Origin of the sequence: Xanthomonas sp. 10-10, from assembly GCF_040182365.1 — a bacterium.
Lineage (GTDB): Bacteria > Pseudomonadota > Gammaproteobacteria > Xanthomonadales > Xanthomonadaceae > Xanthomonas > Xanthomonas arboricola_F.
Genome location: NZ_CP144460.1, coordinates 922,744 through 1,038,086, shown reverse-complemented (window position 1 = coordinate 1,038,086; position 115,343 = coordinate 922,744). Strand labels below are relative to the sequence as shown.

At 66.3% G+C, this 115,343-nt stretch carries 84 protein-coding genes and 1 other RNA gene (1 of these 85 running past the window's edge); 19 read left to right on the top strand and 66 right to left on the bottom strand.

The window, feature by feature from the left end; all coding sequences use genetic code 11:
• From VZ068_RS04320 to purL, 4 genes are all read right to left on the bottom strand, one after another.
• Positions 1-3,599, bottom strand: partial view of an ESPR-type extended signal peptide-containing protein gene (locus VZ068_RS04320; protein WP_349657014.1) — the 5' portion only. The gene continues 2,902 nt to the left of window position 1, outside the view; only the first 3,599 of its 6,501 coding nucleotides appear in the window; its start codon is at positions 3,597-3,599; its stop codon lies off the left edge, out of view.
• 541 nt (positions 3,600-4,140) lie between these two features.
• Positions 4,141-6,018: a S8 family peptidase gene (locus tag VZ068_RS04315; RefSeq protein WP_349657013.1), complete on the bottom strand. Its 1,878-nt coding sequence runs from the start codon at positions 6,016-6,018 to the stop codon at positions 4,141-4,143.
• A gap of 102 nt (positions 6,019-6,120) precedes the next feature.
• The gene (locus VZ068_RS04310) at positions 6,121-10,008 is read right to left on the bottom strand and encodes a YadA-like family protein (RefSeq protein ID WP_349657648.1); all 3,888 of its coding nucleotides are present in this window, start codon (positions 10,006-10,008) and stop codon (positions 6,121-6,123) included.
• A gap of 746 nt (positions 10,009-10,754) precedes the next feature.
• The gene (purL, locus tag VZ068_RS04305) at positions 10,755-14,807 is read right to left on the bottom strand and encodes a phosphoribosylformylglycinamidine synthase (RefSeq protein WP_349657012.1); all 4,053 of its coding nucleotides are present in this window, start codon (positions 14,805-14,807) and stop codon (positions 10,755-10,757) included.
• Positions 14,808-15,141: 334 nt separating this feature from the next.
• Here purL and VZ068_RS04300 point away from each other — a divergent pair.
• Positions 15,142-15,216, top strand: a non-coding RNA gene (locus VZ068_RS04300) — sX9 sRNA.
• Positions 15,217-15,335: 119 nt separating this feature from the next.
• On the opposite strand, the gene VZ068_RS04295 is transcribed toward VZ068_RS04300, so the two are convergent.
• Positions 15,336-16,139, bottom strand: coding sequence for a DsbC family protein (locus tag VZ068_RS04295; protein ID WP_039425013.1), 804 nt, complete (start codon positions 16,137-16,139; stop codon positions 15,336-15,338).
• 445 nt (positions 16,140-16,584) lie between these two features.
• Between VZ068_RS04295 and xerD the strand changes: the two genes are divergently transcribed.
• Both xerD and VZ068_RS04285 read left to right on the top strand, forming a co-directional pair.
• Positions 16,585-17,556 (top strand): site-specific tyrosine recombinase XerD, encoded by a 972-nt coding sequence (gene xerD, locus VZ068_RS04290; protein WP_349657011.1) that lies wholly within the window; start codon positions 16,585-16,587, stop codon positions 17,554-17,556.
• A gap of 330 nt (positions 17,557-17,886) precedes the next feature.
• Positions 17,887-18,354 carry an RDD family protein gene (locus VZ068_RS04285; RefSeq protein ID WP_349657010.1) on the top strand — a complete coding sequence of 156 codons (468 nt, stop codon included), beginning with the start codon at positions 17,887-17,889 and terminating at the stop codon, positions 18,352-18,354.
• Between the two features lie 317 nt (positions 18,355-18,671).
• On the opposite strand, the gene VZ068_RS04280 is transcribed toward VZ068_RS04285, so the two are convergent.
• From VZ068_RS04280 to lptF, 3 genes are read right to left on the bottom strand one after another with little or no spacing between them, the layout of a single operon-like run.
• Positions 18,672-19,001 (bottom strand): hypothetical protein, encoded by a 330-nt coding sequence (locus VZ068_RS04280; protein WP_259154994.1) that lies wholly within the window; start codon positions 18,999-19,001, stop codon positions 18,672-18,674.
• 1 nt (position 19,002) lies between these two features.
• Positions 19,003-20,109 (bottom strand): LPS export ABC transporter permease LptG, encoded by a 1,107-nt coding sequence (gene lptG, locus VZ068_RS04275; protein WP_349657009.1) that lies wholly within the window; start codon positions 20,107-20,109, stop codon positions 19,003-19,005.
• Positions 20,106-21,188: an LPS export ABC transporter permease LptF gene (gene lptF / locus VZ068_RS04270; RefSeq protein ID WP_259167654.1), complete on the bottom strand. Its 1,083-nt coding sequence runs from the start codon at positions 21,186-21,188 to the stop codon at positions 20,106-20,108. The genes lptG and lptF overlap by 4 nt, the downstream gene beginning before the upstream one ends.
• A 107-nt stretch (positions 21,189-21,295) precedes the next feature.
• On the opposite strand from lptF, the gene VZ068_RS04265 reads away from it, so the two are divergent.
• The 4 genes from VZ068_RS04265 to VZ068_RS04250 all read left to right on the top strand — a co-directional run bounded on the left by VZ068_RS04265 (position 21,296) and on the right by VZ068_RS04250 (position 27,976).
• Positions 21,296-22,777: a leucyl aminopeptidase gene (locus tag VZ068_RS04265; RefSeq protein ID WP_349657008.1), complete on the top strand. Its 1,482-nt coding sequence runs from the start codon at positions 21,296-21,298 to the stop codon at positions 22,775-22,777.
• A gap of 114 nt (positions 22,778-22,891) precedes the next feature.
• Positions 22,892-23,317: a DNA polymerase III subunit chi gene (locus VZ068_RS04260; protein ID WP_057673282.1), complete on the top strand. Its 426-nt coding sequence runs from the start codon at positions 22,892-22,894 to the stop codon at positions 23,315-23,317.
• Positions 23,318-23,429: 112 nt separating this feature from the next.
• Positions 23,430-26,270, top strand: a complete 2,841-nt coding sequence (locus tag VZ068_RS04255; protein ID WP_349657007.1) for a valine--tRNA ligase — start codon at positions 23,430-23,432, stop codon at positions 26,268-26,270.
• A 431-nt stretch (positions 26,271-26,701) separates the two neighbouring features.
• Positions 26,702-27,976, top strand: coding sequence for a multifunctional CCA addition/repair protein (locus tag VZ068_RS04250; RefSeq protein ID WP_349657006.1), 1,275 nt, complete (start codon positions 26,702-26,704; stop codon positions 27,974-27,976).
• A gap of 263 nt (positions 27,977-28,239) precedes the next feature.
• On the opposite strand, the gene VZ068_RS04245 is transcribed toward VZ068_RS04250, so the two are convergent.
• The 20 genes from VZ068_RS04245 to VZ068_RS04150 form a co-directional block, all read right to left on the bottom strand.
• Positions 28,240-30,816 carry a TonB-dependent receptor gene (locus tag VZ068_RS04245; protein WP_349657647.1) on the bottom strand — a complete coding sequence of 859 codons (2,577 nt, stop codon included), beginning with the start codon at positions 30,814-30,816 and terminating at the stop codon, positions 28,240-28,242.
• Positions 30,817-31,883: 1,067 nt separating this feature from the next.
• Positions 31,884-33,038 carry an N-acetylglucosamine-6-phosphate deacetylase gene (gene nagA / locus VZ068_RS04240; RefSeq protein WP_349657005.1) on the bottom strand — a complete coding sequence of 385 codons (1,155 nt, stop codon included), beginning with the start codon at positions 33,036-33,038 and terminating at the stop codon, positions 31,884-31,886.
• Between the two features lie 2 nt (positions 33,039-33,040).
• On the bottom strand, positions 33,041-34,069 hold the full coding sequence (locus VZ068_RS04235; RefSeq protein WP_349657004.1) for an SIS domain-containing protein: 1,029 nt from the start codon (positions 34,067-34,069) through the stop codon (positions 33,041-33,043).
• Positions 34,070-34,075: 6 nt separating this feature from the next.
• Positions 34,076-35,143, bottom strand: a complete 1,068-nt coding sequence (locus tag VZ068_RS04230) for a LacI family DNA-binding transcriptional regulator (RefSeq protein WP_259155046.1) — start codon at positions 35,141-35,143, stop codon at positions 34,076-34,078.
• 40 nt (positions 35,144-35,183) lie between these two features.
• Complete coding sequence (locus VZ068_RS04225; RefSeq protein WP_259155047.1) at positions 35,184-36,458, bottom strand: sugar MFS transporter; 1,275 nt, start codon at positions 36,456-36,458, stop codon at positions 35,184-35,186.
• 43 nt (positions 36,459-36,501) lie between these two features.
• Positions 36,502-37,224 (bottom strand): GntR family transcriptional regulator, encoded by a 723-nt coding sequence (locus tag VZ068_RS04220; protein WP_259155964.1) that lies wholly within the window; start codon positions 37,222-37,224, stop codon positions 36,502-36,504.
• A gap of 388 nt (positions 37,225-37,612) precedes the next feature.
• Positions 37,613-38,329: a type II secretion system protein N gene (gene gspN / locus VZ068_RS04215; protein ID WP_349657003.1), complete on the bottom strand. Its 717-nt coding sequence runs from the start codon at positions 38,327-38,329 to the stop codon at positions 37,613-37,615.
• Positions 38,326-38,781, bottom strand: a complete 456-nt coding sequence (gspM, locus tag VZ068_RS04210) for a type II secretion system protein GspM (RefSeq protein WP_349657002.1) — start codon at positions 38,779-38,781, stop codon at positions 38,326-38,328. The genes gspN and gspM overlap by 4 nt, the downstream gene beginning before the upstream one ends.
• The gene (gene gspL / locus VZ068_RS04205; RefSeq protein ID WP_259167639.1) at positions 38,778-39,866 is read right to left on the bottom strand and encodes a type II secretion system protein GspL; all 1,089 of its coding nucleotides are present in this window, start codon (positions 39,864-39,866) and stop codon (positions 38,778-38,780) included. Before gspL ends, gspM begins: the two co-directional genes overlap by 4 nt.
• On the bottom strand, positions 39,863-40,855 hold the full coding sequence (gene gspK, locus VZ068_RS04200; RefSeq protein ID WP_259167637.1) for a type II secretion system minor pseudopilin GspK: 993 nt from the start codon (positions 40,853-40,855) through the stop codon (positions 39,863-39,865). Before gspK ends, gspL begins: the two co-directional genes overlap by 4 nt.
• On the bottom strand, positions 40,852-41,454 hold the full coding sequence (gene gspJ, locus VZ068_RS04195) for a type II secretion system minor pseudopilin GspJ (RefSeq protein ID WP_349657001.1): 603 nt from the start codon (positions 41,452-41,454) through the stop codon (positions 40,852-40,854). The genes gspK and gspJ overlap by 4 nt, the downstream gene beginning before the upstream one ends.
• Entirely contained in the window at positions 41,451-41,828 is a 378-nt protein-coding gene (gene gspI / locus VZ068_RS04190; protein ID WP_349657000.1) for a type II secretion system minor pseudopilin GspI, read from the bottom strand. Before gspI ends, gspJ begins: the two co-directional genes overlap by 4 nt.
• Positions 41,812-42,255, bottom strand: a complete 444-nt coding sequence (locus tag VZ068_RS04185; protein ID WP_349656999.1) for a GspH/FimT family pseudopilin — start codon at positions 42,253-42,255, stop codon at positions 41,812-41,814. The genes gspI and VZ068_RS04185 overlap by 17 nt, the downstream gene beginning before the upstream one ends.
• A 66-nt stretch (positions 42,256-42,321) precedes the next feature.
• Positions 42,322-42,786 (bottom strand): type II secretion system major pseudopilin GspG, encoded by a 465-nt coding sequence (gene gspG, locus VZ068_RS04180; protein WP_259155069.1) that lies wholly within the window; start codon positions 42,784-42,786, stop codon positions 42,322-42,324.
• Positions 42,787-42,813: 27 nt separating this feature from the next.
• Positions 42,814-44,010 (bottom strand): type II secretion system inner membrane protein GspF, encoded by a 1,197-nt coding sequence (gene gspF / locus VZ068_RS04175; protein WP_349656998.1) that lies wholly within the window; start codon positions 44,008-44,010, stop codon positions 42,814-42,816.
• Positions 43,997-45,490 (bottom strand): type II secretion system ATPase GspE, encoded by a 1,494-nt coding sequence (gene gspE, locus VZ068_RS04170; protein ID WP_349656997.1) that lies wholly within the window; start codon positions 45,488-45,490, stop codon positions 43,997-43,999. Before gspE ends, gspF begins: the two co-directional genes overlap by 14 nt.
• 4 nt (positions 45,491-45,494) lie before the next feature.
• Positions 45,495-47,564: a type II secretion system secretin GspD gene (gene gspD / locus VZ068_RS04165; protein ID WP_349656996.1), complete on the bottom strand. Its 2,070-nt coding sequence runs from the start codon at positions 47,562-47,564 to the stop codon at positions 45,495-45,497.
• Positions 47,561-48,373, bottom strand: a complete 813-nt coding sequence (locus VZ068_RS04160) for a type II secretion system protein N (protein WP_349656995.1) — start codon at positions 48,371-48,373, stop codon at positions 47,561-47,563. The genes gspD and VZ068_RS04160 overlap by 4 nt, the downstream gene beginning before the upstream one ends.
• Positions 48,374-48,533: 160 nt before the next feature.
• On the bottom strand, positions 48,534-51,188 hold the full coding sequence (locus tag VZ068_RS04155) for a TonB-dependent receptor (protein ID WP_349656994.1): 2,655 nt from the start codon (positions 51,186-51,188) through the stop codon (positions 48,534-48,536).
• A 78-nt stretch (positions 51,189-51,266) separates the two neighbouring features.
• Positions 51,267-52,739 (bottom strand): hypothetical protein, encoded by a 1,473-nt coding sequence (locus VZ068_RS04150; protein WP_349656993.1) that lies wholly within the window; start codon positions 52,737-52,739, stop codon positions 51,267-51,269.
• 187 nt (positions 52,740-52,926) lie between these two features.
• On the opposite strand from VZ068_RS04150, the gene VZ068_RS04145 reads away from it, so the two are divergent.
• Together VZ068_RS04145 and VZ068_RS04140 are read left to right on the top strand one after the other, a co-directional pair.
• Positions 52,927-53,787: a 2OG-Fe(II) oxygenase gene (locus tag VZ068_RS04145; RefSeq protein ID WP_349656992.1), complete on the top strand. Its 861-nt coding sequence runs from the start codon at positions 52,927-52,929 to the stop codon at positions 53,785-53,787.
• Positions 53,788-53,966: 179 nt separating this feature from the next.
• Complete coding sequence (locus tag VZ068_RS04140) at positions 53,967-56,012, top strand: TonB-dependent receptor (RefSeq protein WP_349656991.1); 2,046 nt, start codon at positions 53,967-53,969, stop codon at positions 56,010-56,012.
• Between the two features lie 225 nt (positions 56,013-56,237).
• Here the strand turns inward: VZ068_RS04140 and VZ068_RS04135 are convergent, their stop codons facing one another.
• Both VZ068_RS04135 and VZ068_RS04130 read right to left on the bottom strand, forming a co-directional pair.
• A complete protein-coding gene (locus VZ068_RS04135) occupies positions 56,238-56,651 on the bottom strand; it encodes a VanZ family protein (RefSeq protein WP_349656990.1) in 414 nt (137 codons plus the stop codon).
• Positions 56,639-57,892 carry an SAM-dependent methyltransferase gene (locus VZ068_RS04130; RefSeq protein WP_349656989.1) on the bottom strand — a complete coding sequence of 418 codons (1,254 nt, stop codon included), beginning with the start codon at positions 57,890-57,892 and terminating at the stop codon, positions 56,639-56,641. Before VZ068_RS04130 ends, VZ068_RS04135 begins: the two co-directional genes overlap by 13 nt.
• Between VZ068_RS04130 and VZ068_RS04125 the strand changes: the two genes are divergently transcribed.
• Entirely contained in the window at positions 57,891-58,628 is a 738-nt protein-coding gene (locus VZ068_RS04125; protein WP_259167607.1) for a pteridine reductase, read from the top strand. The genes VZ068_RS04130 and VZ068_RS04125 overlap by 2 nt on opposite strands.
• A 263-nt stretch (positions 58,629-58,891) precedes the next feature.
• On the opposite strand, the gene folK is transcribed toward VZ068_RS04125, so the two are convergent.
• From folK to VZ068_RS04100, 5 genes are all read right to left on the bottom strand, one after another.
• Positions 58,892-59,401 carry a 2-amino-4-hydroxy-6-hydroxymethyldihydropteridine diphosphokinase gene (folK, locus tag VZ068_RS04120; protein WP_259155243.1) on the bottom strand — a complete coding sequence of 170 codons (510 nt, stop codon included), beginning with the start codon at positions 59,399-59,401 and terminating at the stop codon, positions 58,892-58,894.
• Between the two features lie 90 nt (positions 59,402-59,491).
• Complete coding sequence (locus tag VZ068_RS04115) at positions 59,492-60,994, bottom strand: hybrid sensor histidine kinase/response regulator (protein WP_259155244.1); 1,503 nt, start codon at positions 60,992-60,994, stop codon at positions 59,492-59,494.
• A gap of 3 nt (positions 60,995-60,997) precedes the next feature.
• Positions 60,998-61,438, bottom strand: a complete 441-nt coding sequence (locus tag VZ068_RS04110) for a response regulator (RefSeq protein WP_046964586.1) — start codon at positions 61,436-61,438, stop codon at positions 60,998-61,000.
• Positions 61,435-63,246, bottom strand: a complete 1,812-nt coding sequence (locus VZ068_RS04105) for an ATP-binding protein (protein ID WP_259167602.1) — start codon at positions 63,244-63,246, stop codon at positions 61,435-61,437. The genes VZ068_RS04110 and VZ068_RS04105 overlap by 4 nt, the downstream gene beginning before the upstream one ends.
• A 727-nt stretch (positions 63,247-63,973) precedes the next feature.
• Positions 63,974-64,345, bottom strand: a complete 372-nt coding sequence (locus VZ068_RS04100; protein ID WP_349656988.1) for a BON domain-containing protein — start codon at positions 64,343-64,345, stop codon at positions 63,974-63,976.
• Positions 64,346-64,494: 149 nt separating this feature from the next.
• Between VZ068_RS04100 and VZ068_RS04095 the strand changes: the two genes are divergently transcribed.
• Complete coding sequence (locus tag VZ068_RS04095) at positions 64,495-65,553, top strand: oxidoreductase (RefSeq protein WP_349656987.1); 1,059 nt, start codon at positions 64,495-64,497, stop codon at positions 65,551-65,553.
• Positions 65,554-65,689: 136 nt separating this feature from the next.
• On the opposite strand, the gene VZ068_RS04090 is transcribed toward VZ068_RS04095, so the two are convergent.
• The 9 genes from VZ068_RS04090 to VZ068_RS04050 all read right to left on the bottom strand — a co-directional run bounded on the left by VZ068_RS04090 (position 65,690) and on the right by VZ068_RS04050 (position 74,481).
• Positions 65,690-65,866, bottom strand: a complete 177-nt coding sequence (locus VZ068_RS04090) for a hypothetical protein (protein ID WP_349656986.1) — start codon at positions 65,864-65,866, stop codon at positions 65,690-65,692.
• A gap of 54 nt (positions 65,867-65,920) precedes the next feature.
• Positions 65,921-66,862: a phosphogluconate dehydrogenase (NAD(+)-dependent, decarboxylating) gene (gene gnd, locus VZ068_RS04085; RefSeq protein WP_259155250.1), complete on the bottom strand. Its 942-nt coding sequence runs from the start codon at positions 66,860-66,862 to the stop codon at positions 65,921-65,923.
• Positions 66,863-66,883: 21 nt separating this feature from the next.
• Positions 66,884-68,170 carry a hypothetical protein gene (locus VZ068_RS04080; RefSeq protein ID WP_349657646.1) on the bottom strand — a complete coding sequence of 429 codons (1,287 nt, stop codon included), beginning with the start codon at positions 68,168-68,170 and terminating at the stop codon, positions 66,884-66,886.
• A gap of 201 nt (positions 68,171-68,371) precedes the next feature.
• The gene (locus VZ068_RS04075; protein WP_259155251.1) at positions 68,372-68,749 is read right to left on the bottom strand and encodes a glycine zipper 2TM domain-containing protein; all 378 of its coding nucleotides are present in this window, start codon (positions 68,747-68,749) and stop codon (positions 68,372-68,374) included.
• A 123-nt stretch (positions 68,750-68,872) separates the two neighbouring features.
• Positions 68,873-69,643, bottom strand: coding sequence for a DUF2242 domain-containing protein (locus tag VZ068_RS04070; RefSeq protein WP_259167595.1), 771 nt, complete (start codon positions 69,641-69,643; stop codon positions 68,873-68,875).
• A gap of 73 nt (positions 69,644-69,716) precedes the next feature.
• Positions 69,717-70,781 (bottom strand): DNA methyltransferase, encoded by a 1,065-nt coding sequence (locus tag VZ068_RS04065; RefSeq protein ID WP_259167592.1) that lies wholly within the window; start codon positions 70,779-70,781, stop codon positions 69,717-69,719.
• Positions 70,774-71,874 carry a hypothetical protein gene (locus VZ068_RS04060; protein ID WP_349656985.1) on the bottom strand — a complete coding sequence of 367 codons (1,101 nt, stop codon included), beginning with the start codon at positions 71,872-71,874 and terminating at the stop codon, positions 70,774-70,776. Before VZ068_RS04060 ends, VZ068_RS04065 begins: the two co-directional genes overlap by 8 nt.
• 22 nt (positions 71,875-71,896) lie before the next feature.
• Positions 71,897-73,300: a nicotinate phosphoribosyltransferase gene (locus VZ068_RS04055; protein ID WP_349656984.1), complete on the bottom strand. Its 1,404-nt coding sequence runs from the start codon at positions 73,298-73,300 to the stop codon at positions 71,897-71,899.
• A 125-nt stretch (positions 73,301-73,425) separates the two neighbouring features.
• Positions 73,426-74,481 (bottom strand): bifunctional nicotinamide-nucleotide adenylyltransferase/Nudix hydroxylase, encoded by a 1,056-nt coding sequence (locus VZ068_RS04050; RefSeq protein ID WP_259155256.1) that lies wholly within the window; start codon positions 74,479-74,481, stop codon positions 73,426-73,428.
• A 166-nt stretch (positions 74,482-74,647) separates the two neighbouring features.
• On the opposite strand from VZ068_RS04050, the gene VZ068_RS04045 reads away from it, so the two are divergent.
• Positions 74,648-75,508, top strand: a complete 861-nt coding sequence (locus VZ068_RS04045; protein WP_349656983.1) for an endonuclease/exonuclease/phosphatase family protein — start codon at positions 74,648-74,650, stop codon at positions 75,506-75,508.
• A 54-nt stretch (positions 75,509-75,562) separates the two neighbouring features.
• Here the strand turns inward: VZ068_RS04045 and VZ068_RS04040 are convergent, their stop codons facing one another.
• Complete coding sequence (locus tag VZ068_RS04040) at positions 75,563-76,447, bottom strand: LysR substrate-binding domain-containing protein (protein WP_349656982.1); 885 nt, start codon at positions 76,445-76,447, stop codon at positions 75,563-75,565.
• 178 nt (positions 76,448-76,625) lie between these two features.
• On the opposite strand from VZ068_RS04040, the gene VZ068_RS04035 reads away from it, so the two are divergent.
• A complete protein-coding gene (locus tag VZ068_RS04035; RefSeq protein ID WP_349656981.1) occupies positions 76,626-77,369 on the top strand; it encodes a sulfite exporter TauE/SafE family protein in 744 nt (247 codons plus the stop codon).
• 178 nt (positions 77,370-77,547) lie between these two features.
• Here the strand turns inward: VZ068_RS04035 and VZ068_RS04030 are convergent, their stop codons facing one another.
• From VZ068_RS04030 to VZ068_RS04015, 4 genes are all read right to left on the bottom strand, one after another.
• A complete protein-coding gene (locus VZ068_RS04030; protein ID WP_349657645.1) occupies positions 77,548-79,707 on the bottom strand; it encodes a carboxy terminal-processing peptidase in 2,160 nt (719 codons plus the stop codon).
• 361 nt (positions 79,708-80,068) lie between these two features.
• Positions 80,069-81,082 (bottom strand): lipoyl synthase, encoded by a 1,014-nt coding sequence (gene lipA, locus VZ068_RS04025; protein ID WP_349656980.1) that lies wholly within the window; start codon positions 81,080-81,082, stop codon positions 80,069-80,071.
• A 14-nt stretch (positions 81,083-81,096) separates the two neighbouring features.
• The gene (gene lipB / locus VZ068_RS04020; RefSeq protein ID WP_349656979.1) at positions 81,097-81,789 is read right to left on the bottom strand and encodes a lipoyl(octanoyl) transferase LipB; all 693 of its coding nucleotides are present in this window, start codon (positions 81,787-81,789) and stop codon (positions 81,097-81,099) included.
• On the bottom strand, positions 81,777-82,055 hold the full coding sequence (locus VZ068_RS04015; protein WP_046965075.1) for a YbeD family protein: 279 nt from the start codon (positions 82,053-82,055) through the stop codon (positions 81,777-81,779). The genes lipB and VZ068_RS04015 overlap by 13 nt, the downstream gene beginning before the upstream one ends.
• 260 nt (positions 82,056-82,315) lie before the next feature.
• On the opposite strand from VZ068_RS04015, the gene VZ068_RS04010 reads away from it, so the two are divergent.
• The gene (locus VZ068_RS04010; RefSeq protein WP_349656978.1) at positions 82,316-83,377 is read left to right on the top strand and encodes a lipid A deacylase LpxR family protein; all 1,062 of its coding nucleotides are present in this window, start codon (positions 82,316-82,318) and stop codon (positions 83,375-83,377) included.
• Positions 83,378-83,501: 124 nt separating this feature from the next.
• Here the strand turns inward: VZ068_RS04010 and VZ068_RS04005 are convergent, their stop codons facing one another.
• The 3 genes from VZ068_RS04005 to mltB form a co-directional block, all read right to left on the bottom strand.
• Positions 83,502-84,707: a D-alanyl-D-alanine carboxypeptidase family protein gene (locus tag VZ068_RS04005; RefSeq protein WP_046965072.1), complete on the bottom strand. Its 1,206-nt coding sequence runs from the start codon at positions 84,705-84,707 to the stop codon at positions 83,502-83,504.
• A gap of 241 nt (positions 84,708-84,948) precedes the next feature.
• Positions 84,949-86,349: a septal ring lytic transglycosylase RlpA family protein gene (locus VZ068_RS04000; RefSeq protein WP_349656977.1), complete on the bottom strand. Its 1,401-nt coding sequence runs from the start codon at positions 86,347-86,349 to the stop codon at positions 84,949-84,951.
• Positions 86,346-87,485 carry a lytic murein transglycosylase B gene (gene mltB, locus VZ068_RS03995; RefSeq protein ID WP_349656976.1) on the bottom strand — a complete coding sequence of 380 codons (1,140 nt, stop codon included), beginning with the start codon at positions 87,483-87,485 and terminating at the stop codon, positions 86,346-86,348. The genes VZ068_RS04000 and mltB overlap by 4 nt, the downstream gene beginning before the upstream one ends.
• Positions 87,486-87,836: 351 nt before the next feature.
• Between mltB and VZ068_RS03990 the strand changes: the two genes are divergently transcribed.
• Complete coding sequence (locus VZ068_RS03990; protein ID WP_349656975.1) at positions 87,837-87,995, top strand: hypothetical protein; 159 nt, start codon at positions 87,837-87,839, stop codon at positions 87,993-87,995.
• A 152-nt stretch (positions 87,996-88,147) separates the two neighbouring features.
• On the opposite strand, the gene VZ068_RS03985 is transcribed toward VZ068_RS03990, so the two are convergent.
• From VZ068_RS03985 to VZ068_RS03960, 6 genes are all read right to left on the bottom strand, one after another.
• Positions 88,148-89,545 (bottom strand): glycosyl hydrolase family 28 protein, encoded by a 1,398-nt coding sequence (locus VZ068_RS03985; RefSeq protein WP_349656974.1) that lies wholly within the window; start codon positions 89,543-89,545, stop codon positions 88,148-88,150.
• Between the two features lie 317 nt (positions 89,546-89,862).
• The gene (gene rodA / locus VZ068_RS03980; RefSeq protein ID WP_259155268.1) at positions 89,863-90,981 is read right to left on the bottom strand and encodes a rod shape-determining protein RodA; all 1,119 of its coding nucleotides are present in this window, start codon (positions 90,979-90,981) and stop codon (positions 89,863-89,865) included.
• On the bottom strand, positions 90,978-93,038 hold the full coding sequence (gene mrdA / locus VZ068_RS03975; protein ID WP_349656973.1) for a penicillin-binding protein 2: 2,061 nt from the start codon (positions 93,036-93,038) through the stop codon (positions 90,978-90,980). Before mrdA ends, rodA begins: the two co-directional genes overlap by 4 nt.
• Positions 93,039-93,041: 3 nt before the next feature.
• Positions 93,042-93,527, bottom strand: a complete 486-nt coding sequence (gene mreD / locus VZ068_RS03970) for a rod shape-determining protein MreD (RefSeq protein ID WP_259155271.1) — start codon at positions 93,525-93,527, stop codon at positions 93,042-93,044.
• Positions 93,524-94,873 (bottom strand): rod shape-determining protein MreC, encoded by a 1,350-nt coding sequence (gene mreC, locus VZ068_RS03965; protein WP_349656972.1) that lies wholly within the window; start codon positions 94,871-94,873, stop codon positions 93,524-93,526. Before mreC ends, mreD begins: the two co-directional genes overlap by 4 nt.
• Before the next feature lie 171 nt (positions 94,874-95,044).
• Complete coding sequence (locus tag VZ068_RS03960) at positions 95,045-96,091, bottom strand: rod shape-determining protein (RefSeq protein ID WP_003482734.1); 1,047 nt, start codon at positions 96,089-96,091, stop codon at positions 95,045-95,047.
• A 275-nt stretch (positions 96,092-96,366) separates the two neighbouring features.
• On the opposite strand from VZ068_RS03960, the gene VZ068_RS03955 reads away from it, so the two are divergent.
• The 4 genes from VZ068_RS03955 (at position 96,367) to VZ068_RS03940 (ending at position 102,819) form a co-directional block, all read left to right on the top strand.
• Positions 96,367-97,299, top strand: a complete 933-nt coding sequence (locus tag VZ068_RS03955; RefSeq protein WP_005990298.1) for a carbohydrate kinase family protein — start codon at positions 96,367-96,369, stop codon at positions 97,297-97,299.
• A 426-nt stretch (positions 97,300-97,725) separates the two neighbouring features.
• Positions 97,726-98,253, top strand: a complete 528-nt coding sequence (locus tag VZ068_RS03950; protein ID WP_349657644.1) for a hypothetical protein — start codon at positions 97,726-97,728, stop codon at positions 98,251-98,253.
• Positions 98,254-98,299: 46 nt separating this feature from the next.
• Positions 98,300-100,054: an XVIPCD domain-containing protein gene (locus VZ068_RS03945; protein WP_349656971.1), complete on the top strand. Its 1,755-nt coding sequence runs from the start codon at positions 98,300-98,302 to the stop codon at positions 100,052-100,054.
• A gap of 791 nt (positions 100,055-100,845) precedes the next feature.
• Positions 100,846-102,819, top strand: coding sequence for a sigma-54-dependent Fis family transcriptional regulator (locus VZ068_RS03940; RefSeq protein ID WP_349656970.1), 1,974 nt, complete (start codon positions 100,846-100,848; stop codon positions 102,817-102,819).
• A gap of 926 nt (positions 102,820-103,745) precedes the next feature.
• Here VZ068_RS03940 and VZ068_RS03935 read toward each other — a convergent pair.
• The 8 genes from VZ068_RS03935 to VZ068_RS03900 all read right to left on the bottom strand — a co-directional run bounded on the left by VZ068_RS03935 (position 103,746) and on the right by VZ068_RS03900 (position 114,959).
• A complete protein-coding gene (locus VZ068_RS03935; RefSeq protein ID WP_349656969.1) occupies positions 103,746-106,178 on the bottom strand; it encodes a TonB-dependent receptor in 2,433 nt (810 codons plus the stop codon).
• Between the two features lie 10 nt (positions 106,179-106,188).
• Complete coding sequence (locus VZ068_RS03930) at positions 106,189-107,295, bottom strand: S-(hydroxymethyl)glutathione dehydrogenase/class III alcohol dehydrogenase (RefSeq protein ID WP_349656968.1); 1,107 nt, start codon at positions 107,293-107,295, stop codon at positions 106,189-106,191.
• A gap of 35 nt (positions 107,296-107,330) precedes the next feature.
• On the bottom strand, positions 107,331-108,395 hold the full coding sequence (locus tag VZ068_RS03925; RefSeq protein WP_259155281.1) for a beta-propeller fold lactonase family protein: 1,065 nt from the start codon (positions 108,393-108,395) through the stop codon (positions 107,331-107,333).
• The gene (locus VZ068_RS03920) at positions 108,392-109,048 is read right to left on the bottom strand and encodes a c-type cytochrome (RefSeq protein WP_349656967.1); all 657 of its coding nucleotides are present in this window, start codon (positions 109,046-109,048) and stop codon (positions 108,392-108,394) included. The genes VZ068_RS03925 and VZ068_RS03920 overlap by 4 nt, the downstream gene beginning before the upstream one ends.
• A 25-nt stretch (positions 109,049-109,073) precedes the next feature.
• On the bottom strand, positions 109,074-110,849 hold the full coding sequence (locus tag VZ068_RS03915; RefSeq protein ID WP_349656966.1) for a quinoprotein dehydrogenase-associated putative ABC transporter substrate-binding protein: 1,776 nt from the start codon (positions 110,847-110,849) through the stop codon (positions 109,074-109,076).
• Positions 110,846-112,864 carry a methanol/ethanol family PQQ-dependent dehydrogenase gene (locus VZ068_RS03910; protein WP_349656965.1) on the bottom strand — a complete coding sequence of 673 codons (2,019 nt, stop codon included), beginning with the start codon at positions 112,862-112,864 and terminating at the stop codon, positions 110,846-110,848. Before VZ068_RS03910 ends, VZ068_RS03915 begins: the two co-directional genes overlap by 4 nt.
• A 742-nt stretch (positions 112,865-113,606) precedes the next feature.
• Positions 113,607-114,236 carry an HAD family hydrolase gene (locus VZ068_RS03905; protein ID WP_349656964.1) on the bottom strand — a complete coding sequence of 210 codons (630 nt, stop codon included), beginning with the start codon at positions 114,234-114,236 and terminating at the stop codon, positions 113,607-113,609.
• Positions 114,237-114,239: 3 nt separating this feature from the next.
• A complete protein-coding gene (locus VZ068_RS03900) occupies positions 114,240-114,959 on the bottom strand; it encodes a hypothetical protein (protein ID WP_349656963.1) in 720 nt (239 codons plus the stop codon).
• Between the last annotated feature and the right edge of the window lie 384 nt (positions 114,960-115,343).

Below are 115,343 nucleotides of genomic sequence, written 5' to 3'. Positions count from 1 at the left end.
CCGTTTGCGGTGGCACCGATATCGCCGGCCAGCGCATTGCTGCCGAACGCGCTGCTGTTTTCGGCCAACGCCTGCGCGTTGTTGCCCACCGCAGCGGCACTGGCGCCGCTGGCCAGCGCATCCAAGCCGACGGCGGTGGCCGCGTCGGCCACCGCCTGTGCACCTGCGCCCATTGCAGTGGTGCCGGTACCGGTGGCGTTGGCGCCCTCGCCCGCGGCCAATGCGTTATCGCCTTCGACATACGCGCCGGCATCGCTGTCGTCGCTGCCGCTGGCCTGGAAGTACTTGCTGGTGGCTGCACCGGCTTCGGCAACCGCGTTGAGCTGGTCCAGGTTCACCGCATCGGTGCCCTGGGTACCGGCCGCCACGTTGGTGATCTGGCGCTCGTTGCCGGCGCTGCCCACCGACACCGCAAAGTCGCGATCGGCGACCGAGTCGGCGCCCAGGGCCACGCTGCTTTCGCCGGTGGATTCGGCAAAGTTGCCCAACGCGGTGCTGTTGAGGCCCGGCGCCCACGCGGCGCCACCCACGGCGGTGGAGAAATCGCCGGAGGCTTCGGTCGGCAACAGGCCGAGCAAGGCGCCGCCGACCGACACGCTGTTGTAGCCGCTGGCCACACTGCCCTGGCCGGCGGCAACGCTGTAGGCGCCAGTGGCGGTCGCGTCGCTACCCACGGCAAGCGTGTTGGAGCCACTGGCGGTGCTGAAGTTGCCTAGCGCGGTGCTGTTGAAACCGCTCGCGGTGGAATAACCGCCGACCGCAGTGGCGTAATTGGCCGTCGCCTGTGCGCCGAAGCCCAGTGCCGCGGCGGTGGTGCCGTCGGCGACGCTTTCTGCGCCGATTGCCGTGGCCGATTCGCCGCTGGCGCTGGCGAAGTAGCCCAGCGCGGTGGATTCGCTGCCCTGCGCCTCGCTCAGCGCGCCGACCGCCAGCGACCCATCGCCATATGCGCCGGCCGCTGCACCCAGTGCAGTGCTCTGCGCGCCGGCTGCTTCGCTCTCGCCACCCACGGCCACGGCATAGTCGCCGCTGGCCTGACTGAAGGCGCCGTTGGACACACTGCCGAAGCCGCTGGCTGCAGCGTTGTAACCGGCGGCATTGGCGTACTGCGCCGTTGCGCTGGCGCCGCTGCCGATGGCCACTGCACCGATCGCGGTGGCATTGCTGCTGGCACCGAAGGCGCTGCTGTAATCGCCATCCGCAGTAGCATTGGAACCGGCCGCCGTTGCATCTTCGCCCTGGGCGACGGCAGTGCCGTCGCCGGTCCCGGCATACAGCCGCGCGGTGGTTTCGGCGGTGCCGGCCACTGCGTTGAGTTGATCCAGATTCACCGCATCGCTGCCTTCAGTACCCGCAGCGACATTGGTGATCTGACGCTGGCCATCCACGCTGCCCACCGACACCGTGTTGGCGCGGTCGGCAACCGAGTTGGCACCCAGCGCCACGCTGTTGTCGGCCGATACACTCGTCGATGCGCCGACGGCAACCGAACCGTTGCCCAGCACGATGGCGGTGTCGCCGATTGCGACCGAGGCATCGCCACCTGCGGCCGAGGTGATGCCGACAGCGACGCTGCCCCTGCCATACGCGGTGCTTTCCGCGCCGATCGAGGTGCTGGTGTCGCCGAACGCCACGCTGGCAAAACCCAATGCGGTGGATTCAAGCCCGTTGCCGATGCTTTCGAAACCGACCGCAGTGGCGCCGCGACCGAAGGCCACGCTGGTGCTGCCAAGCGCGGTGCCGTAGAAGCCCGACGCGGTGCTGTCTGCGCCCAGCGCAGTGGCGTAGCGGTCGCTGGCGATGCTGTTGAAACCCACCGCCGTGGCGTTGTTGACGTTCGCAACTGCACCGCTGCCAACGGCCGTGGTGTTGATGTCCGATGCAATGCTGCTGGACCCCAGCGCCGTGCTGTAATCGGCCAGCGCCGACGCATTGGAACCTGCCGCAACGCTGTCCACGCCTTCGGCGATTGCAGCGCCCTCGCCGGTGGCCACGAAGGTGCGCGCGGTGGTGGATGCGACATCGGAAACGGCGGTGAGCTGATCGAGATTGACCGCATCGGTGCCTTCGGTACCGGCAGCGACGCTGGTGATCTGACGTTCTGCGCCGGCCGCGCCAACCGACACGGTATCGGCGCGCGTGGCGACCGAATTGGCGCCGAGCGCCACCGAGTTGGCGCCGCGTGCGGTGCTGTAGTAACCCAGCGCCGTGCTCAACTCACCGCTGGCCCAGGACTCCGGACCGACTGCGGTTGCGCCTTCGCCCGGTGCATAGGCGAAGTAGCCCACCGCCGTGGCTTCGGTTCCCGACGCCTCGCTCAGCGTGCCGACGGCGGTGGTGTAGGTGCCCGATGCGATCGCACCGGCGCCCAGCGCAGTGGACGCCTCGCCACTGGCCTGGGTCTGCACGAAGAAACCCAACCCGGGAATCAGATCCACCGGACCGCCCACGGCGGTGCTGCTGGTGCCGCTGGCGCTGGTCTGGGTACCGACGGCAGTGGCGTAATCGCCACCGGCGTTGGCCACCGCACCGAATGCCGATGCCTGGGCACCGGCGGCATACGCGCCGACGCCGAACGAGGACGCCGCGAACCCATCGGCATTGGCGCTGGCGCCGACCGCCGTTCCGCCGACACCGGCACTGGTGGCACCGGTGGTGACCGGCACCCCGCCGTTGGTGACCAACGGCTGGCCGTCTGCGTCGACCGCAGCGCCGCCCACGGCCACGCTGGCCGGGCCATTGGCCTGGGCGTTATGGCCGAACGCTGCGCTGTTCTGACCGGAAGCGAGTGCGTTGGCACCCACGGCCGTCGCGTTCTCGGCCACGGCATTGGCGCCGGTGCCGAGCGCGGTGGTTGCAGTACCGACGGCATTGGCGGCATTGCCTGCGGCCAATGCGCTGTCGCCCTCGACATAGGCGCCGACGCTGTCGTCGCCCGGGCTTGCCTTGAAGAACAGCGCGGTGTCTTCGGCCACATCGGCCACATCGCGCAGCTGCGCCACGTTGACCGCATCGGTGGCGTTGATGCCGGCACCGACGTTGGTGATGCGGCGCGTTGCAGGGCCACCGCGCCCATTGCCGCTGCCGACCGACACCACGTCGTCTTCGTGGGTGCGCGAGCCTGCGCCCAGCGCAACCGAGTTGGCACCGGTGACGCCGGCATTGGCGCCCAGCGCCACGCCGTTGACGCCGGCCTGGCGCACAAAACTGTTGTAGCCGATGGCCACGGCGTTTTCGCCAATCGCGTTGGTCTGGCGACCGATCGCGCTGCTGTTCACGCCGCTGGCGCTGCTGTCGGCACCGGTGGCGACGGCGCCGGTGGCGCTGGCCTTGCTGCCGGCACCGATGGCGGTCGCCTTGGCGGCAGGTGCGGAGGCGCCGCGGCCGACTTCGACCGATTGCGCGCTGGCGGGAAGCGGGGTGGCCAATCCGGCGCCACCGAGCGCCAGGGTGATGGCGGCAGCCAGTGCTAGGCTTTGGCGGCGGTCGATGAGCGAGGCTGGAGCAACGGCTCCGGGGCTGTCACCGCTGGCCAGTTCCGAGGCCACGGCCCACACGCCCAATGATTTGTTCCAGACCTTGCGATAAATCCGATTCATCGACGTACGACTCCTGAGTTGTTGGGACTGGTTTTTGGCGAGCGCCCACCCTCGGAAGGCCTTTCGGCCACGCGATTCCCCGTGGTTGTGCGCGCTATGGGCCTTGCGGCGATGGGCGGCTTGCGCCTGCACCCCAGGTAGTCAAAAAGTGAACGCTACCCAACCATAGAACTGCGCAAAGTGTTAACAGCCGTCAAATCAGGCGTCAAGTTTTTGACAGAAAGCGAAGATATGAGTGTTTTCCGTCACACTTCTGCTTGCGTTTATTAGATTTTTGATAATTGTTTGGAAAACAGCGACCTAGATCATGTCTCGCGAGACATTTCGAAGCTGAATAGCCATGCCCATGACGGACAAAAAAGCCCGCTGGCGAGACGCCAGCGGGCTTGGTTGCGCAAAAACGCAGCAGGAATGGGTCAGACGGCAGGTCAGCCCACCGCCAGCCGGCCACAATTGCCTGGCTGGCTCGCCGGCGTTGGCGCCGGAGGCAATTGCGCCAAGGAAATGACGACTACGCCAGGCACCGCTGCCAGGCGTCGACTCATTGGCGCGCCAGCAGACTCACGCCATCGAAGCTGGCCCCCTCCAGTTTGAGCACATAGGTGCCTGCACGCGGCGCGGTAAAGCGCACCGTCTGGCTGGTGCCGCTACGCGTGGAGGCGCCATCGTTGTCGTCGGCACTGGGGACGCGCCCAAGCGCCACGTACAGCGACGCCTGGCCGCTGCCACCGAAGCTGAGAAAGCTCAGCACCTGGCCTGCGGACGCCTGAAAGGTGAACACGCCCGCCTCCCCGGCCACATTGGACACGCCGCGCTGGACCGTGCCGTTTCGCAAGGTCTGGGCATCCAGCGTGCAACCCAGGTCATCGGCATCGCAACGCCGCAGTGCGCGGGCGACCGCCGCGCCCGCGTCGACGATGCCGGTACCGGCCGGGGTTGCCGCAGGCGGCAGCACCGGGAACGTCCGCGCGCTGCGCTTGAGCAGATTTTCCAGTGCCGCCGGCGACAGCGGCGCCTTGCCATCGGCAATCAACGCGCTTTGCACCAATGCCGCCACGCCAGCCACATGCGGCGAGGCCATCGAGGTACCGGCAAACGTGCTGCCGCCGTAGGTGTACTGCCCCGAGGTCGGAGTGGTTTTGCCGGTGTAGAACGTCTGCCAGATGAAGCTGCGGATCGGGCCATCGTCGGTGGCAAAGAACTGCGAGCTGCCGCCGGGCCCGGCCAGATCGACCTGACGGCCGAAATTGCTGTAATCGGTCAGCCCGCCGGTCGCGCGCGTGGCAGCCACCGCGATCACATTGGCGCAATTGGCGGGGCTGGACGTCGACACGTCCGAGGCCTCGTTGCCCGCGGCAACCACCACCGTGGTGCCGCGCGATACCGCACCGTTGATCGCTGACTGGGTCGCCGCATCGCAGGCCCCGCCGCCGCCCAGGCTCAGGTTGATCACTTCGGCAGGATCGCGGTTGTCCGGCACACCGTCGACATGCCCACCGGACGCCCAGACGATGGCGTCGCTGATGTCCGAGCTATAGCCGCCGCAATGCCCGATGACGCGCACCGGAAGAATCTTCGCCTTGTTGGCGACGCCGGCTCCGCCGATTCCGTTGTTGGTGAGTTCGGCAACCGTGCCGGCCACATGCGTGCCGTGCCAGCTGCTGTCTGCAGCCAACGAGAAAATGCCGCAATCGCCATCCTGTTCGACCCAGTCGCCGCGATCCAGCCCGCCCGGTGCGCGCGCATCGCTGTCGCGCCGCGAGACGAACGCATCGGTGATGAAGTCATAGCCGGCCAGGACGTTGCCTGCCAGATCGGGATGGCTGGGCAGGATGCCGGTATCGAGCACGGCAACCACCACGCCTTCGCCGTGCGTGCTGCTCCAGGCCGGGGCAACATTGATGCCGCCCACCGGGTCGAGCAGATGCCACTGGTTGGTCTGCAGCAGCGGGTCGTTGGGCAAAGTGCCGACGGTGGTTTGCAGCGGATACATGCGTCGATCGACCTGTGCAGATTCCACTGCTGGATCGGCCGCCAATGCCTGCACAAGCCGATCGGCATCGGCACGACCGAGCTGGGCGGGCAGCCTGATCAATGCACCGCCCACCGCCAGCGTGCGCAGATACGCAGGCGCCACAGTGCCGCCCGCACGCGCAGCCGGTGCCAGGCGGATCGAGGCACGCGCTGCCGCAGCGGTGATCGTCATCGATGCACTGCGCCCCACATCGCGCGTAGCCACGCGCCCGGCGCGGTATTTGACGATGATTCTGCTGACCGACGCGTCGGCCATGGCCTGTCGACGCTGCGCGCCAGCTGCTGCCGGATCGCGTGTTGCCGCGCCGGCCACCCCGATGCCAAGGGATAGCAGACATGCACAGCAGACGAGTGCAACGATGCGAGAAGAAAAGTGCTGGATCACGATGGAGTTCCTTCAAGGTGGATGCAACGACAAGGACGGGGAGAGCGCAGCCCGGCGTCAGGCCGCGCGTTTGGATGCAAGCGCGCAGGCTATTGCTGAGGGTTACCAGCCGAAACCGGCACCCACGCCGATCGAGCTGTCATCGCCGCTCAGCGCACCGCCCACGGTCAACGTGGCGCGCGGGCTGATCGCACGCTGGTAGCCCACCGACAACGCCGACTCGCCGTTCTGGAAACCGACACCGGCACCGATGCGGTTTTGCGAGGCGATACCGGCCACGCTGGCGGACATGTTCAACATCGCCGAGCTCATCGCGCCCTGACGATCCAGGCGACGGTTCTGCCGACGCAGACGGTCTTCGATATCGCCCTGATAGCTTTCGAAGCTGTCGGCCATCGCGCTGTAGCGGCTGTCGGTGTAGCTGTTGGCCGCGGCGACGCCGCTGTCCAGCTGGCCCTTGTTCACCGCATCGGTGGCACGCGTACCGGCCGCCACATTGGCCACCTGCCGCTCGCCCCCGACGCTGCCCACCGACACCGTGTTGGCGCGATCGGCCACCGAGCCCTGACCCAAGGCCACCGCACCTTGTGCACTGGCGCGTGCGCCCTGGCCGATCGCGGTACCGGACGCCGCACTGACCTGCGCACCCTCGCCCATCGCCACCGCATTGGTCGCCACCGCCGCAATCTGCGTATTGGCACCCACTGCCGTGCTGCCGTCGGCATTGACGCGCGCATTGCTGCCGATCGCGGTGTCGTTGGGGCCGTGCGCGTAGGCGCTACCGCCGATCGCGGTACCGGTCACGTGGTTGGCCACTGCCGACGCACCGACTGCGGTGGAGGTTGCCGCCGGCGTGATGCTGCCGACCACTGCCGCCGTCGGGGTGCCTTGCACGCCATCGGTTGAGCCAAGGCTGCGTGTCGCCGTGTCGCCAGCTGCAGCGACAACAGCCGTCTGCGCGGCCGCGGTGGATGTGGATTGCACAGCGTCCACCGCATCGCCTGTAGCGCCCGCCCCCATAGACCGCGCACCTGCCGACGTCATGCGCGCTGCAGACGCGCGCGATGCGGTTGCAGTCCCCGCACGCGCATCCAGCTCGGTGACCTTGCTGTCCAACGCAGTCAATGCAGCCCCCACGTTGCTGTAACTGCTGCCTTGAATCACATAGGTCGGCGCAACGAACACACCTTGTGCGCCGATCGCCGCACCGCCACCGAGAAAGCTCGCCGCATTGCTCAACGATTGGAACAGCTGGCCACCGTTGATCGCCTCCAGGCTGCCGGCGGCGATCGCACCGGCACCGACGTTGACGAGACGACGCGTTGCCGGACCGCCACGGCCGTTGCCGTTACCCACCGACACCACATTCACCTCGCTGCTGCGTGCGCCCGCGCCCAACGCCACCGAATCGGCACCACTGGCACCGGCATTGGCTCCCAGAGCAACCGCGTTGCGACCGCTCTCGCGGGTAAAGGCGTTGTAGCCCAGCGCCAGGCTGTTGTTGCCCAGTGCGCGCGCCTGTACCCCCAAGGCCACTGCGGCACTGCCCGCTTCGCCGACGAATACACCGACGCTGGCATCGCGCCCGATTGCAATCGCATCCGGCGCATCGGCCTTGGCATTGGTGCCCAAGGCGATGTTGTCGCCGTAGAAGATCGAGGTATCGGCGCCGCTGCCGATGGCAATGCTTCTGGTCGATGCGGCACGCGCGTCGTAACCGATGGCAACCGCTTGTTCGGCCTGCGCGGACGCAGATGCGCCCAGCGACACCGTGCGTGGCCCGAACGAGCCAGCGCTATGGCCGATGGCCACCGCATCGACGTTGTCGTCGTTACCGAAGACATTGGCGTTGTAGCCCAGCGCAATCGCGTAATCGGCCTGGCTGCGCGCACCGGCACCGATGGCGACACCACCCACCCCCGAACTGGCTGCGTTCTGCAGCGTGTTGCTAATCAGCGAATAGCCGCCGATGGTGACGCTGCGCTCCCCGAAGGCTGCCGCGCTGCTGCCCACGGCCACGCTGCTTTCGCCGTTGCTCAGCGCGTCGAAACCGACCGCTGTGGTCAACCTGCCTGCGGCGATCGCATTGAAGCCCAACGCCGACGAAGCAGCGCCACGTGCGGCCGAAAAGCCGCCGAGCGCCGTCGTGGTGTCTTCCCGTGCCTGGGCGCCGAAGCCGACTGCGGTGGACTGCGCGCCGACTGCCGATGCACCGGTGCCGACCGCCGTGGCGAACGTCTGCATCGCAAGCGCACCGCCACCCAATGCCAGCGCACCGCGCGCCTGTGCGGTGGTCGCACGCTCCTGTTGACCGACGATGAAGCCGCTGGCATCGAACAACGGCACACTGGCCACACCGCCCAACGCGACGGCGGATGCATCCGACGCGCTGGCATTGCGGCCAACCGCCACCGCATCGCGGCCGACTGCCGCGCTCCCGGAGCCGAAGGCGTTCGCGCCCTCGCCCAGCGCATTGCTGGCGCTGCCCAGCGCAATGGCGTTGCTGCCCTCTGCAAATGCGGCCGGCTCGTCCACATCGGACTTGGCCGACGCCAGCTGGCTGTCCAGACGCAGGGCAACTGCACGCACGCCATCGAGCTGGCCCACGTTCACCGCGTCGGTTGCTTCGGTGCCGGCGGCGACACTGGTGATCTGTCGGGTCAATCCGGCCTGCACATCGCCCACCGACACCGTGTTGCTGCGGTTCGCATACGAATGCGCGCCCAAGGCCACCGCGCTGGCGGCCGAGCGGTTCCAGGCGTCGTCGACCAGGTTGCCTACCCGCGCACCGTAGCCGATCGCCAGCGCATCCACGCCATATGTCTGCGCGTCCGCACCGATGGCGGTATTGTTGCCATTGAACCAGGAGGTGGCCGCACGCGCGCCCAGTGCGATGCTGTTGTCGGTCACGCTGGCTGCGTCATAGCCAATCGCCAGCGCACCGTCGCCGGACGTCAGCGCCCCGCCACCCAGCGACACCGCACGTGGCGAAAACGCGCCGGCGGAATGCCCGATGGCGATCGCATCGGTATTGCCCGGCCGATTGGGGAAGATATTGGCGTTGTAGCCGATCGCAATCGCGTAATCGGACTGACTCTGCGCACCTGCGCCGAGCGCGATGCCGCCAAGCCCGGTCGCCGCATTGATCGCGTTCTGCGTGCTTTGGCTGGCGCCGCCGATGGCGACGCTGTCGGCACCGCTGGCAAGCGAACTGTTGCCCACTGCCACCGTGCTGATGCCGGTACCGCGTGCGCCAAAACCCACTGCAGTGGCGAAATCGGCGCTTGCGTTGGCGCTGTAGCCCAGCGCCGCACCGCCAAACCCGGAGACCTGCGACAGGCCGCCCACGGCAGTGGCACCATCCTGCGACGTGCGTGCGTGATAGCCCAGCGCCGTGCTCTGCACACCGGCGGCAATGCTGCCGGTGCCGACCGCCGTCGTCAGCGGGTCGACTGCCTTGGCACCGCCACCGATTGCGGTGGAGGCGACGCCGGTGGCCTCGGTGGTCTGCTCGCTGCTGCCGACGACAAAGCCGAATTCGTCGTAGTCGTACACCGTTGCAACGCCGCCAACCGCCACCGCAGAGGTACCGATCGCCACCGCATTGCGCCCCACTGCCGTGGCATCGCGCTCCAGTGCCAGGCTGCCCGCTCCCAGCGCGCTGGCGCCATCGGCAAGCGCATTGCTTGCCGCCCCCAGCGCAATGGCGTCGCGCCCGTCGACGAAGGGAGGCAGGTCGGCATCGTCTTCGGTCGGCATCGACGCGGTGGCCATGGAGGTCGGCGCTGCGGCACCGGCAACCAGTCCCGTCGACGCACCAGCGGCAGCCAGTGACTGCGCGCACAGACGTTGACCATCGACCACGCTGCACTGCGTGGCCGGATGGCGCGCCTGCGCCATTGCGTCGACCGCGATGGAACCGCCCGCCAGCACCATGCAGATGGCAGCGGCAAGGCCACCGCGTGCATGCACGCGGCACCGCGCCTGCATGTTCGAGATAATCGGGTAATGCGTCGCCTTGCCGGAGGGCGACTGCCCCTCGGCATTTTCGATATTCTTCATTAAACACTTACTCCCCATTATGGTCTGGCGTGTGAGAACCGACCACCGCACGCCTGATCGGCGCGCAGTCCCCCTGAGGTTTTATCGAGCGCAGCAGCTCTCCTTCACCGGAATTCACCCGGAAAAGAAGCGACAGTTGAGTGCGTAGCGGACGAGCGACGCGTACTGGATACGTAACGCTCGATGAATTTATTGAAAACCCGAATAACTAAATGCGAATCGCATCACGCACACAGAAAAAATTACCTTCGATTCTAATAACTAGCATTTTTGATAGTTACTCGAAGCAAACCTTATGGTTTTTACGGAACCTTGTTGCGGTTGCGCAGCCGCACCTGATCACGCGCCGCAGCTTGTCGATCGCCGCGCTGCAGCCCGGTGTGGGACACGCTGCCGGCTGGGCAACCCCACCGACCACCACGCAGGACCAGACTGACCAGAACGCGCCAGCAGTCGTCCAACACATGGGGATTGCACGCGTCTTCGGGCGACAGCACCGACGCAGTGCGATGTGCGGCACAGCCCGTCACACCAAGACAGCCATGCACGCACTTGCGATGACGTGACCGCGCACGCCATGGCAGCACACGAAAACGGCCGTGTGCATCGCTGCACACGGCCGTCGGCGGAGGCACGCGACGCGCACTCAGCGCACGCGGCTTCGGATCATCGACTCAACCGCACCACACCCGCGCGTTTCGGAACATCCGCAGCCACGGCGAATCGTCGCCCCAGTCGGCCGGATGCCAACTCAGGTTTGCCGTGCGCGGCGTGCGCTCGGGATGCGGCATCAGGATGGTGGCGCGGCCATCGGTACTGGTCAGCCCGGTGATACCGTCCGGCGACCCGTTCGGGTTGAGCGGGTACTGCGATGCCACCGCGCCGTTACCGTCGACGAAACGCAGCGCCACGCGTGCGGCGGCCTGGTCCACGGCCGTGTCGAACTCCGCACGGCCTTCGCCATGCGCCACTGCCACCGGAATCCGCGAGCCGGCCATGCCGCGCAGGAAGATCGACGGCGACTCCACCACCTCCAGCAACGCGGTGCGCGCTTCGAACTGCTCGCTGCGATTGCGCAGGAAACGCGGCCAGTGCCCGGCACCGGGAATGATGTCCTTGAGCTGGCTGAGCATCTGGCAACCGTTGCACACGCCCAGCGCGAACGTATCGCTGCGCGCGAAGAACGCGGCAAACGCATCGCGCAATGCCGCGCGTTCCAGGATCGAGGTGGCCCAACCGCGGCCGGCACCCAGCACATCGCCATAGCTGAAACCGCCACAGGCGGCGAAGCCGGAAAACTGCGCCAGATCCACGCGCCCTTCGATCAGGTCGCTCATGTGCACGTCGAACGCGCTGAACCCGGCACGTTCGAAGTTGTAGGCCATTTCGATCTGCCCGTTGACGCCCTGCTCGCGCAGGATCGCCACCTTGGGCCGCGCACCGGTCGCCACGAACGGCGCGGCCACATCCTCGGACGGGTCGAACACCAGCTTGGGACGCAGGCCGGGCGCCTGGAAATCGCGCGCCAGCGCGCGCTCCTCGTCGGCGCTGTCGGGGTTGTCGCGCAGCTTCTGCATGGCGTGGGTCACCGACCACCAGGCATCGAACAATTCTTCCCAACGCCATTCCGCCAGCACACGCCCCTGCCCGCTCACGCGGATACGCGGCGCGCCAGTGGGGCGTGCGATGCGCTGCGCGCATTCGGTCAGTGCATGCCGCTCGACCAGATCGGCAAACGCGGCGCGATCTTCGCTGGCGATCTGCACCACGGCACCGAGTTCCTCATTGAACAGGCTGCGGAACGCGTCTTCGCCCCACGCATCCAGGGTGATATCCAGGCCCTGACGCGAGGCAAAGGCCATCTCGCACAGCGCCGCAAACGCACCGCCATCGCTGCGATCGTGATAGGCCAGCAACAGCCCGCTCTGGCGCGCATCGCGGATCAATTCGAAGAAACTGCGCAGCCGCTGCGCATCTTCCAGGTCCGGCACTTCGCCACCGAACGCCGGCAAGGCCGCATCGTCGGCATACACCTGCGCCAGTACCGAGCCACCCAGACGCTGCTTGCCGCCGCCCAACCCGATCAACCACAGCTCGCTCTCTTCGTCGTTGCGCAACAACGGCGTCAGCTGCGTGCGCACATCGCCCACAGGCGCGAACGCACTGATGATCAGCGAGACCGGTGAAACGCTCTTGTGCGTTTCACCGGGAATGGGGAATGGGGAATGGGGAATGGTGGAAGCGGAGGGCTGCGGCGTTTCGCCATTCCCGATTCCCGATTCCCCATTCCCGACAACCCACTGCGCCTGCATCGACAGCGAGTCCTTGCCCACCGGCACGCTCAGCTCCAGCGCCGGGCACAGCTCCATGCCGATCGCACGCACGGCGTCGTACAGCAAGGCATCTTCGCCGGCATGGCCGGCCGCGGCCATCCAGTTGGCCGAGAGCTTGATGCTGTCCAGCGTCTGCACCGGAGCAGCGCACAGATTGGTGATTGCCTCGCCCACCGCCATGCGCGCGGACGCTGCTGCGTTCAACAGCGCCAGCGGAGTGCGCTCGCCGATCGACATCGCCTCGCCAGCGAACGTCTCGAACCCGGCCAGGGTGATCGCACAGTCCGCCAGCGGCAGCTGCCACGGCCCGATCATCTGCTCGCGCGCGGTCAAGCCGCCCACGCTGCGGTCGCCGATGGTGACCAGAAAGCTCTTGGACGCCACCGTGGGATGCGCCAGCACGCGCAAGCCAGCCTCGTGCAAATCCAGCCCGGCAGTCTGCAACACCGGCCACTGCGGCGCCGGCGGATGCACCGCGTCGCGATGCATCTTCGGCGCCTTGCCGAACAGGACATCCATCGGCAGGTCGATCGGGAGCGGGGATTGGGGATTGGGGATTGGGGATTGGTTGGAAGCAACGGCGGACCCGGCGACTGACGAATCGCTTTCGCGAATCCCCAATCCCGAATCCCCAATCCCGTCCCCAAACACGCCATAGCCCACCACCAGCCGCTCCTCGGCGGTGGCCACGCCGACGGCGGCGAACGGACAACGCTCGCGGGCGCAGATGGCGGCAAATTCGTCCAGCCGCGCCTGTGGCACGCCCAGCACGTAGCGTTCCTGCGATTCGTTGCACCACAGTTCCAGCGGCGACAGCGAGGGGTCGTCGGTGAGCACGCGACCGAGGTCGATGATGCCGCCCACGCCCGAATCGTGCAGCAGCTCGGGAATGGCGTTGGACAGCCCGCCCGCACCCACGTCGTGGAACCAGCGGATCGGATTGTCGATCCCCAGCGCCACGCAGCGGTCGATGACCTCCTGGCAGCGGCGCTCCATCTCCGGGTTCTCGCGCTGCACGCTGGCAAAGTCCAGCGCCTCGGCGCTGTCGCCGGCCGCCACCGAACTGGCCGCACCGCCGCCCAGGCCGATCAGCATCGCCGGGCCGCCCAGCACGATCACCGCATCGCCGGGCTGCAGGCGCAGCTTTTCGACCTGGTTGCGATCGATCGCGCCCAGGCCGCCGGCCAGCATGATCGGCTTGTCGTAGGCACGGGTCAGGCCCGGGCCTTCGGCCAGCTCGAAGCTGCGGAAATAGCCGAGCAGGTTCGGCCGGCCGAATTCGTTGTTGAATGCAGCGCCGCCCAGCGGCCCGTCGAGCATGATGTCCAGCGCCGGGGCCATGCGCGGGTTCAGCGCGCGCGGCGCTTCCCAGGGCTGCGGCAAGGTCGGGATGCGCAGATGCGAGACGGTGAAACCGGTCAGGCCGGCCTTGGGTTTGCCGCCGCGGCCGGTGGCGCCCTCGTCGCGGATCTCGCCGCCGGCGCCGGTGGCCGCACCGGGAAACGGCGCGATCGCGGTCGGGTGATTATGCGTTTCCACCTTGATGGCGAATGCCGACGGCAGCACCGCTTCGCTGCGGTACTGGCCGGTGGCCGGGTCCGGGCGATAGCGCGCGGCCGGCACGCCTTCCACCACCGCCGCGTTGTCGCTATAGGCCGACAAGGTGTGCTGCGGGGTCTGCTGGTGGGTGTGCTTGATCATGCGGAACAGCGAGCGTTCCTGCGGCTTGCCGTCGATGGTCCAGCTGGCGTTGAAGATCTTGTGCCGGCAGTGCTCGGAGTTGGCCTGGGCGAACATCATCAGCTCGACATCGGCCGGGTCGCGGCCCAGCTCGGCGAAGCGTTCGCGCAGGTAGTCGATCTCGTCCTGCGCCAGGGCCAGACCCAGGTCGCGGTTGGCCTGCTCCAGCCCATCCAGTGGCACGCGCTGCAGATGACCGGGCTCGGGCACGTTGAACAGCGCTTCGGCGGCAGCGGCCGAGCCGAGCAGCGACTGCGTCATCGGATCGTGCAGCAGCTTGGCCACGGCGGCCTGCATCGCCTCGTCGGCCGGCCAGCCGGCCAGATCGATGCGGGTGCCACGCTCCACGCGCTGGATCGGCTGCCCGGCGCCGCGCACCAGTTCGGTGGCCTTGCTCGACCACGGCGACAGCGTGCCCAGGCGGGGCACCACGTAGCGCGAGGAAGCCGCCTCGGCCCGCGGCGCGGGGGCGGCTTCGGCCTGCAGGATCCGCTGCAAGGTGGCCTGGTCAGGCGCTTGCCCGGCCTCGGCGCGGATGAAATAGACGTGCCAAGCGCCGGTGATGCGCAGCGCGGGGACGAGGGTTTGCAGGCGGGTTTCGAGCCGAGCGCGGCGGAACGGCGAAAGGGCGGAAGCGCCCTCGAGGACCATCATGTCCGGGGAACCGTGTCAGAAACGGGGCTGCAGATTGTAACGGAGCTGATGGGCCGGCGCCGGACCTGGCGTGGGTGGGCCACCGATCTGTCGGCTGACGCGTCGCACGGACTGCCCCGATTCGGCGCATTCCGGCCCGATGCGGCAACGGCGAAGACGGATGGCGATGCCAGCAGGAAGTGCGGCGCACAGCTGTCGCCGGCCTGGGTAACAGCGCGCGTGCGAGGTCAGCAGCGTTGGCCGAAGCCGGTCCGCCGCTGCTCCAACCCCACAGCGCGGCTGACAAAACGGCGGTGCTCACCACCAGGCGGGTGCGGCCGGTGCCGGGTGCGGCATGGACCACGCGTACACGCCGGCTCCTCTGCGCCATCCCTGCCCATCTGACGACTGCCCGCTAAGTTTGTCAGCCGCTCTAACCCCGAAACGCAAGAGGCCGGAATGCATGCGCATTCCAGCCTCTTGATCGATCACACCAACCGCCGCAGCGGCCAGCCTCCAGGCAGCATCATCGCGCCGCCAACGGATCCCTCAGCGGCTGCCGCCGGCAGTGGTGACCGCGCGCTTTTCCAGCGCTTCGCGCAGCTGCGCCGGTGGCAGATAGCCACCGAGCTGGGTGCCGTCCGGCGCAAAGATCGCCGGGGTGCCGTTGACGCCCAGACGCTGGCCCAGCGTGTATTCCATCGACACCGGATTCTTGCAGTCCTTGGAGTTCACCGGCTGGCCCGACTTGGCTGCCGTCAGCGCCTGCTTGCGGTCGGCCGCGCACCACACGGCAATCATTTCCTTGTGGTCCTGGCTGCCCAGGCCCATGCGCGGGAAGGCCAGGTATTCCACCGCGATGCCCTGCTTGTTGAGCTCGCCGATCTCGCTGTGCAGCTTGCGGCAGTAGCCGCACTCCACGTCGGTGAACACGGTCACGGTGTACTTGGGGTTGGCCGGTGCGAACACGATGCGGTCGGCCTTGGGCACGGTCTCCAGCTGCTTGCGGCGATACGCCAGCAGGCCCGGGCTGGCGGCGAACTGCTTGTTCTGGATGTCGAACGGCTGCGCCTGGATCAGGTAACGGCCGTCATCGCTGACGTACAGCACCTGCCCGCCGACCACCACTTCGCGGAACCCGGGGAACGGCGCGGCGCCGATGTAATCCGGCTTGAAGTCCGGGTCCAGGGCCTTGAGGGCGGCGCCGACGCGCTGATCCACATTGCCGGTCGCGGCGGGGGCGGCAGCGGCGGCTGGCTTGGCGCCGGCGTTGCTTGCCGCAGGCTGCGACGATTGTGCGCAGGCGGTAAGGCTGAGCGCGCCCAGCAGCGCGGCGATGGCAAGACGATACATTCACGCATCCAGTGGAATCGGGGTGGCTCGATTCTCGCACAGGGTGGATGAAGCCTGGCAGCGGCCGCGACAGTTTGTTCGCTCGCTCGCCGGCGAGTTCGTGGCACTCCCGGTCCGGACAGACGGATTGTTGCGCTTGCTGTCGCTGCGTCAGCGCTTGCGGGCATTGACGCGGGAGTCGGCACGGCGGGATTGCCGGTGACGGCCGTCGCGCCCGGGTGCGCTCCTACGTGTGTGATCCCGGGTGTGCTTTGCTTGCTGTCCTGCGGCAATTCACCGTGGCCTGGGAGCCGGCCATGGCGCTGTTACGCAGCATCAGGCGTGGCGTGCGACTTCCTTGGGGCGCAAACCTCGGCCACGATGCGGCAAGGCAAGCGCTGGCAACACCTGACCGATAACCAGCGTGGCGCATCGCATTCCGCGCGTCACGTTCTATGCTGTGGCGATGTCAGCCAGCAGCCCTGCCGAACGTCGCCAACTCACCCAACAGCTGCCGCCGGTGCAGGCGGCCGATACCGCCGCCATCGAGCGCTTTCTGGATCGCTTGTGGGCCGAGCAGGGCGTGGCGCGGCAGACGCTGGACAGTTACCGGCGCGACCTGGAAGGGTTGGCACGGTGGCGCGACGGTGCCGGCGGTGGATTGCTCGGCATCGATCGGTCGGTATTGTTCGATTACCTGCGCTGGCGGACCGAGGCCAGGTACTCGCCGCGCAGCAATGCCCGACTGTTGTCGACGTTGCGGGCCTTCTACGGCCTGTGCCTGCGCGATGGCGTGCGCAGCGATGATCCCACTGCCATGCTCGACCCACCCCGGTTGCCGCGCTCGCTGCCCAAGGCGCTGACCGAAACCCAGATCGAGGCCTTGCTGGCGGCGCCGGATGTCCAGGCACCGCTTGGCCTGCGCGACCGCGCCATGCTCGAGTTGATGTACGCCGCCGGCCTGCGGGTCAGCGAGCTGGTGAATCTTCCGGCGGTGGGCGTCAACCTGCGCCAGGGCGTGCTGCGAGTGACCGGCAAGGGCAGCAAGGAGCGCCTGGTGCCGCTGGGCGAAGAGTCGCAGCATTGGCTTGAGCGCTATCTGCATGAGGCGCGCCCGCTGCTGGCCGGTCACAAGGCCGTGGCCGCAGTCGACGGGCAGGTGCCGTTGTTCATCGATGCGGCACGCCAGCCGCCCAGCCGTCAGCACTTCTGGACCTTGGTCAAACGCTATGCGGCGGTGGCCGGCATCGACCCGGCCACGGTCAGCCCGCACGGCCTGCGCCACAGTTTTGCGACCCACCTGCTCAACCACGGCGCAGACCTGCGCGCGCTGCAGATGCTGCTGGGCCACAGCTCGCTATCGACCACCCAGATCTACACGCTGGTGGCAAGGCAGCACCTGCAGAAGCTGCACGCCAAGCATCACCCTCGCGGTTAGCGAACCTAGCGCAAGACCCAGCACGCGCGCCGCATTCACTCGTGCGCATCACACAGGCAGGAGCGCACCTGGGCGCGACGCTGTCATCGGAAAGCCCTTAGGTCAAACGTGCCCGGATCCCAAGCACGGCCTGGGTGACACGAGACGGCGCGAGCCCACATTGTTTCCGGAGCGCCTGGACCGCAGCGGCGACAGGCCCCTGCGCCGCCACCGAGGCTCTGGCCGCAGCCACCTGGCGGACCGCACAGCCAGCGTCGGCCGCTGTGCGTTGGGGACTGCATTAGTGCAGCGCGGCGTTGCCGCATCGCTGGCGCCGGCTATGCTCGCGCCATGACTTCGATCGCCGCATCCGATTCCCCACGACCGGCCGCCCTGCTGCACTGGCGGCTATTGTCGATGTGCTACGACGCCTGGCCGGTGCTGGCGCTGTGGATGCTGATTTCGGCCGCTTTCACCCTGGGTTTCACCCTGGCCGGGCACCCGGCGCGCGAAAACATCGCACCGTTCAGTGCCTGGCAGTGGCTGCTCTGGCTGTGCTGCTGGGTCGCCGCCGGGGTGTACGCCACGCTGAGTTGGCGCCGCGGCGGCCAGACCCTGGGCATGCGTCCCTGGCGACTGCAGCTGGTCGGCCCGCAAGCCTCCTGGCGCGCGCTGTGGATCCGCTATGCGGTGGGCACGCTGTCGCTGGCCTTGGGCGGACTAGGATTCTGGTGGGCCTGGGTCGATCGCGATCGGCTGACATGGCACGACCGCGCCAGCGGAACCAGAGTGCAGCGGATGGTCAGACCCAAGGCCTAGCCTATGGCGCTCACCGCCGTGCCGGTGCGGCCGATGCTCGATGCGACAGGGGCGACCCGCATGCTCAGGTTCTGAGCGCGCCGTCCGCACCCACCTGATGATTGGCTCGCCACGTCTTCCTGGTGGCTCACACTGTCAGCGGCGCTACGCGGCACGCGCACGGCGTGAGGGACGCACAACCGGGACCAGACCACAGCGACTTTCAAGCCACCGGCCTGACGGTTGGATGTGGATGTGGCAGCGACGGACCGGCCCCCGCGAGTCCAGCTAATCGAGGTCGCGTTATAGACAAAAGCAGGGCGGCAGCAGAGTGAAACTCACTGTCCGCGCCCATCCGTATTGGATGGGTCTTTCCAAGCCGGGCCATGGTCTCTGAAGGTGTTCTCCAGCGCGCGGCCCAACAGATAAAGCGCCAGGAACATGGGCGCCACCATCAGCGTATAAGCCGTCGCCCAGGATAGCTGGACCGGCAGGCGCGTCAGGCCCAGGCCATCTGCAACCATCATCTGCAACATCACTGGCAGTTGCTTCCACACCAGTTGGCTTTTGTAGTCGACCTGCGGGTCGTGCGCAAAGCGCTGACAGAACGCAATCAGTGCCGCATACGGCACGCACATCGCCAATCCGGTCAGGCTCAGCCGGCGCACGTCAGCTACTTCGCCGCCGGAACAACCATGCCGACACGCCCAGCATCACCATCGGCGGCAGTGCATAGGCGATGCGGTAATCGAGCTTGAGCGCGCCTGCCATGCGGCCGAAGAACAGCTGCAGCAGCCAGAAGCCGAGCGCGAACAGGATGCCCAGGAACAGCCGCTTGCCCAGGCCGCCGCTACGCAGCGAACCGAACGAGAACGGAATCGCCGCCATGCACAGCGCCAACACGTTGAGCGGGTAGAACCAGCGGCTCCAGTACTGATCCTCGTAATCGCGCGCATCCAGGCCGTTACGGCGGCGGTACTCGATGCTCTGCTCCAGCTCGTGCGCGGAGAGGTTGCGCGGCTTGGCCAGGCCGGCCGCCAGCGCCGCCGGGCTCAGCTGCGATTGCCATGGCAGCTCGGGGAAGGTTTGGCGCTGCACCGAGCGTTCCTGGAAGGTATCGCGACGCACCTGGCGCAAGGTCCAGCGGCCGTCGCGATGCTCGGCCACGGATGCGTAGGTCAGCTGCTGCAGCCTGCCGTTGGCGTCCAGGTGATACAGCCGCACATCGTGCAGGTCGAGCGCGGTGCCGCCGCCGTCGAGCAGCTTTTCTTCGCCGCTGAGCGCATTGAGGAAGGTGTCGCCTTCGCGTGCCCACAGGCCCGAATAGCGCGAGGACGCCATACTGTTGTTGTAGCGGGCGCTGGCCTTGAGCGTATCGGCCTGGTTCTGCGCCCAGGGGCCCACGGTCTCGCCGCTGATCACCATAGAGGCGGTCAGCAAGGCCATCGCTGCGACCACCGAGGCCGACATGCGCTTGCGCGAGACGCCCAGCGCCCGTAAGGCGGTCAGCTCGGATGTGGCCGCCAGTTGGCCCAGGCCCATCAACGCGCCGATTACTGCGGCGGTCGGAAACAGGGTATAGGCGCGACGTGGCACGGTGTAGGCCACAAAGGCCACCGCGTGCCCGAAGCTGTAGCTACCCTGGCCGATGTTCTTGGCCTCGCTGGCGAAGGCGTTGACCAGGTCTAGCCCTAGCAGCACCGCCCAGGTCAGCAGCACGGTGAACAACACCGCGCGACCGACGTACCAATCATGGACCCGCGGGGTCAGCCTCATGCGCCCGCCCTCGGCCGACGCACGCGGCCATCGCGCGCATACGCCCAGACCGCCACTGCCAGCAGCGGCAGCGTCAGCCACCACAAGCCCAGCGCAGCCGGGGTCTTGCCATTGGCGATCCACTGGGTGCCGACGATCATCAGGTTGGTGCCCACCATGTAGGCCAGGAAGGCCAGCATGATCCGGCCGTAACGCTGCTGCCGCGGCGCGCTGCGCGACAGCGGCAGGGTCAGCAGGGCGAACGCCAGCGCCAACAGCGGCGGCGCCAGGCGCTCATGCAGCTGCGCGCGCGCCGCCGGACGCTCATCGGACAGCAGCTGGGTGGTCCACATCACTTCCGGGTCGTTGGCGTCGTGGGTGCGGGTGCGGTCGGGCAAGGCCACGTCGTTGCTGGCGAACTTCATCAAACGGTAGTCCAGGGTGTCGCCGGCGGCCGGGCCTTCGATGCGGTAGCCGTCCTCCAGGCGCAGGTAACGGTCGGTCTTGCCTTCGAAGAACATCGCGCCACGTTCGGCAGTGACCACGTCCAGGCGGTCGTCCTTCTGCCGTTGCATGAAGACCTTGCCCAGGTTCTTGCCGTCGGCCGAGATGGTGGTCAGGTACACCACCCCGCCACCGGACAGCGGGGTGAACTTGCCCGACTCCAGACCGGCCATCAGCACGCTGCGGTTGGCGTCTTCCAGCATGGTTTCGGCGGTGCGGCTGGCCCACGGACCCAACCACAGCGAGCACAGCCCGATGATCACCACTACCGGCACCACCAGCATCAGCATCGGCCGCAACATGCGCCTGGGGCCTACGCCAATGGCGGTGATGACGGCCATTTCTGAATCGCGGTACAGCCTTGCCAGGGCCAATAACAGGCCCAGCATCAGCGCCAGCGGCAGGATGATCGGCAGGTAGGCCACGAACTGCAGGCCCACCTGGGACAGCAGCAAGCGAGCGGGGATGCGGCCATCGGCGATATTGCCGAGGATATCCACCAGCACGCCGCCGACGCTGACGACCAGCAGCACGATCAAGGTGGCCAGGAAGCTCTGGGTGAAATCGCTAAGCAGATATCGATCGAGCTTCGGCATAGGGTGGGCTTGTTTTAAACTCTCGGATTCGTTCGCGGCGTCGCCAGCCTAGTCAGGTTGGCGTAAACAGCCCGCGATTGTACGGATTTGCCTACGGAATCTGATCAATGGCCCTGCAATTCACCCTGAACCAAGACGCGCCGGCAAGCGCCGCCGTCGACTGCATCGTGGTTGGCGTGTTCGCCGACAAGACCCTGTCGCCCGCTGCGCAGGCGCTGGACAGCGCCAGCCAGGGCCGTTTGACGGCGCTGGTGGCACGTGGCGATGTGGCTGCCAAGACCGGCAGCACCACCCTGGTCCACGACCTGCCCGGCGTGACCGCTCCCCGTGTGCTGGTGGTGGGGCTGGGCGAGGCCGGCAAGTTCGGCGTGGCGCCCTACCTCAAGGCGATCGGCGATGCGACCCGCGCGCTCAAGACCGGCGCGGTCGGCACCGCCCTGCTCACCTTGACCGAATTGCCGGTCAAGGCGCGCGACAGCGCATGGAACATCCGCCAGGCGATCATCGTCAGCGACCATGCCGCCTACCGCTACACCGCCACGCTGGGCAAGAAGAAGGTCGACGAGAGCGGCCTGACCACGCTGGCGATCGCCGGCGACGACGCCCGCGCGCTGGCCGTGGGCGTGGCCACCGCCGAGGGCGTGGAGTTCGCCCGCGAGCTGGGCAACCTGCCGCCGAACTACTGCACCCCGGCCTACCTGGCCGACACCGCGGCCGCATTCGCCGGCAAGTACGCCGGTGCCGAAGCCGAGATCCTGGACGAGACCCAGATGGAGTCGCTGGGCATGGGCTCGCTGCTGTCGGTGGCGCGCGGCTCGGCCAACCGCCCGCGGCTGATCGTGCTGAAGTGGAACGGCGGCGGCGACGCGCGTCCCTATGTGCTGGTTGGCAAGGGCATCACCTTCGACACCGGCGGCGTCAACCTCAAGACGCAGGGCGGCATCGAGGAAATGAAATACGACATGTGCGGCGGCGCCAACGTCATCGGCACCTTCGTCGCCACGGTCAAGGCCGAGCTGCCGATCAATCTGGTGGTGGTGGTGCCGGCGGTCGAGAACGCCATCGACGGCAACGCCTATCGCCCCTCCGACGTGATCACCAGCATGTCCGGCAAGACCATCGAGGTCGGCAATACCGACGCCGAAGGCCGCCTGATCCTGTGCGATGCGCTGACCTACGCCGAGCGCTTCAACCCCGAAGCACTGGTGGACGTGGCCACGCTGACCGGCGCCTGCATGGTGGCGCTGGGTCACCAGACCGCCGGCCTGATGAGCAAGCACGACGACCTGGCCAACGAACTGCTGGCCGCCGGCGAGCACGTGTTCGACCGCGCCTGGCGCCTGCCGCTGTGGGACGAGTACCAGGGCCTGCTGGATTCCACCTTCGCCGACGTCTACAACATCGGCGGCCGCTGGGGCGGCGCGATCACCGCCGGCTGCTTCCTGTCGCGCTTCACCGAGAACCAGCGCTGGGCGCACCTGGACATCGCCGGCGTCGCCAGCGACGAAGGCAAGCGCGGCATGGCCACCGGTCGCCCGGTGGGGCTGTTGACGCAGTGGTTGCTCGACCGCGCCGCAGGTGGGAATTGAGAATCGGGAATAGGGAATCGTGAAATCCTTCTCCTCTCAGTCATCGCCGCGACCTTCGAGGTCGCGGCGATGCCGTGACCATTCCCGATTCCCCTCTCCCGATTCCCTGCCCTGATGCCCCGTGCCGACTTCTACCTGATCGCCAAACCGCGCTTCCTCGACGAACCGCTGCGGCTGGTCTGCGAGCTGGCGCGCAAGGCCAACGACGCCAACCTGTCCACCCTGATCCTGGCGCGCGACGCCGCGCAGGCCGAGGCGCTGGATGACCTGTTGTGGGCATTCGACGACGAAGCCTACGTACCGCACCAGATCGCCGGCACCGACGAGGAAGACGAACTGGCGCCGGTGCTGATCGCCGCGCCCGAGTTCGCCGCACCCTCGCGCCCGCTGGTGATCAACCTGCGCGATGACCCGTACCTGGGCGCCTGCGACCGCGTGCTGGAAGTGGTGCCTGCCGACCCTGCCGCCCGCGAACCGCTGCGCGAACGTTGGAAGCAGTACAAGGCCCTGGGCCTGGAACTGACCAAGTACGACATGTGAATCGGGAATGGGGAATAGGGAATCGAAACCCGGCTCTCTCCCATTGGACCATCACCGAGCAGTACACCCCGCTTTACCCATTCCCTATTCCCGACTCCCCATTCCCTTCCTTATGACCACCCTCGCCTCCAGCTACGAACCCTCTTCCTTCGAATCGCGCCTGTACGCGCAGTGGGAGGCGGCCGGTTACTTCGTACCGTCCGGCAAGGGCGAGCCCTACACCGTGCTGCTGCCACCCCCCAATGTCACCGGGACGCTGCATATGGGCCATGCGTTCCAGCAGACGCTGATGGATGCGCTGGTGCGCTACCACCGCATGCGCGGCTTCGACACGCTGTGGCAGGTGGGCACCGACCACGCCGGCATCGCCACCGAAATGGTGGTGTCGCGCAATCTGACGCTGGAAGGCAAGGGCGAAACGCGCGACTCGCTGGGGCGCGAGGGCTTCATCGCCAAGGTGTGGGAATGGAAGGCCGAATCCGGTGACACCATCGAGCGCCAGATGCGCCGCCTGGGCACCTCCAGCGACTGGTCGCGCAGTACCTTCACCATGGACCCGCAGCCGTCGGCCGCGGTCAACCAAGCGTTCGTGCGCTGGTACGAGCAGGGCCTGATCTATCGCGGCCAGCGGCTGGTCAACTGGGACCCGGTGCTGAAGACCGCGATCTCCGATCTGGAAGTGGAAAACGTCGAAGAAGACGGCTTTTTGTGGTCGATCCGCTATCCGCTGGCCGATGGCGTGACCTACGAGCACGTCGAGCACGATGCCGACGGCGTCGAGACCCTGCGCGAAACCCGCGATTACCTGGTGGTCGCCACCACTCGCCCGGAAACCATGCTGGGCGATACCGCAGTGATGGTGCATCCGGAAGACCCCCGCTACACCACGCTGCACAGCGCCCGCATCGTGCTGCCGCTGACCGGCCGGCAGGTGCCAGTGATCACCGACGATTATGTCGACCGCGCCTTCGGCACCGGCGTGGTCAAGGTCACGCCTGCGCATGATTTCAACGATTACCAGGTGGGCGTGCGACATGACCTGCCGCTGATCAATCTGTTCACCGTCACCGCCACCATCAACGAGAATGCGCCGGAGCGTTATCGCGGCCTGGATCGTTATGACGCCCGCAAGCTGGTGCTGTCGGAACTGGAAGACCTGGGCGTATTGGTCGAAACCAAGCCGCACAAGCTGCAGGTGCCGCGCGGCGACCGCACTGGCCAGGTGATCGAGCCGTATCTCACCGACCAGTGGTTCGTCAAAATGGACGCGCTGGCCAGGCGCGGCCTGGAGCTGGTCGAAAGCGGCCAGGTCAAATTCGTGCCGCCGAACTGGATCAACACCTATCGCCACTGGATGGAGAACATCCAGGACTGGTGCATCAGCCGTCAGCTGTGGTGGGGGCATCGCATTCCGGCGTGGTTCGACGAGGCAGGCAAGTGCTATGTCGGCCATGACGAGGCCGAGGTGCGCGCCACACACGGCCTGGGTGCCGACGTCGCGTTGCACCAGGACAGCGACGTGCTGGAAACCTGGTTCTCCTCGCAGCTGTGGCCGTTCTCCACCCTGGGCTGGCCGGATGCGAACGCGATGGCCGAGCGCGGCTTCGAGCGCTACCTGCCGTCGTCGGTGCTGGTCACCGGCTTCGACATCATCTTCTTCTGGGTGGCGCGCATGATCATGGCCACCGACAGCTTCACTGGCCAGGTGCCGTTCCGCGATGTCTACATCACCGGCCTGATCCGCGATGCGCAGGGCCAGAAGATGTCAAAGTCCAAGGGCAACGTGCTCGACCCGCTGGACATCATCGACGGCATCAGCATCGAAGACCTGGTGGCCAAGCGCACCAACGGGCTGATGCAACCGCGCATGGCCGAGAAGATCGAAAAAGCCACCCGCCGCGAATTCCCGGACGGCATCATCGCCCACGGTGCCGACGCGCTGCGCTTCACCATCGCCGCGCTCGCCACGCACGGCCGCGACATCAAGTTCGATCTTGGCCGTGCCGAAGGCTACAAGAACTTCTGCAACAAGCTGTGGAACGCCACGCGCTTTGTGCTGATGAACACCGAGGGCGCGCGCTTTGCCGGCGTGCCGCAACCGCGTACCGAAGCGGAGAAGTGGATTCTGGCGCGGCTGGACAAGGTCACCGCGGAAACGCATGCGCATTACGCAAACTACCGCTTCGACCTGCTGACGCAGTCGTTGTACGAATTTGCCTGGAACGCGTTCTGCGATTGGTTCGTGGAGCTGGCAAAGCCGGCGCTCAACGGTGCCGTGCAGGACAACGACGCCGCGGCCAGCACGCGTCACACCCTGCTGTACGTGCTCGAATCGCTGCTGCGCCTGCTGCACCCGCTCACCCCGTTCGTCACCGAAGAGCTGTGGCAACAGGTCGCGCCGCGCCTGGGCATCACTGCCGCAACGATCTCCCTGCAGACATTCCCGCAGGTCGGCGATGTGGACACCGGCAGCTACGCCAGCGCAGAGGCCGATGTCGAATGGTTGAAGTCGATGGTGTCGGCATTGCGCCGCGTGCGCAGCGAGTTGAACGTGCCGCCGTCCAAGCAGGTGCAGCTGCTGCTGCAGGCCGGCACCGCCGACGACCGCACGCGCGTGGCGCGCTTCGCATCGCAGCTGGCGTTCCTGCTCAAGCTCGAATCCATCGACTGGCTGGACGCCGGCCAGGACACTCCGCCTGCGGCTACCGCCATCGTGGGCGAACTCACGTTGCTGGTGCCGCTGGCAGGCCTGGTCGACATGGAGGCCGAGCGCACCCGCCTGGACAAGGAGATCAAGCGGGTGGAAAGCGAAATCGGCAAGTGCAACGGCAAACTCGGCAATGCCACCTTCGTGCAGAACGCACCGGCGGCGGTCGTCGAACAGGAGCGCGCGCGCTTGAACGACTGGACCGTGCAATTGACCGGCCTGCGGGAACAACGCGCCAAGATCTGACGCAGCGGATCGTCTCGGTGCGCCGCAACTGCACGGTCACGCATCCGTGCAAGCGGCCACCGATGCGACAGCAACACTGGGCCGGGCAATGGGCGGATCGCTCAGAGCGATGAAGGCATTCACTGCTTGGTGATGCACCGACCATCGTGACCGGCCCTTGGCCGCCCACCGTCGCGGGACCTTCTGCGGCATGGATGCCGCAGAAGAGCCTCCATGGACGGATTCACGGCGTGTCCCGCGATGGTGGGCGGCCAAGGGCCCTGCAGCCAAGTCGCAGACCAGACGCCTGCCGCATCATCCATCCGCAGCAATCGCTTGCAGACACCGATATCTACGCGATGCCCCCCGCCGGGCACCACACCCAAGCAAAACCCGACAGCGCTGGCCGCGCGTTGTTTCGACGCAAGCACCGCATCGGGCATCATGGAGCGATGAAGATCTATCTCGTTGGCGGCGCAGTCCGCGATGCCCTGCTTGGCCAGCCGGCCGGCGACCGCGACTGGGTGGTGGTGGGCGCCGATCAGGCGCAGATGCAGGCGCAGGGTTTCAAGGCGGTGGGCAAGGACTTCCCGGTCTTTCTGCATCCGCGCAGCGGCGAGGAGTACGCGTTGGCCCGCACCGAGCGCAAGTCAGGGCGCGGCTACCGCGGCTTCGTGGTGGATGCCGATCCGTCGGTGACGCTGGAAGAAGACCTGCTGCGCCGCGACTTCACCATCAACGCCATGGCGCGCGACGAAGACAGCGGCACCCTGGTGGACCCGTACGGCGGCGCCCGCGATCTGCAGGCGCGCGTGCTGCGGCATGTGGGCCCGGCCTTTGTCGAAGACCCCGTACGCGTCCTGCGTGCGGCGCGCTTCATGGCGCGGCTGGCACCGCTGGGTTTCAGCATCGCACCGGACACGGCCGCACTGATGCGCGAGATGGCGGCCAGCGGCGAACTGGACAGCCTGGTGCCCGAACGCGTGTGGCAGGAACTGCGCCGCGCGCTGACCTGCGCACAGCCGGCCGCGTTCTTGCGCACCTTGCACGACACCGGTGCGCTGCGCGTCATCCTGCCCGAGCTCGATGCGCTATATGGCGTTCCCCAGCGCGCCGAGTTCCATCCGGAAGTGGATACCGGCCTCCATCAGGAGATGGTCAGCGACATGGCCGCGCGGCTGGCACCGGGCGATGCGCTGATCGGCTTTGCCGCGTTGACCCACGACCTGGGCAAGGCGCTGACTCCGCCGGACGAATGGCCGCGCCACCTGATGCACGAACAGCGCGGCGTTGCCCCGCTGCAGGCGCTGTGCGAACGGCTCAAGGTGCCGCAGGACTATCGCCAGCTCGCAGTCACCGCCTGTCGCGAGCACCTCAACATCCACCGTCTGGCGGAACTGCGCAACCGCACGGTGCACGAACTGCTGGTGCGCTGCGATGCATTCCGTCGACCGGAACGCATCGCGCAACTGGCACTGGTCTGCGAAGCCGACAAGCGCGGCAGGTTGGGCAGCGAAGAGGCCGTCTATCCACAAGGCGAAGAACTGAAGCGCCTCCATGCCGCCGCCCTGGCGATCAACGCGCGCGACCTGGCAGCCGAAGGTCTGCAAGGCCCGCAAATCGGCGAGGCATTGACCAAGGCGCGCATCGCGGCGATTGCCGACGCACGTAACCGCAACAAGCACAACGATGGCAGCAGCAACGAAGATGCTTCTGCACTTTCCTGATCGGCATCTTTAGCGCGCAACGCGCTATCGATGCGCCTCAGGGACACCTGTGCGCAGCTGGTGTGTAGCCGTGCGGCATTGCGGTTACACACCTGCCAGGCCGCCATCTCGATCAAGCGAGCGCCCACGCGCTGTGGTGCCGCGCTGCCAGGCTCGGACGACCCTGTCTTGATGGACACCCGAAGCTGCCGACTCCACGCGTTCTCGCCCGCCACTCACTGCTTAGCGACGAGCGGCTGCATCGCGCAGCCGCTCGGCATCCCTCACATCTTGAAATTCAGGCTCAGCATGAAGGAGCGGCCGTTCTTGTAGATGTAGTACGGCTGGTTCTTGTTGCCGATGTAGCTGAAGTAGGTCTCGTCCAGCAGGTTGGTGGCTTCCAGCGCCACGCGTAGCCGCTCGGTGGCCTGATAGCCGAACGAGGCATCGACCTGGGTGAAGGCATCGGTCATCTGCTGGCCGTTGAGCCGACCGATCTGGGTGAAGTACTCCGAGCGCCAGCCCAGATTGACGCGCGCGCTCCACTTGCCCTGCTCGTAGTACGGACTGATGTTGTAGGCGTTGCGCGAGTTGTACGGCAGGCTGTAGTCGCCGTCGGTGTTGGAATCGGAATACGTGTAGTTGGCGACCACACCGAAGCCGTTGCCGAAGTTGTGCTGCAGATTGAGCGCCACGCCCTGCACCTTGGCGTCGCCGGCATTGGTCGGCACCGAGGTTTGGTAGGTGCTCGACCCACCGGTGGCGTTGTTGAAGAACACCCGGTCCTGCACCGTGGTCAGGATGTAGTTGGAAATATCGCGCGAGAAGAACTCGCCGCTGAGCAGGCTGCTGTCGGAGAAGTACCACTCCACCGACGCACCGAGGTTGGTCGACTCGTAGGGACTCAAACCGGGGTTGCCGGTGGACGCGGTCAACGTGGTGTCATCGGTGGCCACGTACGGCGTCATGTTGGTGTAACGCGGTCGCGCGATGACCTTGGAGGCGGCAAAGCGCAGCATCAGATCGTCGCGCAGGTCGTAGGCGATATTGAAGGCCGGCAACCACTTGCCGTAGCTGCTGAGAAAATTCACCGGCGTGTAGCTGCCGCCTGGTGCATAACTGAAGCCATCGGTGGAGTCGCGCGTGTGCACGTAGCGCACGCCGATATTGCCGCGATAGCGCTCGCCGGAAAAGTTGCCCTGCAGGAACCATGCACGGTTCTGCTCTTGGATGCTGTAGTTGCCGGCGTAGCTGATCGGCAGGCCGTCATCGCCTTCCAGCCCGCCGATGTAGCGGCTGATGGCACTGCGATTGATGGTGGACCAACGTTGCATGTCGGCGCTGGTGGACAGGCCATCCAGGTAGCCGGACGGCGTGGTGCCCGGCGAAAAATCCGCCAGCGTGCTGCCATCGTTCGGCGCCCAGGTGCGGCTATAGGATGACTGCCCGGTGGCGTGGTTGGTGAGCTTGATGCCGGTGAGGATCTGCGTGAACGGCCCCCATTCCACCGCATGGTCGAAATCCAGCTGCAGATAACGCTCCTTGTCGTACTGCGGGCTATGGCTGGCCGAGGCATTGTTGAGTTGCATCGCCGCCGCATTGGTGGGGTCGGTGCTGTAGTCCATCGCGGTGCGACGCCCGTCGATGTTGTAGCTGTACCCGGCAAGATTGCGGAACTGGATGCCGTAGATGCGCTCGGCACCGCCTTGCGAGCTGGTGTAGCCCACCTGGCTCGAGGCATTCCAGCCATCGCCATGCCAGTCGGCACGCAAATGGATGCTGCCGGTGGTGACATCGCTGTTGCGCAGGTAGCCGTCCAGATAGGTGTTGGACTGGTCGCCGAAGGTGCCCGAAGTGGCCACGCCGTTTTCGAAGCCCAATGCCTGCGCGTCGCCTGGATTGGAGCCCCAATAACCGTAACGGCTCTGGTTGTAGTTGTCGAAGTTCTCGGTGACGTACAGACCGGTCAGGTTGAGCTCGAAGTCGGCATCGGGCTTCCACTGCAGCGCAGCGCTGATGCCATCGCGTTTACGCGTCTGCTGGAACAACGCGGTGTTGATCGAGGTGGGAAACACACCGGTGTTGTTGCCGACCACCGCAGGCGGAAACGCGGCGCCAGCGACATCGTCGTAACCGAAGATCTCCACGCCCTCGCGGCGCAGCACGCGCTGGGAATGCATCACCGAGGTCAGTACGCCGAAGGTTTCGTCCTGGTTCTTCCAGCTGTAGAGCGCGGAGGCATTCGGCTTGCCCTCGTCGGAACGATCGTTGTACCCGTAGCTCACTGTCCCGGTGAGCGTATTGCGATCGAGCTCCAGCGGCTTGCGCGTGTGCACGATCACGGTGCCGCCGATGGAGCCTTCGTCGATCCGCGCCTCGGGGGTCTTGTAGACCTCCATCAGGCCCACCACTTCCGGTGCCAGCGTGCTGTAGTTGAACGAACGGCTGTCCGGATCGTTGGGGTCGCCACCCCAACTGGTAGAGGCGATGGTCTGGCCGTTGAGCAGGACGCGATTGAGCGCCGGATCGGTACCGAGGATGCTGACTTTTTCGCCTTCGCCGAACTGGCGATCCACGGTGATGCCGGACAGGCGCGACAACGATTCGGCCACGTTGGTATCGGGGAACTTGCCGATATCCTCGGCGCTGATCGCATCCACGATCGCGTCGGCATTGCGCTTGACGTTGAGCGCCTTGCCCAGGCTGGCCTGGTAACCCACCACCTTGACTTCGTCCAGCGTGGAGACCGAAGGATTGGCTGGTGCCTGTTGCTGCGATGGCGCGGCGACGGGCTGTTGCTGTGCGGGTGCAGAGTCGGGCTGTTGCTGCGCAGAAGCGGGAAGTGCCAGTACGCCGCTCATTGCGGTGCCACCGATCAGCAGGCCGCGCACGGCCGCACCCAATCGCGCGCGTTGCGGCCAATGCCTTGATGCAGCCTTGCTCGAGCAAGCACTGTGCGCATGTGCTGGATTGGCTTGGAGAGCCTTCGTCAAGCGCAATTTGAAGGGGGCCTGCGGCGCTGCGCAGAGACGATGGCGCATGTCGATTGACTGTGCAGTGGGCAGGCGTGGTGCGGTAATAGACAACGAAAACAGACGGGGAAACAGCATTACGTTGACCTCGTGGCTGATGCGTCAGGTCGCAACCGTTGGGTTGCACTAAAGCGCGCCATGCGCGCCGTGCCGCGATCCGTCCCCTGTGCCGGACCGCAAGCAGTGATCCGCGCGGCTCTACAACGCGTGCGGATGGAGGCACCAACCCAAGCGTGGCTGGCGCAGTGATGTGTTCGACTGGAACAGGCTCCTGTTCGCTGACAACGTTATCAGCGAAGGTGCCTTCCGATAGTGGCACTGTCAACCAGCGGTCAGAAATGCCTGGATTTATGCGAGATACGCCGTGGTCACCGTCGATTATGGAATAGCGGTGTGACCCGCATCGCAATCATGACGGCGGCACATGCAGACCATTGCGCCAGTCAGCTTGACGTGGGAGGGCTGCGCAGCGAAATGTTGCGATGCAAAGTGCGGCCTTGACGACTCATCAAACCCGCGTCATCCATGCCACGAGCTTTTCTGCGCACGCACTTTCATCAAAAGGCACCGTCACAGCTCCGCGCGCCGCATTCGAATACAGCGGGCTGGCGCGATACATGCAAGTGCGTTGCAGGCCTCGTTGCGTCAGGGTGCGAGGCAGCGGTAAGACGTCGCCGTACCAACGTGACAGGCGGATGCACGCGGCGTGACTTGTTCCGGGCATCAGCTCTCACATAGCTGTCGTGCGGATTGCACAGTCCCCAGACGAAGACCGACCGACACAGACAGGCCATGCACAGACTGCCTTGACGGGCTGCTGTAACCGCCATCGGCAGGATGTTCGCCAATTCCTTACACCTGCTGCGCCCATCCGACCGTGAGCGCAGCAGTCGTGCTCAGTCGCGCTGCCCGGCCACCCAGGTGTTCACTACCTGCACGTCGGCGTCCACCAGTACCAGATCGGCCTGGTAGCCGGGTGCGATGCGCCCCAGCCGGTCGCCCAGGCCGATGCATTGCGCCGGATACGTGGACGCCATGCGCGCGGCTTCGGCCAGGTCCACACCCAGCCAGCGCACGCTGTTGCGCACGGCCGTGGCCATGTCCAGCGCCGAGCCGGCCAGGGCGCCATCGGCATTGCGCACCACGCCGTCGACGGCGGTGATGGTTTCGCCGTACAGGTCGAAGCTGGGGCTGTCGGCGCCGACCATCGGCATGGCGTCGGTGACCAGCAGCAGCTTGCCACGCGGTTTGGCCGCCAGCGCCACGCGCAGGCTGGCCGGGTGCACATGCACGCCATCGACGATGACGCCGCACCACACGTCTGGATCTTCCAGCGCGGCGCCCACGGCATTGGGCTCGCGCCCGGCCAGTTGCGACATCGCGTTGTACACGTGCGTAAAGCCACTGACGCCAGCAGCGATGCCATCGCAGGCCTGCTCGTAGGTCGCCGCAGTGTGGCCGGCGAACACGATCGCACCACCGGCCACAAACGCGCGGATGTCATCCAGCGGCACGCGCTCTGGCGCAAGCGTGATCAGGGTGACGCCGTTGTCCAGCGAGGTATCGACGGCGATTTCGTGCGCGTCGGGCAGGCGGAACTTGTGCGCGTCGTGGGTGCCCTTGCGCGCAGGGCTCAGGTACGGGCCTTCCAGATGGATGCCGAGAACGCCGGGCACGCCTTGTGCGATGGCCTGGCGCGTGGCGTCGATCGCCTCGGCCATCACCTGCGCGGTGTCGCTGATCAGCGTCGGCAGCATGCCGGTGGTGCCGAAGCGGCGGTGCGCTGCGGCAATCGTGGCCAGCGCCTGCGGGTCGCGCGCGTTGTTGAACAACACGCCACCACCGCCGTTGACCTGGATGTCGATGAAGCCGGGCAACAAGGTCGCGCCGGCCAGATCCACGCGAGCGGCCGCCTGCGCGACACGCGCATCGTCTGCCGCGACGACGGACTGGATCTGCGCACCGTCCAGCAGCACGACCAGACCATCCTGCAGGCCGTCATCGGTAAGTACGCGTGCGTTGCACAACGCCTGAATCGGAGAAGCATCCATGTTCAAACTGTTTCCGTAACCTTGTTCAAGTGCGGCGGCAGATCGGGATTGTGGCCGCGCTGCAGTGCCAGCGCATTGATCGCGCGGTAGAAGCTCTGCACGGTCAGCAGCGGCGCGCACGCCGGGTGCGCGACATCGGCCAGCGGCAGATCGCCATCGGGCGCGGCCAGCCACACCTGCGCGCCACGTGCGCGGAATTCTTCGGCCAGCGCGCGCGTGCCTGCACCGGTTTCGTCGGGCTGCGCAAACACCAGCACCGGAAAGCCCGGGCCAACCAATGCCATCGGCCCGTGTTTGACCTCCGCGGAGCTGTAGGCCTCGGCATGCAGGCCGCAGGTTTCCTTGAACTTCAATGCCGCTTCCTGCGCCGCACCCAGACCCAGCCCGCGGCCAAGCACGAACAGGTTATGCGCGGGCGTCAGACCGGTGGTCAGCGCGGACCAGTCGGCCTGCCAGGCGCTGCGCAACTGTTGCGGCAACGCGTCCACTGCGGCGAGCAGTGCGGGGTCGTTCTTCCACACCGCACCCAGGTGCAGCACCGCGGCGAGCGAGGCGAGGTAGCTCTTGGTGGCGGCAACGCTTTTTTCCGGGCCGGCACCGAGAGCAATCACCACATCGGCCAGCTGCGCCAGCGGCGAATCTTCCACATTAACCAGGGCCACCACGCGCGCACCGGCGAGTTTGGCGGCCTCGGCATTGCGCAGCAGATCCGGGCTTTTGCCCGATTGCGAAATCACGATGTACAGCGCGCCACGCAGTTGCAGTGGTGCCGCGTAGACCGAGCCCACCGATGGCGATGCGGAGGCGGTGACGATGCCCAGCTGGGTCTCGAACAGGTACTTGGCATAGGTCGCTGCGTGGTCGGAGCTGCCGCGCGCGCAGGTCACCACGAACGGCGGCGGGTTATCGCGCAACGACTGCGCAAGCGCAGCGATGGTGTCGGCATTGCGCGCGAATTGTGCGGCGACCACATCGGCGGTCTGCGCGGCTTCGCGGAACATCAAGGTCTGCGTTTCGGTGGGGAGGCTCATCGGGGCTCAGGCGGATTCGGGGGGAAGGGGTTTGCCGGTGGACGCGGGCGCCGGCGCAGTGGAACCACGCACCACCAGTTGCGGTACGAAGCCACGGTTCTGCAATTGCGCGGGCTGGTCGTCGTAGGCATCGCTGCGCAGCTGGCTGATCAACAAGCGTGCGGCGTGCCGCGCGATGTCGTCGGTGGCCTGCTTGGCGGTGGTCAGCGCCGGCCACGACTGCCGTGAGAACGGGCTGTCTTCGAAACCGGCGATCGACAACTGATACGGCACATTCATGCCGGTGGACTTGGCCGCGGCCAGTACGCCGGCGGCGATTTCATCGTTGCTGCCGAAGATGGCGGTGGGCGGCTCGCGCAGCGACAGCAACCGACGCGCGCCACGAAAGCCATCGTCGAAGGTGTAGTCGCCGGGAATCACCAGGTGCTTGTCCAGCGCAATGCCATAGTCCTTCAACGCCGCCTCGTAGCCGGCATAGCGCTCGCCGCTGGAGCGATGCTGCGGGCCGCCCCACAGGAAGCCGATGCGTTGATGGCCGAGCTGGATCAGATGCTCGGTGATTTCATACGCGGCATCGCGGTCGTCGATATACACACATGGGCCGTCGCCGGGATCGTCGGTGGCGGCGATGATGCGCACGCTCTTGATCCCGCGCGCGGCCAGGCCGGCGAGCAGTTCGGGGCGTTCGGACATCGGCGCGGTCAATACCACGCCGGCCAGGCGCGAGCGCTGCACCCATTCGGCCAGCTCTTCGGCCAGCAATGGCGAGGTGGAATCGCAGGGATGGATCTGCAGGCCGAAGCCGGTTTCGCGGCAGGCGGCCAGCACGCCGTTCTGGATGCCGATGATGTGATATGGATTGGGGTTGTCGTAGACCAGGCCGATCACGAACGGCGTGCCGCTGCGCAGATTGCGTGCGGACGGATCGGGTTCGTAGTCGAGATCGGCGATGGCACGCAGCACGCGCGCACGCGTGGCCTGCATCACCGAGGGCTCGTTGTTGATCACACGCGACACGGTCTTCAACGAGACCTTGGCGCGCTCGGCGACGTCTTTGATGGTGGGCCTGCGCATGGAAGTGCCTTGTTCGTCGGAACGCATCATGCCGCGTCGCTCACTTGGCCTGGGCCGGCAGGCCCAGGCGATGACCGCGCAGCGAATAGAACAGGATGTACAGATAGCACGGCACCATCAGCGCAGCGAACACGACCTGGAAGTCGTAGTGCTGTTTGAGAATGGCGAACAGCTGCGGAATGATCGCGCCGCCGGCAATGCCCATCACCAGCAGCGCCGAACCGATCTCGGTGAAGCGGCCAAGCCCGCGAATGGCCAGCGGAAAGATCGCCGGCCACATCATCGCGTTGGCGAAGCCCAGCGCGGCGACGAAGCCCACCGATACATAGCCATGGGTGAACAATGCACCCAGCGAGAACAGCACGCCCAGCACCGCCGACACGCTCAGGTAACGCGCCTGCGAAATGACGGTGGGGATCAGCGCCAGGCCGGCGAGGTAGCCCAGCAGCATCGCGCCCAGCGTGTAGGAGGTGAACAGCTTGGTGCTGTCCAGCGGCAGGTTGAAGCCATGTCCGTAGGTGCCGATGGCATCGCCGGCCATCACTTCCACGCCCACATAGACGAACAGGCACAACACGCCCAGCCACAGGTGCGGGAACTGGAAGATGCTGGATTTCTGCACGCCGGCAGCGCCGGGGGTTGCATTGGCTTCGGAAGCCTTGAGTTCGGGCAATGGCGAGAACAGCACGCCGATGGCCAGCAACAACAGCACGCCGGACATCACCAGATACGGTGCGTGGATCTTGGCGGCGAATGCAGTGAGCAAGGTTTCCTTGGTTGCGGCATCGGCACTGGCGACTTGCGCGGACAGGTCGCCGATACCATGCAGCACCAGCGAGCCGATCAGAATCGGCGCCAGGATGCCGGCGATCTTGTTGCAGATGCCCATCAAGGCGATGCGGCGTGCGGCACTTTCGATCGGCCCGAGGATGCTGATGTACGGGTTGATCGCGGTCTGCAGCAACGCCAGGCCGCTGCCGATCACGAACAGGCCGCCCAATGCGCCCGGATACCAGCGCTGGGTGGCGAACTGGCCGAAGCCGGCCGCGCCCACCGCCATCACCACCAGGCTCAGCGCCAGCCCCTTCTTCATGCCGGTGCGCTTGAGGATCCACGACGCCGGCAGCGCCAGGAAGAAGTACGACAGGTAGAACACCATCAGCACCAGGAAGGCATTGACCTCGTTGAGGTCGAACGCCAGCCGCACGAAGGTGATCAGCGGCCCGTTGATCCAGGTGAAAAAGCCGATGATGAAAAACAGCACGCCGACGATGGCGATCGAGACAACGGGATTTGCGGGCCTGGCGGTAGTCATGGATCGGCTGGCTCTGAGGTTGTCGTAGGGAATGCCGTTGGGGTCAGCGGCGCAGTTCGGCGACGAAGTCGTAGAAATCGTTATGGCAATAGGTGTCGGTCAATTCGATCGCGCTGCCGTCGCGCGCATAGCCCACGCGCACCACATGCAAAATCGCCTCACCGGTTTTCATGCGTAGATGTTCGGCCAGACGCGCCGGCAGGTTGATCGCGCGGAAGTACTGCAATGCGCGCACCACCGGCGTGCCCTGCGCATCCAGATAGCTGTACAGCGAATCGCCCACTTGCTGCGGGTCGGCCACGATGCGCTGCGGCAGCACCGCATGCTCGTAGGCCATCACGCGGTCGTCGGCGCTGCGCAGACGGGTGAGCGAAGCCACCGCCGCATCCGGCGACAGGCCCAGCCGCAGGATCTCTTCGCCATGCGCCGGGCGCAGCCGCCGCTCCAGCCAGCGCGTGCCGGGCTCGTAGCCCTTGATGCGCAGCGTTTCGCTGAAACTGGTCAGGCCACTGAGCTGGTGCTGGATCTGGGTGGTGACGAAGGTACCGGCGCCCTGCCGACGCGAGACCAGGCCTTGTTCGACCAGTACATCGACCGCCTGGCGCAGGGTGACCCGCGAGATCTGCAGGCGCTCGCACAGCTGGCGCTCGGCCGGCAGCGCTTCGCCGGCCTTCCACTGACCGCCACGAATGGCGTCGGTGAGTTTGCCGGCCAGCTGCAGGTACAGCGGGGTTGGCGCGGACGCGTCCAGGTGCAGGTCGTCCAGTCGCTTGTCGGCGTCCGCCTTGGCCTTGGCCATTCGTTAGTCCCGCCTGCCCGAATTCGATAGGTCCAATATAGTACCAATCTACAGCGACGCACCAGCCCTGCGCTGCGCCGGCCCATCTGGAAGGGTCGGGCGGGCGTGTGCGACGCCAGCGGGCGCGCCTGGGGATTGACCGGTGAATGTCGGCGCGGCGGGCACTGGTCTGCATTGCACGGGGTGCCGTCTCGGCAACCGGCTTGGCAAGGCAGCGTTGCGGCCAGCCGATGTGTGGCCAGGCAGATCAGACCAATTTTGCCGGCACTGGAGGTCTTGGACCGGCAGCCGGCGGGCAGCGGAAACCGCTGCGCCACGCAACCAGCCCTCCCCGCTTCGCCAGCAGTGAGCGGCGCTACAGCTGCCCCTGATCGACGCGCACCAGCCAACGCTCCGGCGTCTGGACGAAGCCGAGCAGTTGCAGGCCCAACTGCAGCGCGGTGTCGTTGCCGGGCTCGACCTGGGTGCGCCACTGCCAGCGGCCATCGCGCTGCAGCCGCAGCTCGGCGCCGAGGTCGACGCCTTCGGGCAGACCGCCATCGGGCGCGAGCGCCAGCACCAGGGCATCGCCCACGCAGCGCGGGCTACCGCGCAGACGCAAGGGCAGCAGTCCGGCGGCTTCGCCACCTGCGTTGGGCAGCACCTGCACGGCGACATCGCCGCCGGCCTGCGTGCATCGTATGGCATCAAAGATCGCATGCACCTCGCGCAGATCGATCGACAGATCCAGCAGGGCCACCCCACCCGGCTTGCGCAGCAACAGGCGACCAGTGGCCTGCTGCACACCGTATCGGGCGCCCTGCAATGCCATCAGCTGCGCGGTGGCCGAGCGCAGCTGCACCTGGCGTTGCCCGCGCAACAAGGGCAGCGGGCGCAGACGCACGCCGACATCGCCCACGTCCATGGCGGCCCAGGTCACGCCACGCAGAGTGCCGTTCCAGATCGAGCCCTGTGCTTCCAGCGCGGTGAACGGCAGCGTCTCGATCGGCAGCACCAACCGCAGCGGCAAGGTGGCGATCACGCCGACGACCAGCAGCGCGCTGCCCAGCAACAACCAACGCACTGCCCTCATGGCGCGATGCCCGAAAACGTGCAGCGTACCTGCAGCTGCCCGTCGCGGCGGGTGATCTCAAGCGCCGAAGGCGTCAGGCCGTGACGCTGGCGCAGCTGTTCCAGCCAGGCGAACAGGACGGGGCTGGTGACGGTGTCGATCTGCACTGCGAGCGTTCCGGTCGGACTGCGCTGTTGGCGGGTGATGGTGATCGTGGCATCGCGCGCGCTTTGCGTAATGCGCGCCAGCGGGATGGCGGCCACTGTACCGCCGTGCGACGCGCGCGCCATCAGCAGCACCTCTGCGGCGTGGTCATACCGTGCCTGCGCGCCGCTGCGCCAGTGCCGCAGCGGCACCAGCAGCGCATACCAGCCGATGAAGGCAGCGATGGCGGCAACCATGACCGCGACCATGACGCGTTCGCGCGGTGCGCGGCTCTGCCACCATACCGGCATACCTTGCAACGTGTTCATCGCGGCGGCTCCAGTTCCAGCGAAGTGGCGAGTCTGTCATCGCGGGGCTGGCCCGCGCCTGCACGCAGCTGCCAACCGGCGCGGCCGAGCTGGGCGGTGAAGCGCTCCAGTTGCGCGGCGTCGCCATGCAGCAAGGTGACGCGCAGCGGACCTTGTGGTTGGTAAGCGAGCGCATCCAGTTCCGCACCCGGTACTGCGTCGACTGCGGCGAACACTGCCGCCAGTTGCGTTGCGAATGCGTTCTGCGGGGCGCCGGCCTGGCGTGTCTTGTCAGCGCCAGAGGACATGCCACTCGGCCCCATCAGCTGGGCGCTGCGCCGCTGCAGGAGCTGCGCGCCGATGTCGTAACGCAGGCTCTGCGCCACCATCACAAGCACAGGCGAGAGCACCAGCAGCGCAAGCAACCACGCAAGCGTGCGTGGCCGCAGGCCCTCCCGTTGCGGCGTTGACGCGGCAAAGCCTTGCTGGCGCAGATTGATCGGCGCGGTGGCGGCATGCCGCGCAAACTGCGCGATGGCGTGCATTGGATCCGGCCCCGGCGGCGGCATTGGGGCGATCGGAAGCGATGCGACCAGCACCTGCGCAAGCTGCGGCTCCAGGCTGCAGGCGATACGCGTGCCACGCAGCAACCAGCGGCCATCCCAGTGCAGCAGCGTCGGCGGCTGATCCGGCGGCGCGTCGGCCAGCAGCAGACAGTCGGGCACTACCGCATCGGGGACGACACCCAGCTCTGCCGCACGGTCGAGCCACTGCCGCATCACCGCGCCATCCACTGCGGCCACCAGCCGCGTGCCATCGCTCTGTGCCTGGTCGGCGATCACCACATGCAGCGTCTGTGCATCGCCTGCCAGATGCTCGGCCAGCTGCAGCCGCGCCGCAGCCAGCGATTGCGTGATGCTATGCCCGGGCAGGGCCAGCCAACGCAGATGCACGTCCACGCCCGGCACCACCAGCACCGTCTGCGTCGTTGGCGCGCGTTGCGCATTCAACGCATCCTGCGCCAACACGTGGCCGTGTGCATCCACGCGCACGCTGATGGGCTGCGCTGTGGCATCGGCCGGCAACAACAGCAGGGTGCTACTCATTCGTCGGGGCTCCATTGACGTGCCACCAGTCGCACGCGGCCGGCAGGGTCCTGTTGCAGCAATGCCTCCAGCAGAACCTGCGCACCGGCGTGGTCGACCTGGCTGTAGAGAGAAAAATAGGACGTGCGCAATTGGATCTGCTGAAACACCGCATCCGGCAACGCCGCCTGCATGAGTGCGGGCTGCTTCCAGAACACCGCCGCATCGCGCCAACCGCCAACCGGCCGCGCGGCGATGATGCGGCGTGCGGCCGGCAACTCCACCGCGCCTTCGGTCAAGGCCGCCAGCACCGGCGCATCTTCGGCGCGTAGCGTGTTGATGTTGATCGGCGACAACCGCCCTTCGGGCAATGCGCACACATAGGGTTGCAGCTGCGCGACGAGCGCCGGCGTGTAACCGGCGACGGCGCGCAGCTCGCTGACGCCGGCCAACAAGGTCGCGCCGGTGCGCGCCGGCACCGCCGCTTGCAGATAGCGGTCGTCTTCGGCGCCCTGCGCGCCCGGCTGGGTATCGCTATCGATCCAGTCCACCAACGCATCGGTGAGCGCCTGCGCCTGTTGCGGGGCGATATCCAGCGCGTCCAGCAAGGCCAGGTACTGGTTGGCGCCATCGTCGCTGCGTTGCCATTGCTCGGGTGCGCCCATCACCACGCTGTTGAGGTTGAAGCAACCACCGCGATCGCGCAGCCGTACGCTCACCATTCCATCGTCCAGCGGGAAGTTGATCGGTTGGTCGTTCCAGCCACCGTCCAGCGTGGTGCGCAGCGGGTCGCGCCTGGCCAAGGCCTGCAAGCGTTGCCGCGCCACGGCCTCGCTGCCCAGCGCATACCACTGCGCCTGCGTCATCGCTTCTGCGTTGCCGCTGCGGCGCAACCCAAAGCGCAGGTCGTTCAATACCGCCACCATCAGCAGCGTCATCACCGCCACCAGCAACAGCACCGTCAGCAATGCGACGCCGCGTTGTTGCGCAGGGGCATGCAGCGCGCTCATGCGCGCCCCTCCGGCAGCAGGAACAGCTGCCGTACGTGACCCCATTGCTCCAGATCCAGCTCCAGCAGCAGTGCATCCGGCAGTGCCTCCAGTCCGCCGCTCCAGCCATCGCTCCACTGCGCGCGATAGTGAAACGCCACCTCGGCCGAACGCACACCGCGCAGCAGCACCTGCGGCGCCCCGGCCACCGCGCCATCCAGCGCCGGCCGCGCACTGCGCTCCAGACGTCCGTCGACGATGCGGTACTCGACGTATTGCAGCGACGCACGCGGCGCCTGATCCGGATTGCTCCAGCCACGCCGGACAAAGCCGAACAACGGCGCCTGTGACCCGGGCGCACGTGCAACGAACGCGGTGCGCGCGGCGCTGCCATCGCTGTAGCGCGTGCGCCGTACCGCGGCCTGTTGCAGATCGCTGCGCAGCAGGCCATGGACCAGTTGCAGTTCGCGCACCTGCTGCAGGCGCGCGCGCACCGCATCGCGCTGGTCGATGCTTTGCCGCATCACCACCACCGCGGCGCCGGCCACCAGCGCAAAGACCGCCAGCGCCACCAGCAGTTCGATCAGGGTGAAGCCCTGCATGCGTTGCGTGCGGCTCATTGCACGCTCCGCAATGTGCTCAGGCTGGCAATCTGCTGCGGCTGTCCTGCGGCGCGCACTCGCACCTCGATCCGCACCATGCCAGCGCTTGCCGGCAGCGCCTGGCGTTGCCAGTCCCAACGACGGCCACCCAGCAGGTCCTGGCCTTGCGCAGGCGCCACTGCGGCGTTGGCCGGCGCCAGCATCGCCTCGATCGCCTGATTTTCCGCAACCAACGCCGCAAGCATGCGTTCTTCCAGCACCACTGCCGTGCGCGTGCTTTCGCCCGACAGATTCAACAACCCGACCACCGCCATGCCGAAGATGGCCAATGCGACCATCAGCTCAAGCAGCGAAAATCCGGCGCAGGCGCGCTGGTTATCGACGCGGCGCATCGACCCGCACCACACCGGCGGCATCCACCATCACCTGCAGCTGGTGCTGCCCATCGTCCAGCGCGATGCGTTGCGGCGTGGCCGCACCGGTCGGGTCGAAGCGGACGCTCAACTGCGTACCGCCGCCCGGCAACTGCGCCTGCACGCCCGCAGGCCAGCGCGTGGCGGCGAACGGCGTCTGGTCCAGCGCAACCCAACGTCGCTGCGCCTGGCGACGGAACGTATAGCCGCCCGCGTCGATGCTGACTTCAACCATGCGCAGGCTCAGGATCGCCTCGTCGCGTGCATTGGCCAGTGCACTGGCCAGCATGTCGGCCTGAGCATGCAGATCCTGCCGCGTGTCCGGCATGGTCATCACTACCAGGGTGCTGGCAAGCGCGGTGATCACCAGTACCGCCAGCAGCTCGAGCAGGGTGAAGCCACGCATGCGTCCGCGATGGCTGCGTATCGCCGTCCGTTGCGCGCTGGGTGGTGCAGTCAGCACGGCGGCACCTCAGCGCCAGTTGCCGATGTCGGCATTGTCGGCATCGCCGCCTTCGGCGCCGTCGGCACCGAAGGAGTAGACGTCGAAGCCACCGGTTCGTCCCGGGCGTCGATATTGATACGCGTGGCCCCATGGATCCTCAGGCAACCGGCGGATATAACCGCCCTGCCGATAGCGCTCGGGCCGGGTCAGGCCGCTGGGCGGGCTGAGCAAGGCCTGCAAGCCCTGCTCGGTGGTCGGATAGGTGAGGTTGTCCAGTCGGTAGGTTTCCAGCGCCTGTTCCAGCACCGCAACATCCGCGCGCGCCTTTTCGACCATGGCGCGGTCCTGGCTGGGCATCACGTTGATCATCACCACGGTGGCCAGCAGGCCGATGATGACGATCACCACCATCAACTCGACCAGGGTGAAACCGCGCACGCCACTGCGCGAGACAGGCGAGCCGGCACGTGCACGACACTGGTTGGACTGCATGGGGATCTCCGAAGAAAGCGGCCGCGCTCAGCCAAGCGCGAGGGTGTTGAACTGCAGGATGGGCAACAGGATCGACAGCACGATCACCGCCACCACCCCGCCGAGCAGCACGATGATGGCCGGCTCCAGCAGGCTCATCGCCGCGCTGGTGAACGATTCGAACTCACGCTCCAGGTAATCGGCGGCGCGCTCCAGCATCGGCGCCAGGCGCCCGCTGTTTTCGCCGCTGGAGGCCATGTACAGCAGCGTCGGCGGAAACACCCCGGCGCGCTTCATCGCCGCAGCCAGACTGCCGCCTTCGCGAATCGCGGTGACCATGCTGTCGGTGGCCAGCCGCAAGGCGCGGTTGTCGACCGTGCGTGCGGCGATCATCAGCCCCTCCATCAGCGGCAGGCCGCTGTTGACCATGATCGCCAAGGTGCGCGCCATGCGTGCGGCATGGAGGTCGCGGATCAACCGGCCGAGCAAGGGCGCACGCAGGATGGCGCGATCCGCAGCCAGTCGCAGCGCCGGGCGCCGGAGCAGACGCAACGCTGCGATGACCGCAATCACCAGCGCAACCAGTAGCGGAACGCCGGCATGCAGCAGGAAGTTGGACACACCGATCACCGCGCGCGTCAGCCATGGCAAGGTGCGGCCCATCGAGTCGAACTGGTCCACTACCTTGGGTACGACGAAGGTCATCAACACGATCACCACCGCACCGGCCGTCAGCGCCAACGCGGCCGGGTAGACCAGGGCGGACTGTAGCTTGCTGCGCACCTGCGCCTGCCGCTCGAGCAGATCGGCCAGCCGCTCCAGCACCTGCGGCAAGGCACCGGCGCTTTCGCCCGCGGCGACCATGGCGCGATACAGCGGCGGAAATGCGTTGCCCTGGCGGGCCATCGCATCGGACAAGCGGAAGCCTTCGACCACCAGGCCATGGGTCTGGCTGGTGACGCGGCGCACGCCGCGTCGTTCCGATTGCGTACCGATGGTGCGCAAGGCTTCTTCCAGGGGCGCGGTTTCCACCAGCGTCGCAAGCTGGCGCGTGAACAACACCAGATCCTTGCCGCTGAAGCGTGCCGCACGCATGGTGGCGGCAGCGGCAGCGGCGTCGACCCGCACCGGCACCCACTGGCGCTGCTCCAGCTGCGCGCGCGCACTGTGCACGCTGTCGGCGCTGATCACGCCCTGGCGGCTGCGCCCATGCAGATCGAGCACGGTGTAATCAAACCGCGGCATGCGCATCCTCCTGCTGGCGGGTGACGCGCAAGGCTTCTTCCAGCGTGGTGAGCCCTTGCAGCACGGCAGCGCGTGCGGCGTCGCCCAACCGCGGCGCGCGTGCGAAAGCGACTGCTGCCAGCGCATCCTCGTCGGCGTTGTCGCCGATCAGTCGGCGCATCGCATCGTCTACCGCGATGGCTTCGTAAACGCCCACGCGCCCGGCATAACCGCTGTGATGGCACACCGCGCAGCCGACCGCGGCGTACACCGTCGCACCGCCACCGTCATCGACCGCAAGCAGCTGCCGTGCGGCTGCATCCAATGGCCGTGGCGCGCGGCACTGCGGGCACAGCCGCCGCACCAGCCGCTGCGCCAGAATCAGGCGCAGGCTCGAGGCCAGCAGAAACGGTTCGATCCCCATATCGCGCAGGCGCGTGACCGCGCCCACCGCATCGTTGGTGTGCACGGTGGACAGCACCAGATGGCCGGTGAGACTGGCCTGCACCGCAATCTGCGCGGTCTCGGCATCGCGGATCTCACCGATCATCACCACGTCCGGGTCCTGGCGGAGGATGGCGCGCAGACCGGCGGCAAAGGTCATGCCCACCCGCGCGTTGACCTGGGTCTGACCGACGCCGTCGATGGCGTATTCCACCGGGTCTTCGACGGTAAGGATATTGCGCGAGCCATCGTTGAGCAGGCTCAGCGCGGCGTACAAGGTGGTGGTCTTGCCCGAGCCGGTGGGACCGGTCACCAGCACGATTCCATTGGGTACCTGCAATGCGCGCTGCACGGTGTGCATCACTGCCGCGGGCATGCCCAGCTGCGTCAACGACAAGGTGCCCTGCTCCTTGTCCAGGATACGCAGCACCACCCGCTCGCTGTTGCGCGTGGGCAGCGTGGACACGCGTACGTCCAGCGCCTTGGCGCCCATCACCAGCGACACACGGCCGTCCTGCGGCACGCGCTTTTCGGCGATATCCAGCCGTGCCATCACCTTGACCCGCGACACCAGCAGCGGCGCGATGCGCCCGGGCAAGGTGGCCGCTTCGCGCATCACCCCATCCACGCGCAGCCGCACGCGCAAGCGCGATTCGTAGGACTCCAGATGCACATCGGAGGCGCCCAGGCGCGCGGCTTCGGCGATGATGCCGTTGATCAGGCGGATGATCGGCGCGTCGTCCTGGCTGTCGAGCAGATCGGCAGTGGGGATATCGTCGATCAACGAATCCAGGCTGCCGTGCAGGTCCAGCGCCTCGACCTGCACGCCCTGCTCCATGCCGGCATCGGCGTAGATCTCCGACACGTGCCGGTCGAACACCGCCGGCACCAAGGTGCGCACCTGCAACGGCATGCCCAGCGCCCGCCGCAACTCGATCAGGGCCTGCACATCGCCGCCTTCGCGTAGGCCGATCTGCGCGGCGCTGTCGCTGCCGAGCAGCACCACGCCGTGGCGCTTGGCGAACGCATAGGAAATGCTGGCGCGCACGGTGTCCATGGCATCAGCGCTGCACGGGACGTGCGCCGGGTGCAGGCGTGGCTGCCGGTGCCGGCGATGGTCCAGCCGGCAACTGCGGCGGCTGCGCGCGCAGGTAATCGCGGACCAACGCATCGAGCGCGGCTTCCGGGTCGCCATCGGCCAACTGGCGATCGCGCAGATAGGTGTAGCGCGGTGCGGTCATGCGCTGCGCATCGGCCGCATCGCGGATGATGGTCGGGCGGATGAACACCATCAGGTTGGTCTTGTCGCGATTGCGCGACTTGTGCCGGAACAGCGCGCCCAGCCCGGGCACATCGCCGAGCAGCGGCACCTTTTCCACGGTCTGCCGGTCGTTCTGATCGAGCAGGCCGCCAAGCGCGACGATGGCGCCGTTTTCCACCACCACGCGGGTTTCGATCTGGCGCTTGTTGAACACCAGTTCCGAGGACTGCGCGCTGACCGGCCCGGCAATTGCCGAGACTTCCTGCTTGATCGCAAGCGTGATGCCGCCGGCGGTATTGATCTGCGGGCGCACCTCAAGCTCCACGCCCACGTCCTGACGCTGGATGGTGCGGAACGGGTTGTCGTTGGCCGCGCCCAGCACCTCGCCGGTGGTGATCGGCACTTCCTGGCCCACCAGGATGCGCGCCTGCTCGTTGTCCAGCGTCATGATCGATGGCGTGGACAGCAGATTGGAGCCGGTATCGCTCTTGACCGCATCGATGATCATGCCGAACACCGCATCGTTGCTTTGCCCGGCCAGGCCGATCAGGCCGCCACTCAGTCCCAGCAACGATTGCGCGGCCACATTGCGCGCCTGTTCCAGCACCGAATCGTCGTCGCCGTTATTGCTGCGCGTGCCGGCGGCGGCCGCAGCCAGGGGCACGATGCCCGGCGCTGCACCGCTGTACTGTGTGGCGATCAACGGCACGGTGCCGTTGCGGCCAGCCAGCAGCAGCTGCACGCCCAGGCGCTTGGCCGCAGTGTCGGAAATCTCCACCACGATCGCTTCCACCAGTACCTGCTCGCGATGCACGTCCAGCTGGCGGATCACGTCCATCAAGGCACGCTGGGTTTCCGGGTCGGCATTGATGATCAGGGCGTTGGAGCCGGGGTAGCGCACGATCACCGGGCGCTTGCCGGTAGCCGGTGCGATCACCTGGGTCTGTGCGGTGCCGGCGGCTGCCGCCACATCCACGGCAGTGGAGCGCGTGTCCTGCCCGGCTTGCGCCTCATTGCCCGGCGTCTGCCCGACCAGCTGCTGCAATACCGGCAGCAACTGCTCGGCGCTGGCGTGTTGCAGCCGCACCACGCTGACATCGCCACGGCGCTCGGCGCGCCCGTCCAGATCCATCGCGGTGCGCACCACCCGCTGCACCAGCGCCGGGTCGCCGCGTACGATCAACGAATTGCTGCTGTCCACCGGCAACACCGACAGTACCGCACTGCGCTCGCCGGCCTGGCCAAACAGCGAGGTCAATGTGCGTGCCAGCTCCTGCGCGGAACTATTGCGCAAGGTCACCGTGTCGATGGCCGCGCGATCGGTATCGATCTGCGTCACCAGCCCGCGAATGCGGCGCAGGTTGTCGGCGTAGTCGGCTATCAACAGGCCATTGCCCTGCGGCATCGCCATGATCACGCCGCCGCGCCCGATCAGCGGTTTGAGGATCTCTGCCGCGCTACGCGCATCCACCCGCTGCAGCGTGAACACCTGCGTGGCAAACCCCAGATTGCCGCTGGCGGCACTACCCGGCTGTTGCGCGGCGGTATCGTCGGGAATGATGCGATAGGTCGACGGACCACTGGACACCGCAATCAAGCCGTTGGCGCGCAACACCGCCAGCAACATGCCGAGCAGGTCGGCTTCGCTCATCGCCTGCGCGCGCGCCACGTTGACCGTGCCCTGCACGCGGGTGTCCACGATGAAGGTGATGCCGGTGGCGCGCGAGACATCCTGGATGAAGGCGCGCAGGTCCACGTCCTGCAGCCGCACTGCTGGCGCATCGGCGGCCTGCAGCGAGACGACTGGTGTCACGGCGCACACGCACAGCAACGTGGCCGACAACAGCCATATGGGGCGAGCAGCAATCATTGCGGGCGCTTCAAGGTCATGGTGTGGGTCTGGCCGTCGCGGCGATAGGTCAGCGTGGCCGCCTGGCCATCGCGCAGTTCGTCCTGCAACTCGCGCAGGTGTTCGGCATCGAGCGTGCGCCCGTTGATCTGGGTCAGTACATCGCCTGCCGCCAGGCCGGCCTGGCGCAACAGCGCGCCATCGCCACGCGGCATGATGGTGAAGCCGCTGCCATCCGCGCTTGCACGCAGCCCGGCGCTGCTCAGCAGCTGTTGCGGGTCGACCGCGGTTGCGCCTGCTGCTGCCGTCGCATTGCCCACGTTGGACATCACGCCGGATGCGCTACCTGCGGCTGTGTTCGCTGACGATGACGTTGTCGCAGGCGCCTGCGGCGCCGCATCGAGCAATGTCAGGCGGCGCACGCCGCTACCGGTCCGCAGCAGCACGTGGTCGGCGGTGACCGCTTGCAACACGACGCCGGGCATCACCGTATCGCCGACGCGGTAGGCGCCCTGCCGGCCATCGCCGAGACTCAGGTAGGCCGCTGCCTGCGCAGCACCCGCACGCACACCGTGCAGCAGCACGCCATCGCTATTGCTGTCGGCAACGCTGCGATAGAACACGTCGCGGCGCAATGCAGACCACTCCGACACCGTGCCCGCGACCGGCTGTGCGTGACCAACCGGACCGACCGGGGTGATCAGCAACCACAGCAGACGCAGCCCTTGCAGTGCCAGCAACCCGACCAGCGCACAGCCCAGTGCCGTGCGTGCGGCATGCGACGACATGACGGTAGTCAACGAGGGCAAGGCGCGGTGCAAAGCAGACATCCGGCTGAAGGATTGCGATCGGATGACAGAATGCGGCAGCAATGTGTCAGTTCGAAGAAATCGATGACACCAGACGACACACACCGACATGCGGCAAAACGCAAACGCCCGCCATGCCGAAGCACAGCGGGCGTTTGCGATCCGACACGCGCCCGATGGATCAGAAACGCGCTGTCACACTGATGTCATAGCTGATGCCGGGCTGGTAGGTGTACAGATCGACCCGGCTGCTGCCCACGCGCTGGAACTCCTGATACTTGGTCTTGAGCAGATTACGTGCGGCGAAGTTCACCGAGAGCGTATCGCCAGACCACACCAGGCCCTTCTTGATTACCAGATCCAGCGAGGTTCCAGGCTTGTCGATGTAATCCGGTTGACCCGGGCGACCACGCGCAGAAATTCGCTCGCCGACGTAGTTGGCGATCAAGGTCGCCTGGCTGTGCGTGCTCTCGCTCTCCACACCGATCTGCAGGTTGGCGATATCGTCCGATTGTCCCTGCAACGCCGAGCCGTCGCGAATGAACAGGTTGGCCTGTACCGGTGCGCTGAAGCCGAACGGCTGCACGGTATCGCCGGCACTGGCGCTCACCTCGGACGTGGTGCGCGTGTAGTTGCCGGACACGAACATGCGCTTGTCGCCCCACCAATCGGCCGCGACCGGCACGTCCAGATACTTCTTGGCTTCCAGCTCGATGCCGTACAACGTGGCCTTGGGCGCATTGATGAAACTCTGCACGATGCCGCCACCGGGCGCGTCGTTGACGATGGCTTCGATCGGCTTGTCGATGTTCTTGTAGAACGCGCCGACGGTGACGTACTGGCCCGGCTCGAAGAACCATTCGTAGCGCGCATCCAGATTGACCAGCTCGCTGTCGATCAGGAACGGATTGCCGAAGAACTGGCGGTCGATATCCGGGTCCAGATACTGCTGCGGCGCCATTTCGCGGAATTGCGGCCGCGCGATCGTCTTGGACGCACCGAAGCGCAGCTGCTGGTTGTCGGCAAAGTTCCAGGTCACCGTGGCCGATGGCAGCGCGTAGCTGTTCTGCAACGGTGCCACGCTGTCCTGGCGTGCGCCGCTGAAGATGTCGTACGGATGCACCGCCTGGGTGGCGTCTTCATAACGCACGCCCACGGTGGCGCGCAGGGTCGGCACGATCTCGCCTTCTGCCTGCAGGTAGGCCGCCTTGACCTTCAAGGTCGCGTCGTAGGCTGCCGCACCGAAACTGCCGGTGGTCTCGCGCAGCCGCAGCAGATCGTTGCTGAGGTTGTAGTCGGAGATCAGGTAATCCACGCGCTGATACTGGTTCAGGAACGGCAACGGGCCATCCAGCGCCAGAAAGCGGAACTCGCGGCTCCACGCGGTGCGGTCGTTGTCCAGATACGCCAACCCGCCCTTGACGGTGAGGTCGTGCTCGATCGGCAGCCGCCAGGTCACGTCCACGCCGCCGCTGGCGACCTTGTCGTCGACCTTGCTGAAGCGTGTGTAGTTCTGCACGCGCGAGGCATCGTGCGCCCAGTAACCGTCGAGCAACTCGTAACGGATGCCGGTTTCGTACGGTACATCGCGGCTGGCATTGGCCACCGCCGCGCGCCACTCGATCTTGAGATCGTCGTATTCGCCGAACGCATGCGAGCCGAGCAGCTGATTGTTGATCAACCGACGCGCATACCACTCGGTGTTGTCGTCGCGCACATCGAATCCGGCCAGCTCGTCGCGGCCGGCGCGGCTGCGCGCCACCTTCAGGCTGTCGTGTACATACAAGGTGGTCCAGCCGATCTTGTGGCGGCCATATTCCCAACCCAGGCCGAGCATGCCGTTGGTGCGCACGTTGTTGCGCGTGGTCGCAAAGTCGTAGTTGGAATTGAACTCCACGCCATCGCCGACAAAGATGCCGTCCTGCTGCTTGCCGGTACGCGTGCGCCATTCGTTGTCGTAGCTGGCCACCGCAAGAATGCCCAGCTTGGCCTCGCCGATGTCCATGCTGTAGCCGGCGCTGCCGCCGACGTTGACGTCCGGGTCGATGCTGTCCTTTTCCTGCAGCACATACAGGTTGGCGTTGTTCATGCTGCGGCCGATGCGGCGGATGTCATCGCGCGAGAAATTGCCCAGGTCCACGCGGCGCCCGCTCGCGATGGCATCGCGCAATGCGCCCGGCTGCTTGCGCGCGCCGTCATCAAAGCCCCACTCGTCATCACCGGAGCCGTAATAGGTCAGGCCCTTCTCGCCGGTAGTGACGCTATTGGCGCCGCCGCCCACGGTGAGCGACAGGAACGGCTTGTCCGGCACCGTCATCGATTGCAGATCGATCACGCCGCCACCGAATTCGCCGGGATAATCGGCCGAATAGGTTTTTTGCACGGTCACGCTTTGCAGCACGTCGCTGGGAAACAGATCCAGCGGCACCACACGCTGCATCGGCTCGGGGCTGGGCAGCGGCGAGCCGTTGAACAAGGCCGACGAGTAGCGCTCGCCAAGACCGCGTACATAGACGTATTTGCCGCGCGACAGGCTCAGGCCGGTGACGCGCGTCAGCGCCACCGCGGCGCTGCTGTCGCCGGTGCGCTCCATGTCCTCGCGGGTGACGAACGAGGCCACTTCGGAGGTCTGCAGCATCGGTTCGGGAATGTATTCGCCGCGCACCACGACCTGGTCGAGTTGCTTGGGCGCAATGGCGGCCGCACTGGAACTGCTGCCGCCGCCGGCGGCATCGCTGCCGGTCGACTGCGCCATGGCGGCGCCGGACAGCAGCAAGGTGGAAATGGAAAGAGACAGGCCCGTCCGCGAAAGACGGGCGACAGCGAAGTTTCGCATCGTGGGAGCCCTGACAACAGAAAGATGAAGCTGGACGCATCGCATGGCGGCGCGCTGGCCGCCGTGCGATGCCGTGCCTCAGCAGGGGCGATCGGCGGTCAGGCCGCAGCTCCAGCCCTGCCACCAGGTGTCGTTGGCATCACGTACGCCACCGATGTAATTCACCTGCTGGAAGAAACTGCTCACCCCGTTCAGGCCCTGGAACGCCGGCACTGCGGTTTCGTTGGCGCCGTTGATGAAGGTATTCTGCAAGGTCGACACGCCGTTGGCGACATTGTTGGTACCGGCGGCGAACTGGCTGGCCGCACGCGGGTCGCTGCCGAACGCCGTCGGGCAGGCGAAGAACACTGAGTGGAAGGTGCCTGCGGTGTCGGTATCGGCCATGTTCAAGCACACCAGGCCATCGCCGGTGCCGCCGGCGGGACGGGTGAAGACCGAGTTGTAGAACGCGGCCTGGGTACCCTGATTGAGCATGATCGCCGCACCGGCGCGCGCATTGCCCACGTAGGTGAAGTTGGCCACCTTCGGGCGCGAATACGGCTGGCGACGCAGGCTGCTCCACTCGTTCATGCGGTCGCCGCCGCCGGCGCGCTGCACCACGATGCCGAACTGCAATGCGCCGCTCCAACCTGCATCGGTATCCAGCGAATCGTCGTCGGCGCCGGTGATCACGATATGGCTGCCGTTGACCGTGCCGCCGAACCACTCGATGCCGTCGTCGGAACTGTTGTGAATCTGCACGTAATCCAGACGCGTGCCGCTGCCCACGCCGGCCAGGGTGATGCCCTGCAGCTCGTTGTTGGGCGAGATTTCGAAGCCCGAATACATCACGCGCAAATAGCGCATCGAACCGCTGTTGTCGGTAGCGCTATTGCCGCCATAGAACGCGTTGGTGCCTTCGACCTGCGCCTGGCACTGCGGCGTACCGGACACGGTGGTGCCCGGGCAGTTGTTGATCGCCGCACGGCCCAGCACCACGATGCCGCCCCACAGACCGATAGTGTTGGCGTTGACCTGGCCTTCCAGCGCCTGACGCGCGGTAAACACGATCGGCGCACTGGCGCTGCCTTCGGCGAAGATCTGCGAACCGCGATTGACCACGATGTAGTCGCTGCCCGACGAACCGTACAGGGTCGTGCCCGGCTCGATGGTCAGCACGCCCTGCGCGCTGCCGGCCGCCGGCGCAGTGGCGTCGCCGCCGCGGTCGGTACCGACGTTGACGCGGCCGCTGATCGAATACGCGGTACCGGCGCGCGCGGGCACCACCAGGTTGCCGGTGATGGTCTCCGGCAACTGGCAGGCACGCAGCGTGTTGTTGGCGATGGTGCCGACGTTGGAAAAGCCGCTCGGGCAATCCGCGGCCGGGCCGGTCGGCGTCGGTGTCGGAGCCGGCGTTGGTGCAGGCGTGGGCGCCGGGGTCGGTGCCGGTGCGGGCGGAAACGCGCCTTCGCCGGGCGAGGCGACGCGGTCTGCACCGCCACCGCAGGCGGACAACGCCAGCGCGGTGCCAAAGGTCATGAGAAGTGTCTTGCTGCTATTGCGAACGGACATGCGGCTGATCTCCAGGTCAAAAGGTCCGGTATGAAGAGGAGTCGTCAAGAATTGGTAGCGTTCCGCTCACTGCAGTGGCGAGCACGTTCAAGATCCCCGTCACCTTTATAGGGGCCGTCTGTTGCATTTGTCTTACCACGACACATTTGACATATAGCTGCCACACGTTGGCATGCACTGTAGCGGGATGAAACTCACCGATATCCCCACCGCCCTGGCAGACTGGATCGTGGCGCAGGCCCTGGCTGGCCAGCCGCCCGAACAAGCACTGCAACCGCTGCTGGATCGTGGCTGGGACGAACAGGACGCCATCGATGCAGTCGAAGCGCTGGTGCGTGCGCACATCCAGCAGCATGCGCAGACACATGGATTGCCGCTGCCGGTTCGCGTGCCGGCGCTACTGCACGACAGCGATGCCGCGCTGCTGGATCTGGGCGATCGTCAGGTGCGTGTGTTGATGCGCATGCGCTTGCCGCGCGTGATGGTGCTGGGTGATTTTCTGTCCGATGCCGAATGCGATGCATTGATCGCCCTGGCGCAGCCACGCCTTGCGCGCTCACGCACCGTGGACAACGCCAACGGCACGCAGGTGGTGCATGCCGCGCGCACCAGCGACAGCATGTGTCTGCAACTCGGGCAGGATGCGCTCTGTCAACGCATCGAAGCGCGTATCGCCCGCCTGCTCGACTGGCCGGTGGATCACGGCGAAGGCTTGCAGGTTCTGCGCTACAGCACCGGCGCCGAATATCAGCCGCACTACGATTACTTCGACCCCGACGCAGCGGGCACGCCAGTGTTGCTGCAGGCAGGCGGGCAACGCGTCGCCTCGATGGTGATGTACCTCAACACACCCGACCGCGGCGGGGCCACGCGCTTTCCCGATGTGCATCTGGAGATTGCCGCGATCAAGGGCAATGCGGTGTTTTTCAGCTACGACCGCCCGCATCCGATGACACGTAGCCTGCATGCCGGCGCCCCGGTGCTGGCCGGCGAAAAGTGGGTGGCGACCAAATGGCTGCGCGAACGCGCAGCGCGCATGCCCGGCTGACCGGGCAACGCGCTCAAGCAAAGCGCGTGCTCGACGCACCAACCGCCCAGACGGGCGTACAGGGCACGCTGCGCTACCGGCTTCAGCCAGCCGCCGGCGACGTACGTCGCATATGTTATAATATTGCATTGGCTGACACATGGGGTGATCAGCTCCTTCGCATCGGTGTCGTTCGATCCATGAAGATCCAGATTCTCGTGGCGGCAGTGGCTGCCATCCTGTTTGCCGCCCAAGCGCGTGCGCAGTCGTCCGATTCGGCGCTGACGCTCGGCAAGGTCGATGTCCACCAACATGGCGAAGGCCAACTCACCGCGCATCAGGTGCTGACCTCGGTGGACGTGCTGGGCGCCGACCAGATCGAAGACAAGAACGTGTCCTATAGCTGGGAGCTGCTCGGGCAGATGCCCGGTATCCAGCTCACCGAAACCCGGCAGGGCGCCGAATCGGGCAAGGTCAGCTTTCGCGCCTTCAACGGCGAGGGTTACCTCAATGCGATCAAGACGCTGATCGACGGCATTCCCAGCAACGTCAACAGCGGCAACCAGCGCTTCATCGACATGCTGTTCCCGCTGGAAATCAGCTACATCGAGGTGGTGCGCGGCACCAATGATCCGCGCTACGGCTTGCACAACATCGGCGGCAACATCAATTTCGGCACGCGCCAGGGCGGCAATTACACCGACGCGCGCCTGACCTACGGCAGCTTCAACACCCGCGATGGGCAGCTGGCCGTGGGCCGCGAACGCGACGGGTTTGCGCAGAACTATTTCGTCGGCGTGCAGGCCTCCGATGGCTACCGCGAGCACGACAACTCCAGCAAATATGCGTTGGGCGGCAAATGGTTCTACGGCAGCCTCGACGACGGCATGCGCATCGGCCTGACCGCACGCGTCTATCACAACCAGGCCGACGAACCCGGCTTCATGACCGCAGCGGAAATGCAGGCAGACCGTCGCAGCTCGGACCTGCGCAACCGCAACGACGGCGACGACCGCGACATGCGCCAGGTCGGCGTCCATATGGACCTGAAGCTGGCGGAAGGACTGTTTTTAGGCACCAGGCTTTACTACAACCGCTATCTGGACGACCGCCAGGTGACCTTCAGCGACCTGCCCACCGGCAACGCGCCCCGCCAGCGCCGCATCTGGGACGAGACCCAGGTCGGCATGCTCAACACGCTGACCTGGCGCAGCAGCGACACGCTCACCCTGGAAGGCGGCGTCAACTACGAACATCAGGACAACGCCTACCGACGCGAGCGCTTCAGCTACGCCGAGCCCACCAATTTCAACGCCGCCCCGGCACGCATCCAGAACGACGACCGCCATACCTTCGACAACTGGGGCGCCTACGTGCAGGCGATCTATCAGCCGATCGAGGCGCTGAAGATCGTGCCGGCCTACCGCGTGGACCGCTTCGACGGCCACACCCAACTGCCCGGCGGCGTTCGCGCACCGCTGCAGCGCTACGGCACCATCGAGCAGCCGAAACTGAGCGTGGTCTACGCCTTCACCCCGACCACCAACGTCTATGCCAACTGGGGCCGCAGCTTCCAGGTGCTGACCGGCTCCACTGCGCCGGCTTACCTCACCGCCGGGCAGCTAGACGTGCGCCCGTCCACCAATACCGGCATGGAGCTGGGCATGAAATTCAGCCCGTTCCATGGGAGCCAGGCGCGCATCGCGGTGTGGCAGCAGGACGCGGCCAACGAAGTCTCCAACATGCCCGCCACCGGCACCACCGTCACCCTGGGCAAGACACGCCGGCGTGGCGTGGATGCGCAGATCAATGCGCAGCTGGGCGACAGGTGGACGCTATGGGCATCGCACGCGTATCAGGAAGCGAAGATCGAACGCGACGACCGCGATGCCAGCGTGTCGCTGGTCGGCCGCGAAGTGGCCGCAACGCCGCGTTACATCAGCAACATCGGCGTCGAATACCGCCCGACCGCTGCGCTGCGCCTGGGCATGCAGGGCCGCGCGCAAGGCGATTACTACCTGGAAGAGCGCAACGTGGCCGGCAAGTACGGCGGCTTCGCCACCCTGGATCTCACCGCCAGATACACCATCAACCCGGCCTGGAGCGTGGATCTGCAGGTCCGCAACGCCACCGGCCGCGAGTACGCCTACGTGTGGTACGACAGCTTCTTCTGGACGCAGGCACAGCCGATGTTTTCGCCAGCGGCAGGGCGCCAGCTCTATCTTGGCCTGAACATGAAGCTGTAACTCGCCCATCCACGGGCTGGGACTGACGCTACATCCGATGATGTGCGCAGGGCTGCTACGCGATGCAGCGGCCCTGCGCCGGGTCTGGAACGTCAGACACCGCCGTCGGCTGCCACAACGACCCGGTGCTCGCTGCCGACGCCTCACTGGCCATCGCAAGCCATCGCCCGATAACGGCAATGCCTGGCGCAGGCGTGCGTTCGTACGCGCCTGCGCGCACGCGACTCAACGCCGCGCAAACAGGCGCTGGTCGATCCGCAACATCACAAAACGCAACGGCGTCCACGCCAGGCACAGGCCGGCGACGATACCCAGCGTGTCGGCCAGCGCATCGTAGGGGTCGGCGCTTCGATTGGTCGTCAGTGCGCCTTGCGCGATCTCGATACCGATACCCAACGCCACCAGACCGATGGCCGCAACCGCCTGCGCGCGGTGCGTGGCAAACAACTGCACCGCGCCCCAGCACAACAGTGCGAAGGTCAAAAAGTGCTCGGCCTTGTCGCTGTTGTCAGGCAGCTCCGGAATCTCCGGCGGCGGCCCCAGGCAGACTGCAATCACCACCACGATCGCAGCGATCCATAACCCCACCCACAACCGCGGCCGATGAAACGGGCGCAGCGTCTGCGTTACAGCCGCCATGTGAGATCGCCGGCCAGAAATGCGGGCGCGATGTCCACATCGCGCGCAAAGCCCATCACCTGAAAGCGCTCGCCCATCTCGCTGGGCAAGGTCAGCCGCTTGATCTGCTCGCGCAGGCGCATGCGCCCTACTTCATCGGTGCGCGTATCGGCCTGCGCCAGCAAGCCATCCAGGCCGTTGCCCAACAGGAAACTGGCCTGCGTGCAGTAACCGGCCAGTTCGAAGCCGGCACCGGTGCCCGCCTCCGCAAGCGCGGTGAAATCCACCGACGCCGTCAGGTCCTGCAGACCGGGCCAGCGATACAGGTCTTCATGCATGCGATGGCGATAGAACGCACGCAAGGTGCCGTCCTCGCGCTGCGCGCGATAGAACTCGCCGCGCGGATATCCGTAGTCCACAAACACCATCGCACCGCGTTTCAGGCCGCCGGCCACCGCCTGGATCCAGTACGGCAGTTGCGGCAGCAGCTCGGAGCGGTAGCCATCGGCGAATGGCTGCTCCAGATAGCGCTCCAGATGCCGTACCGCCGCGCTCAACAACGCGTCGGCCGGCTGCTCGCCACGCGCAAACCGCTGCTGCGCATCGAGTACCACGGTTTCCTCGTAGACCTCGCCCTCACGTATCGCAAAGCGCGGCGTGGGCAGCGCATCGATCACCTCGTTGGCGAACAGCACGCCGTCCCAATCGTCCGGGAACGGGCCATCCAGCCATTCGACCAGATCGAACACCGGCGGAATCAGGCTGCGCCCCAGGCGCTCGCGCTGGCGCTCGCGCAGGTCTGCGCTGGGTTCGAGAATCGCATAGCGCTCGGGCAACGCGTCCAGCTCCAGCAGCCGCTTCAGCGTGACTTCGGCAAATGCGCCGCTGCCGCCGCCCACTTCCAGCATTCGCGCCTGCGGCCCGAGCTGCTGCAGCACCGGCGCCAGCGCACCGGACACGGTGGCCGCAAACAACGGGCCCAGCTCGGGCGCGGTGACGAAGTCGCCGGCCTCGCCGAACTTGCTCGACCCGGCGCTGTAGTAACCAAGACCCGGCGCATACAACGCCAGCTCCATGAAGCGCGAGAACGGAATCGCACCGCCGGCGGCCTGGATTTCGGCGCGCACATGCGCAGCCAGTCGGTCGCTGTGGGCCAGCGCGTCCGAATCGGGAGTGGGGAGGTCGGCGTGCATGCGGGCACCGGTTGCGGGGACAATGCACAGGATAGCCGAGCCCTTTGCAACGCCGAGCGAGTACGCCATGACAGACAGTTCCAAGGTGGTGTTGATCACCGGCGCAGGCCGGCGCATCGGCGCACAGATCGCCGCCACGCTGCACGCCGCCGGCTACCGGGTTGCCCTGCACGCGCATCAGTCCGCCGACGCGCTAGGCGCGCGCGTGGCCGAGCTGTGCGCGCAACGCGCAGGCAGCGCGCAGGCCTTGCACGCGGATCTGCGCCTGCCGCACGCGCCTGCGCAACTGGTGGCCGAGTGCGTCGACGCATTCGGCCGCCTGGATGGCGTGGTCAACAATGCCTCGGCGTTCTATCCCACTGCACTTGGTCACGCCACGCCGGCGCAGTGGGACGAATTGTTCGCGGTCAATGCGCGGGCGCCGTTCTTCATCGCCCAGGCCGCTGCCACGCAATTGCGCCAGCACCGCGGCGCCATCGTCAATCTCACCGACCTGTATGCACAGCAGCCGATGCGCAACCATCCGCTGTACGGCGCCTCCAAGAGCGCGCTGGAGATGCTGACCCGCTCGCTGGCGCTGGAGTTGGCTCCGCAGGTACGCGTCAATGCCGTCGCGCCCGGCGCCATCCTGTGGCCGGAGCAAGGCAAGTCTGCCGACGCCAGGCAGGCGCTGCTCGCCCGCACGCCGTTGGCGCGCATCGGCACGCCGGAAGAGATCGCCGAGGCGGTGCGCTGGTTGCTGGACGACGCCAGCTTCATCACCGGGCAGATCCTGCATGTGGACGGCGGCCGTCAACTCAGCTGAGAGCGGCCAGCACCATGAACGCGCTCACCCCAGGCGGACGCGGCAAGTGCCCGGTGCGGCATCTGGTGCCTACACTCCGGTTTTCAGTGCGCCGTCCACACGCAGCTGGCGGCTGCTCGCCAGGTTCTGGTCGCGCGAGTGCGCGCGTTGCGTGAGGGTGCATCGTCAGCGATTGCAGACGGATGCGCCTACACCGATCGGCGCGGCTGAGCTGTCAGTTCACCACGGTCGTGCAGCACGGCCAGCCGCGCCGTACACCTGTGCTAGTGCGCAGCACGCAGCGCGGGCGCATCCAGCTCCACCGTCGTAAACGCACTGCCGTATTGCGGATGCGCCTGCCACAGCGCGGCCAAGCTCCGTCCGCTCAGCGGGTCGACGAAGTCCGGCGCGATATCGGCCAGCGGCTTGAGCACGAAGGCATGCTTTAGCTCCGGGCGCGGGATACGCAGATGGCCCGGCCCTTGAACGATGCAATCGCCGAAGAACACCACGTCCACATCCAGGGTCCGGTCGCTGAAACGCGGCCCGCTGCGATCGCGGCCATGCGCATCTTCCAGCGCATGCAACCAGTGGTCTAGCGCATCCAGGTCCAGGTCGGTCTGCAAGGCCACGGCGTTGTTGACGAAGTCCGGCCCATCGAAGCCCACTGCCGGCGTGCGGTATGCCGGGGAGACGTCGAGCTGGCCAAAGCGCGCGCGCAGGGCGGCGACGGCCAAGCGCAGGTAGTGAGTCGGCTGGACGTTGCTGCCGAGGCTGAGAAGCACGGTGGTCATGCGGTATTCGCGCATGCGGCCGGCGTCAGCGTCAACTGTTGGCGCGCGCCACAGGCCCATCGGCACAGGCGCAGCGAGCGCGCGCGTGGATCAGGCCACTTCCAGCGCATGCGCTACCGCGCGAAATACACGGCGCATTTCCAGCGGTTTGCGCAGCACGTGCACCGGGATGTCGGGCGGGAAATGCGCACGCTGCAACGGCGCGCCGACATCTTCCAGCACGATCGCCGGCCCTTGGTAGCCCAGCTCCTGCATGCTCAACAACACGCTCACCGCCGACAACAGGATGATGTCGCTGTCGATGATCACCAGATCCGGCATCGCGTGCTGCTGCACCAGTTGCAGCGCAGCGGCGCCATCGGTGGCCAGTTGCGGCTGGTAGCCCTGGCTGGACAAGGCATTGCCCAGCAGCGACAGCCGCGTGGCCTCGCCGTCCACCAGCAGGATGCGCTGCCCACGGCCCAGCGCCAGCGGCGGCTCGCTCTCGGCAATCACCGTCGCTGCCGCACGCATCGGCACGATCATGTCAAAGCGCGTGCCCTCGCCCAGTCGGCTGTCGACCTGGATGCTGCCACCGTAGCTTTCCACGATGCGCTTGCACGAGATCAGACCCAACCCGGTGCCATCGGCCTTGGTAGTGAAGAAGGGACTGAACAGGCGCGCGCGCGTTTCATCGGTCATGCCCACGCCGGTGTCGGCCACGCTCATGCGCACGCGCGTGGCGTCGAAGCGATCGGCCGACAGCACCAGGGTGCCGCCGCCCGGCATCGCCTGGATCGCGTTCAAGCCCAGGTTGAGCAGGCATTGCTGCAATTCGGTGTAGTTGGCTTCGATGGTCAGATCCAAGGCGATCGTGTCCATCTGCAATCGCACGCCATCGGGCAGGCTGCTCCGCAGCAGCATCTGCACCGCCTGAAACAGGTTGGCGATGGACACCTGCTCGCGCGGCTTGTTGGAGCCACGCACGAACGACAGCATCGACTCGGCCATCTCGTGCCCGCGGCGGCCGCATTCGGCCACCACGTTGGCCAGCTGGCGCAGCTGCGGGTCGTCGGTGCGCCCGGCCAGCAGGTCGGGCACGATCAGCAGCGGTTGCAGGATGTTGCGCAGGTCATGGCTCAGTCCGGCCGCCAGCATTGCCAGGCTTTCCAGCCGTTGCGCACGCATCAGCTCGCTCTCCACGCGCTGGCGCTCGAGCTCTGCACGCGCCTCGCGGATGGCGCGCATCACCGCGCTCGGCAACCGCGTGGGGTTGTGCTTGATGATGTAGTCGTTGGCGCCGTCCTGCAGTGCCTTGACCGCCGTCTCCTCACCCATGGTGCCGGAGACGAAGATGAAGGGAGTGGCGCCATTCTGACGCACCAGGCGCAGCGCCTGATGGCCGGAAAACCCGGGCATGCTCAGGTCCGACAGCACGATGTCCGGCGCAAACGCCTCCAGCGCGCTGCGCAGCGACGGCTCGCTGTCCACGCGCTCGAACGCCGCGTCGATGCCGGCATCGAGCAACTGATCGGACAACAGCTCGGCATCTTCCGGCGAATCTTCCACCAGAAGGATCTTCAGCTGCTCCAGTTTGCCACCCTCATGCGGCATGGGTCAGTCCAGCTCCGGTGCCTGATTGATCACCGCCCAGAACGTGCCGAGCGTCTTGACCGCGGTAAAGAACTGATCGACATCCACCGGCTTGACCACATAGGCGTTGACGCCCAGGTCCCAGCTGCGTGCAAGGTCGCTTTCTTCGCGCGAGGACGACAGGATCACCACTGGAAGCCGCTTGAGCGCCTCGTCGCTGCGCACCTGCTTGAGCACTTCCAGCCCATCCAGGCGCGGCATCTTGATGTCCAGCAGCAGCACCGCCGGCAGGCCTTCTTCGCGGTTGGCATAGGCGCCGCGACGCAGCAGGTAGTCCATGACTTCAACGCCGTCTTCGACGTGCACGATGGGGTTGGCAAGACGGGCGTCGCGCAGGGCGTCGACTGCCATCTCCGCATCGGCCGGGCTGTCTTCTGCCAGAAGAATGGTACGGATGGCGGTCATACAGTGAACTCTTGGTTGGGCGCTTCAAGCGCAGGGGGAAGCTCGAAATAAAACGTGGCGCCTTCGTCGACGACACCTTCGGCCCAGATACGGCCACCGTGACGCGTCAACACGCGCCGCACGCTGGCCAGACCGATGCCGGTGCCAGCGTATTCGCTGGCCTTGTGCAAGCGCTGGAACACGCCGAACAACTTGCCGCTGTACTCCATGTCGAAGCCCGCGCCGTTGTCGCGCACGCTGAACTGATGGCCGCCGTCGGCCATCGGCGTGTAGGTCACCTCGACCCTGGCCACCTCACGCTTGGCGCTGTACTTGACCGCATTGCCCAGCAGGTTCATCCATAGCTGGCGCATCATGTTTTCGTCGGCCACCAATACCGGCAGCGGCGCGATCTGCCAGTCCACACGGTGGCCGGTATTTTCGCTCTGCACGTTGGAATCCAGGATCGCACGCGTCTCGGCCACCAGCGACTGCATGTCCACCGCCTGCAACCGCAGCGCGCTGCGGCCCAGGCGCGAATACACCAGCAGGTCGTCGATGAGCGAGGCCATGCGCCGCGCCGAGGAGCTGATCACTTCCATGTAGTGACGCGACTTTTCGTCGGCCGCATCGCCCAGATGGCGCGCCAGCTTGTCCGAAAAACCGGCCACATGCCGCAATGGCGCGCGCAGGTCGTGCGATACCGAATAGCTGAAGGCTTCCAGCTCGCGGTTGACCTCCGACACCTGCTCCACCTTGCCCTCCATCTGCCGGTTGAGCTCCTGGATGCGCAGTTGCGAGGCCTTCTGCAGACTGATGTCGCTGACCGTCATCAGCACCACGTCTTCGTCGACGGTATCCGGCAATGGCATGCGGCGGGCATTGATCAGCATGGTGCGCAGCACGCCATCGGCGCCGCGCTGCTCATGCTCGAAGTCCCACAGTTCGCGCCCGCGCAGCAACACGTCGGCCAGGCGCTGGTGGATCTGCTGGTCGTGCCAGACCCCGTCGCCCACATCTTCCAGCGCCATCAATTCGTTGCCGCGCTCCTCCAGACCGTACAACTCGGCAAAGGCGGGGTTGTGCAGCAGGATGCGTTGATTGGCATCCAGCAGCACGATCGGCTCACGCACGGTTTGCAGCACCGAACTGGCACGGCCGTTGGCGCGCAGGTATTCCTGCTCGGCGGCAAGACGGCGGCGGATCTGCCGCTGCAGCAGCCAGATGACGGTTGCCAGCAAGAGCAGCTGCACTGCCAGCGTGGCCCAGCTCAGCATCGCGTAGTGCAGGCGTTCGGTGTCTGCACGCCCGTTGCGCAATGCCAGCAACCGGCCCTCGGCACCCTGCAACTCGTCGATCAGCACACGGATGGGGTTGTTCACCGTCATGTCGTCGATCAGCGCACGGATCTGCGCCGGTTCGGTGGTGACCGCAATCCGCTCAGCCAGCAGCAGGCGGCGCTCGATGGTGCTCTGGATGCGCCCCATGCGCACCTGCTGCGGCGGGTTGTCCTTGGTCAGGGCGATCAACCGCTGCACCGCCGCTATCGACTCGCGCCGGCCACGCCGCATGCGTTCCAGCAAGGCCGGGCGCTCCACGCCGTGCGAGCGCATCAACGCGGCCGATTCGGTATCGCGCATGGCCGCCTCCAGCCGTTGCGCGGTCTCCTGCACTTCCTGGCTATGCGAGACCCACACTGCGGCCTGATTGGCGTTGCGCGCCATCTGCTGCAGCAGCAACGACGGCACCACCACGATCAGGCACACGGCAACCGCCAACGACGGCAGGCGCCAGCGATCCCATCTGTCTGCTTGGACCGTTGTCTGCATTGCTAGGTCTGTATCCGCTCGCTGCACGTGCCCGGGACGAGTCGGCATTGTCTCCGATCACGCCGCGGGCGAGATTAATGGTTCAGCCATGCCGCAACGGCCATGACATAGCTGAATGGGCATATCATAAGTGCAGCAAAGGTGAAAATGGCGCGAGAAGGCCGCCGTTTGTCGGCGATGGAGCACCATGGACCGCTGGCCCAGCGGTCCGCCCCAATCGGCCCGGCCTTGTTGTAAAGAGGCGGGCCACGCCATAACGAGCACCTGCCACGCCCAGCTCCGCCCGATCCTGCGTGCCGCAGGCGCTCACCAGATGCGATCGCGCGTCGATAGGTGGGTGAGAAACGCTCCCTTCGACACCGATGATCTGCTTGCGCACCACCCCGGCGGCCAGGTGGTCTTCGACGATCCGGGTCGACGGCACGATCCGGGACCAACCCAACGCATCGCTGCAGCCGAGACCGCCGCGACATTCGTCACCGATAAACAGATAGACGCAGCAGGACAACCCGCGTCGGTCAGCAGGCGGCCGACAGACCAGGCGAACAGAGCTGGACAAGGCATCGCATCAGCGCCTGGCGACATCGCTCAGCAAGCCCGCTTCCAGAGCCGCTCGCATAGGCATGGCGAATCAAACGCGCAAAAAAAAGGCGCACTCGCTAGAGTGCGCCTCGTGCTCGGATCAGCCGCCTCGCCGCAGCTGGCCCGGCATTCGCAGCAGCTGCGCTTACTTCTTCGCAGCGACGACCTTCAGGCCGGTCGACTTGACGCTCTTGACGCCCTCGATGCCCTTGGCCACGGCCACAGCCTTGTCGTGCTCGGCCTGCGTTGCCACCGAGCCGGTCAACGTCACGATGCCGTTCTTGGTCTCGACTTTCACGTCGGTGCCCGACACGTTGTCGGTGGCCAGCAGATCGGTCTTCACCTTGGTGGTGATCCAGGTATCGGTGACCGGCTTCTTGGATTCGTTCATGCCAGCGGCATGATCCTTGTGCGCGCCCATGTCCTGCGGGGCGGCGAATGCCTGCGAAGCACCCAGGGTCAGGCCGAGCGACAACGCCAGCGCCAACAGCTTACGTGCATGCATCATGTTCTTCATTCGAATCGCTCCTGTTGAATGTGGCTGCAGCTTGCGGTGGCGGTCGTCGAGCACACGTGACCGCTGCATGCAGGGGTTGTGAACCTCGCGCACACGGGTATGTGCAATACCATGCGGATTCCCTCGTTCGTTGCGATGAACCGTTTTCAATGGCTAAACCGTTCAATCTGGCTGTCGTCGGCTACGGCTATGTCGGTCACACCTTTCATGCGCCGCTGATTGCCAGCACGCCGGGGCTGCGCTTGCACAGCCTGGTCTCGTCCAAAGCGCAGCAGGCGCAGGCCGATTTCCCCGAGGTCGCCGTCGTCGCCGACCTAGACACTGCGCTGGCCGACCCCGAGCTCGATGCGGTGGTCCTTGCCACACCCAATCAGACGCATGCGCCCTTCGCATTGCAGGCGCTGGCTGCAGGCAAACACGTGCTGGTCGATAAACCCTTTGCGCTGGACGCCGCGCAGGCGCGCGCCATGGTCGACGCTGCGGCAGCGGCCGGCCGCGTGATCAGCGTGTTCCAGAACCGACGCTGGGACGCAGACTTTCTCACCGTGCGTCGCCTGATCGACGAAGGCCAACTCGGCGAGGTGGTGGAATTTCATTCGCACTTCGACCGCTATCGGCCGCAGGTGCGCGACCGCTGGCGCGAGAGCGATATCCCCGGCGCAGGCCTGTGGTACGACCTGGGCCCGCATCTGCTCGACCAGGCGTTGCAACTGTTCGGCACGCCGCAGGCAATCGGTGCGGATCTGCAACGCCAGCGCAGCCAGGCGCGCAGCGACGATTATTTCCACGTCACCCTGCACTACCCGCGGCTGCGCGTGATCCTGCATGCCGGCTCGCTGGTCGCCGACAACAGCCTGCGGTTTGCCGTGCATGGCACGCGCGGCAGTTATCTCAAGCACGGCCTGGACACGCAGGAAGACCAATTGCGCGCCGGACGTCGCCCGGGCACGGTCGGCTGGGGCGTGGACCCCTTGCCGGGCACGCTTACCCGGGTGGATGAAGAAGGCCGCGTACATACTCATCAACCCGACAACCTGGCCGGCGACTATCGGCAGTGCTATGCGGCCTTCCGCGATGCGTTGGCCGGCACCGGGCCGGCGCCGGTCGCCGGCGCAGACGCCGTGCAACTCATGCACTTGCTGGAACTGGCGCAGCGCAGCGCAGCGACCGGACAGGTGCAATGGCTGGATGGCAAACGCGCGCCCTGACGACCCGCAGGCATCGACTGCGCGCGCAAAGCGCAGCCGGCGCCTGACAACACGCCGCCGCCGAATCGACCGCACGCAATGTGCAAGGCGCCGCATGTGTGGCAGCAACGCAGCCCGCTGGCGCAACGCACTGCTTCTACAGGCCCCACGCGCGCCACGCCACGAACGTAGAGCCGTCCTGAAACGTAGAGCCGTCCTGAAACGTAGAGCCGTCCTGAAACGTGGAGCCGTCCTGAAACGAGGGCTGCGCCAGCGCGCGTTGCGGGCAGCGGTTGGTGACGCCTACGCGCGCGCCCGAGTCGACCGCCTTCAAACCGTTCTGCGACCGCGACGCCTCTCGGCAATCGCGGCCCTCCTAGCGATCCGCCTACGCGTCCTTGCTGCCGATCGTCGGCGCTGCCGCGGTGGTCGTCATCACTGCGTGGCCACCGAACTGGTTGCGCATTGCCGCCAGCAATTTGTCGGTGAACGAGTCCTTGTCGCGCGAACGCAAGCGCTCCATCAGCGACAAGGTGATGATCGGCGCAGACACTTCCAGGTCGATCGCCTCGGCCACTGTCCAGCGGCCTTCGCCAGAATCGGCCACGAAGGGCGCGATACCGTCCATGGCCGGGTTATGCCGCAGCGCATCGGCGGTCAGGTCCAGCAACCACGACCGCACCACGCTGCCGTCGCGCCAGATCTCCGAGACCTGGTGCAGGTCCAGCGCAAAATCGGTCTTGTGCTGCATCAGGGCGAACCCTTCTGCATAGGCCTGCATCATTCCGTACTCGATGCCGTTGTGGACCATCTTGGTGAAGTGGCCGGCACCGCTCGGGCCCACCCGTCCCCAGCCCTTGTCCGGCGCAGGCGCCAGCGTGGCCAGGATCGGATGCAGCGTGGTCACCGCGGCCTCTTCGCCGCCAACCATCAGGCTATAGCCTTCCTTCAAGCCCCAGACGCCACCGCTGGTGCCGCAGTCGACGAACGCGATACCGCTTTCCTGCAACTGCGCCGCGCGGCGTTGCGAATCCTTGTAATACGAATTGCCGCCATCGATGACGATGTCGCCGGCCTGCAGCAACGGCAGCAGTTGCGCCAGCGTGTCATCGACAATCTTGCCCGCCGGCACCATCAGCCACACCACGCGCGGACTCGGCAGCGCGGAGACCAGCGCCGCCAGTGCATCGGCAGTGACGATGCCCTTGGCCTGCGCGCTGCTGCGCGCGCTCGCGCCCGGATCGTAGCCATGCACACGATGTCCGCCGTGCACCAGACGCTCGGCCATGTTGGCGCCCATGCGGCCCAAACCCACCATACCCAGTTCCATAACCACTCCTCAATGCTCTGATCAGTGCAGGGTGCCACGCCTGGCGTGCGCCGGCGTGGCGGAATTCTCAATGGATTGTTCCGTGACGGTGCTGGCGCCGCACTGCTGCAGCTGCCAGTCGATCCATCGCCAGTACAAGGTGCTGCGCAGATTGTGCAAGGTCAGGTCGATCGCATAGGGTGTGCGCGGGTTGCGATCGAGCAGACGAGCGACGTGATACCCGATCGGCTTGGTGCCCTTGGGGTGCACATACACCAGAAAGCCCTGATAGAACGGGTCATCCAGCAACCTCTGCATTTCCTGCAAGCGCGCCTGCTGCTGCGGATCCAGCGTTGCCCGCAATGCCGCGTCGCGCTCGTACAGCAGTCGCTCGAACCGCCGCTTGCCCGGGCCGCGCAGCTGCCTGGAGAGCTCCCATATCTGCCGGTTAAGCGCGTCGTAGTGCGCAAAGCCACCGTGCTGGGCCAACGCCTGCGCTGCCGCATCGCTGACATCCACCACGACGAAGTTTTCGGCCTGGTTATGGATGTCGTCCAGAGACGCCTTGTCGAACACATGCGCGATGAAGCCGGGCGCACCGACAAACGCCTGGCGCCCGAGTTGCGAAGTCTTCACCGCCTTGCCGTCGGCAAAGAACTCGCCGGCATGCGCGCCGAGCAAAATGCTGTCGGTGTCGTGCAAGGTCAAGAACGTGCCGATGGACAGTTCGCCCGGGGTAAATACCTGATCGAATCCGGCATCGCCATACAGTTCGCGCTGCGTGGCGAGCTGGGCCACCTGCCGCCCCACACCGCATTCCGAACGCACCTGTCCACGATAGAACGCGTCCAGCGCCTGTGCATTGCTGCCGCGTGGCTGATAGCCGCGGCCGAAGCTCCTGAATCCACTCCAGCCCTGCGCAGCGGCACCACGCCAGCCGAAGCCGATCCAGCCCAGTTGCAGCGCAGAAAACCGGTAATGCGGATTGTCTTGCAACCGGGTGACGGCGCGATGCGTGGCAGCACCAACTTCGAATCCGTAGGCGCATTGGCTGGCCGAATCGTCCAGCAGCGCGTTGAGCGCCACGCCACGTTGTCGCGCATCCCAGCCCGCCGGCAGCGTGATCCGCAGATCGCCTGCTGCATGCGCCTGCGCAAGCGAGCCGCGCGTGCAGGGCGCGCCACGCTGGATCACTGGCGTGCTGATCGCCGCACTGTCAATGCTCCAACCCAATCGCCGCAACAGCGCTTCCACGCAATCGGGTGCGGCCTTGCTCACCGTTTGACCGGGTGCGGCAGCGGCCACTTGCAGCAGCTGCAGGCCGCACATCGCCACCGTACAGAACAGCCTCGCCACGCGGCGCCATGCGGCGCGCGGCGCGCACACGACGCGTGGCGATCGCCGTTGCCATCGGCCGCTAGGTACGCAGAAACTCATCGCTCGGGAAGATGGATCGGCAGCACGGCGCTGCTCCTGAGATACAAGAAAGCCCCGGCATGACCGGGGCTCGTGACAAACGTGGCGTCAAGCTCAGCGACGTTCGCAGACGCGCTCGACCTGGCGATTGCCGTTGGCCTGCTGACGGTTGCCCTGAATCGCGCGACCGGCAAGGGCACCACCTACAACACCCACACCCGTGGCTACCTTCTTGCCGTTGCCGCCGCCAACCTGGTTGCCAAGCAAGCCGCCGATGGCCGCGCCAGCGAGCGTGCCGCCGAGGCGATTGGGGTCGGTGGAATTCTTTTGCACTTCGACGTTCTTGCAGCGCACGCGTGTGCCATCGTTGAACCTGCGGCCTTCATCTGCCGTCGTGTAACGGTGCTGCGAATAGTTCTGCGCCTGCGCGAAGGTGCTCGTCGCCATCAGAGCGATCAGGGACATACCCATCAGGGAATTGCGCATTTTCATCGTACGTCTCCATCGTCCTCGCCCATTCGGCGAGCCATGGCTGCACTGTCGCCATTCGGTCGAGAACACAACGTGAAGCGCAGCGCCTCTATTCAGGCTTTGGAGCGCTGCGTGAATCGTGCGTCACGGCTGCGTGGCGGGTTCGCTCTGCGGCACGCTGGCCGGTGCCGGCGGTGGGTCCTGCGCTTCGACCGGCAATGGCGCGACGGGCGGTTGCGCAACCGTGGTCGGGACCGGTGCCGGAGTGGCTGATGACGCAGCCGCGCTGGTAGCAGGTGCCGGCGCCGCAGCGGGTGCGGCCGGCGGGTGCGGAGCCGCCGGTGCCGATGCGGGCATCGCGCTCGCAGCGGCAGGCGCCGCTTCGGTCACCTTGGGCAGGTACGAGTTCAGACGTTCGAAGAAACGCTTGTAGAAGGCCGCGTCCTGCACCGTGGTGCTGGACACGCGCACCAGCGAGTCGCCGCTGCTGCCCACCGGCAACGACAACGAACCGAGTACGCCGACACCGACGCTGGCCGATGTCGAGCTCTTCTTCAACGCGTATCTGTCCTGCAGCGCGCTGACGAAGATCTGCGCCTTGCCGCCATCCTGCGTCGCGCAGGAAATCCGTAGATTGAGCTGCTCGCTCTGGTCGGCTTCCTTCAGCTGGAAGTTCTTGCTGCCTTCCACTGCCGCAGCGTCGGCACGCGTCACCGCATAACCCTGGCTCAACAGCACGCGTCGTGCCGCTTCGCAGGCTTGCGGCGACGTGGCCGCCACACTGCGCGAATAGGTGTCGTCGGAGTTGAACGACTCACGCATCAGCATGCTGTCGCCCTTGCTGCCACCACAGCCGGCCAGGGTTGCCAACGCGCCAAGCAGCGCACCGCGCGCGATCAGGGAAGTACACGACATGGGAAGACTCCGGCATCCAAAACCGGCCAAAGCATAGCCGCAACCGATGTGCGCGCGGCGTCGCGTTGCCGGCTCAGGGCACCGGCGGTTCATCCGTTGGCAGTTGCAGGTCGACCTGCAGGCGGCTGCCATCGGCACCGATCCGCTCGGCGCGCAGGTAGTGATGGGCACGCACCGCTGCCAGCGTCACTGGCGCGCGGCAGGGCTCGCCCCACAAGCTCAAGCTGAAGCCCTGCGCCTGCAACCAGCTGGTCAGGCGGTCCCACAGCTGCTGCTCGGCGCACACCATCACATCCAGATCCGCCGGGCCTTGCGGCACCGCCGCAGGCGATTGCTGCCACCGCGCGTAGCTGCCGTGCACCACCACCGGCACGCCGAGCGCCTGCACGGCCTGCAGCAGTTGCTCTGCCTGCTGCACATCCAACCGGGCGCGGGCGTGTTGAAAGATCAGCGCATATTCGTGGCTGCGATTGCTGTCGGTGCCTGCAGGCTCCAATTCAGCGGCAGGATGCGGGTAACACAGCACCCGCTCGTCGTGCAGCGTGAACAGGCTGCCCAGTATCTGGCCCAGATCCCAGGCCTGGGGGATCACGCGCCCGCCCACACGGACATTTTCGACCATGACCACGCCGAACGCGCCCGGACGCAAGTGCCGCCGCAGCGCGTGAAACACCGCGCGCATGCCGGCCAGATAGCCCGCATAGTCTGCGCTGGCATACAGCTGCCCAGCCTCCGCCGCACCATGCCACTGGCAACCGAAATACGGCACGTTGGTCAGACACAGATCGATCGGTGCGGCGGGCGCGGCCTGCACCAGGCTGCCGACCACGATCGGCGCATCCACGGCGTGCCGCTGCAGCCGCGTGCGCGCCAGCCGTGCACGCGCCTGGTCGATCTCCATGCCGTGCGCCGCGCGGCCTTCGAAGGCCGCTGCCAGCAAGGTACTGCCGAATCCGCAGAACGGGTCGAACACCTGCTCGCCCGGCTGGCTGAAATGGCGCACGAACGGCCGCATCTGATTCACCCAGCCACAGTCGCGCCCGTTGAGCGGGTCGCTGGCGCGCAGGTCGTCGGGCAACGCCCAGGCCGCATCGTCGGGCGCCGGCGTCCACCAGCTGCGTTGATCGAGCTCATCCATGGGCAGCGTCCCACAGCACATCGGCATCCGGGTCCCACCCCGCGCACAGCCGGCCATTGGCGAAGAACACCAGCTTGTACAGATCGCCGGTGGCGTGACGGGCGTGCATCGCGGCGTAGTCGGCGCTTTCGAACACCACCTGCATGCCATCCTCGCTACGCATCCGCACATTCCAGAAGTAATAGCCTTCCGTCATGCCATCCAGCTGCCAACGCGACCACCATGGCTGTTGCATGCACGTGGCCAGCAGGTGTTCCACGCCGATGCGGTGCCGCTCGATGTAACGCAGGGTGCCGTTGCTGCGATACGCATCGTCCAGCCGCGACAACTCGCGGAAGATCACCTGACCGGCACCACAGCTGCGCGCCCACTCGATATACCGCGCGATCTCCTCTGCGCTGCATACCCCGCCCCGTTGCACGATGCAGACCAGGCGCAGCGGCAGACGCGCGGCGATGCGACGGGCAGTCCGCACGAACGTGGTGGCATCGCCAATCGGCTCGCCCGCCCGGAAGCGCATGATCGCGTCGTTTTGCGCCTGCAACGGATGGTGACGCGACAATTCGAGCCACGACACCCGGAAATCCACCAGCGCATCGAGCAGACGCTCACCGTGCGTACGCGCCAGGCCCGCACCATTGCTGTACAGCACGCGCTGCTCGACGCACGGACCATCGGGAGTGGTGGACAAGGTGTGCAGCAAGGTCTGCAGCCACTGCGCATCGTCGGTCATTTCCAGACCCGACAGCGAATACGACAATGGCATCGCATGCAGCAGTTGCAGTGCGGCGCGCAACTGCGCGAAATAGTCCGGGCCCGGGCGCAGCATCGCCCCCGCCAGACCGCCCGCGTGCTGGCGCAAATTCTCCGAACAAAACCCGCAGCGCGCCGAACAGGGCCGCACCGAGGCATACGGCGTCAAGGTGACCGGCAATGCAACCCGATAGCGGCGTGGGCCGATCTGCAACGCATGCCAGCGACTGCTGTCGGCCTGCAGCGGCACGCGCCGCTGCAGGTTGGGTACCGTCGCGCGCAACTGCGCCAACAGCGGTGATGCAGGCAGCAAAGGCACAACATCGGTGAGCGCGGGCATGGCCATGCCTGCGTGCCAGCGGTCAGCGCCGGGCGGCGTCGGCACGCGCGCGTACCTGCTGCAACGTCCACTCCTGCTGCATCGCGCCGTTCTCCCACACGGTCACCAATGCATCTTCGCTGTCGGGGCTGGTGGCCGCCTCGTCGAGCAACGCACTGCGGTAACTGCCATCGCGGCGATCGCGCAGCAGGGTCAGCCGACCGCGCTTGCTCTGCTTGCCCTGGTCGGTGATCGGATCCTTGTAGACGTCGACCCACTGCCCGTCCACACGCACCGCCGAGCACTTCAGCGCGAACTTCTGCGTATCGCGGTCCACTTTCTGCAGCAATGCACCACCCATGCCGAAGGCGACGTTGTCGGCGGCATAACCGGCTGCGGTGATGCGCTCCAGAATGGCGCGCAACGATTGCGGATTGATGCCATCTCCCTGGATCACGCGCACGTGGTTGAGCACCTTGTAGCCCTTGCCGTTGAGCTGATGCCCGAAGGCCTCGTCCAGCAACAGCAGACACTGTTCGACCACATCCACCGGGTCGCCGGAGTCGGGGCGGATCACCACCGTCGCGCCGGAGGCGATGATCTCATCGCGCAAGGTGGTGCCCCAGTGCTCGCGAATGGCCCGGTAGATGTCGTAGCTGTCGGACACCACCGCCACGACGGAACCGGGCCGTGCGAATTGCGTGAGCATGTTGCGGTACGCATCCACCTCGCGCTCGCGCCCCCAGCTGGTGATGGTGCTGTGCTCGGCAGCGGGAATCGAAAACCCGGCCACCGGCGTGTGGTAGTGCGCGCGCGCCAGCAACAACGCCGACAAGGTATCGGTGCCGAGGAAATTCACCAGATGCGCCGCGCCGCCGAGCGCCGCCGAGCCAAGACTGGACACGCCACGCGCACCGAAGTCGTGCAGCTTGAAGGGCAGCTGGCCTTCCGGATCGTCGCTGGTGCGCTCCAGGTAATCGCGCACGATCTGCTTCACCTGCCAGCTCACCGTGGCCACCGTCACCGGATACCACACGCGCAGCAACAAGGTTTCCAGATACGACGGCACCCAGAACGCCTTGGCGTCGGTGGATTCGATGGTCATCAACACGTTGTGCGTGGGCACCACCGCGCCTTCGGGCACCGCACGGATACGGATCGGCAACTGCCCGCCAAGGCGGTCGACGATGTCGCGCCAGCCGGCTTCGTTGAACGGCTCGCCGTGCGCGGCCAGCAAGGCCTTGGCATCGTCGATGTCGGCATGCGTCACCGGCCGGTTGATGGCTTCCTTCAGGATCGACTGCAGGCCGAAGAACACGGTCTGGTCGTAGACGCCGCCGCGCGATTCGACATAGAAGAACGAGGCATCGGTGCCGGGCGGATATTGCAGCCAGTGGCTGGCCTTGTAGCTATCGGTGTTGAGCAGCAGGTTATCGAGGTAATGCATGACGGAAGCTCCTTCGCGTCGGAGAAACCAGCGGTCTGTCCGCCGGTGGGAAGTCGTGATTCAAGCAGGACGTGTTGACCTGACCGCTGCCGGTCAGCAGCGGTACGCAGGCGCTGACGTCGTGCTCAGCCACGACCCAGGAAGAATTCAAGAATATGCAGGTGGTCTTCGTACAGGCGCGGGCCCATCGCCATGACTTCGGCAATCGGAATCCAGCGCGCCTTGTCGGCATCGTCGCCACCGCGCACTGCGGGCAACTCACCGGCCGGAAATTCGAAATGGAATGCATGGGTGATGGTGCGCCCGCGCAGGCTGCGCTCGGGATGGTCGAACACCTGGCGCCCACGCAACGAACCCTTGAGCACCGGCACCGGCACCTTGAGCCGGGTTTCCTCGCGCAGCTCGCGCAGGCAGCTGTCCAGCAGCCCTTCTTCCTGAGCAACGAACCCGCCCGGCAGTGCCCATAGCCCCTTGCCCGGCTCGGCGCGCCGGCGCACCAGCAGCACGTGCCCGGAATGCACCACCACCGCATCGGTGGTCACGAAGGTCGGCGCGTACGGCGCATCCTTCCAGGCGGCGCGGTACTGCTCGATAAAGCGGTATTCGGCCACCAGTTGCGCGTAGCTCGGCGAATTGCGACGGAACGCTTCCAGCATCTCGTACACCGGCGCCGGCACGTTGCCGCGCAGCATCAGCAACCCGCCATGGAATCCGATATCGCCGGCTTCGAACAGATAGCGGCGCAACTCGGTGGCCGACAAGGTGGCGGTATGTTGCACATCTTCCAGCGGCCACTGCGGAAACTCACGCAGATAATAACTGCTGGCGTCCTTGTCCATGCCGATCAGGCCGATTCGCGCATCGAGCGTACCGCCATCGGCGTGCACCGCTTCGGCAACCTGGCGCTGCACTTCGGCAATCCACAGGCTTTCGTTGTACAGATGATCGCGCAACGGACGCAGGATCAAACGCTCGCGCTCGCCCGGCAACGCGGACTCGATCATCACTGCGCGTTCGGCGACAGTCCAGGGGTTACGAATGGTGCGTGGCGTGTCGGCCGAGCCGATCAGCACAATGAGCTTGCTCGCTTTGCCCAGCGCGTGGCGGGCGACGGCAGCGTGGCCGTTATGAAAGGGCTCGAAGCGCCCGATGAAGACAAGATAGTCGTACTGTGTTGCCATGAGAATCCCTCACGGTTGAGTGGTCAGCCAGCGGTCTATCCGCTGTCTTGATGTAAATGCTACGCCGATGCGCGACGGCGTCAAGCCTGTTTTTTTTAATCGCGCGTGGACGCAATGGTCATGCACGCGCACTAGACTTGGCGGCTGGTCACCCCGGATTTGTCAGATGCCACGCCAGTTCTTTCGCGCTGCCTCTCGCCCATTGCTTGCTGTTGTTGCCATGCTGTGCATGTCGCTGCCGGTATGGGCAGGATCTGCGCCGTTGCGGGTGATGTCGTTCAATGTGCGGGTGCCGGTGGACACCGACGGCGACAAGCGCTGGTCGGTACGACGCACGGCAATGGTCGAGCTGATCAAGCACACCCATCCCGACGTTTTCGGCACCCAGGAACTGGTGCAGGACCAGGCGCACTATCTTGCATCGCAATTGCCGGCTTATCGCTGGTTCGGCAAGGGACGCCGCGCCGATGGCAGCGACGAGCATATGGGCGTGTTCTACGACAGCCGCGCGTTGTCGGTGGTGGAATCGGGCGATTTCTGGCTGTCCGACACCCCCGACGTGCCCGGCAGCAGCAGCTGGAACACCGACCTGCCGCGCATGGTCACCTGGGCCCTGTTCGAGCGACGCAGCGACAAGCGCCGCTTTTACCTGTTGAACACCCATCTGCCGCACCGTGACCAGGACGAGGCAGCGCGCGAACGAGGTGCGCGCGTGATCCTGTCGCGTATCGCCAGCTTGCCGGCAGACATTCCGGTGGTGCTGACCGGGGATTTCAACAGCGATCCGGATCAGGGCACCTACCGCACGCTCACCGCCACGCTCAAGGACGCACGCGCCAACGTGGCGAGGCCGCAAGGCCCCGAAAAGACCTTTCAGGACTTCAGCACCCGCCCGACCCGTCGCATCGACTGGATCCTGTTCCGCGGCCTGACACCTGTGCGCTTCACCACGCTGGACACGCGCCCTGACGGTGTCCTGCCCTCGGACCATTACCCGGTGCTGGCCGAATTCGACTGGCCGCGTTGATCGTGCCGGCAACGTGACACTGTCACGATGCCGGCCCGTCTGACGGCACGCAGGTCAATCGCGTTGCAGCCAGTCGACCAGCGCTTGCAGCATGGCCGACGAGGCAGGTTCGTGACGCAGCACGATCGACAGTTGCCGAGGCGCCCAGGCTTCATCCAGGGGCACCGTGACCAGCTGATCGCACACAGATGAGCGTTGCACTGCGGCGTGCGGAAGAATCGCCACGCCCATGCCGTGTGCGAGCATGCGGCACAACGCGTCGATGCCATGCACCTTTGCACGCGTGCGCAACTGCACGCCGGCGCGGTTCATTTGCACGCGCAGGTGCCGTTGCAAGGCGCTGTCGCCGGCCAGGCCCAGCGTGTCCACTCCCGCGAGCTCGCGCAAGCGCAGCGTCGAGGCGCCAGCCAGTGGATGCGTGGCAGCCATCACCAGCACCAAGCGATCCTCGCGGAACGGCAGCACCTGCAGGCCACTGACATCGGCATGGCCCGCGACAACCGCGATATCGGCGCGTTCCTCTCGTACCGCATCGGCGGCGGCGTCGCTGCCCTGCTCGGTCAACGCCAGATCCAGCTGCGGATGGGCGATGAGAAACTCCGCCAGCCGCTCGGGCAGCCATGCCGACAGCGCTGCGGTATTGGCCGCCAGCCGCAGCGTCACCTGCCCGCCGCCACCGTAACCGCCCAGCTCCAGCTGCAACGCCTCGGCCTGCCGCTGCAGCTGCCGTGCGTGCCGCAGCAACACACTACCGGCCGGGGTCAGGCTGACACCGCGGCGCCCGCGTTCCAGCAGCACGGCGCCCGCTTGCAGCTCCAGCGCACGAATTCGCGCGCTGGCAGCCGCCAACGACAACGCCGCGCGTTGCGCACCGGCCGTGATGCTGCCCGCCTCGACCACCGCGATGAACAACCGTAGATCGACAAATTCCAGATGCATGATCGCTCCACTCGCACACGTGTATCCATCGAAGTGCACTGGCCGCCGACGAAACAGGCGGCCGGGCCATGGATCTTTCCACGCTCCGCTTCCTGTGCCTTACCCTTCGGCTTCGCCGAAGCCTGCATCAAACAATCCCGCATTGTCTGTCACGCAACAAGCCCGGATCCTTGCCTGCATGGAGACATTGCACACCCACTGGCATCTGATCGCAGGTGTTTTCCTGCTGGCCGGCTGGGTCAAGGGCGTGGCCGGAATGGGCTTGCCGACCGTTGCAATGGGACTGCTCGGTCTGTGGCTGACGCCTGCCGAGGCAGCGGCCTTGCTGGCACTGCCTTCACTGGTGACGAATGTGCAGCAAGCCTGGGGGCCAGACACGCTGGCCCTGTTGCGACGTCTGTGGCCATTGCTGGCAACCGTGACACTCGGCACCTGGCTCAGTGCAGGGGTGATGACAGGCGCCGACCCCGCCCTGGTCCGCGCCGGCTTGGGCGCGCTGCTGGCGCTGTACGCCCTGCTTGGGCTGGCCCGCCGACAGTGGACGATGCAGGCGCGTCACGAACCCTGGGTCGGGCCATTGGCCGGACTGGTCACCGGTCTGTTGAGTGGCGCCACCGGCGTGTTCGTGCTGCCATCACTGCCTTACCTCAGCGCATTGCACCTCCCGCGCGAGGTGTTGATCCGGTCGCTGGGCTGGTGTTTCGGCATTGCGACATTGGCGCTGGCCATCGCCCTGGCCTGGCACGGTGCGCTACCGGGCGCGGCGATCGCTCCGTCGCTGTGGGCGCTGCTGCCCACCGTCATCGGCATGTCGCTGGGTGCCTGGGTGCGCAATCGCATTTCTGCAGATATGTTTCGGCGCTTTTTTTTCACCACGTTGCTGGTGCTCGGCCTGCAAGGTATGTGGCAGGCGCTGGCGTAAAGCCACATCGGACGTAATGAGGCATTGCAACGCGCGCGGGCGCGGCAGCCGCTCAGCGGTCAAACCCGCTCGCGCCGCCGCACCGGACATCTAAAGGGTCGGCCAACAAAAACGCCACCGCAGTGCGGTGGCGTTTCCTACTTCAACCCGAGGTTGTCGCCAGCTGCTCGGCAAACAATCAGTCGGCCCAACGTCCCGGCGCTGTCGACTGCGGCAACACCTGCGCCGACAGCGGCTGATCCTGCGCAAGCAGGCCCAGCGCATCGGCCAGAATCGCGGCCGATTCATGCAGCAGCGGATCGGGGCGCTTTTCTGCGGCCTTCTCGCGTGCGGTGTCCTTGACGATGTCGCGCTCATTGCCGGTCAGGCCGTCGTCGCTGTCATCAGCGAGCGGATCCAGCGGCAGGCCCAACTGCTTGCGCACCTGCTGGCGATCCTTGCGCTGCTGATCCTGCTTCTGACGCTCGGCAACGCGCTCTGCTTCGTTCAAGGAGATGTACTTCTTGGCCTTTTCGTCGCGGAACTGCTTGACGTCCTCTTCCCACCACTGGAACTCCTTGTCGGCCGCGATGCGCGCGGTGTGCAGCGTCTGCAACTTGGGCAGCAGCGGCGCGAAGTTGCCGTACTGGGTGTGCGGCGCGGCAGCGATGCGCGTCCACGGCAGCGCATTGTCGTAGGTGCTTTCGCCGAACTCGGTGGCATCCACACTGGCCGGGAACGCGATATCCGGTACCACGCCCTTGTGCTGGGTGCTGGAACCGCTGACGCGGAAGAACTGCGCAATCGTCAGCTTGACCTGACCATAGCGCTGGCCTTCGGCGGCGGGCCAACGGTCCAGGTCGACGATGTTCTGCACCGTGCCCTTGCCGAAGCTGGTCTCACCGATCACCAGGCCTCGACCGTAATCCTGGATCGCACCGGCAAAGATTTCCGACGCCGAGGCCGAGCCACGGTTGATCAGGACGCCCAGCGGGCCATCCCAGGCTACCTTCGGATTGCTGTCGCCATTGACGGTCACGCGGCCGCCGGATTCGCGCACCTGCACCACCGGACCCTGCTCGATGAACAGGCCGGTGAGCTCGATCGCTTCGTCCAGCGAACCGCCGCCGTTGTTGCGCAGGTCCAGCACCACGCCATCGACCTTGTCGGTCTTGAAGCCGGCCAGCAGCTTGGCGACGTCGCGCGTTGCCGATGCGTAATCAGTCGCGTTACGGCGACGGCCTTCGAAGTCCTGGTAGAAGCCCGGCAGCTTGATGATGCCGATGCGGCGTTCCGGTTCGCTGCCCTTGGCCGGCAGGGTGATCGTCTCGCCCTTGGCAGCCTGTTCGGCCAGACGCACCTTCTGCCGGGTCAGCGTCACCGTGCGGTGCTTGCCGTCGATGCCGGACTCGGCCGGGATGTACTCCAGGCGCACCTGGGTATCCTTGCTGCCGCGGATCTTGGCCACCACATCGTCGATGCGCCAGCCGATCACATCCTCGATCGCGCCGTTCTTGGCCTGGCCCACACCGACGATGCGATCGCCCGGCTTGAGCGTGCCATCCACTGCGGCCGGACCACCCGGGATCACCTCGCGGATCACCACCATGTCGTCCTGCTTCTGCAGTTGCGCGCCGATGCCTTCCAGCGACAACGACATCTGCTGGTTGAACGTCTCGGCGGTGCGCGGGGTGAAGTAATCGGTATGCGGGTCGACGGCGTTTGTGTAGGCGTTGACGAAGAACTGGAACACGTCCTCGCCCTTGAGCTGCTTCACCGAATCGGCGAGCGCGGCGTAACGCTTGTCCAGCGTCTTGCGGATGTCGTCGGGCTTCTTGCCGGCCAGCTTCAGGCGCAGCCAGTCGTTCATCACCGACTGCCGCCACAGGACGTCCAGCTGCTTGTCGTCCGAGGCCCACGGCACGTCCTTGCGGTCGTACTCGAACTTGTCGCTACCGGTGAAATCGAAGTCCTGCTTGAGCAGATCGCGCGCGTATTTGACGCGCTGATCGACGCGCTTCTTGTAGATCGCAAACACCTGGAACGCCGGCTCCAGATTGCCGCCGCGCAGCGCATCGCCTACGCCGGACTGCAGCGGTGCAAAGCCGTCGATGTCGGCCTGGGTGAAGAATTGCTTGCCGCCATCCAGCGTTTCCAGATAGCGCTTGAACACGTCCTTGGACATCGCCTCGTCCAGCGTCCGCGGACGGTAGGCATAGCGGCTGTCGGACAGCAGGCCATAGACCAGTTTGGTCGCCGTCGCCTGTTCGGGCGTGGCGGCGGCCGGCAGCGCAGTGTCGGCGCGTGCGAGCAAGGCCATCGGAGTGGTCAACACCAGCGCCAGCAGGCCGGCCTTCATGGACGCAGAAACGTTGTAGGTCATCGAATGGCTCTCGGCACAAGGCCGACGAAAGAAAGGCGGTGAACGGATCAGACAGCATGACAGTGCCCAAAGTTGCTGGCGTTGTCATCTGCTGGCTGAATCAGCCTAGCGCCGGGTCTGTATCGGATTGTGAACGCGACCGTACCTTGCGCCGGCGCCCGGACTGTCGGATACGACACGGCCCCGTGCGCTGCACGGGGCCGGCGATGAAACGATGGCTTAGGTGCCATCCAGCTGACGCCGTCACAATCGCGCGTCATGGGGACCTTGCATCCACGCGCGCGGCTTCGAACGCCTGGTGCCGCTGCCGCAGGACGCATCGAGCGCCCCGCGTTGCTCAGGCAGCGACGCCTGCGCCGGCAGCCTGGCGATCGGCGTGATACGACGAGCGCACCATCGGGCCAGACGCCACGTGGCTGAAACCCAATGCGTTGCCGTAGTCTTCCAGCGCCTTGTATTCCTCAGGCGTCCAGTAGCGCATCACCGGGTGGTGGTGCGGCGTCGGCTGCAGATACTGGCCGATCGTGATCATGTCCACATCGTGCGCACGCAGATCGCGCAAGGTAGCCTGCACCTGCTCCATGGTTTCGCCCAGCCCGAGCATGATGCCGGACTTGGTGGCGATGGAAGGATGCTGCGCCTTGAAGCGTTGCAGCAGGGTCAGCGACCACTGGTAATCCGCACCGGGGCGCACGTTCGGATACAGATCCGGTACGGTTTCGATGTTGTGGTTGAACACGTCCGGCGGGCTCAGCGCCAGGATCTCCAGCGCGCGGTCCATGCGGCCCTTGCCGCGGAAATCCGGGGTCAGGATCTCGATGCGGGTGTTGGGCGAGCTGGCACGTATGGCTGCGATGCAGTCCACGAAGTGCTGCGCGCCGCCGTCGCGCAAGTCGTCGCGGTCGACGCTGGTGACCACCACGTACTTCAGGCCCATGTCGGCCACCGTGGTCGCCAGACTGGTCGGCTCGTTGGCATCCGGCGGCTTGGGCCGGCCGTGCGCCACATCGCAGAACGAGCAGCGTCGTGTGCACACCTCGCCCAGGATCATGAAGGTCGCGGTGCCGTGGCTGAAGCACTCGTGGATGTTCGGGCAACTGGCTTCTTCGCACACCGTGACCAGGCGGTTTTCGCGCAGCTTGGCCTTGAGGTTCTGCACTGCGTTGCCGGACGGAATCCGCACGCGGATCCAGGACGGCTTGCGCAGCACCGGCGCGTCGACGAACTGCACCGGCGAGCGGTTGATCTTGTCGCCACCGATCTGCTTGACGCCGGTCTGCAGCGGCGCAGGCGCGGCGCTGTCGCCGGAAACGACCTGCAAGGGGATGGAACGGGCGATAGGCTGGGTCATGGCGATACGGGCGCTCAGGCCGGAAGCGAAAGGTCGGGCATTGCGGAGGCGGGGTGCAGGGTCAGGCCGAATTGGCGCGCCAGCTGATCGAGCAGCACGGCCTTGACGGCCTCCATCCCGGGGGGGCCGCCCAAGTCTAGCACCGAGGTCACCTGCAGGCCCTGATAGCCGCAGGGGTTGATGCGGTGGAAGGGTTCCAGGTCCATCGCCACGTTGAACGACAATCCGTGGAAGGTGCAGCCCCGGCGCACGCGAATGCCGAGTGCGGCGATCTTGGCGCCGCCGACGTACACACCCGGCGCACCTTCGCGGCGTTCGGCCACGATGTTCCACTCGTCCAGCGTATCGATCAGCGCCTGCTCGATCTTGCAGACGTAATCGCGCACGCCGATCTTGAGCCGACGCAGATCCAGCAGCGGGTAGACCACCAGCTGGCCGGGGCCGTGATAGGTCACCTGACCGCCACGGTCCACCTGCAGCACCGGAATATCTCCCGGCGCCAGCACGTGCTCCGGCTTGCCGGCCTGGCCCAGCGTGAACACCGGCGCATGCTCGACCACCCAAACCTCATCGGCAGTTTGCTCATCGCGTGCATCGGTGAAACGCTGCATTGCACGCCATACCGGAGCGTAATCCTGCTGACCGAGGTCGCGCAGCTGTGCGGGCCCAGTCGCAACCACGGCGGGTTCGGCCGCTACAGCGTCCACTTCACTTCCGGATGGTCGCGCAAGGCCTGATGCGCCGCGTCGAACTGCTCCCGGCTCTCGGCGCGGAAGCCGATCTTGACCGAGACATATTTGCCGTTGGAAGAATGCTTCCAGCTGACGCTTTCCTGCAGCAGCTCCACGCCGGTGGCAGCGAGCAGGCGCGGCAATTCGGTTTCCAGGCCGCGCTCGGCCGCACCCATGGCGCTGAGCTCGAAGGTACCGGGAAACTGGAAGCCGTGATCGGGGTTGTCGGTGCTGATATCCATCGCCCCATTATCGGGCCGGTAGAGGGCAAACCCAAGTCTTGTCCTCGGACCCTAGCCGTAGGGGTCAACACGGTTTCCAGAGCCCGCGCGGCATTCTTGATTGCGGCACTCAGCCAAACACTCCTACGTGGAAACGGAAGTCCTGCACAGACCGGCCTCGACTGACAATGCGGTCACGCAAAGGCGCATGTTCACGCGGCGCAGCCGCGGGCGCAGGCACCTTTGCACCATCCCGCCCCTCCTTGTCCACCAGGCCTTCCATGCTCCGACCGCGCGCGTTGTCTGCTGCCTTGCTGCTCTCTCTCACCGGGCTGTCGATGCCGGCCATCGCGGCGGATCAGTGCGATTCCAGCCGGCTGGGTCGCACGCCGCCGGCGGTCAATTTCCGGGTCGACAACGACTTGTTCGGCGGTGAAGACCAGGACCAGGGGTATTCCAACGGTGCGGTGTTGACCCTGGTCTCGCCCAACCTGGTCGACTACACCGACGACCCGTGCCTGCCGCGCACCGCACGCTGGGTCAATAGCTATCTGGAGCGGCTGCACCCAGGCGAGTTCGACCAGCAGAACATGGTGTTCTCGATCGGCCAGGCGATCTTTACGCCCACCGATTACACCCGTCGCGACGTGATCCCGGACGACCGTCCGTATGCGGGCATCCTGCTGGCGAGCTTTGGCTACAACGCGCGTAACGACGCGCACCTGCGGACCACGCAGTTGCAGGTGGGCGTGGTTGGCCCGTGGGCATTCGCGCAGGAAGCGCAGGATGCGATCCACGACGCGCTGGGCGACGAGAAATTCCAGGGCTGGGACAACCAGCTGCACAACGAGCCGCTGATCAACCTGGTGCACGAACGCATGCGCCGCTGGCCGGCCGATGCCAGCGGCAATGCCGATGGATTCGGCTGGGACTTCATCTCGCACTGGGGCGGCGCAGTGGGCAACATGGCGACGCACCTGAACGCCGGTGGCGAAGCGCGTTTTGGCTGGAAACTGCCGGACGATTTCGGCAGCACCCCCACCCGCCCGGCGGGCGAAAACACGGCCCCGAGCCGGCTGGGACGTGCCAGCGGCTGGTCGGGCCACTTGTTCGTGACCACCGACGCACGCTGGGTGATCCGCGACATCACCCTGGATGGCAACACCTTCCGCAACAGCCACAGCGTGGACAAACGCCCGCTTGTGGGCGATGTCGGCTACGGCCTGGCGGTGATGTACGGCCGCTGGAAGTTTGCGCTGGCCCGCTACCACCGCACCCGCGAATTCGAAACCCAACGCGAAACCCCGGTCTACGGCAGCTTCACGATCAGTCGGATGCTTTGAGGGCTGAGAATCGGGAATCGGGAATCGCAAATCGGTAAAGCAAGAGCGACACGCCCGCTTCTACGATTCACTATTCCCCATTCCCGATTCCAAAAAGCCGGCTTTCGCCGGCTTTTTCCATGGATCACTCCGATTCCCACCACATCCAGAACGAATCCCAGAGGCGCTTGAAGAAGCCGCCCTCCTCCACTGCGTTGATGGCGACCAGCGGAGCCTGGGCGATGATCTTGCCGTCCAGGCTGACCTTGACGGTGCCGACCTGCTGACCCTTCTTGATGGGCGCTTCCAGGGTCTTGGCCACTTCCATGCTGGGCTTGAGATCGTTGTAGCGGCCGCGCTGCAGGCTGACCTGCAGCGGCTGGGCCACGCCCAGTTGCACTTCGTCCTGCGCACCCTTCCAGACCTTCTGCTTGGTCACGACCTTGCCGGGCGCGTACAGGCTATGGGTTTCGAAGAAGCGGAACCCCCAGTTGAGCAGGGCCAGGCTGTCGGTGGCGCGTTGCTCTTCGGAGCTATCGCCCATGACCACCGCGATCAGGCGCTGGTCGCCGCGCTTGGCCGAGCTCAGCAGGCAGTAGCCGGCTTCGGAGGTATGGCCGGTCTTGATGCCGTCCACCGCCGGGTCGCGCCACAGCAGCCGGTTACGGTTGCTCTGCTTGATCGAGCCGACCTGGAATTCCTTGATCTTGTTGTAGGCGTAGGTTTCCGGGTAATCGCGCACCATCGCGCGGCCCAGCATGGCCAGATCGTAAGCGGTGGAGTGATGGCCTTCGGCGCTCAACCCGTGCGCGTTGACGAAGTACGAATTCTTCATGCCGATCTTGGCGGCGTAGCTGTTCATCAACGAGGCGAAGGCTTCTTCGCTCCCGGCCACGTGCTCGGCCAGCGCGATCGCGGCGTCGTTGCCGGACTGGATCGCCATACCCTTTTCCATGTCTTCCAGACGCGCGGTCTGGTTGACCGGGAAGCCGCTGTAGCTGCCGTCGGTGCCGGCGCCGCCCTCGCGCCAGGCGCGCTCGCTCATCATGACCTGGTCGTCGCGCTTGACCTTGCCGTTCTTGATTTCTGCGGCCACCACGTAGGACGTCATCACCTTGGTGATGCTGGCCGGAGCCAACTGCTGATGGATGTTCTCGCCGGCGAGCACCTGCCCGGTGGCGTAGTCCATCAGGATCCAGGATTTGGACACGGCCGGCGCGGGTGCGGGCGGAACCGGCAGTGCAGCCGGCGCGGCAGCCACGGCGGGAGTCGGCTGCGGCGCGGGTGTCTGGGCGCAGACCAGGCCGAAGGCGAACGTGGCCAAGGCAGCGGCGGCGAAGCGGAATTTCATTGAAGAACGACTCCTGACGGGCCCGAAGGCTGGGTAATACGAAATTGTAAGGTGCGATGGAGATTCAGGCGACGCACGCCGGGTCCCACGCGCCTGCGCAGTTCAGTGTTGCAGTCAGCTGATCGCGCGCCGGACGCCCCAAGCCACTGGCTGCCGCATGCACGTCGACGCGGTCGGCGCCAGCCCAGCGCCTCGGGTCGCTGACCGCAATGGCCGCTCCTGACGGCATGCCGGTCTGCGCTCAGTTGGCGACGATCTGCGGGCGCCCGAAGCCCAGCCCGGCGATGCGCTGGGCGATCTCCGAGGCATTGGCGTGGTCGCGTGCGTTGACGCGCAAGCGCCACAGGGTGCGGCCACCGCTGACGATGTCGCTGACGCTGGCACCGGCGATACCGGCCGAGGCAAGCTGCGACAGCGCGCGGTTGGCGTTTTCGCGGCTGGCGAAGCTGGCGACCTGCAACAGGATGTCGCCAAGGGCGGCTTCCGCTGCACTCGGCGCCTTGGCCGGCGCTGGATCGGTCTTGACCGGGCGCGCAGGCGCGCCGTTGTCCACTGGCCTGACCGCTGCAACCGCCACCGGCGCGGCAGCGACAGGCGCAGGCGTGGCCGATGCCGGACGCGGCGCAACCGCTGCCGGCTTGCCGGTCGCAACGCGCACGCCCTGCGACTTCATCCAGGCATCGAAATTGTCCGGATTGCCGGGTTGTCGCGACTCGGCGACGTTGTAACGCCAGCGCTCGCCGGCGGGTTTGGCCGGCGCAGTGGCGAGGGATGTCGCAACGGGGACGGCAGCCGCGCTTGCAACCGCCGCACGCGGAGCAGCCGTGCCGGTGGGCAGACGCTGCACCAGGCCATCGATCTGGCTGCTGCCCGATACCGGCCGCGCGGTGGCAACAGCCGTCGTGACCGGCACCCGTCCGCGATTGCGCTTGGCCAGCAGGTTGCCGTTATCGGCTTCGGTCAGCCCGCGCACTTCGACATTGCCGGTGCCCTTGCCGGTGATGCCCAGCTTGACCGCGGCGGCGTAGCTCAGATCGATCACGCGACCATCGTGAAACGGGCCGCGGTCGTTGACGCGCACCACCACCGAGTCGCCGGTATCGGTATTGGTCACCAGGGCGAAGCTGGGCAGCGGCAGCGTCTTGTGCGCGGCGGTGAAGGCGTACATGTCGTAGACCTCCTTGTTAGAGGTCAGCCGGCCGTGGAACTTGCTGCCGTAATACGAGGCGGTACCGCGTTCGACATAGTCGCCCGGGTTGTCCATCACCACGTAGCGCTTGCCCAGCACTTCATAGGGCGAGCGATTGCCGACCGCCGAGCGCGGCTCGTCGGTGACCAGCGGTTCGGGGATACAGGCCACGTTCGGTACGTGGTCGGGCGTGGTGTCCTTGACGCCGGGTTTGTACAGGCCGCCGGCGGTGTAGTCGCCGCGTGTGGACGGGTCTTCCTTGGCAGCGGCATACGGCGAGGTCGACGGGCATCCGGTGGCGACATACGCGGGCCCCTTGCCTTCGACCTTGACGCCCTTGACGGCGCCGCTGCCCTTGGCGCCGACGCTTTTCTTCGGTGCGCTGCTACAGGCCGCCAGGCCGAGCATCAGCGCCATCGGAATCAGCCACTTGGGGCCTGTCATGCTGTTCATGCCGGGGGTAACTCCTTGCCGGCGATGGCCTCGGACAGCTGGAACACGGCCATCGCATACATCTTGGAAATGTTGTACCGGGTGATCGCGTAGAAATTCTGAAAGCCCAGCCAGTACTGCTTGCCGTTGGCGTCGTCCAGGCTGATCGGGGTGGCGGTGCTGCCCGCCACCACCGGCGCACCAGGGTGATACCCGCGCGCGGACAGATCGGCCAGCGTGTATACCGGCGACCAGTCGGTGGGATTGAATTCCTCGTGACCGGCAGCCAGCGTGGCCGGCACGGCGACCTGACCGCCGCGCACCCAGCCGCCCTTCTTGACGAAGTAGTTGGCGATCGAGGCAAACACGTCGTTGTAATCGGTAAACAGATTGCGCTTGCCATCCGCATCGCCATCGACACCGAACTGGCGGTAGCTAGACGGCATGAACTGGCCCATGCCCATCGCGCCGGCATAGCTGCCAATCAGGCTGGTGACATCGAGCTGTTCTTCCTTGCCGAGCGCGAACAGCTGGCCGAGTTCGTCGCGGAAGAACAGCTCGCGACGCACTTCGCGCTCGAGCTTGGCCGGGTCGCCGCTGCGCGGGTAGCGGAACGCCAGCGTATACAGCGCGTCCAGCACGCGATATTTGCCGGCATTGCTGCCGTAACTGGTCTCTACCCCGATGATGGCCACGATCACCTGCGCCGGCACGCCGGTAGCGGCTTCGACCTTGCTCAGCTCGGCGCGGTGCTGGGCCAGGAAGTTACGCCCGCCCTCGATCCGCGCCTGGGTGATGAACATCGGGCGGTATTCGTTCCACGGCTTGACCCGCTCGGCCGGCCGCGACATCGCGGTGACGATGGCGTCCTTGAACTGCGCCTGCGCCAGCACCGCGTCGATCTGTGCGGCGTCGATGCCGTACTTGGCGGCGGTGTCGCGCACGAAGTTGGCGTGTGCGATCTCGAAGGGCACCGGGGTCAGATCGACCGGCGGCAGCGCGGGGGCTTCGGCGGCGGCGCTTGCAGGCGCGACCGGAGCCACTGGCGGCTTGGCCGGCGGTGCGCTGGCAGCCGGCGGCGGGGACGGAGGGCTGGGCTGGGTCGCGCAGGCGACAAGGCCGAGGGTGAGCAGGCAGGTCAAGGTGCGTCGAATCATCGGCCGAGGGTAACAGACATCAGATGAACTTCTGGCAATAAGGCCATGAAACGAAAGAGCTTTAGCCTAAGTCAAGGCGTGCCACAGCATCGCTTGACGCGCACAGCCCACTCCTTCGTGCGGGCCCGGCACGAAAAACCCCGGGCGTGTACAGATGAGGCCGCTGCAAACGAGCAGGACGTGTAGAGACGGCTTGGCAGCACACGGACAAGTGCGCAGCGGGCGTGTCTGGCAAACGTGGCGACGGCGGCAATTGCCGCCATCTCGGGATCGCGGGATCGCGGGATCGCGGGATCGCGGGATCGCAGCCTGCGATTTTCAATCGCTTTGCGGTTGCGACAGAAACAGTTCGTGATCCGCGCCCAGATGGCCGAGCTCGCCGAAGGCCGCGCCGCAGTGGCGTTGAGCGACGCCGAGCTGCGCCGCGTCACCGACGTGTTGCCGGTGTTGATCGCCTTCATCGACAAGCATCTGGTGTATCGGTTCGCCAATCTACAGGCGTGGTACTGATCGTCGATGTCTCAGCATGGCCCAGCAGCCCGCCCCGTCGGTTCAACCGATCGGCGAAGGCGCAAAACGCGCCGGCACCGATCGGCGCCGCAGCATGCCGGGGAAAAGGCAGAAGATCGAGCGCGGCCCGGAGGCCGGCCGCGCCCGATGGATCACAACGCCGGGAAACGCGGTGCCGTCGAGCAGGTCGGGATGGCACCACTCACCTGCACCGGGCCGGTGGTGACACCGGTACCGGTCGGCGTCAGGTCACTGTTGACCAGCCCGATCTGTGCGTCGCTGGCAGCGACGGCCTTGTTGCCTGTCGCAAGATTGGCCAGCACCAGGTCCAACGGTGTCTGCGCATCAAAGCCTTTCAGGATCCACCCCTTGCCCTTGAGCCCGACATCGGCTGTGGTGCGCAAGCCGTTGACGACGATCTCCTTGAAGCTGGGCTTGGTCCCGCCGCTACCGGACGCATAGAACGGGTTGATCACCAGCGGACTGGTCACGCCGAACAGGCAGGTATTGCGGTAGGTGACCAGGCTGACCGGGCCGCCCTTGACGATACTGGTCTTGATGCGCAGCCCGTTGTTGTCGGTACTGCGGTTGCCGGCATCGTCGGTGGCGGTGATGACGTTGTTGTCGACCAGCACATTGTTGACCCCGAACATCACTTCGCTGCCGATCGAGATGCCGTGGGTGCCGTAGCAACGGTTGTCGCGCACGGTGATGTTGCCGGACTTGGAGGCGATGGTCTTAATCGCCACGCAGTCGTCTCCGCCCATCACATCGTTGTCGACCAGACTGGCGTTGGTCACGCTGTCCAGGTCCAGGCCATCGGTGTTGGGGCTGGTGGCCGGCGATTTCACCCGTACGCCCCAGATGGTCAGGCCATCGACAATATGCGCGAAGAAATGGAAGTACGCCGCATTGATCAAGTTGATGTCGTACAGCGTAAACGCCGTGGAGTTCTGCACCTTGATCAGATCCGGGCTGTTCTGTACCTGACCGGCCGCCTTGGCGTTTTCGCCGAACTGCCACCAGCTGGTGCTCTTGCCCAGCATGGTCAGATCGCCGCGGCCATCGATGGTGCCCTGACGCCCGCCGGTTCGGATGCCCATCACGCCCGACTTGACGCCCTTGACGCTGATCAGCGGCGCGCAGCCGCCGCTCTTGGAACCTGCCACGCCGCAGCCGCTGCCATAGTCGGCCGGATTGCGTGAGCCGTACAAGGTGACGCCCTGGTCGACCACCAGTGTTACGCCGCTGGGAATGGTCAGCGGGCCGGTCAGAAATGCGTTGCCGCTGCCGCCGGTCAGCAGCACGCTGCCGTTTTTGCAGGCATTGAGCGCGGCCTGGATGGTCCTGGTATCCGGCGGCGAGCGCTCGGTCGCATCATCGAATTGACGCCCGGTCGGCGTCAGCCCAGCCTTCAGGGACGGCGAACACGTGGCTGGGATGGTGGGTTGCGCGACAGTGCGGGTATCGCCGGTGGCGAAGGTGACGGCACTGGCCTGCGCGGACAGCAGCAGACAGACACCGCCGATGGCGGCGGTTAGCAATTTCATGGAAAAGGCACCCGAAAGAGAAATGGCGCGCACCTGCACAGGCAACGCGACGCGGCCGCCATCACTGCAGCGGCGTGGCGGACTCTACGGAGCACGCCCCGCGCGTGCAGAGCGCGAGCGAACCAAACGCCGCGCGCGCGAAGTCAGCCTGCATCGCTGTGTCGTCATTGCAATGCAGCGCGCAAAACGCGGGGTGATCGATGCTTGGCCGGCGCACTGACACACGCGTGACGCATCGATCAGGGTTGCACTGCCACGCATGCCGCTGGCGCGTCAGCTGCGCCGGTACAACGCAGCGCTGCAACTGACACGAGGCCTCAATATCCATGCACCGGTCGGTGCGTCTTCACTGCCATCACCAGGCCCAATCCGGCCAGCAACGACACCGCCGAGGTGCCGCCGTAACTCATCAACGGCATCGGCACGCCAACCACCGGAAGCAGGCCGGAGATCATGCCGCCGTTGACCAGCACGTACACGAAGAAGGCCAGGCCGGTGGCGCCGGCAACCAGGCGCGAATAGGTGTCACGCGCCTGCGAGGCGATCCACAGGCAGCGGCCGATGACGATGAGATATAGCGTCAGCACGGTGGCCACGCCGATCCAGCCGAATTCTTCGCTGAGCACCGAGAACGCAAAATCGGTGGTCTGTTCGGGAATGAAGTTCAGATGCGATTGCGAGCCCAGCCCCCAACCCTTGCCATCCAAGCCGCCAGAGCCAATGGCGATCTTGGACTGGATGATGTTCCAGCCGGCGCCAAGCGCGTCGTTTTCGGGGTTGAGGAACATCATGATGCGATCCTTCTGGTAAGGCCGCAGCAACCAGAACCAGGCCACCGGCGCCGCCGCCGACACGCCGCCCAGGCCCACCGCTACCCACCACCATGGCAGGCCGGCCAGCAGCAGCACGAAGACGCCGCTTGCCGCAATCAACACGCCGGTGCCGAAGTCCGGCTGCAGCATGATCAGCGCGGTGGGCACGCCGATGATCATGCAGGTGACCAACACGGTGGAAATGCGCGGCGGCAGCGGCATGCGGTGCAGATACCAGGCCGCCATCATCGGCAGGCTGATCTTGAGCAGCTCGGCCGGCTGCAGGTAGAACACTTTCAGATCCAGCCACTGGCGGCCGTATTTGCCGGTGCCCAGTGCGAACACCGCCAGCAACGGCAGCATCGATAGGCCATACACCCAAGGCGTCCAGGCGCGCAGGCGCAGCACCGACATGCGCGAAATGCCCCACATCGCGGCGATGCCGATGACGAAGCGAACGCCTTGCGCCATCACCAGGTGATCGCCGTTGGCCGCGCCGCCGGCGCTCTTGAGCACCGACAGGCCGATCACCATCAGCGCGCCCAGCGCCAGGCACAGCACCCAGTCCAGGCTGCGCGTGAAGCGCGCGGCCATGTCCACCAACCAGCGCAGGATGTCACTCAATGATCGGTCTCCTGCACCGCATCGGGCACATCCGGCACCACCGGCTGCGCGGGCGTGGTGGGATCCAGCGCCACCGCAGTCTGGCCGATCACCACCGGCAATTCTTCCAGCGTGGCGGCTGCCGCATCGCCGGCCGCACGTGCATCGGTGGCGCCGGACTCGAACTGGTTGATGGCCACCGCGGTCATGCCGAGCTCGCTGTCCAACGGCAGGAGGCCCGCGGGCATCTTGCCCAGCAGCCAGGCGTCGAAGATCTTGCGGGCGATCGGCGCGGCCGAACTGGTGCCGAAACCACCACCCTCCACTGCCACCGCCACCGCGATGACCGGGTTGTCGGCCGGCGCGAAGCCGACGAACAGGCCACGGTGACGCAGATGCAGCGGCAGGCTGCGCGGGTCCACCGCGGCCACGCCCTTGCGGCTGACCACCTGCGCGGTACCGGTCTTGCCGGCCATCTGGTACGGCGCGCCGGGGGTGATCGCATAGCCGGTGCCGCCGGGGCGCATGGTGTCCATCATGCCCTCGCGCACCACCTGCAGATGCGCCGCGCTCGGGCTGATCGGCTTGCCCGGCGGCTGGATCATCGGCTGCCAGGGGTGGTCGAAGCCGGTGCGCTGCTCCAGCACCAGATGCGGACGCAGCAGCAGGCCGCCGGCGATCGCCGAGACCCCGCGTACCAGCTGCAACGGAGTCACCTTCCAGTCGCCCTGGCCGATGGCGATGTTGACGGTGTCGCCGGGATACCAGCGCTCCTTGCGGGTCTTGTACTTGTAGGCCGGCGACGGCAGGATGCCGCCGATTTCGCCCAGCAGGTCCACCCCGGTGGGCGCGCCGAACCCATAGCCGCCCATGTACTGGTCAAAGCGCTCGATACCCATATCCACCGCCAGGCGGTAGTAGTAGGTATTGACCGACTGGGCGATCGACTTGCGCAGGTCGGTCCAGCCGTGACCGCCGCGGTGCGAGTCGCCCCAGCCGCGGCTGACACCGGGCAGGTAGAACATGCCGGTGGAGAGCACACGGTCTTCCGGCCGGCGCAGGCCGCTATCGAGCCCAGCCAGCGCGATCAGCGGCTTGAGCGTGGAGCCCGGCGCCACGCCACCCAGCACCAGCCGGTTGAACTGCGGCCGCGACGGGTTGTCGTTGAGCATCTTGAAGTCGGTATGCGAGATGCCGTTGACGAACAGGTTGGGGTCGTAGCTGGGCAGGCTGACCATGCCCAGGATCTCGCCGGTGCGCGGGTCCATCGCGATCGCCGCACCTTCGTGCTCGCCGAACGCGGCCACCATCGCGCGCTGCAGGTCGGCATCCACCGACAGCCGCAAGTCCGCACCCGACTGCGGCGCGACCCGGCCGACGGTGCGGATCGCCCGCCCCTGCACATTGGTTTCGACCTGCTCGTAGCCCACCTGCCCGCGCAGGTCCTGTTCGTAATAGCGCTCCAGACCGGACTTGCCCATATGGGTGAGCGCGGCATTGCCCTCGCCCAGCACCGCCAGGTCTTTTTCATCGATACGGCCGACGTAACCGATGATGTGTGCGAACAACGGTCCGTAGGGGTAGCGCCGGGTCAGATACGGCTCCAGCTCCACCCCGGGAAAGCGCCAGCGCTCCACCGCAAAGCGCGCCATTTCCTCATCGCTCATGCGTAGCTTGAGCGTGACCGGCAGGAAGCTGCGGCGTGCACGACGCTCGCGATTGAAACGCTCCAGGTCCTCCGGCGCGATCGGGATCACCTTGCCCAGCGCGGCCAGCATGGCGTCCATGTCGGCAACCTTGTCCGGGGTCACGTCCAGGCGGAACGCCGGCACGTTCTCGGCCAGCAGCCGGCCGGTGCGGTCGTAGATCATGCCGCGCCCGGGCACCACCGGCTTGGGCTTGATGCGATTGGCTTCCGAGCGGGTGGCGTAGACCTCGTGGTCGAGCACCTGCAGCTTGAAATACCAGCCGCCCAGGCCGACCAGGCAGATCACCACCATCACGAACCCCAGCACCGCGCGCCGGCGGAACTGCTCGGCCTCGGCATGCGGGTTCTTGGGCTGACGCCGACCGTGCATGGGCTACTTCTTGCTCCGCTTGCCCAGGCGCAGCGCATCCAGCAACACGAACAGCGGCGGCCACAGCGCCATGCCCAGCAACGGCGCCCACCAGTAGCTCCACGGCAGGGTCGGCTCGCCGATCGCCAGATGCACCGCCGAAGACACGATGCGGTCGTTGAGCAGCAGCCCGCCGATCGCCAGCGCCTGCTGCGAGACCGGGAAGAAGCGCATCCGCGCGCGGAAGCGCTGCAGGATGAAGGTCATGATCACCAGCCGCAGCGCCTGCTCGCCCAGCAGCCCGCCGTACAGCAGATCGGCCAGCACGCCGGCCACGAAAGCCACGCCCAGGCCCACCCGATCCGGTTCCTCGATCACCCAGTAGGCCAGCACCAGCGCCACCCAGTACGGACGCAGCGGCTGCACCACCGCCGGCAACGGCAGCAGCCCCAGCACCAGCGCGATGAACAGGCTCACCGGCAGGATCCAGGTGTTGCGCATGCGGGTCATTGGTCCGTCTCCTGCGGAGCCGGACGGGAATCGGGAGTCGGGAGTCGGGAATCGGCAGGAGCGGTGCTCCGCGGCGGTGAGGCGTTGCGGTTGCCTGTTCCCGATTGTCCATTTACCGACGCCCGCGAGCCCTGCGTTGACGCCGGGCGGGAATCGGAAATCGGGAGTCGGGAATCGTTAGAGGCAGCGCCACGCGTCGGTGCGGTGGTTGGCGCCCGACCCGCTGGCGCGCTGCTGCCGTTCCTGGTTCCCGAGTCGCCAGTCCCCACCCCTGCTGGCTGCGCGCCGGAGGCGCCGGACGCGGCAGGTGCCGGCGTCCGTTGTGAGCCGGGCGCGGTCTCGATGTCCGCTGCCGTACGGGCTGGATCGACCACTGCGTTGGAGCCGTCGGCCGCCGGAGTGCGTGGTGTCGCGGTCACCGGCGCATTTACCGGCGCAGCGGCGTTGCCGTTGCTGTTGCCACTCCCCATTCCCGATTCCCCATTCCCGACTCCCGGCACCACCCGCAACGGCTTGCCGGCGCGCAGCAGCAGCACATCGCGGCCGCGATCGAGCTTGGCGGCCGGGGTCAGTTCGCCGACCAGGAAGGCGTGGGTGTCGTCCGGATGCAGTTCGGACACCTTGCCGACCGGGAAGCCGGCCGGGAAGCGGCCGCCGAGGCCGGAGGTCACGATTTCATCGCCCACCTGCACGCCGGCACTGAGCGGGATGTCGCGCAGTTCCAGGCGGTCGCCGCGGCCATAGACGATCAGGCGCACGCCGTTGCGCGCAACGCTGACCGGCACCGCGTGGTCGGGGTCGGTCAGCAGCAGCACGGTCGAATGCAGCGGGGTCACTTCGATCACCTGGCCCATCAGCCCGCCGGCATCGATCACCGCCTGGCCCATCAGCACGCCATCGCGGCTGCCGGCATCCAGCAGCAGACGCTGCCGGGTCGGGTCCAGGTCGATATCCAGGATCGGCGCCAGCTGCACGTCCAGGCCGCGGCGCTCGGCGACGTTGAGCAGCTCGCGCAGCTGCGCATTGTCCAGCGCGGCGGTCTGCAGCCGGGTCAGGCGCGCATTGGCCACCAGCAGCTGGTTGCGCAGGTCGCGGGTTTCCTCCACCAATTGCGCATGAGTGGCGGCGTTGTCGCGTACCTGCGAGCCGATCCGCCCCGGCAACCCGGCCACCGCCCAGATCGGCTGGATCAGCAGATTGGCCTGCATCCGCAGCTGGCTCAGCCAGCTGCCGCGGCTATCGAGCGCGATCAGCACGATCGCCAGCACCAGATAGACCAGCAGCCGCAGCGTGGAGGTGACTTCGCCCGGACGGGAGGCGACGGGAGGACCGGCGTAGGAGGGCACTTTCAGGGCCGGGAATGGGGAATCGGGAATGGGGAATCGGGGAGCAGTCGGCTGTCCCCGAGACGGTTGAGGCGAAAACTCACATGGGCGGGACCGCGTCGCAACCGCTCAGGACCGCAGGCGGGGAATGCTTTCACGATTCCCCACTCCCGATTCCCGATTCCGAACGCCTCACTCCGGCGCGAAGAACTCGTTGCCATGCATGTCCACCAGCTCCAGCGCGCGGCCGCCGCCGCGGGCCACGCAGGTGAGCGGGTCGTCGGCCACCTGCACGTGCAGGCCGGTTTCTTCGGAGATCAGGCGGTCCAGGTCGCGCAGCAGCGCGCCGCCGCCGGTGAGCACGATGCCGCGCTCGGCGACGTCGGCGCACAGTTCCGGCGGGGTCTGCTCCAGCGCCAGCTTGACCGCCGACACGATGCCCGACAGCGGCTCGTGCAGCGCTTCGAGCACTTCGTTGGAGTTGATCTTGATCATCTTCGGCACGCCCTCGGCGAGGTTACGGCCGGAGATTTCCATCTCCTGCACCTCGTCCTGCGGGTAGGCGCAACCGATCTGCAGCTTGATGCGCTCGGCGGTGGCCTCGCCGATCAGCATGCCGTGGTTGCGGCGCACGTAGTTGGTGATCGACTCGTCGAAACGGTCGCCACCCACGCGCACCGATTGCGAGTAGACGATGCCGTTGAGCGAGATCACCGCCACTTCGGTGGTACCGCCGCCGATGTCGATGACCATCGAGCCGCGCGCCTCGGTCACCGGCATGCCGGCGCCGATCGCTGCGGCCATGGGTTCTTCGATCAGGTACACATCGCGCGCACCGGCCTCTTCCGCAGATTCCTTGATCGCGCGGCGCTCCACCTGGGTGGAACCGGCCGGCACGCACACCAGCACGCGCGGGCTGGGGCGCAGGAAGCGCGACTTGTGCACCTTTTTGATGAAGTGCTTCAGCATTGCTTCGGTGTAGGTGAAGTCGGCGATCACGCCATCCTTCATCGGGCGGATGGTGGTGATGTGCCCCGGGGTGCGGCCGAGCATCTGCTTGGCCTCGGCGCCAACGGCGGCCACCGAGCGCGTACCGCCGATGGCGCGGTCCTGACGCACCGCCACCACCGATGGCTCGTTCAGCACGATGCCCTGTCCGCGCACGTAGATCAGCGTATTGGCCGTGCCCAGATCGATGGACAGGTCGTTGGAGAACATGCCGCGCAGTTTCTTGAACATCGAGGGAGTTGTTCCTGGGTAAGTCGCGTGCCCGCCGCCAGACTGGCGAAATTTTGGGCAGAAAACGAAGTCCGCTAGCCTAGCAATCCCCCCCGGTGCGGGCAAGGAAAAATCGGTGATTCCGGCCCGGTTTTCATGTGGCGGTCACGCCGGGCATGGCACGTGGTTGTGGCCCTGATCGATCACAGCCGTTACCCTTTGCGCCGCGGCGTTGGCGCCGTCCCGCCGCCATGCCGGCAACTGGCGGGTATTTCCTTACGCAAAGGCCTGACTCGATGTCCGCACTGATCTGTGGTTCCCTCGCCTACGACACCATCATGGTGTTTCCGGACCAGTTCAAGAACCACATCCTGCCGGACAAGGTGCACATCCTGAATGTGTCGTTCCTGGTCCCGCGCATGCGCCGCGAGTTCGGCGGCTGCGCCGGCAACATCGCCTACAACCTGCACCTGCTCGGCGGCGCGCCGATTCCGATGGGCACCGTGGGCCAGGATTTCGGCCCGTACCGCGAACACTTCGAAACCCTGGGCATCGACCTGTCGCGGGTGAAGATCATCGACGACCTGTTCACCCCGCAGGCGTTCATCACCACCGACCACGACAACAACCAGATCACCGCCTTCCATCCGGGCGCGATGATGCGCAGCTACGAGAATCACGTGCGCGACGTGCCGGGCGTGACCCTGGGCCTGGTCGGCCCGGACGGGCGCGAAGGCATGATCCAGAACGCGGAAGAGTTCGCTGCCGGTGGCATTCCTTTCATTTTCGATCCCGGCCAGGCGATGCCGCTGTTCAACGGACCGGAGCTGCGTGAGTTCATCGAGCAGGCCGACTACGTGGTGGTCAACGACTACGAGTCCAACCTGCTGCAGGAACGCACCGGCTGGAACGAGAAGGACATCGTCTCGCGCGTGCAGGCCTATATCACCACGCAGGGCCCGAAGGGCGCGCTGGTGCATACGCCGGAAAAGACCTACGACATTCCGCCGGCGCACGAGCGCCGCGTGGTCGACCCCACCGGCTGCGGCGATGCGTTCCGCGCCGGCCTGATCTACGGCATCCAGCACAACTACGACTGGCTGACCATCGGGCGCATGGGCAACCTGATGGGCGCGCTGAAGGTGGAACACCCCGGCACCCAGAACCAGCGCTTCGACTTCGCCGAATTCAACGACCAGTTCAAGCAGCAGTTCGGTTACGCGTTGTAAGGGCGGCGCGGAGCGCGCCGAGCGAACAGTCGGGCAGCCGCTTGCCGGGCCGCCTGTGTCAGGCATAGGCTCGCGGCATTCGCGTCAGTGGAGGATGCCGTGGTAAATGCGCTTGTTCCGTCCAGCGGACGCCTGACCTCGGCCAAGAACGCCGTCCGCCTGTGCCTGGCGCTGTGCATCGCCGCCTTGTGCGGATGCGGCAACTCCGGGCAGGCGGCGCAGTCGGCTTCCCCGTCTGCGACAGCTTCCGTCGACGCCAGCCGTGCCACCGCTCCGCCCGCCGCTGCTGCCACCATGCCTGCGCCCGGCCACTACGCCACCGAGCACGGCTGGGGTCAGCTCACGATAGAACCCGATACGCAAGGCACCTCCGGCTTCTCGTTGGAAACGCTCAATGCCGATGCCAGCTGCAGCTTCAGCGGCAAGCTGCGTGGCACCCAAGCGGCGGTGTACGACGGGGACCAGCCAGGAACCTGCACCCTGGAGATCGCCAAGACCGGCGCCGGTGCCGCGATCCGTGCCGCGACCGGCAGCGAGCACGCCTGCCGGGAGTATTGCGGCGGCAACGGCAGCTTCGAGGGCGATTACCTGCCGCTGGCGGCAGCCTGCGAGCCGACCGCCGTGCAGCGCACGCGCACGGCGTTCCAGTCGCTCTACGACCGCAAGGACTACGCGAAAGCAGAGGCGACGCTGGCGCCGCTCTACCGCAGCTGCCTGGCGACCTCCAGCTTCAGCGACGAAGGCGCGATCCGCAACGACTATGCGATCACCCAGCACAGGCTCGGCGACGATGCGGAATGCCTGCAGGCACTGGCCCCCTATCGCGGCGACGCCAACCGCAGCGACGAGGCCATCGCCGACGGCATGAGTCCGGCCATCGTCGACGATTACCTGGGAGTGATCCGCGCCGCGCGTACCAACCTCAAACTCTGCGGGCACGGCGCGGCGGGCTAGCGCGGATCGCCGCCCCAAGGGTTTGATAACGTTAAGGAGAACGGACATGGCAGACCCGAGCAACAGCACGATCGCGGCTAAGCCGCAGTTGAGTGACACCGAACTGAAGACGCTGGCGTATTTCGCCATCGGCGTGTCGTCCGAAGGCAGCATCGGCCCCAAGAACGTGGCTTACCACCTGTCCTTCGCCGGCACCACCGCGAACGGCAAGATGACGCCGGTGGGGAACAGCGGCTTCACTATCGGCACGCTGCAGACCGACTTCGGCGCGCATCCGGAGGTGGCCACAGACCTGGTGTCCGCCTACCAAACCTGGGCCGCCAAGCAGACGCCGAGCCTGGCGCTGTCGGAGAGCGAGAAGACCCAAACCACCGCCGACCTGCAGCGCGACGGCAAGGCCATCAAGGCGGACAACAATCGCGCGCTGGACGAGACGGTGCGCGGCAACCTCAACAAGTTCCTGGCCTCCGATGCCGGCGTGAGCTTTGTACACGACCACGACCGGACGCAGGTCGAGCGCCTCTTGCGTCCGGGCGACGGCAACAAGGACCCGGGCGGCGCGCTGCACCAGCTGCAACAGACCGACCTCTACAAAAATGCCAGCCTCGACGACCAGGCAAAGTTCGCCACCGTGGTCATGAAGCTGGAAAATCAGGCAGGCAAGGGCCAGTACCCGAAAATCATCAACGGGATCAAGGACGGCAGCCTGGCCAGCGTCGACGACGTGGTGAGCAAGGTCGATGCGATGCTGCCGAACAAGATCAAGGACGGCAAGGAAGTTCCCGACTACATCGAGACCGGGGTGCATCATGCGCTCGCCGGCACCGAGGTATTCAACAAGCTGCGTGCGGCACAGCCGGGCAACCCACTGCACGACGCATTTAACGCGGTCGCCGCCGATCCGCTGCGCAGCCCGATCGACCTGAAGAACGACATCGCCCATCCCGACGCACGCCACCAGTACGACGCGGTCAAGACCCTGTTCCTGCAAAACGGGCAGGCGCCGAAGCTGATCGGCGCGCTCGATCAGGACGCGTCCTTCGGCTACAACCTCAAGAACAATGGCGGCAAGGTGTCCGCGCAGTCGTCCAGCCTGTTCGGTGCGGATAACGATCTGGTGGTCTTCGACGGCAACGGTCACGGCACGGCCTTCGTCGGCGGCAAGTGGAGCGCGGTGGAGCACGGCGACGTCAAGCGCGTCGGCAATGCCGACCAGAGCGTGGACCTGCAGGTGAGCAAGCACGGCAAGACCGAAACGCTGCTGCATGTGCCGACCCCGGCGCAGATGCGCGAGCGGCGTAACGCGCAGGACACCCCGTCCTCGACGGAACCGGCGCCAGAGCGTGCGGCGCCGGCGAATCCGAACGATCCGGACCACCAGAACCACACCCTGCTCAACCAGATCCGCGACGGCGTCGGCAAGATCGACAAAGATCTCGGCAAGCCGTACGACGAGACCAGCGAGCGATTGAGCCGGGCCGCTCTGGCCGCATGCCGGGACAACCGCGGGACCTCTGCGCACAACGACTTCCCGCTTGCGTCCAACGCGCTGGACCGCGCGGACCACGTGACGCTGGGCAAAAATGGCCACCTGTTCGTCGTGCAGGGCGACCCGGGCGATCCAGCGCACAAGCGCGCCGCGGTGAACGTGGAACAGGCGCTCAACACCCCGGTTGAGCAATCGGACCAGAAGCTGCAGGCGGCGAACCTGGCAATCGGCAAGGAGCTGCAACAAGGCAGACAAGCCGAGCTGGAACGCGGCATGGACGAGCCCGCCCGCGGCGGCCCTGCGATGGCCTAGAAACGGCAGGAGCCGGGCCGGGATCGCACCGATCGGCAGCCGCGCGGGCAAGGCCGCCTGACGGCCTGCGCGGCGACCTTGCCCCCACGGTTGCGCTCCTGGCGCGCACCACCGATCCCCAAGGCCGGCTTTGCTGAACTTCGGTTCGAGCCCAGGCCTAGTTTGTGCGTCACTGCCGCCCTGATTCCGGGTAGGAACCCCGGGATGCGCTGAAGGTGGAACACCCCGGCACCCACAACCAGCGCTTCGACTTCGCCGAATTCAACCAACAGTTCAAGCAGCAGGTCGGTTACGCGCTCTGAGCGGTGCTGAGCGACACCGGTGCGACAGCTCAGCTGCGCACCGCACGCTCGTCTGCGCTCCCTGTGCCGTGCCCGGCCCGGGTCGGTAACGCGAGCCGTCCACCGCACGCTGCCTCTCCCGCCGGGAGAAGGTGCCCGCAGGGGCGGATGAGGGTTCGCGCGCCCTGTGATGCGGCCGGCCGGCACACACGCGTCGAAACACACCTTCGCTCCAGCCCACACGCCGCCCCGGCCTGCCCTTGCGCCGTTGGCGCGCAAACCATGCGCCTTGGGCGCCACCGTCGCCTTCTCACGCCGCCAACAAGGGCATGTCAGCCGTCCTGGAAACGACGCGCGCCAGCGGCCGCCGCCGCGCCGCAAACGCCCTGGCCGCCAGCCTGAAGAGCTTGTCCGGCACGCCGCGCGTTGCAGTTTGCTGCAATGCGGTTTGAGCATACGTCCGGTTTGTGCCTTTACTGACGCTTCGCGCCCACTGAGGAACGCTGGCCCATGTCCGAGCCAAGCGTTGTCGCCGCTTCCTCCATCACCCTGCCGGAGATCGAACCGGATGTGCTCCGGCAGATCAGACGGCTGCGCGACATTGCGCCATTGGCGGCGCCGCTGTCGCGATCGTGGCGGCGCTGTCTGGACGACTACGCGCTGCTGCCCGAGGCGACGCCAGAGCCGTTGGTGCACGACGCCCTGCATGTGCGCGAGCGCCAGCAGCGCCTGGGCGAGGTGTTGCGTATCGCCAAGGTGGAAATGGAAAACCTGTACGAGCAGATCGCGGGCAGCGGGTACGCGGTGATCTTTGGCGATGCCGAGGCCACCGTGCTGCACAGCGTGCACGACTCCACACTGCTGCGCGAGTTTCGCCAGGCAGGGCTGCTGTGCGGGGCCAGCTGGGCCGAATGCCATCAGGGAACCAATGGCCTGGGCACCTGCGCGGCCGAGCGCACCGCCGTCAGCGTGCATCGCGGCGAGCACTACCTGACCCGACACCTGCCGCTGTCGTGCAGCGGCGCGCCGATCCTGGACCCGCACGGCGGGCTGCTGGCGGTGCTGGATGCGTCCAGCCCCAACGCGCAGGACAGCAAGCAGATCCAGCGTCACACCGTGGCGCTGGTGAGCATGTCGGCCGCGCAGATTTCGCGCTCGCATTTCCTCAATCAATTCGGCCACGCCTTCATCCTGCGCTTTCATAGCCGCCCTGAATTCGCCGGGTTGTTGCATGAAGCGCTGATCGCCATCGGGGCCGACGGCCGCGTACTGGCGGTCAACGAGGCGGTACTGGAGCAGTTGGGCAAGATCGACCGCAGCCAGCTGGTGGGCCGCGACATCTCGCAGGTGATGCAGCTTGATTTCGACACCATCGAACACCGTGCCGGCAGCGACGCAGGCACCTTGTGGTCGATCCGCTGCGCCTGCCACGGGCGGCGCTTCTATGCGCTGGTGCGCCCGCCACGTGCGCGCCCGGCGCTACCGGCGGTAGGCGGGCCGGCGCAGGGCGCACCGGATTCGGACCTGCAACCCGGCGAACACGTTGGCTCGGACCCGCGCATGCGCCATAACCTCGCCAATGCGCTGAAATTGGCAGCGCATCGCGTCTCGATCCTGCTGCGTGGCGACACCGGCACCGGCAAGGAGGAGTTCGCCAAGGCGGTGCACCGTGGTTCGCCCTGGGCCAGCGGCGCATTTGTCGCGATCAATTGCGCCGCCATTCCGGAAGCGTTGATCGAAAGCGAGTTGTTCGGCTACGCGCGCGGTGCATTCACCGATGCCGCGCGCGAAGGGCGGCATGGCAAATTGCTGCAGGCCAGCGGCGGCACGCTGTTTCTGGACGAAATCGGCGATATGCCGCTGCCCTTGCAGAGCCGCCTGCTGCGTGTGCTGGAAGAACAATGCGTCACTCCGCTGGGTAGCGAACGTGCAGTGCCGCTGGAGCTGCACGTCATCAGCGCAAGCCATCGCGACCTGGCGCAACGCGTGGCCGCAGGCGAGTTCCGCGAGGACTTGTACTACCGGCTAAACGGCGTGGTATTGCATCTGCCTCCGCTGCGCGAGCGTAGCGACAAAGCCGAGTTGATCCGCACCTTGCTGCGCGAAGAAAACGCAGAGCACAGCGTGCGCATCAGCGAAGAGGCGATGCACAAACTGCTCAGCTACGCCTGGCCGGGCAACCTGCGCCAGCTCCGCAATGTGCTGCGCACGGCGGCAGTGTTGTGCAGCGACGGCGTGATCCGCCTGCCGAACCTGCCGCAGGAAATCGTCGATGCCGGCAGCGCGCCGTGCCTGGTCGATGCGCGCGCAGTCGCCGCCGACGACATGCCGGGCCGGGTGGCCCTGGATCAGGCCGAACGCCTGGTGTTGCAGCAACAACTCGAGCGCCATCGCTGGAATGTCAGCCGCACCGCCGACGCACTCGGCATCAGCCGCAACACGCTGTATCGCAAGCTGCGCAAGCATGGGTTGGATACGGGCTGATCGGGAGCGGTGATTCGGGATTGGAAATTGGGGATTCGTAAAAGCCAAGGCAGCGTCTCTCAGCGCTGGTACTTGGAGCGCTCAAAAAACTCCTTCTTCGCCATCAGCCGGGCAACGCTGTTGCTCGGTGCGGCAGGCACTACGTACATGCCGCGATTGCGGAGCGGATGATCTGTGGCTTTGCTGCAGGGCCCCTTGCCCGCTCACCATCGCGGGACACGCTGCAAGTACGTCCCTGTAAGCTCTTACGCGGCATCCAACCCGCGTAAGGTTCCGCGACGATAGGCAGGCAAGGACCTGTCGAGATGGTCGGTGTGCAGGATTTTCAGTAAAGCTGCCAGCAATCTGTCTGGTGCGGTGTCCTCGCCGCTTGCGGGACCGTTGGCGACATGGATGCCGCCACACGGTCCCCAGGGACGGGTTTACGGCGTGTCCTACAAGCGGTGAGGGCACCGCGCCCTCGACGCTTCAAGTTTGCTGCAAGGCCCTTGCCCGCCCACCGTCGCGGGACACGCTGCAAGTACGTCCCTGTAAGCTCTTACGCGGCATCCATGCCGCGTAAGGTCCCGCGACGGTGGGCGGGCAAGGACCTGTCGAGATGGTCGGGACGCAGGGTTGCGCGCTGAGCATGAGATGTGTTGTTCGGATAGCATCGCGTCCGATCAGCTTCCCGATTCAACCCGGGTAACAGGCAGCTTTTCATACGACCACCGACTCACTCTCTGGTGTGGTGTCCTCACCGATTGCGGGACCGTGTGGCGGCATGGATGCCGCCACCGAGTCCCCGGAGATGGTTCGCGGCGTGTCCCGGCGAGCGGTGAGGGCATCGCGCCCTCGACCAGCGCGGCTTGGGACCATCCAGATCACGCCAAGCGCGGTTCTTGGCTCACCCGTTGCGACTCACCAATCCCCAATCTCAGCCCAACTCATAACGCCCAACGCAACCCGATCAGATACTGCCGCGGTACGCCCGGCGCGAGAAAACGGGCAGGGCCGGTTTCCACTGGTGCATCTTGCGGGCGCGCCAGTTCGCCATCGGGAAACACGTCTTCGGCCACAGCCGCATAGGTCGCGTAGCGGCGGTTGAAGACATTGTCGACGCGCGCAAACAGCGATAGCCGGTCACTGACTTGCCAACGCGCCTGCAGGTCGACCAACGCATAGCCGGCGGTGCCGATGTCGATGCGCTCGGGTGCCGGCTCGCCGTCCTCGGCATTGTCGACCTGCCCATCCTCGTTGCCGCTGGCCACGCGTCCGGACACCACACGCACGCCGGCGCCCAGGGTCAGCGCATCGCGCTGCCATTCCACGCCGAGCTTGAGGTTATGCCGGGGCAGCGCGGCGATCCGCAAGCCGGGCCGCAACGTGATCACGCGTTCGCCGGACAGCAGTTCGCCGCTGCTGCGGTAGGTCGCGTCCAGATAGCTGTACCCGGCAGACCATTGCCAATCGCCGCTGCGCAGGTGCAGCGCAGCGTCCACGCCCTGATAGCGGGTGCGGCCGACGTTATCGAAATAGCCCAGCTGCGTATCCGGCGCACGCAAGAACAGGATGTCGTCGCGATTGTCGGCGCGGTACACCGACACCGTCGCGTTGCTGTCGGCCCATGGCGACCAGCGCGCGCCCAGCTCGACGGTCCGCGAGACGATCTGCTCCAGGCGCGGGTCGGCCTGCAGGCCGGTCGGCAGCCGGCACGGCTGGGTGGGGTCGGCGCAACCCAGCTCGATGGCGGTCGGCGCGCGTGTGTTCTGCGCCACCGAGCCATACACGGTGAGGCCGGACTCCAGCCGATGGGTGAGCCCCAGCGACGGGTTGGCCTTGGCATAGACGAAGCGCTCGCGTGGGCGGTCGCCGTCCTCGGCGGTGGACAGGATGTTGTCCACCACCACCCGGTTCCAGCGCACCGCGGCGGTGAGGTGGGTGGCGGCGTCCAGTTCCCAGGTGTCTGCGACAAACGCACCCAGCGTCTTGGTGCTGCCGCGCACGCCAGAGAAGAACGCGCGCTCGGCGTCGGCGTCTGCCAGCACCGACCTGTCCGGCTGCACCCAGCCATCGCGGGCGAATTGCCGGTAACGCACATGGCCGCGGTCGAAGGTGACGCCGGCACTGAGCGCATGCGCCGCCCATTGCTTGCTAAGGTTGATCGCAAGCCCCTGCGCTTGCTGACGCATCTGGGTGGTATTGAGGGCGCCGGTATGCAGCGCATCGGCATCGGCGCGCGTCACCTCGCAATCGGCGTCCAGCGCGCTGCCGTCGGTGGCGTAGCCAGAGGCGCATTCTTCGACGAATTCTTCGTAGTCTTCGCCGATGTCGCCGTTGACGGTGTCGCGCCGGCCAGCCCGCGAGTACGCCAGCGCATGCAGCGCGGTGTCCGCATCGAACCGGTGGTCCAGCTGCGCCGTCAGCAGCGTATTGCGATTGCGGGTGAGATCGGGCGAGGTGTACACCGCACGGCGGTCGGCACGGTACAAGCCTGGCTCGGGTCCTTCGTCGGTGTAGCTGGTATCGGGCAGCAGCCCATTGCCGATCAGGCGGCTACGCCCGTGCAGCAGCGACAGGCTCCAGTCGGTGTCATCGCCTTGCCGGCCGAGCTTGCCGAACACCGTGCCCAGGCGTCCTTCGGACGCATCGCGCCAGCCGTTTTCGTCGAAGCCGGTGACTGCGATAAAGCCATGCCAGCCATCGCCACCGGCCACGCCATAACTGGCGTCCAGCCGCTTGCGCGCGCCGCTGCCGATGCTGAGTTCGCCCTGCAATCCGGGCGCAGTGAGTCCGGATGCGGTGGACAGCACCACCGCACCGCCGAGCGTGTTCGGCCCGAACAACGGGTTGGAACCGGGCATCAGGGTGACCGCGGTGATGGCCGATTCGGGCAGCATGTCCCAGCTGACGATATCGGCGAACGGTTCGTTGACGCGTACGCCATCCAGATAGACCGACACGCCTTGCGAGGCGCCCGGCAATGCCGATGCGCGAAAACCATGGAAGGTGAGGTCGTTCTGAAAGGCGCTGCCCTGCACATCGTTGCCATCCACACCGACAAAGCGGCGTTGCAGCAGATCGCCGAGGTTGTTGCTGCGCCCGCGCGACAACTCCGCAGTGGTCGCCGATTGCACCATGTACGGCAGTTGCGCCGCATCGATGGTGGTGCCGGGGATGGGCGTGGCAGTGACTTCGATACGATCCAGCCAGGTGACTTGCGGCGCGTCGTCTGCCCTTGCGGTGCCGATCGTGCCGGCGCACAGCAGCGCTGCACATGCGCAGGCAAGCCGATGCCGTTGCAATGGGTCGCGGCCATGGCCTGCGGCGTGAAACGGCGGTGTGCTGCGATACCTCGGCAGGTGATGTGTCAACCTCATGTCGTCTCCTTCAGTACCTCACGATCGATTTGATGCCGCGCGCCGCGCGCAGATCCGCCAGCGCCTGATTGATGTCGTCCAATGCCAGGGTGCGGGTGATCAGCCGCGCCAGCTGGATGTCGCCCTGCAGATAACGCTCTACGTAACCGGGCAACTCGCTGCGCCCCTTCACGCCGCCGAACGCGCTGCCACGCCACACCCGGCCGGTGACCAGCTGGAATGGGCGGGTGCTGATTTCCTGGGCATCGTCGGCCACGCCGAGAATGACGCTCTCGCCCCAGCCCTTGTGGCAGCACTCCAGCGCCGCGCGCATCGCGCCGACATCGCCAACGCATTCGAAGCTGTGGTCGGCACCACCATCGGTGAGGTCTACGATCACCTGCTGGATCGGCGCGCCGTAGTCGCGCGGATCCAGACAATCGGTGGCGCCCAGCGCGCGTGCCAGGGCGAATTTGCCCGGGTCGATATCCACCGCGATGATGCGCCCGGCCTGCGCCAACACCGCGCCCTGGATGACCGATAAGCCGATCCCGCCCAACCCGAACACCGCCACGCAATCGCCGGGCCGCACATGCGTGCTGTTGAGCACTGCGCCTACACCGGTGGTGACCGTGCAACCGAGCAGGCAGGCCTGGTCGAGTGGCGCGTCCGGATGGATGCGCGCCACCGCTATCTCCGGCAACACGGTGTATTCGGAAAACGTGCTGGTGCCCATGTGGTGCAGGATCGGGCGCCCGTTCAACGAAAACCGGCTGCTGCCATCTGGCATCAGGCCGCGCTCCTGACTGCTGCGAATCGCCTGGCACAGATTGGTGCGGCCGGAGCGACAGAACTTGCAGACGCCGCATTCGGGCATGTACAGCGGGATGACGTGATCGCCGGCACGCACGCTGGTCACGCCAATGCCCACGTCTTCGACAATCCCCGCGCCCTCCTGCCCCAGGATTGCCGGAAAGCTGCTCGCATGCCCGTGCGCCAGCGCATGCGCATCGCCGTGGCAGATGCCGGTGGCAACCAGCCGCACCAGCACTTCGCCGGGGCGCGGCGGCTGCAGGTCCACCTCTTCGATGCTCAGCGGTTGATTCGGCCCCCAGGCCACCGCAGCGCGTGTCTTCATCCCGCCTCCCCGGCGCGTCTGGGCATGGCCGCCGCTCAGCGCGCGATGACCACGCCCCACGGCAGTTCGCCGACAGGGATCTGTTTGAGTTCGCGCAAGCTGCCGGTATCGATCACGCTCACCGTGTTGGAGCGTCCATTGGCCACATACAACTTGTCGCCGGCCGGCGTGAGGGCCGGATTCCAGGGCCGTAATCCGACCGCGATCTCGGCCAGGCTGCGCGCGCTGCCGGTATCGATCACGCTGACCGTGCCGGCACCGCCGTTGGATGCGTACAACCGCGTGCCGTCGGCCGAGAGCGTCACCCCGGCGGTGCGCACGCCGGCCGGCAGACTGGCACGGCGCGTGCGGGTCTGCAGGTCGATCACATCCACCACGTTGGCGGTTTCCTGCGCGATATAGACGCTGCGGCCGTCCGGTGCGAACGCCATGCCGCGGGGATGCCCGCTGGTGGCGACCACACCGCGCGACTGATGCGTGGCCAGCTCGATCATGTCCATGTCGTTGGAGCCTTCGTTGCTGGTGAGCAGCCATTGCCCATCGGGGGTATACGCGCAATGCTCCGGCGCCTGCCCACGCGTGGCGATGACCTGCTGCACGCGGAACTGCGCCGCGTCGATCAGCATCACCTGATTCTGCCCTTCCACGCACACCGCAAACTGCTTGCCATCCGGCGACAGCGCGATGCCTTCGGCGTTTTCGCCGATGTCCACTTGCCGCAATACCGCGTCCTTGGCGGTGTCGAGTTCGATCAAACGGTGGTGCTCGGCATCGATCAGATACAGGTGCCCCTGCGGGCCGGGCAACACCTGTTGCAGGCGCTTGCCGAGCTGGCCTTGTGCGGTGAGGGTGCGCACCACCGTATCGGTGCCGGTGTCGATCACCGACACCGTGCCGCTGCGCTGGTTGGGCACGTAGGCCAACACCGCTGACGGCGCCGGTGCCGCACTGCTGGATGCAGCCGCAGACGCGGACGCTGTGGCTGCCGGGGCAGCAGCATCGCGCTGGCAACCGGCGATCAGCAGCAACGCGCCCGATGCAATCACCGCACAGGCGCGCTGCCAGCGACCGGGTGCCGAGCGCAGTGCGCCTTGCTTCATTGCGCCTTGCCCGCGGTCTTGTTGATCGAATGGATGAAAGCCAGCAGTTTTTCGGTGTCGCCCGGCTTGAGCACCGGCGCGAACGGCGGCATCTGCCCCACGACTTTTTCGTGCCCGATACGGGTCTTGCCGTGCGTGATCATGGCCGCGGTGCCTTCGCTGATCAGCGTGCGCAGGGTGTCGTCATCGCTGCCGTAGACCCAGATGTCGTTGGTCAGCGGCGGGCACATGCCACCGCCCCCGGTGCCGCCGTGGCAGGCGTTGCAGCCGGCAGAGAAATAGATCTTCTTGCCTTCGGCAATCAGTTCAGGCGTAACCTTGACCTCCGGCCCCTTCGCAATCGGCGTCACCGTGGCCGGCGGTGCGGCTGGCGTGGCCGGGTCGGGCGCGGGCCCTGCGGCCGGATTGGGCATTGCCGCGGGTGCAGCTGCGGACGGAGGTGGCGCGGTGGCATCGGCCGCCGCTACGGGCGCGCTGGCGGCCGGTGGTGGCGCCGCGTCGGATGCCGGTGCCGGCGGAGCCTCTTTTCCGCACGCAGCCAGCAGTGTGCTGAGCAACAACGCACAGACCGGCATGCGCATGGAACGATCGATACAACCCACAGTGGACTTGCGCATGAACGAACCTTTCTGATCGGAGGGAACGCCGCGCACCCCGTGCACGCGGCGGATGAAACAGTCAGCGTCTGGAGGGGCGCCTGGCCTCGCTGAGGAGCGCAGCCAACGCGGCATCGCCACGGTCCTGTGCCAATGTCGCAGCAGTCTTGCCATCACGGTCGCGCGCCGCCGGGTCGGCACCGGCCGCCAGCAGACGCTTGGCGACGTCCTCGCGTCCGGCCGCTGCGGCCAGCATCAGGGCGGTGACGCCGGCCTGGTTTGCATGCCCCACATCGGCACCGCGCGCGAGCAGCGCATCGAGGATGGCGGGGTCGTCGCGCGCCACCGCAAACATCACCGGCGTGAATCCCTTGGCATTGGCGCGCCTGACGTTCGCCCCCGCGGCCAGCAAAGCCTGCACCACGCTGGCGTCGGCATACGAGACCGCCAGATCCAGTGCGCTCCAGCCATCGCCGGACACCGTATCGACCAGCGCGCGCTTGCCCACTAGCCGGGTCACGCTATCGGCATCATTGGCCCACGCGGCTTTCATCAGCGCAGTCCAGCCACTGGCATCGCGCGCCTCCAGGCGCGCACCGGCATCCAGCAACAGCCCGACCAGATCCGGTTCCTGATTGCGGATGGCCTGATGCAATGGCGGCTCACCGAGCAGGTTGGGCGTGTTGGCATCGGCGCCATGCCGCAGCAACCACGCCGCACGCACTGCATCGCCGGCATCCAGCGCATGCGCCAGCTCCTGGTTGGGGTCTGCACCATCGGCAATGCGTAACTGCAACTGCGCCAGCTCCTGCGACGAGGCGGCAGGACTCGGCGCGGTCGATGCGGAAGCCGGTGTGACGTAAGGCCCGTGCGATGGCAGGTCGCCAGCCACGATGCAGTCGCTGCAGCGCACCAGCGGCACGTGATAGCTGCGCAGGATCTCGGCGATCTTGGCGGCGTTGTCCTGCAGCGCGGTGTTCAATGCATCGCGCAGTGCGGCGTTCTTGCGCGATACCGCCCATGCCATCGAATATTCCAGCACCGCATCGTCGATGGTGTTCAACGGCACCACGCCCAGGCTGCTGCGTGCGGCGTAGTAACCGGCGACCGGGCCCCAGGATTCGGCCGCATCCAGTTCGTTGGCGGCCACACGCTCCACCAGCTTGCCCGGATGTTCTTCCGGCGCGGTGGCCGAGTCGTAGAACAGGTATTGCACCTCACCACTGATGCCGTGCTCGTAGAGCGCCTGGCGGGCGGGCGAGCTTTGAAACACGCCCAGCCGCAGTTTTTTCAGCGCCGAATCGTCCAGCGATGCGGGCACCAGATTCAAACCCTTGCGCGTGACCAGCACGTAGGTCGAGCGGTACAGCGGGCGCGTGGTCAGGCCTTGCTCGAAATCGCTGTTGAGATCCATCAGCAGATCGCAGCGGCCGGCAGTGATGGTGCTGCGCGCCAGCCCGCGCTGGTAATAGGTGCGCCATTCGTATTCCAGGCGCCGGCCCATGGCATCGGCGACGACTTGCGCAATCTTGTTCTGGAAGCCTTCGCCGGCCTTGTTGGACAACGGCATGTTGCCCGGATCGGCGCAGACGCGCAGCACCGTGGGATCAGGCGCCGCTGGCGGCGTGTTGGCCGGCGTTTGCGCGGAGGCTGGCGCTGTCGTGGATGCAGGCGCCGCTGTGGGCGCCGCCCCGGAATCAGAAGCGCGAGCCGCCGGTGAAGACGGCTCGCGTGTGCAACCTGCGGCGACGAGTCCGAGGCTGCAAACCACCAGCACCTTGCGCAGGTGCCAGGTCATGCCGCGCACGCCGGCAGGGCTCTGCCGACGTGCGCGTCCAACGCCTTGCGTGGATCTCATCGTGCCGTCTTCGCTGCTGCGTTGGCGGTGCCGCCGCCGGCGGCCGCAGTGGCGGTGGCACTGGCGGTCACGGTCTTGCCGGCGCCATCGAGACGGAAGGTATGCACCATGCCGCCGAGCGGGATCTTGTCGAAGCCGGCGCCGAACGCCAGCCCGGCAGCCCCCAGCGCGCCGTACGGATCAGACGGATCCAGACCTGCGGCGACCGGCAGGCCGATCCAGCCGCCGATACCCGAGAACACCGCCACGTACTGGTGGCCGTTGGCCTTGTAGGCGATCGGGTTGCCGATGATGCCGGACGGCAGCTTCATCTCCCACAGCTTCTTGCCGGTGTCCTTGTCCACCGCACGGAACCAGCCATCGAGCGTGCCGTAGAACACCAGCCCGCCGTCGGTGACCAGGGTGCCGCTCCACACCGGGAACTTCTCCTTGATCTCCCACTTGGACTTGCCTTCCACCACATCGAAGGCCTTGACGATGCCCAGCGCACCGGGCTCGTTGGGCTTCATCATCACGTTGGCGAACACGTAGGGCAGGCCCATCATGGTGTTGCCGCGTTCCTGCGGTTCCAGCTCCATGTGCCAGTTGTTGGTGCCGCAGAAGAACACTGCGGAGTTGGCCGGATCCACCGAGCACGGCTGCTGGTCCTTGCCACCCATCGCCGAGGGGAACGCCTGTACCTTCTTGCCGCGCTCCAGCGGCGAATGCGCGGCCACCTTCACCGGCCGGCCGGTCTTCATGTCGATGCGTTCGGCCCAGTTGGCCGGCACGAACTTGTGCGCGCGCAGCAAGGTGCCATCGCGGCGATCGAGCACGTAGGCAAAGCCGTTGCGGTCGAACTGCACCACCGACGGAACCTGCTTGCCGTCGATGGTCAGGTCGACCAGGATCGGCTCGTTGATGCCGTCGTAATCCCACTGGTCGAACGGGGTTTTTTGATAGCCCCAAACCGCTTCGCCGGTATCGATCTTGCGCGCGAACAGCGTCATCGACCACTTGTTGTCGTGCTCGCCGTTGTTGCATTCCTCATGCGAGGTCTTGCCGCAGCGATACGACGGGCTCCACAGGCCGGGATTGCCGGTGCCGTAATAGACCAGCTTCAACTTCGGGTCGTAGCTGTACCAGCCCCAGGCCGCGCCGCCACCTCGCTTCCATTCGTCATTGGGGAAGGTCTTGACGCCCAGGTCGCCGAGCTGGCCATGCTGCGGATTGGCCTTGTTGAAGTCCGGGCCCAGGCAGATCGCCTTGTCGGTACCGGCCGCATCGCAGGACCACGCCTGCTTGCCATCGGACAGGTTGTAGGCGGCCACGCGCCCGAGCACGCCGAACTCGTTGCCGCTGATGCCGGCCACCACTTTACCGTCGGCGATGATCGGCGCCATGGTGATGGTTTCGCCCTTGTCCGGATGCGCGAGTTTCTGCTTCCACACTTCCTTGCCGGTCTTGGCATCGAGCGCGATCACATCGCCGCTCAAGCTGCCGAACACCAGCTTGCCATCGGCATACGACGCACCGCGGTTGACGGTATCGCAGCAGGCCACCGCCACCGAGCGTTCGTCCTGTTGCGGGGTGTATTTCCACAACACCTTGCCGCCGTCGTCCTGCGCTGCCAGATCGATCGCGAACACGTTGTTCGGATACGCACTGACCATGTACATGATGCTGCCGATCACCAGCGGCTGGCCTTCGTGGCCGCGCGTGGCATCGGTTTTCATCTCCCACGACATCTTCAGGTTCTTGACGTTGTCGCGGTTGATTTCGGCCAGCGGGCTATGGCGAGTGAGCGCGAAGTCGCGACCGACGCCACCCCAGTTGTCCGCGTTGCTGGCGTTGGCGGTGAATTCGCTATCGGTATCGACCACGGCGGCGGCGGGCGGCGCGGCGGCGGGTGTGGCTGCAGGTGCGGGCGCTGCGGTTTCGGCCGGCGTGTCTTTCTTGCAGCCGGCCAGTACGGCGCTCAGCGCAAGCATCAGCAACGCGCCGCTGCGGATGCTGCGACAGGAAGATTGGTGCATATGCGTCTACCCCTCTCGGTGAACAATCCAATCGAACGAACAGCCACTGCGTTTGATGCGCGCGACGACGGCGCAAACGGGTGGGTACCGCGAGAGGACAGAGCACAGCGCGTGCCAGCGCGCTGTTGCGTCGCAGCACCTTGCGGTGTCAGGGCTTTGTATGGACGCAGTGAATGCCGCGCGAGCGGTGTAACGGATTTGGCACACTTTGCGCCGGGCGTGCTGTAGCAGCAATGGAACAGGTTGGGCGCAAACGCTTCAGTAGAGGAGGCGGAAACGCTGGTCGGCCGGACGAGGGAGATGTTCCCGGGCCTGTGGCTTGGTGGAAGGCCGCAAGGAGAGGGACGCGACGCTGTCGCGCTGGTCTGCCGTTGGAGGAATGCGCCGGGGCGGACCGAAGGGTGCTCCAACGCCGACGCGTTCACGTTCGTGCGCTGTTGCAGCCCGATACCGGGGATCTGATGGACTGCGCTTGATCCGTACCCTCGCCCATCTCCTGCGGGAAGCGGGGCTGTAGCGCGACGCCACGCGCCTGTTCCTTCACCTTTTGGGCGAAGTTGCCCCGAAGGGGTGGATGCGGGGAGGGGCGCAGCCACCGTGCAGTTGAAGCGGCACCGGGGATCCGTTCGGTCCCCTCACCCCACCCCCTCTCCCGCGGGGAAAGGGGCAGTTGATGCGCCGACGCGTGCGAGCCGGCGGCGCGTCATCGCTCTACCGGCGGCGAGACGCCACTGATGCAAGGTCAGCCGTCTGCGCGGGACTGCCATCGCTGCAACAGTTCGCTGCAATCGCGCAGGCGCCAATCGGCCAGGCCGGGCCAGGGATCGCCGGGAGTATTGACCAGCACGGTCGCCGCGCCGGCCGCGCGGCCGCAGGCCAGGTCGTTGTGGTGGTCGCCGATCATGAGCACTGCAGCGGCACTCACCGCCCAACGCTGCTGGAAATACTGCAGTCCGTCGGGCGCAGGCTTGGGCGCGGCCTCGTCGCGGCCGACGATGTCGTCCCAGGCGAAGGCATCGTCCAGGCCGATCGCCTCCAGCGTCACCTTCGCCAGGCTGCGTGCGTTGCGGGTCAGCAAACCGAGGCGGCAGCCGTCCGCGTGCAGCGCGCGCACCGCGTCTTGCGCGCCCGGCGCAGGCCGCGCCGCTTCAGCCAGTGCGCGCTCGTGCTCCAGCAACCAGGCGTGCTTGCCCTGCGCTTGATCGGGGGGCAATGCAGCCAGGTGATGCAGGATGTCATCTTCGGGCGGGATCTCCAGCTCGCGCCGGATCAACGCGAAATCGTGCACCGGCAGCGTGAGCGTGCCATCCATGTCGAACACCCAATGCCGGTAGGCAGACAGCGGCAGCCGGGCAGCGCTTGCACCATCCATGGATTATTTCCAGCCCGGCATCTGGGTGGTATCCAGGCCGCCCACGTCGAACTCTGCGGTGCGCGTGCCGCCGGCCTTGACCGGGAAGGCGATGCTGATGCGCTTTGCGTTGCGCACCAGCTTCCACAGCGCCTTGTCGTCGTCGATGAACATCGCGATCGCTTCATCGGTATCGGGGCGGTGCGCGGCCATCGCGCGTGGTGCGCCACCATCGGCCGAGACCTGCACCTTGCAGCCGCCATAGCAGTTGAAATCGCCGGCCTTGAGCACGAGATAGCTGTGGCGCTTCCACTGCGGGTGATCGCGAAATACCAGGCTCACCGGCTTGGGTCCGCTGCCGTCGACATCCACGGGCTGCTTGGCGTCGATCATCGCCGAGCGCTGCGTGCCGCCCTTTGCCGGCACCTGCGAGTACTGCCAGAGCGCCTGCATGCGACGCAGCTCGCGCGCCTGTTCGCCCTTGGCCTTGATGTCGGCATACCCGGGTTCGATGCGCGTGGCGGCGGCGGTGCCGGCGTAGCCTTCCAGCAGTGCGGCACCATGCGCGCGCGCCATGTCCCAGTTCTGCGCTTTCACCGCCTCGTCGTATTGCTTGGCGAGTGCATTGGCCTGGCCTTCCTTGACCTGTGCCTGTGCGGCTTCCTGCGCCTGACGTTGCGCCTCGCGATCGGTACAGCCGCTCACTACAGCGACGCACAAGGCCGCGCTCAGCAGATACTTCATCGTCGACTCCAGGGCAAATTCAGCGGCAACGATACCAGCACGCCCCATGGCACGATCAGCTAGCCGCGCATCGTAGGAGCGCACCCGAGCGCGACGGGCTGCACTGGGAATGCCCCATCGCGCCCGGGTGCGCTCCTACGGCGGTAGTTGCAGGGCACGGTGCGGCGATGGAAGCGGCGGGCGGGGATGCACCACGGCGCGACTGCACCGTCGGTTCCGGAAGACATGGACGGCAGCGGCAACGATACCGGCCTACCGCACCACCCGCGATCAGCTACCCCGCGTCGCAGGAGCGCACCTGGGCGCGATCGGGCCTCACCGGGAAAGCCCCGTCGCGCCCGGGTGCGCTCCTACGGCGGCGTGTTGCCGCGACGGGAGGGCGGC

Coding starts and splice junctions, on each gene's coding strand:
- VZ068_RS04060 (WP_349656985.1), bottom strand. CDS start 71,874: ATGCCCGCGCTCACCGATGTTGTGCCTTTGCTGCCTGCATCACCGCTG.
- VZ068_RS04000 (WP_349656977.1), bottom strand. CDS start 86,349: ATGAACAGCATGACAGGCCCCAAGTGGCTGATTCCGATGGCGCTGATG.
- VZ068_RS03960 (WP_003482734.1), bottom strand. CDS start 96,091: ATGTTCAAGAAACTGCGCGGCATGTTCTCCAACGACCTGTCCATCGAT.
- VZ068_RS04255 (WP_349657007.1), top strand. CDS start 23,430: ATGACCACCCTCGCCTCCAGCTACGAACCCTCTTCCTTCGAATCGCGC.
- VZ068_RS03915 (WP_349656966.1), bottom strand. CDS start 110,849: ATGAGATCCACGCAAGGCGTTGGACGCGCACGTCGGCAGAGCCCTGCC.
- mreD (WP_259155271.1), bottom strand. CDS start 93,527: ATGACCCGCATGCGCAACACCTGGATCCTGCCGGTGAGCCTGTTCATC.
- lptG (WP_349657009.1), bottom strand. CDS start 20,109: ATGAGGCTGACCCCGCGGGTCCATGATTGGTACGTCGGTCGCGCGGTG.
- mltB (WP_349656976.1), bottom strand. CDS start 87,485: ATGATTCGACGCACCTTGACCTGCCTGCTCACCCTCGGCCTTGTCGCC.
- VZ068_RS03905 (WP_349656964.1), bottom strand. CDS start 114,236: ATGGATGGTGCAAGCGCTGCCCGGCTGCCGCTGTCTGCCTACCGGCAT.
- VZ068_RS04080 (WP_349657646.1), bottom strand. CDS start 68,170: ATGTGCGGCCTGCAGCTGCTGCAAGTGGCCGCTGCCGCACCCGGTCAA.
- VZ068_RS04065 (WP_259167592.1), bottom strand. CDS start 70,781: ATGGATGAGCTCGATCAACGCAGCTGGTGGACGCCGGCGCCCGACGAT.
- VZ068_RS04115 (WP_259155244.1), bottom strand. CDS start 60,994: ATGCCGCATGAGGGTGGCAAACTGGAGCAGCTGAAGATCCTTCTGGTG.
- VZ068_RS04235 (WP_349657004.1), bottom strand. CDS start 34,069: ATGAGCCTCCCCACCGAAACGCAGACCTTGATGTTCCGCGAAGCCGCG.
- gspF (WP_349656998.1), bottom strand. CDS start 44,010: ATGCCGCGGTTTGATTACACCGTGCTCGATCTGCATGGGCGCAGCCGC.
- VZ068_RS03925 (WP_259155281.1), bottom strand. CDS start 108,395: ATGAAGCAAGGCGCACTGCGCTCGGCACCCGGTCGCTGGCAGCGCGCC.
- VZ068_RS04070 (WP_259167595.1), bottom strand. CDS start 69,643: ATGTCGTGTACTTCCCTGATCGCGCGCGGTGCGCTGCTTGGCGCGTTG.
- VZ068_RS04145 (WP_349656992.1), top strand. CDS start 52,927: ATGAAACTCACCGATATCCCCACCGCCCTGGCAGACTGGATCGTGGCG.
- VZ068_RS04250 (WP_349657006.1), top strand. CDS start 26,702: ATGAAGATCTATCTCGTTGGCGGCGCAGTCCGCGATGCCCTGCTTGGC.
- VZ068_RS04285 (WP_349657010.1), top strand. CDS start 17,887: ATGACTTCGATCGCCGCATCCGATTCCCCACGACCGGCCGCCCTGCTG.
- xerD (WP_349657011.1), top strand. CDS start 16,585: ATGTCAGCCAGCAGCCCTGCCGAACGTCGCCAACTCACCCAACAGCTG.
- VZ068_RS04100 (WP_349656988.1), bottom strand. CDS start 64,345: ATGAAGAACATGATGCATGCACGTAAGCTGTTGGCGCTGGCGTTGTCG.
- VZ068_RS04265 (WP_349657008.1), top strand. CDS start 21,296: ATGGCCCTGCAATTCACCCTGAACCAAGACGCGCCGGCAAGCGCCGCC.
- mrdA (WP_349656973.1), bottom strand. CDS start 93,038: ATGCACGGTCGGCGTCAGCCCAAGAACCCGCATGCCGAGGCCGAGCAG.
- VZ068_RS04005 (WP_046965072.1), bottom strand. CDS start 84,707: ATGAAATTCCGCTTCGCCGCCGCTGCCTTGGCCACGTTCGCCTTCGGC.
- VZ068_RS04225 (WP_259155047.1), bottom strand. CDS start 36,458: ATGACTACCGCCAGGCCCGCAAATCCCGTTGTCTCGATCGCCATCGTC.
- lptF (WP_259167654.1), bottom strand. CDS start 21,188: ATGCCGAAGCTCGATCGATATCTGCTTAGCGATTTCACCCAGAGCTTC.
- VZ068_RS04030 (WP_349657645.1), bottom strand. CDS start 79,707: ATGAAGGCCGGCCTGCTGGCGCTGGTGTTGACCACTCCGATGGCCTTG.
- VZ068_RS04035 (WP_349656981.1), top strand. CDS start 76,626: ATGGAGACATTGCACACCCACTGGCATCTGATCGCAGGTGTTTTCCTG.
- VZ068_RS04310 (WP_349657648.1), bottom strand. CDS start 10,008: ATGCAGGCGCGGTGCCGCGTGCATGCACGCGGTGGCCTTGCCGCTGCC.
- VZ068_RS04015 (WP_046965075.1), bottom strand. CDS start 82,055: ATGGATATCAGCACCGACAACCCCGATCACGGCTTCCAGTTTCCCGGT.
- VZ068_RS04260 (WP_057673282.1), top strand. CDS start 22,892: ATGCCCCGTGCCGACTTCTACCTGATCGCCAAACCGCGCTTCCTCGAC.
- VZ068_RS03910 (WP_349656965.1), bottom strand. CDS start 112,864: ATGCACCAATCTTCCTGTCGCAGCATCCGCAGCGGCGCGTTGCTGATG.
- VZ068_RS04010 (WP_349656978.1), top strand. CDS start 82,316: ATGCTCCGACCGCGCGCGTTGTCTGCTGCCTTGCTGCTCTCTCTCACC.
- VZ068_RS04045 (WP_349656983.1), top strand. CDS start 74,648: ATGCCACGCCAGTTCTTTCGCGCTGCCTCTCGCCCATTGCTTGCTGTT.
- VZ068_RS04230 (WP_259155046.1), bottom strand. CDS start 35,143: ATGCGCAGGCCCACCATCAAAGACGTCGCCGAGCGCGCCAAGGTCTCG.
- gspG (WP_259155069.1), bottom strand. CDS start 42,786: ATGCAGTCCAACCAGTGTCGTGCACGTGCCGGCTCGCCTGTCTCGCGC.
- VZ068_RS03945 (WP_349656971.1), top strand. CDS start 98,300: ATGGCAGACCCGAGCAACAGCACGATCGCGGCTAAGCCGCAGTTGAGT.
- VZ068_RS03940 (WP_349656970.1), top strand. CDS start 100,846: ATGTCCGAGCCAAGCGTTGTCGCCGCTTCCTCCATCACCCTGCCGGAG.
- VZ068_RS04155 (WP_349656994.1), bottom strand. CDS start 51,188: ATGCGAAACTTCGCTGTCGCCCGTCTTTCGCGGACGGGCCTGTCTCTT.
- purL (WP_349657012.1), bottom strand. CDS start 14,807: ATGATGGTCCTCGAGGGCGCTTCCGCCCTTTCGCCGTTCCGCCGCGCT.
- VZ068_RS04125 (WP_259167607.1), top strand. CDS start 57,891: ATGACAGACAGTTCCAAGGTGGTGTTGATCACCGGCGCAGGCCGGCGC.
- gspK (WP_259167637.1), bottom strand. CDS start 40,855: ATGAGCGCGCTGCATGCCCCTGCGCAACAACGCGGCGTCGCATTGCTG.
- lipA (WP_349656980.1), bottom strand. CDS start 81,082: ATGACCCAGCCTATCGCCCGTTCCATCCCCTTGCAGGTCGTTTCCGGC.
- VZ068_RS04075 (WP_259155251.1), bottom strand. CDS start 68,749: ATGAAAATGCGCAATTCCCTGATGGGTATGTCCCTGATCGCTCTGATG.
- gnd (WP_259155250.1), bottom strand. CDS start 66,862: ATGGAACTGGGTATGGTGGGTTTGGGCCGCATGGGCGCCAACATGGCC.
- VZ068_RS04185 (WP_349656999.1), bottom strand. CDS start 42,255: ATGCGTGGCTTCACCCTGCTCGAGCTGCTGGCGGTACTGGTGATCACC.
- nagA (WP_349657005.1), bottom strand. CDS start 33,038: ATGGATGCTTCTCCGATTCAGGCGTTGTGCAACGCACGCGTACTTACC.
- VZ068_RS03935 (WP_349656969.1), bottom strand. CDS start 106,178: ATGAGGTTGACACATCACCTGCCGAGGTATCGCAGCACACCGCCGTTT.
- gspD (WP_349656996.1), bottom strand. CDS start 47,564: ATGATTGCTGCTCGCCCCATATGGCTGTTGTCGGCCACGTTGCTGTGC.
- gspI (WP_349657000.1), bottom strand. CDS start 41,828: ATGCGCCGCGTCGATAACCAGCGCGCCTGCGCCGGATTTTCGCTGCTT.
- VZ068_RS04055 (WP_349656984.1), bottom strand. CDS start 73,300: ATGCATTACCTCGATAACCTGCTGCTCAACACCGATAGCTACAAGGCC.
- VZ068_RS03900 (WP_349656963.1), bottom strand. CDS start 114,959: ATGAAGTATCTGCTGAGCGCGGCCTTGTGCGTCGCTGTAGTGAGCGGC.
- gspL (WP_259167639.1), bottom strand. CDS start 39,866: ATGAGTAGCACCCTGCTGTTGTTGCCGGCCGATGCCACAGCGCAGCCC.
- VZ068_RS03985 (WP_349656974.1), bottom strand. CDS start 89,545: ATGAAATTGCTAACCGCCGCCATCGGCGGTGTCTGTCTGCTGCTGTCC.
- VZ068_RS04050 (WP_259155256.1), bottom strand. CDS start 74,481: ATGGCAACACAGTACGACTATCTTGTCTTCATCGGGCGCTTCGAGCCC.
- VZ068_RS04160 (WP_349656995.1), bottom strand. CDS start 48,373: ATGTCTGCTTTGCACCGCGCCTTGCCCTCGTTGACTACCGTCATGTCG.
- gspM (WP_349657002.1), bottom strand. CDS start 38,781: ATGAACACGTTGCAAGGTATGCCGGTATGGTGGCAGAGCCGCGCACCG.
- VZ068_RS04245 (WP_349657647.1), bottom strand. CDS start 30,816: ATGAGCGGCGTACTGGCACTTCCCGCTTCTGCGCAGCAACAGCCCGAC.
- gspE (WP_349656997.1), bottom strand. CDS start 45,490: ATGGACACCGTGCGCGCCAGCATTTCCTATGCGTTCGCCAAGCGCCAC.
- gspJ (WP_349657001.1), bottom strand. CDS start 41,454: ATGAGCCGCACGCAACGCATGCAGGGCTTCACCCTGATCGAACTGCTG.
- VZ068_RS04150 (WP_349656993.1), bottom strand. CDS start 52,739: ATGTCCGTTCGCAATAGCAGCAAGACACTTCTCATGACCTTTGGCACC.
- folK (WP_259155243.1), bottom strand. CDS start 59,401: ATGACCACCGTGCTTCTCAGCCTCGGCAGCAACGTCCAGCCGACTCAC.
- VZ068_RS04095 (WP_349656987.1), top strand. CDS start 64,495: ATGGCTAAACCGTTCAATCTGGCTGTCGTCGGCTACGGCTATGTCGGT.
- VZ068_RS04105 (WP_259167602.1), bottom strand. CDS start 63,246: ATGCAGACAACGGTCCAAGCAGACAGATGGGATCGCTGGCGCCTGCCG.
- VZ068_RS04040 (WP_349656982.1), bottom strand. CDS start 76,447: ATGCATCTGGAATTTGTCGATCTACGGTTGTTCATCGCGGTGGTCGAG.
- VZ068_RS03930 (WP_349656968.1), bottom strand. CDS start 107,295: ATGAAGACACGCGCTGCGGTGGCCTGGGGGCCGAATCAACCGCTGAGC.
- VZ068_RS03955 (WP_005990298.1), top strand. CDS start 96,367: ATGTCCGCACTGATCTGTGGTTCCCTCGCCTACGACACCATCATGGTG.
- VZ068_RS04110 (WP_046964586.1), bottom strand. CDS start 61,438: ATGACCGCCATCCGTACCATTCTTCTGGCAGAAGACAGCCCGGCCGAT.
- VZ068_RS04295 (WP_039425013.1), bottom strand. CDS start 16,139: ATGTATCGTCTTGCCATCGCCGCGCTGCTGGGCGCGCTCAGCCTTACC.
- VZ068_RS04135 (WP_349656990.1), bottom strand. CDS start 56,651: ATGGCGGCTGTAACGCAGACGCTGCGCCCGTTTCATCGGCCGCGGTTG.
- VZ068_RS04140 (WP_349656991.1), top strand. CDS start 53,967: ATGAAGATCCAGATTCTCGTGGCGGCAGTGGCTGCCATCCTGTTTGCC.
- VZ068_RS04130 (WP_349656989.1), bottom strand. CDS start 57,892: ATGGCGTACTCGCTCGGCGTTGCAAAGGGCTCGGCTATCCTGTGCATT.
- gspN (WP_349657003.1), bottom strand. CDS start 38,329: ATGAGGGCAGTGCGTTGGTTGTTGCTGGGCAGCGCGCTGCTGGTCGTC.